The organism is Chromatiaceae bacterium (assembly GCA_024235395.1).
Lineage (GTDB): Bacteria > Pseudomonadota > Gammaproteobacteria > Chromatiales > Chromatiaceae > Thiosocius.
Map to the genome: position 1 here is coordinate 1 of JACKMK010000001.1, position 115343 is coordinate 115343.

General features: G+C 63.4%; 102 protein-coding genes (1 of these 102 running past the window's edge). 51 read left to right on the forward strand and 51 right to left on the reverse strand.

What is annotated here, in order from left to right; genetic code table 11:
- The 13 genes from H6955_00005 to H6955_00065 form a co-directional block, all read right to left on the reverse strand.
- A partial coding sequence (locus H6955_00005) for an AI-2E family transporter (protein MCP5311901.1) occupies nt 1-816 on the reverse strand: 816 nt, incomplete at its 3' end.
- 188 nt (nt 817-1004) lie between these two features.
- Entirely contained in the window at nt 1005-1271 is a 267-nt protein-coding gene (locus H6955_00010) for a hypothetical protein (GenBank protein ID MCP5311902.1), read from the reverse strand.
- 41 nt (nt 1272-1312) lie between these two features.
- A complete protein-coding gene (locus H6955_00015; GenBank protein MCP5311903.1) occupies nt 1313-1750 on the reverse strand; it encodes a hypothetical protein in 438 nt (145 codons plus the stop codon).
- A 10-nt stretch (nt 1751-1760) separates the two neighbouring features.
- Nucleotides 1761-2078, reverse strand: coding sequence for a DUF883 family protein (locus H6955_00020; protein MCP5311904.1), 318 nt, complete (start codon nt 2076-2078; stop codon nt 1761-1763).
- A 295-nt stretch (nt 2079-2373) separates the two neighbouring features.
- Entirely contained in the window at nt 2374-3786 is a 1413-nt protein-coding gene (locus H6955_00025) for a mechanosensitive ion channel (GenBank protein ID MCP5311905.1), read from the reverse strand.
- A gap of 101 nt (nt 3787-3887) precedes the next feature.
- A complete protein-coding gene (locus H6955_00030; protein ID MCP5311906.1) occupies nt 3888-4082 on the reverse strand; it encodes a CsbD family protein in 195 nt (64 codons plus the stop codon).
- 389 nt (nt 4083-4471) lie between these two features.
- Nucleotides 4472-4645, reverse strand: coding sequence for a YqaE/Pmp3 family membrane protein (locus H6955_00035; protein MCP5311907.1), 174 nt, complete (start codon nt 4643-4645; stop codon nt 4472-4474).
- An 85-nt stretch (nt 4646-4730) separates the two neighbouring features.
- The gene (locus tag H6955_00040) at nt 4731-5690 is read right to left on the reverse strand and encodes a YihY/virulence factor BrkB family protein (GenBank protein MCP5311908.1); all 960 of its coding nucleotides are present in this window, start codon (nt 5688-5690) and stop codon (nt 4731-4733) included.
- Nucleotides 5691-5809: 119 nt separating this feature from the next.
- Entirely contained in the window at nt 5810-6196 is a 387-nt protein-coding gene (locus H6955_00045) for a DUF1840 domain-containing protein (protein MCP5311909.1), read from the reverse strand.
- A 100-nt stretch (nt 6197-6296) separates the two neighbouring features.
- Nucleotides 6297-7583, reverse strand: a complete 1287-nt coding sequence (locus tag H6955_00050) for a cation:proton antiporter (protein MCP5311910.1) — start codon at nt 7581-7583, stop codon at nt 6297-6299.
- Nucleotides 7584-7599: 16 nt separating this feature from the next.
- Entirely contained in the window at nt 7600-8310 is a 711-nt protein-coding gene (locus H6955_00055; protein MCP5311911.1) for an endonuclease/exonuclease/phosphatase family protein, read from the reverse strand.
- A gap of 3 nt (nt 8311-8313) precedes the next feature.
- Nucleotides 8314-10458: a VTT domain-containing protein gene (locus H6955_00060; GenBank protein ID MCP5311912.1), complete on the reverse strand. Its 2145-nt coding sequence runs from the start codon at nt 10456-10458 to the stop codon at nt 8314-8316.
- A gap of 629 nt (nt 10459-11087) precedes the next feature.
- Complete coding sequence (locus tag H6955_00065; protein ID MCP5311913.1) at nt 11088-11249, reverse strand: cbb3-type cytochrome c oxidase subunit 3; 162 nt, start codon at nt 11247-11249, stop codon at nt 11088-11090.
- A 366-nt stretch (nt 11250-11615) separates the two neighbouring features.
- Between H6955_00065 and H6955_00070 the strand changes: the two genes are divergently transcribed.
- From H6955_00070 to H6955_00080, 3 genes are all read left to right on the forward strand, one after another.
- Entirely contained in the window at nt 11616-12062 is a 447-nt protein-coding gene (locus H6955_00070; GenBank protein ID MCP5311914.1) for a hemerythrin domain-containing protein, read from the forward strand.
- A gap of 283 nt (nt 12063-12345) precedes the next feature.
- Nucleotides 12346-13095, forward strand: a complete 750-nt coding sequence (locus H6955_00075) for a hypothetical protein (protein MCP5311915.1) — start codon at nt 12346-12348, stop codon at nt 13093-13095.
- A complete protein-coding gene (locus H6955_00080; GenBank protein MCP5311916.1) occupies nt 13088-14479 on the forward strand; it encodes a sigma-54-dependent Fis family transcriptional regulator in 1392 nt (463 codons plus the stop codon). The genes H6955_00075 and H6955_00080 overlap by 8 nt, the downstream gene beginning before the upstream one ends.
- A 193-nt stretch (nt 14480-14672) precedes the next feature.
- Here the strand turns inward: H6955_00080 and H6955_00085 are convergent, their stop codons facing one another.
- From H6955_00085 to H6955_00105, 5 genes are all read right to left on the reverse strand, one after another.
- Nucleotides 14673-14867 carry a PLDc N-terminal domain-containing protein gene (locus tag H6955_00085; GenBank protein ID MCP5311917.1) on the reverse strand — a complete coding sequence of 65 codons (195 nt, stop codon included), beginning with the start codon at nt 14865-14867 and terminating at the stop codon, nt 14673-14675.
- A 41-nt stretch (nt 14868-14908) separates the two neighbouring features.
- Complete coding sequence (locus tag H6955_00090) at nt 14909-15415, reverse strand: DUF1269 domain-containing protein (GenBank protein ID MCP5311918.1); 507 nt, start codon at nt 15413-15415, stop codon at nt 14909-14911.
- Nucleotides 15416-15663: 248 nt separating this feature from the next.
- Nucleotides 15664-15837: a hypothetical protein gene (locus H6955_00095; protein MCP5311919.1), complete on the reverse strand. Its 174-nt coding sequence runs from the start codon at nt 15835-15837 to the stop codon at nt 15664-15666.
- Nucleotides 15838-15882: 45 nt separating this feature from the next.
- The gene (locus H6955_00100) at nt 15883-16047 is read right to left on the reverse strand and encodes a DUF1328 domain-containing protein (protein ID MCP5311920.1); all 165 of its coding nucleotides are present in this window, start codon (nt 16045-16047) and stop codon (nt 15883-15885) included.
- 52 nt (nt 16048-16099) lie between these two features.
- The gene (locus H6955_00105; GenBank protein MCP5311921.1) at nt 16100-16327 is read right to left on the reverse strand and encodes a hypothetical protein; all 228 of its coding nucleotides are present in this window, start codon (nt 16325-16327) and stop codon (nt 16100-16102) included.
- A 456-nt stretch (nt 16328-16783) separates the two neighbouring features.
- Between H6955_00105 and H6955_00110 the strand changes: the two genes are divergently transcribed.
- Nucleotides 16784-16957 carry an entericidin A/B family lipoprotein gene (locus tag H6955_00110; protein ID MCP5311922.1) on the forward strand — a complete coding sequence of 58 codons (174 nt, stop codon included), beginning with the start codon at nt 16784-16786 and terminating at the stop codon, nt 16955-16957.
- 454 nt (nt 16958-17411) lie between these two features.
- The gene (locus H6955_00115; GenBank protein MCP5311923.1) at nt 17412-18029 is read left to right on the forward strand and encodes a DUF502 domain-containing protein; all 618 of its coding nucleotides are present in this window, start codon (nt 17412-17414) and stop codon (nt 18027-18029) included.
- 103 nt (nt 18030-18132) lie between these two features.
- On the opposite strand, the gene H6955_00120 is transcribed toward H6955_00115, so the two are convergent.
- Nucleotides 18133-18816: a VTT domain-containing protein gene (locus H6955_00120; protein ID MCP5311924.1), complete on the reverse strand. Its 684-nt coding sequence runs from the start codon at nt 18814-18816 to the stop codon at nt 18133-18135.
- Between the two features lie 434 nt (nt 18817-19250).
- Here H6955_00120 and H6955_00125 point away from each other — a divergent pair, with 434 nt between their 5' ends.
- The 5 genes from H6955_00125 (at nt 19251) to H6955_00145 (ending at nt 25187) form a co-directional block, all read left to right on the forward strand.
- A complete protein-coding gene (locus H6955_00125; protein MCP5311925.1) occupies nt 19251-19643 on the forward strand; it encodes a hypothetical protein in 393 nt (130 codons plus the stop codon).
- 435 nt (nt 19644-20078) lie between these two features.
- Entirely contained in the window at nt 20079-21254 is a 1176-nt protein-coding gene (locus tag H6955_00130; GenBank protein MCP5311926.1) for a DUF2183 domain-containing protein, read from the forward strand.
- Nucleotides 21255-21390: 136 nt separating this feature from the next.
- Nucleotides 21391-22194: a DUF1206 domain-containing protein gene (locus H6955_00135; GenBank protein ID MCP5311927.1), complete on the forward strand. Its 804-nt coding sequence runs from the start codon at nt 21391-21393 to the stop codon at nt 22192-22194.
- Between the two features lie 301 nt (nt 22195-22495).
- Nucleotides 22496-22858: a hypothetical protein gene (locus H6955_00140; GenBank protein ID MCP5311928.1), complete on the forward strand. Its 363-nt coding sequence runs from the start codon at nt 22496-22498 to the stop codon at nt 22856-22858.
- A gap of 235 nt (nt 22859-23093) precedes the next feature.
- Nucleotides 23094-25187 carry a PAS domain S-box protein gene (locus tag H6955_00145; protein MCP5311929.1) on the forward strand — a complete coding sequence of 698 codons (2094 nt, stop codon included), beginning with the start codon at nt 23094-23096 and terminating at the stop codon, nt 25185-25187.
- A gap of 110 nt (nt 25188-25297) precedes the next feature.
- Here the strand turns inward: H6955_00145 and H6955_00150 are convergent, their stop codons facing one another.
- Nucleotides 25298-25966 (reverse strand): PRC-barrel domain-containing protein, encoded by a 669-nt coding sequence (locus H6955_00150; GenBank protein ID MCP5311930.1) that lies wholly within the window; start codon nt 25964-25966, stop codon nt 25298-25300.
- Nucleotides 25967-26655: 689 nt separating this feature from the next.
- Here H6955_00150 and H6955_00155 point away from each other — a divergent pair.
- The gene (locus H6955_00155) at nt 26656-27174 is read left to right on the forward strand and encodes a retroviral-like aspartic protease family protein (protein ID MCP5311931.1); all 519 of its coding nucleotides are present in this window, start codon (nt 26656-26658) and stop codon (nt 27172-27174) included.
- Between the two features lie 72 nt (nt 27175-27246).
- Here H6955_00155 and H6955_00160 read toward each other — a convergent pair whose 3' ends face one another.
- From H6955_00160 to gudD, 5 genes are all read right to left on the reverse strand, one after another.
- A complete protein-coding gene (locus H6955_00160) occupies nt 27247-28356 on the reverse strand; it encodes a CapA family protein (GenBank protein ID MCP5311932.1) in 1110 nt (369 codons plus the stop codon).
- A 185-nt stretch (nt 28357-28541) separates the two neighbouring features.
- Nucleotides 28542-29831, reverse strand: coding sequence for a glycerate kinase (locus H6955_00165; GenBank protein MCP5311933.1), 1290 nt, complete (start codon nt 29829-29831; stop codon nt 28542-28544).
- A 14-nt stretch (nt 29832-29845) separates the two neighbouring features.
- Nucleotides 29846-30727 carry a 2-hydroxy-3-oxopropionate reductase gene (gene glxR, locus H6955_00170; GenBank protein ID MCP5311934.1) on the reverse strand — a complete coding sequence of 294 codons (882 nt, stop codon included), beginning with the start codon at nt 30725-30727 and terminating at the stop codon, nt 29846-29848.
- Between the two features lie 69 nt (nt 30728-30796).
- Nucleotides 30797-31585, reverse strand: coding sequence for a 2,4-dihydroxyhept-2-ene-1,7-dioic acid aldolase (locus tag H6955_00175; protein MCP5311935.1), 789 nt, complete (start codon nt 31583-31585; stop codon nt 30797-30799).
- Between the two features lie 30 nt (nt 31586-31615).
- The gene (gudD, locus tag H6955_00180; protein MCP5311936.1) at nt 31616-32917 is read right to left on the reverse strand and encodes a glucarate dehydratase; all 1302 of its coding nucleotides are present in this window, start codon (nt 32915-32917) and stop codon (nt 31616-31618) included.
- A gap of 457 nt (nt 32918-33374) precedes the next feature.
- Here gudD and H6955_00185 point away from each other — a divergent pair, with 457 nt between their 5' ends.
- The 19 genes from H6955_00185 to H6955_00275 all read left to right on the forward strand — a co-directional run bounded on the left by H6955_00185 (nt 33375) and on the right by H6955_00275 (nt 55276).
- The gene (locus H6955_00185; protein ID MCP5311937.1) at nt 33375-34349 is read left to right on the forward strand and encodes a LacI family DNA-binding transcriptional regulator; all 975 of its coding nucleotides are present in this window, start codon (nt 33375-33377) and stop codon (nt 34347-34349) included.
- A gap of 407 nt (nt 34350-34756) precedes the next feature.
- Entirely contained in the window at nt 34757-35803 is a 1047-nt protein-coding gene (locus tag H6955_00190) for an ABC transporter substrate-binding protein (protein ID MCP5311938.1), read from the forward strand.
- A 125-nt stretch (nt 35804-35928) separates the two neighbouring features.
- Entirely contained in the window at nt 35929-36366 is a 438-nt protein-coding gene (locus H6955_00195; protein ID MCP5311939.1) for a tripartite tricarboxylate transporter TctB family protein, read from the forward strand.
- Between the two features lie 39 nt (nt 36367-36405).
- Nucleotides 36406-37893 (forward strand): tripartite tricarboxylate transporter permease, encoded by a 1488-nt coding sequence (locus H6955_00200; protein ID MCP5311940.1) that lies wholly within the window; start codon nt 36406-36408, stop codon nt 37891-37893.
- Nucleotides 37894-37944: 51 nt separating this feature from the next.
- Nucleotides 37945-38322, forward strand: a complete 378-nt coding sequence (locus tag H6955_00205; GenBank protein MCP5311941.1) for a hypothetical protein — start codon at nt 37945-37947, stop codon at nt 38320-38322.
- Between the two features lie 41 nt (nt 38323-38363).
- Nucleotides 38364-39920, forward strand: a complete 1557-nt coding sequence (garD, locus tag H6955_00210; GenBank protein MCP5311942.1) for a galactarate dehydratase — start codon at nt 38364-38366, stop codon at nt 39918-39920.
- A gap of 46 nt (nt 39921-39966) precedes the next feature.
- Nucleotides 39967-40917, forward strand: a complete 951-nt coding sequence (locus tag H6955_00215; protein ID MCP5311943.1) for an AEC family transporter — start codon at nt 39967-39969, stop codon at nt 40915-40917.
- Nucleotides 40918-41028: 111 nt separating this feature from the next.
- Nucleotides 41029-42171: an aminotransferase class V-fold PLP-dependent enzyme gene (locus H6955_00220; protein MCP5311944.1), complete on the forward strand. Its 1143-nt coding sequence runs from the start codon at nt 41029-41031 to the stop codon at nt 42169-42171.
- Between the two features lie 149 nt (nt 42172-42320).
- Nucleotides 42321-43316, forward strand: coding sequence for a hypothetical protein (locus tag H6955_00225; GenBank protein MCP5311945.1), 996 nt, complete (start codon nt 42321-42323; stop codon nt 43314-43316).
- A gap of 4 nt (nt 43317-43320) precedes the next feature.
- The gene (locus H6955_00230; protein ID MCP5311946.1) at nt 43321-45792 is read left to right on the forward strand and encodes an acyl-CoA dehydrogenase; all 2472 of its coding nucleotides are present in this window, start codon (nt 43321-43323) and stop codon (nt 45790-45792) included.
- Between the two features lie 12 nt (nt 45793-45804).
- A complete protein-coding gene (locus H6955_00235; GenBank protein MCP5311947.1) occupies nt 45805-47145 on the forward strand; it encodes an acetyl-CoA C-acetyltransferase in 1341 nt (446 codons plus the stop codon).
- Complete coding sequence (locus H6955_00240; GenBank protein MCP5311948.1) at nt 47142-49166, forward strand: enoyl-CoA hydratase/isomerase family protein; 2025 nt, start codon at nt 47142-47144, stop codon at nt 49164-49166. The genes H6955_00235 and H6955_00240 overlap by 4 nt, the downstream gene beginning before the upstream one ends.
- A 23-nt stretch (nt 49167-49189) precedes the next feature.
- Complete coding sequence (locus H6955_00245) at nt 49190-50983, forward strand: long-chain fatty acid--CoA ligase (protein MCP5311949.1); 1794 nt, start codon at nt 49190-49192, stop codon at nt 50981-50983.
- Nucleotides 50928-51368 (forward strand): acyl-CoA thioesterase, encoded by a 441-nt coding sequence (locus H6955_00250; protein MCP5311950.1) that lies wholly within the window; start codon nt 50928-50930, stop codon nt 51366-51368. The genes H6955_00245 and H6955_00250 overlap by 56 nt, the downstream gene beginning before the upstream one ends.
- A 91-nt stretch (nt 51369-51459) precedes the next feature.
- Complete coding sequence (locus H6955_00255; protein MCP5311951.1) at nt 51460-51933, forward strand: copper chaperone PCu(A)C; 474 nt, start codon at nt 51460-51462, stop codon at nt 51931-51933.
- A gap of 61 nt (nt 51934-51994) precedes the next feature.
- Nucleotides 51995-53098: a TRAP transporter substrate-binding protein gene (locus H6955_00260; GenBank protein MCP5311952.1), complete on the forward strand. Its 1104-nt coding sequence runs from the start codon at nt 51995-51997 to the stop codon at nt 53096-53098.
- 61 nt (nt 53099-53159) lie between these two features.
- Complete coding sequence (locus H6955_00265) at nt 53160-53705, forward strand: TRAP transporter small permease subunit (GenBank protein ID MCP5311953.1); 546 nt, start codon at nt 53160-53162, stop codon at nt 53703-53705.
- An 18-nt stretch (nt 53706-53723) separates the two neighbouring features.
- A complete protein-coding gene (locus H6955_00270; GenBank protein MCP5311954.1) occupies nt 53724-55004 on the forward strand; it encodes a TRAP transporter large permease subunit in 1281 nt (426 codons plus the stop codon).
- Nucleotides 55005-55024: 20 nt separating this feature from the next.
- Complete coding sequence (locus H6955_00275; protein MCP5311955.1) at nt 55025-55276, forward strand: hypothetical protein; 252 nt, start codon at nt 55025-55027, stop codon at nt 55274-55276.
- On the opposite strand, the gene H6955_00280 is transcribed toward H6955_00275, so the two are convergent.
- Together H6955_00280 and H6955_00285 are read right to left on the reverse strand one after the other, a co-directional pair.
- The gene (locus tag H6955_00280; GenBank protein ID MCP5311956.1) at nt 55273-56052 is read right to left on the reverse strand and encodes an HAD-IIA family hydrolase; all 780 of its coding nucleotides are present in this window, start codon (nt 56050-56052) and stop codon (nt 55273-55275) included. The two genes, H6955_00275 and H6955_00280, sit on opposite strands and share 4 nt — an antisense overlap.
- A 242-nt stretch (nt 56053-56294) precedes the next feature.
- Complete coding sequence (locus tag H6955_00285) at nt 56295-57686, reverse strand: class II fumarate hydratase (protein ID MCP5311957.1); 1392 nt, start codon at nt 57684-57686, stop codon at nt 56295-56297.
- Between the two features lie 142 nt (nt 57687-57828).
- On the opposite strand from H6955_00285, the gene H6955_00290 reads away from it, so the two are divergent.
- Nucleotides 57829-58158 (forward strand): TusE/DsrC/DsvC family sulfur relay protein, encoded by a 330-nt coding sequence (locus H6955_00290; protein ID MCP5311958.1) that lies wholly within the window; start codon nt 57829-57831, stop codon nt 58156-58158.
- A 101-nt stretch (nt 58159-58259) separates the two neighbouring features.
- Here H6955_00290 and H6955_00295 read toward each other — a convergent pair whose 3' ends face one another.
- The 11 genes from H6955_00295 to H6955_00345 all read right to left on the reverse strand — a co-directional run bounded on the left by H6955_00295 (nt 58260) and on the right by H6955_00345 (nt 68730).
- Entirely contained in the window at nt 58260-58718 is a 459-nt protein-coding gene (locus tag H6955_00295; protein MCP5311959.1) for a DsrE family protein, read from the reverse strand.
- Nucleotides 58719-58824: 106 nt separating this feature from the next.
- Nucleotides 58825-59052, reverse strand: a complete 228-nt coding sequence (locus H6955_00300) for a ChaB family protein (protein ID MCP5311960.1) — start codon at nt 59050-59052, stop codon at nt 58825-58827.
- A gap of 277 nt (nt 59053-59329) precedes the next feature.
- Nucleotides 59330-60040: a PRC-barrel domain-containing protein gene (locus H6955_00305; GenBank protein MCP5311961.1), complete on the reverse strand. Its 711-nt coding sequence runs from the start codon at nt 60038-60040 to the stop codon at nt 59330-59332.
- A gap of 99 nt (nt 60041-60139) precedes the next feature.
- Nucleotides 60140-60751, reverse strand: coding sequence for a rhomboid family intramembrane serine protease (locus tag H6955_00310; protein ID MCP5311962.1), 612 nt, complete (start codon nt 60749-60751; stop codon nt 60140-60142).
- A gap of 58 nt (nt 60752-60809) precedes the next feature.
- Complete coding sequence (locus tag H6955_00315) at nt 60810-61112, reverse strand: DUF202 domain-containing protein (GenBank protein MCP5311963.1); 303 nt, start codon at nt 61110-61112, stop codon at nt 60810-60812.
- Between the two features lie 248 nt (nt 61113-61360).
- Entirely contained in the window at nt 61361-61723 is a 363-nt protein-coding gene (locus H6955_00320; protein MCP5311964.1) for a TusE/DsrC/DsvC family sulfur relay protein, read from the reverse strand.
- On the reverse strand, nt 61716-61940 hold the full coding sequence (locus H6955_00325; GenBank protein MCP5311965.1) for a hypothetical protein: 225 nt from the start codon (nt 61938-61940) through the stop codon (nt 61716-61718). Before H6955_00325 ends, H6955_00320 begins: the two co-directional genes overlap by 8 nt.
- Before the next feature lie 13 nt (nt 61941-61953).
- Nucleotides 61954-63090: a cytochrome d ubiquinol oxidase subunit II gene (cydB, locus tag H6955_00330; GenBank protein ID MCP5311966.1), complete on the reverse strand. Its 1137-nt coding sequence runs from the start codon at nt 63088-63090 to the stop codon at nt 61954-61956.
- Nucleotides 63091-63102: 12 nt separating this feature from the next.
- On the reverse strand, nt 63103-64641 hold the full coding sequence (locus tag H6955_00335; protein ID MCP5311967.1) for a cytochrome ubiquinol oxidase subunit I: 1539 nt from the start codon (nt 64639-64641) through the stop codon (nt 63103-63105).
- Nucleotides 64642-64924: 283 nt separating this feature from the next.
- The gene (locus H6955_00340; GenBank protein MCP5311968.1) at nt 64925-66199 is read right to left on the reverse strand and encodes a YfdX family protein; all 1275 of its coding nucleotides are present in this window, start codon (nt 66197-66199) and stop codon (nt 64925-64927) included.
- 281 nt (nt 66200-66480) lie between these two features.
- The gene (locus tag H6955_00345; protein ID MCP5311969.1) at nt 66481-68730 is read right to left on the reverse strand and encodes a trypsin-like serine protease; all 2250 of its coding nucleotides are present in this window, start codon (nt 68728-68730) and stop codon (nt 66481-66483) included.
- A 498-nt stretch (nt 68731-69228) separates the two neighbouring features.
- Between H6955_00345 and H6955_00350 the strand changes: the two genes are divergently transcribed.
- A complete protein-coding gene (locus H6955_00350) occupies nt 69229-69633 on the forward strand; it encodes a DUF3106 domain-containing protein (GenBank protein ID MCP5311970.1) in 405 nt (134 codons plus the stop codon).
- Nucleotides 69634-69777: 144 nt separating this feature from the next.
- On the opposite strand, the gene H6955_00355 is transcribed toward H6955_00350, so the two are convergent.
- Nucleotides 69778-71436 carry a methyl-accepting chemotaxis protein gene (locus tag H6955_00355; GenBank protein MCP5311971.1) on the reverse strand — a complete coding sequence of 553 codons (1659 nt, stop codon included), beginning with the start codon at nt 71434-71436 and terminating at the stop codon, nt 69778-69780.
- Between the two features lie 354 nt (nt 71437-71790).
- On the opposite strand from H6955_00355, the gene H6955_00360 reads away from it, so the two are divergent.
- On the forward strand, nt 71791-72645 hold the full coding sequence (locus H6955_00360) for a hypothetical protein (GenBank protein MCP5311972.1): 855 nt from the start codon (nt 71791-71793) through the stop codon (nt 72643-72645).
- 62 nt (nt 72646-72707) lie between these two features.
- Here the strand turns inward: H6955_00360 and H6955_00365 are convergent, their stop codons facing one another.
- On the reverse strand, nt 72708-73613 hold the full coding sequence (locus H6955_00365) for a DUF3365 domain-containing protein (protein ID MCP5311973.1): 906 nt from the start codon (nt 73611-73613) through the stop codon (nt 72708-72710).
- A gap of 494 nt (nt 73614-74107) precedes the next feature.
- On the opposite strand from H6955_00365, the gene H6955_00370 reads away from it, so the two are divergent.
- On the forward strand, nt 74108-75409 hold the full coding sequence (locus H6955_00370; protein ID MCP5311974.1) for an RNA-directed DNA polymerase: 1302 nt from the start codon (nt 74108-74110) through the stop codon (nt 75407-75409).
- 29 nt (nt 75410-75438) lie between these two features.
- Here H6955_00370 and H6955_00375 read toward each other — a convergent pair whose 3' ends face one another.
- From H6955_00375 to H6955_00390, 4 genes are all read right to left on the reverse strand, one after another.
- Nucleotides 75439-77613, reverse strand: a complete 2175-nt coding sequence (locus tag H6955_00375; protein MCP5311975.1) for a xanthine dehydrogenase family protein molybdopterin-binding subunit — start codon at nt 77611-77613, stop codon at nt 75439-75441.
- On the reverse strand, nt 77613-78080 hold the full coding sequence (locus tag H6955_00380) for a (2Fe-2S)-binding protein (GenBank protein MCP5311976.1): 468 nt from the start codon (nt 78078-78080) through the stop codon (nt 77613-77615). The genes H6955_00375 and H6955_00380 overlap by 1 nt, the downstream gene beginning before the upstream one ends.
- 242 nt (nt 78081-78322) lie before the next feature.
- Nucleotides 78323-79300: a TAXI family TRAP transporter solute-binding subunit gene (locus tag H6955_00385; GenBank protein ID MCP5311977.1), complete on the reverse strand. Its 978-nt coding sequence runs from the start codon at nt 79298-79300 to the stop codon at nt 78323-78325.
- Nucleotides 79301-79372: 72 nt separating this feature from the next.
- Nucleotides 79373-81274, reverse strand: a complete 1902-nt coding sequence (locus H6955_00390) for a sigma 54-interacting transcriptional regulator (protein MCP5311978.1) — start codon at nt 81272-81274, stop codon at nt 79373-79375.
- Between the two features lie 383 nt (nt 81275-81657).
- Between H6955_00390 and H6955_00395 the strand changes: the two genes are divergently transcribed.
- The 9 genes from H6955_00395 to H6955_00435 all read left to right on the forward strand — a co-directional run bounded on the left by H6955_00395 (nt 81658) and on the right by H6955_00435 (nt 99969).
- Entirely contained in the window at nt 81658-83166 is a 1509-nt protein-coding gene (locus H6955_00395) for an ABC transporter substrate-binding protein (GenBank protein ID MCP5311979.1), read from the forward strand.
- Between the two features lie 46 nt (nt 83167-83212).
- Nucleotides 83213-84043, forward strand: coding sequence for a nitrate ABC transporter permease (ntrB, locus tag H6955_00400; GenBank protein ID MCP5311980.1), 831 nt, complete (start codon nt 83213-83215; stop codon nt 84041-84043).
- Nucleotides 84044-84053: 10 nt separating this feature from the next.
- Nucleotides 84054-84965 (forward strand): ABC transporter ATP-binding protein, encoded by a 912-nt coding sequence (locus tag H6955_00405; GenBank protein MCP5311981.1) that lies wholly within the window; start codon nt 84054-84056, stop codon nt 84963-84965.
- Between the two features lie 31 nt (nt 84966-84996).
- Nucleotides 84997-86397 (forward strand): GTP-binding protein, encoded by a 1401-nt coding sequence (locus H6955_00410; GenBank protein ID MCP5311982.1) that lies wholly within the window; start codon nt 84997-84999, stop codon nt 86395-86397.
- Entirely contained in the window at nt 86385-87485 is a 1101-nt protein-coding gene (locus H6955_00415; protein ID MCP5311983.1) for a hypothetical protein, read from the forward strand. The genes H6955_00410 and H6955_00415 overlap by 13 nt, the downstream gene beginning before the upstream one ends.
- Before the next feature lie 25 nt (nt 87486-87510).
- Nucleotides 87511-87936 carry a cyanase gene (cynS, locus tag H6955_00420; GenBank protein ID MCP5311984.1) on the forward strand — a complete coding sequence of 142 codons (426 nt, stop codon included), beginning with the start codon at nt 87511-87513 and terminating at the stop codon, nt 87934-87936.
- Between the two features lie 38 nt (nt 87937-87974).
- Nucleotides 87975-88628: a HupE/UreJ family protein gene (locus H6955_00425; GenBank protein MCP5311985.1), complete on the forward strand. Its 654-nt coding sequence runs from the start codon at nt 87975-87977 to the stop codon at nt 88626-88628.
- A 665-nt stretch (nt 88629-89293) separates the two neighbouring features.
- Nucleotides 89294-89788 carry a hypothetical protein gene (locus H6955_00430; protein ID MCP5311986.1) on the forward strand — a complete coding sequence of 165 codons (495 nt, stop codon included), beginning with the start codon at nt 89294-89296 and terminating at the stop codon, nt 89786-89788.
- A gap of 134 nt (nt 89789-89922) precedes the next feature.
- Nucleotides 89923-99969: a putative Ig domain-containing protein gene (locus H6955_00435; protein ID MCP5311987.1), complete on the forward strand. Its 10047-nt coding sequence runs from the start codon at nt 89923-89925 to the stop codon at nt 99967-99969.
- 670 nt (nt 99970-100639) lie between these two features.
- On the opposite strand, the gene H6955_00440 is transcribed toward H6955_00435, so the two are convergent.
- From H6955_00440 to H6955_00455, 4 genes are all read right to left on the reverse strand, one after another.
- A complete protein-coding gene (locus tag H6955_00440; GenBank protein ID MCP5311988.1) occupies nt 100640-101494 on the reverse strand; it encodes a diguanylate cyclase in 855 nt (284 codons plus the stop codon).
- A gap of 392 nt (nt 101495-101886) precedes the next feature.
- Complete coding sequence (locus tag H6955_00445; GenBank protein MCP5311989.1) at nt 101887-102591, reverse strand: TrkA family potassium uptake protein; 705 nt, start codon at nt 102589-102591, stop codon at nt 101887-101889.
- A 1-nt stretch (nt 102592) separates the two neighbouring features.
- Nucleotides 102593-104203 carry an NAD-binding protein gene (locus H6955_00450; GenBank protein MCP5311990.1) on the reverse strand — a complete coding sequence of 537 codons (1611 nt, stop codon included), beginning with the start codon at nt 104201-104203 and terminating at the stop codon, nt 102593-102595.
- Between the two features lie 287 nt (nt 104204-104490).
- Nucleotides 104491-104916: a hypothetical protein gene (locus tag H6955_00455; GenBank protein ID MCP5311991.1), complete on the reverse strand. Its 426-nt coding sequence runs from the start codon at nt 104914-104916 to the stop codon at nt 104491-104493.
- Between the two features lie 173 nt (nt 104917-105089).
- Between H6955_00455 and msrA the strand changes: the two genes are divergently transcribed.
- Complete coding sequence (msrA, locus tag H6955_00460; GenBank protein MCP5311992.1) at nt 105090-106220, forward strand: peptide-methionine (S)-S-oxide reductase MsrA; 1131 nt, start codon at nt 105090-105092, stop codon at nt 106218-106220.
- Between the two features lie 18 nt (nt 106221-106238).
- Here msrA and H6955_00465 read toward each other — a convergent pair whose 3' ends face one another.
- Nucleotides 106239-106982 carry a hypothetical protein gene (locus tag H6955_00465; GenBank protein MCP5311993.1) on the reverse strand — a complete coding sequence of 248 codons (744 nt, stop codon included), beginning with the start codon at nt 106980-106982 and terminating at the stop codon, nt 106239-106241.
- A gap of 188 nt (nt 106983-107170) precedes the next feature.
- Here H6955_00465 and H6955_00470 point away from each other — a divergent pair, with 188 nt between their 5' ends.
- The 7 genes from H6955_00470 to H6955_00500 all read left to right on the forward strand — a co-directional run bounded on the left by H6955_00470 (nt 107171) and on the right by H6955_00500 (nt 114237).
- Complete coding sequence (locus tag H6955_00470) at nt 107171-107710, forward strand: DUF4124 domain-containing protein (GenBank protein ID MCP5311994.1); 540 nt, start codon at nt 107171-107173, stop codon at nt 107708-107710.
- A 189-nt stretch (nt 107711-107899) separates the two neighbouring features.
- Nucleotides 107900-108724 carry a hypothetical protein gene (locus H6955_00475; GenBank protein ID MCP5311995.1) on the forward strand — a complete coding sequence of 275 codons (825 nt, stop codon included), beginning with the start codon at nt 107900-107902 and terminating at the stop codon, nt 108722-108724.
- A 308-nt stretch (nt 108725-109032) separates the two neighbouring features.
- Nucleotides 109033-110220 carry a hypothetical protein gene (locus H6955_00480; protein MCP5311996.1) on the forward strand — a complete coding sequence of 396 codons (1188 nt, stop codon included), beginning with the start codon at nt 109033-109035 and terminating at the stop codon, nt 110218-110220.
- Nucleotides 110210-111343, forward strand: coding sequence for a HupE/UreJ family protein (locus tag H6955_00485; protein MCP5311997.1), 1134 nt, complete (start codon nt 110210-110212; stop codon nt 111341-111343). The genes H6955_00480 and H6955_00485 overlap by 11 nt, the downstream gene beginning before the upstream one ends.
- A gap of 34 nt (nt 111344-111377) precedes the next feature.
- Nucleotides 111378-112892, forward strand: coding sequence for a DUF4331 domain-containing protein (locus H6955_00490; protein ID MCP5311998.1), 1515 nt, complete (start codon nt 111378-111380; stop codon nt 112890-112892).
- 68 nt (nt 112893-112960) lie between these two features.
- Entirely contained in the window at nt 112961-113572 is a 612-nt protein-coding gene (locus tag H6955_00495; GenBank protein MCP5311999.1) for a sigma-70 family RNA polymerase sigma factor, read from the forward strand.
- Complete coding sequence (locus H6955_00500; GenBank protein ID MCP5312000.1) at nt 113569-114237, forward strand: cupin domain-containing protein; 669 nt, start codon at nt 113569-113571, stop codon at nt 114235-114237. The genes H6955_00495 and H6955_00500 overlap by 4 nt, the downstream gene beginning before the upstream one ends.
- An 18-nt stretch (nt 114238-114255) precedes the next feature.
- Here H6955_00500 and H6955_00505 read toward each other — a convergent pair whose 3' ends face one another.
- Nucleotides 114256-114636, reverse strand: a complete 381-nt coding sequence (locus H6955_00505; GenBank protein ID MCP5312001.1) for a hypothetical protein — start codon at nt 114634-114636, stop codon at nt 114256-114258.
- Nucleotides 114637-114710: 74 nt separating this feature from the next.
- A protein-coding gene (locus H6955_00510; protein ID MCP5312002.1) for a GMC family oxidoreductase N-terminal domain-containing protein crosses the window boundary here: on the reverse strand, nt 114711-115343 show its 3' end. The gene runs 990 nt beyond the window's last position; only the last 633 of its 1623 coding nucleotides appear in the window; its start codon lies off the right edge, out of view; the stop codon is at nt 114711-114713.

Genomic DNA, 115343 nt, shown 5'->3' on the forward strand with positions numbered 1-115343 from the left:
CGCCGGACCGAGATAAGGGATGTAGTTGAGTACACCTGCCACGACCCCCCAGAGCAGCGGATTCGGCATTCCCAGCAGGTGCATGACGACCGCGACAACGATGCCAAGCACGAGGTTGATCAGGCTGATCGTCGCCAGGTAGACCGTGATCGAATGCTCCACCTCCTTCACCAGTACGACCGCTTCACGCCTGTCCCGGAAGCGTGGCAGGGCACTGACGATATTGCGGAACAGCCGATCGCCCCAGCCGAGGACGAAGAACAGGACCACCAGGGTCGTGAACACGGCCATCAGTGTTGCGCTGGTTTCGACGAACAGCACCTCGTCAAGTGCGCTGGTCTTCAACACGACCTCGTTACCGGGCGTCTCGGACCCGTTGCGCAGGTCGTCCAGTGCATCGGTCGCTGCCTTCACGTCGGAGATTGGTTCGCGTATCTCGGCGATCCTGTACTGCAACTGCCTCAGAGACTGTGGCGCCTCTTTCAACCACTCCGCAGCCGGTTCTTTGAGGCTGTAGATACCCAGGGTCAGGCCGGCGCCGAGAACGCCGACCAACAGTAGGGCCGTAACCGGCGGCGGGACCCTGATCGAATGCAGGGCGCGCACTATCGGGCGGAATACGAAGCTCAGCAGAAACGCCGTAGCCAACGGCAGGAACACCTCCCGTGCCTCGGCCAGCGCGACCAGTGCCGCCAGTACGAACAGGCCGTTCAGCGCCAGCGAGGACCGCTCGCGGATCTTCGCCGTTATTGAGTTCGGCGTGGCAACGGCAGAGCCCTGGCCTGCTTCGATCGGATTGTCATTTTTCTCTAGCACCGCGACATCTCCGCCTTCATTGGTCGTTATGCAATTTGACAGCACAAGTCATGCCCAGGATTGCGCCCGCGTTTCACACACCGGGAACCGGTCCGCGGAACAACAGGCGTTCATCAAAAAAGCCCGGCATGGCCATGAGGGAGACCGCCAAGCCGGGCAAATGGGGATCGCTTCGGTGCGCGCCCGCGTCAGTGCAACCAGTCGCGCAGATATTGAATCGAACGTGAAAACAGCAGTGCCTTGGCCAACGCACGTCGGACCCGACCGCGCGCCTGCGCACGATCCCGGCGCACCTGTACTCTTTCCAGTACGAAGCCTCCGAGGAAGGCGCCGACGAGCGCGCCGGGAGAACTTGCCGTCGTTCGAAACGATGCGCGAAGTTGCATCCGGCTGGCCGCGAGCCGACGTCGCCCGAGTGCGACGCGCTCCAACGCCAGCGACCGCGCGCGATACATGCCAGCCGTCCGAACGGGTACCAGACCGTCGCTTTTCCGCCTCACGGACGTACACCCTCGCGGTCCACATCCTCGGCGGTGATCCTCCGCCCGGGTGGTCGGAACAGCACGGCACGCATCCCGGGGAAACCGAGGTTGCGGCTCAGATGGCGGATCATCAGATAGCAGACGCCTCCTGCCAGCGCACTGGCCGCAGCGACACTCAATGACGTCGCAAGCCAGACCTCATCGCCGTCGAATACCGCCAGCGCAATCGCCGACGCCAACGTGGTCCACAGCGCCGCGGCCATTATCGCGAGCACCAGGGCAGCGGCGAGCATCATCGCCAGGCTGTACGCGGCCAGCCTGGCTTCGCTCGCCGCCAGCTCGGACAGCGCATCGGCCATCAGGCGAACGTCCTCGCCCCACTGCCCCAGGGCATGTCTCAGGCTCGGCGGTTCGTCGCACGAACGCGCTTGCGCAGACGGCTGCTCGGCCACGTCGAACCCCTCAGCGGCGCATGATCGATGAGAACAACATGCCGACACCAAACGCCACGGCCAGTGAAGCCAGTGGGTGCTCCCGCAAATAGGAGCGTGCGGTCATGGTCGCTTCGTCGCTGAGGTCGCGGGCGCGATCGCGTGCTTCATACGAGCGACGACGTACGTCGCCCGCTGCGCCACGGATGCGTTCCTCGGCGCGTTCCGCCTGTTCGCCGATCCGGTCAACCGCATCGTGTGCAGCCGCCGTGGCCCGTTCGGAATAGCTGCCCGATTCCGTCCGGGCCGAATGTGCCGGTTCGTGCTGCTCGCTTTTACGATTGGACATGTCGTTACCTCGCTCAGGTTCGTTTATGGGAGAGTCCCTGTACAACACGGAGCAAACGCTGTGCCATGTGGTCGTCGGCCATTGACCCTGTGCCGTAACCAGCGGTCCTGCTGTGTTGCCCGCAGACCGCAGCCGTGCCACCACAGCCGCGCTCGCCGGTATTCGTTCGCGAGCGCCGCGGAACAGGCCGAAATCAACCGGTGGCGGTGGATATTGGCAGGTGCGTGACCGGGGCCTTGGCCTCCAGGGCACGGGAAAGACCGGCTACGCAAGGTGGACAGAGGCAGGCGGCCATTCAGATCTCGCTGGATGTTGCCGCATCCAACAGATTCTCCCTGCCCGCTTGCCGCTCTTGTTCGGCGACCTTCCGTTCGATCGTGAGATCGACGGACATATCGCCTGCCGTCGCAACTGAACCGACGGCGGCTGCGGAGCCCCCGTGTATCGTGGAACCCTGGGTGCCCGCTGAGCGCCTGTTGCCCGTCACCTCCGGTTCACCCTGTGGCTCGAACAGGCGTACCTTGTACACCGGCTCCGGCATCACGATCCCTGCCCCGTCGAACGCGTGCTTGACGACACGGATGGCCTCGCTACGCACCTTGAGGAAGCCGAAATGGCGTTGGTCGACCCAGCCGTAGCAACGCAACACCACGTTGGAATCGCCGAGCATCTGGACGACCACCAGCGGCCGTGGGTCTGCCAGGACACCGTGGGTACCGGACAGCGTAAGCAACGCCAGTCGCTGTGCCGCCTGCAGGTCCTGGTCGGTGTCGACACCGACGTCGAACTCAAAACGGCGCTCCGGGTGACGGGTGAAATTGGTGACCACCGCCTTGAACACCGTCGCATTCGGGATCCTTATGTGGTTGCCGTCGGGTGACAGCAATATGGTTGCACGAGACGTCAGCTTGACCACATTGCCCTCATGTCCGTCGATGTCGACGAAATCGTTCACCTCGAACGGGTTGCGCAGGCTCAGCAGGATGGATGCAATGTAGTTCTCGACCGTGTCGCGAACCGCAAACCCCACCGCGAGACCGATGATTCCGGCCGCACCGAGCACGGTCCCGAGCAATGCCGTCGCATCGAGCAGGGCCAGCGCGGCCGACAACCCCAACAGCGTGAACACGACCCGCAACAGCTGGCTGAACAGGTTGGCGATGAAAGGGTTGGGCGCGAGTCGATCTAGCCACCCGCTTTGGGCCGCCAGCCACCGACCGGTAAGCAGGAACAGGCTGAATACGGCCAATGCGAGCAGAAACAGCGGCAAGACAGCCCAGGCGTTGCGCGACAGGTCGACGAGCTTCTGCCCTGTCGTCCGCAGTCTCGGTTGCAGGTCGCGGTCGACGTTCAGGTGGTTCTCCACTGCGACCACACCCTCGACCCGGCGGGCGAATCCCAGTGCCCGATTCTCGACCATCGCGTTCGCGACTTTGCCTGTCAGACTGACGACGCCCGCGGTCACTTCAACCTCGACACCGGCCAGTGTTTCCAGCTCGGAAAAGATGGCCTGCAGCCGCTGCCGGATATCCTGATCGGATCGCTCCGATGAGGCGACCGTGATCACCTGGTCGGCTTTGACGGCAGTCGGCGACGGCGTGCCTGCCAGCAATTGTGTCAGTTCGTCAGCACACGCCTGGGTGACCGCGCCGATACCAAGGGTTGTCGACGCGATCGCCCATAACAGATATATCAGCCTCCGACTCATGCCCGGTGCCGATGCTTCCGCCAGTGGAGCCTGCGGCGTATCCGCATCATCTGCCGGATATACCGCACCGCCCGTTCACTCGCAGGAAGGCACGCTGTCAGCTAGTGCCACTTGAAGGACTCGATCTCGCGTTGTGCCTCTTCCTTGGTGATCCCGTAGGCCTCCTGCAGCTTGCCGACAAGCTTGTCTCGGTCACCTTCGATTTCCGTCAGGTCATCATCGGTGAGCTTGCCCCATTGGACCTTGGCCGACCCTTTCAGTTGATTCCAGTTTCCTTTTACCTGTTCCCAGTTCATGTCATCTGCTCCTTTGTAGAACGACGATGGATAGCGCTCACGTCCGGGCCTGTATGGAAGCGGGTGAAGCACGCTCCGCGACCTTCGACGATTCGCCAGGACAACGTTGCATCGATCGTGCCGATGGATCTGAGAGGATGCGCTCCGGCCGACAGACCGATCCCGACCGATCCATGGCGCGGTTGCCGGTACGAATGGGACAAGCCGATCCGTGGTCCGGTGACGGCAGATCGGGACGCGATGCGTCGAAACGGGTGCTTTGGACCTTTGAGTCTGCATATCGACCGCCGGGCGGTGAATACGGCCTTCGACGGCCCGATTCCAGATGGGACTCCGACCAGCACGCCGGATCGGATAGCGCGCATTCGCAGTTAACCCGGCTGGGTTCTTCAACGCTTGATGATCACGTAGAGCGCGTGAATGATCCCCGGTACATAGCCCAGCAGCGTCAACAGGATGTTCAGCCAGAAGTGTCCTGAGAAGCCGACTTCAGAGGCGACCCCGACGGGTGGTAAGAGTATCGCGAGAATGATTTTCAGCGGATCTGTCTTGGTGACGGCCATTGCGGTTCTCCCCGGTTGCGTGATGAACAATCGAAAACCGAAGACGCAATTCGCATACCAGGCGCACGGCGAGCGGCGCGATGTGTCAGCGGCTGTTGGGGCCGTCTTCCGGAAGATGGTCCGCGACATAGGCACCGCGTTGGCCGAGCGGCTGTTCGCCATGCCAGGTCGTGTCACGCGCGGTCTGGCGCTCGAGCTCGGCGTTCAGCTCCGCGCCGAGCATCACGACGAACGCGGTGATGAAGAACCACATCAGCAGGATGACGACGGCGCCCACCGATCCGTAGGTGACGTTGTAGTTGCCGAACTGTGTGACATACAGGGAGAAGCCGAGTGAGGCCGCGACCCAGCCGGCGACCGCGACCAGTGCGCCGGGCGAGACCCACCGCCATCGGGCGTTGCGTCGAGCGGGTCCGTATCGATAGATGGCCGCCAACATCAGCACCGCCACGGAGGCCACCAACGGCCAGCGCAGCAGTGCCATCAACAGCTCGGTCGCATCGCTGAGGCCGACGAACTCGAGCACCAGGGGGACGACCAGGATCACCGCCAGTCCGGCGACACCGAGCATGACCAGGAACAGGGTCAGCGCCATCGCGGTCAGGTTCAACCGGACGATGTTGCGGCGTTCGTGCTCGTCATAGGCCACGTTCAGCGCGACGATCAGCGAGCGCGATCCCTTGGTGGCGCTCCACACCGACAGCAGCGTCGCTCCCACGACACCGAGCCCCTGCCGACCCTCTGACCCCGCCGCCACCTCGGTCAACTGGTCCGCGATCAGGCGAAATGCGTCCTCGGGCAGCACACCCTGAAAATAGGAGAACTGTGACGAGGCCTGGGCGGCGTCGAAGAACAATCCATACAGCGCCAGCAGGGCGACGATGGCCGGAAACACGGCCAGCAACGCATAGAAGGCGACACCCGCGGAGATCAGGCCCAGGTTGTTCGCGCCCGTCCTGTGCCAGACGCGCCTGAGCACCTGCCACCACCCCTTGCGGGGAATCTGTGCCGGCCTTTCGGCCTCTCTGCCGATACCTTCCTGCATCGAAACCCGTGTCGGATTACAAAGGCCCTGCTTGTTGCTGCAAGCACTGCCATCGATGTCCGATCGCCCCCGCTCCGCCGTATCCCGCGATACGTATCAAGAACCGCGCCATTCACAGCTCAGATGTAGCTTCCGTCGTAGTAGTCCCACATTACTGCCTGTTCATCGCGTACCGCGGATTCGAGGAGCTGCAACAATGGATAGGCCCGGGTATGCAGGGCGACCCGGTCGCTGTCCTCGTCCGAATCTCCGGCGGCGTCTTCGGCCGGGGGTTCGTCGCCCTGGTCGTGGCCCAGCGTATCCAGAGACGATTTCAGCGACTGCAGGGCGGACGGCAGATCATCCGGAAGGATCGCACTGGGAACGGTCCCGCTGTGATGCATCATGCGGATCAGCGGCAATGCGTACCGGTCCATCATCGTGATGCTGGGTCCCGCCTTGCTCGAAAAACGAATCATCATGAGTTCCCTGCCCCCGTCCGGAGACGGCGTTGTTGCAATCGACATGGAGCCGCCCTGGTCGTCTTCAGGCTCCGTCGCTCCAGACTCGTCTTCTGCAGGACACATGCCAATGCAGCGGTTCGCCGTACGAACGGCCACCGCGGCATCAGGACTGCCTTCGGTACTGGCGCATCATCGGCTTCACACTGATTCCGTGCGCGAGAATCGACAGTGTGACGACGACCAGCGTGATGTGGATCAGTTCAACCGCCAACGCCTCGGAGAGGCCGTGCTCTATGGCGTACATCAGGTAGTAAAGGGAACCGATACCCCGCACGCCGAACCAGGCGGCCATACCGCGTATGCGCCACGTCGTACGGGTCCCCGCGAGCCCGATCAACACACTCGCGGGCCGAGCGACCAAGAACACGAACGCGGCCGTCGCGACCGCCCGCCAGCTCCACGAGTCGACGAACAGCATGCCGCCGATCGACAGTATCAGTACCAGCTCGGACAGTCGCTCGATGTGCTCCTTGAAGATCAATGACGCCTCGCTGACGGGCAGGCACCGCCCGGCGGCGTCCTCGACCGTGGCCTGGCCACCCTCCCCAGAGGGCTCATTGGCATCCGCGGCGCGGCGTGCGATGCGCAGCTCGGTCTGGCGCAGCGCCACGGCGGCAAAGAACACCGCGAGAAAGCCCCATGCGCTGAGCACCAGACTGATGCCGTAGACGATCCCTATCAGGCCGAGGCCGAGGAAATCATCGAGGAAACCGTGTCCGGGCCTTGTACGTCGAATCCACGCGGCCAGACGCCCGAGTGCGACCCCGCAAACCACGCCGATCACGAGTCCCGCGGCTGTCGCCCAGAACACGTCGATCAGCAACCAGCGTCCACCGAATTCACCCAGCTCGTGCAGGCCGAGCAGTCCGAGTCCCAGCATGACGAACGGAAAGGCGCTGCCATCGTTCATTCCGGCTTCGCATGTCAGGGTAAAGCGCAATCGGTCGCGGTCGCCGGGATGCCGCACCTGTACGTCAGTCGCGAGCACCGGGTCCGTGGGCGCCAGGATTGCACCCAGCAGAATCGCGCCACCGAGAGGCAGCCCCAGCAGGAAATGCCCGAACAGCGCCACCGCACCCACGCTGACCGCCATCGAGACGAAGGCCAACATGATCGGCGCACGCCAGCGGGCCAGCGACACCGGAACCGGCATCTTGACCCCGGCCGAAAACAACGACACCAGCACGGCGACCTCGGTAAGGATCTCGAGCAGGCGCGATTCCTGTAGCGGATTGAAGTGGAAAAGGGCCAAGACGGTCGGGCCGGCGAACAGCCCCACCACCAGGTAGACGATCGAAGAGGTCACCGGTATGCGCCGCAGAAGAGGGGCGCTCATCCCCATCACCAACAGCAGTCCGCCGACCAGGAGGAACCAACCCGCCGTGCCCATCATCTGACCCTTCCCTTCATGCCGTGCCGCGTGCCGTTCGATCCGGCGGATGCATCACCTCTGCGACGACCGGGAAGTGGTCGGAGGCGATGCGGGCAACCGGCGACATGATACGTGTGCAACGTCGCAGCGATGCCGGTCTGCGCACCAGGATGCGATCCAGTGACAACAGCGGTGTGAACCAGGTCGGAAAACTGGCCGGTTGGCAGCGGACGAAGCCGAGCCGGGTCAGGGGGGCAAACGCCCGCGCACCCAGCCAGATATTGAAATCCCCCAGGATCACCGTTGCGGCGTCCCCGTCCTGAACGATGCCGGCCGCCGTTTGCAGCTGTTGACGCCGCTCCCGCCAGGAAAGTCCCAGGTGCGTCGCCAGAACCCGCCAGCATTGGCCATCGACCACCAGTTGGGCATCCACGATACCGCGCGGCTCGCGATCGCGGTGTGTCAGATCGTGTACCCGCTGTTCGGCAACCGGTTGCCGGGTCAGGAGCACGTTGCCATACCGCCCCACGCCACGCTCGAACAGGGTGCCGTCCACCGCCCGCATCGCAGTGGTCCGTTCCAGCAGGGTGATGACGTCGCCGGCATGGTCCAGGGTCACCTCCTGCAACGCGATCACGTCGGCGTCCAGCCCGGCGACGACGGCCGCGATCCGTTCGGGGGCATATTCTCCGTCCCGCCCGACGCAGTCGTGCACGTTGTAGGTCGCGACCCGTAGCCTGCCCACCGATCAACGCGTCCTCAGCCAACGCTTGGCGACCCAGGCGGTGCCGGACAGTAAGATCGCCATGACCGCCGCGATCGCGACATTGCGCGGTGACGGCACCGCAACGGCCTGCCAGAGTGAACTCGAAAACAGCGTGATCGCACCGAGTCCCGGCGCCAGTCCGATCAGCGTGCCGAACACGAACTGACGCGTACCGAGTGACGAGGTACCGGCGACGAGATTGAAAACCGCGAAAGGTGCCACCGGGACCAGGCGCAGTATCGCCACCGCGATGGTGCCGCGACGCGCGAGCCGCTTGCTCAGGTGCTCGGTACGACGACCGTTCATGCGCCGAACCCTGGCGTGGCCCAGGAGGCGACCGCCTGCGAAACCTATCGTCGCGGCGAGCATGGCGCTCGTCATCACGTAGGCGAATGCCTGCCAACCATCGAACACCATGCCGCCGATCAGTGCAAGCAGCGTGACCGGCACCATCGCCAGACTCGCGACCACGAATCCACCGACCGCAACAGCCGCTCGCGCCTCCGGCGAGGCCAACGACTGCACATAGTCGCGGATCCGCTCGGGCGACAGCACCTCCGCCAACGGCGTCCAGCGCCACGCGGCCGCAAGCATCAGCAAGGCCGCCAGCAGCCCCAGGAAAACAGCCAGGCGACGACGCCCCGTGACCCGCCCGAAACGCGGCACGTACTGCTGGACAAAGTAATCCGGGCTGAAGGGTTCAGACGGATCCACCACACCGTCGTCGGGGACCAGTTCGTCCACCTCGGACTCCACCTCCCAGTCGAGTGGTCGCAGACTTCGGCCGTCGCTCCGCAAAGCCTCGATGGCGCCGATCAGGTGCTGCTTTTCGCGCATCGCCCGCTCGACTGCCGCGGTGTCACTGCCGAGGTGTTCGGCGAGCAGCCTGGTGCGCAGACCAGCGATGAAGCGACCCGTCGGGTCGTCCGGTCGGGTGGTTTCGATCGCCACGTCGCATTCCGTGTCCAGCCCCATCGAGCGGTTGCTGGTGTTGGAGGAACCGATACGCAGCAGCCGATCGTCCACGATCAGCAGCTTGGCATGCACACTGATGCAGGTGTCACCGAGACCCTGCTGGTAGGGGAAATAGATGCGCAGCCGGTCGTGACGGTCGGCCTCGGCCAGGCGCTGTAGCATCCGTCCGCGCAGGACGTCCATCGTGACCTGCTCCAGCCATCCCCCGGTCTTTTCGGGCAGCACCATCACGACCTCCGGGCCGTGCTTCTCGGCAAGACGTGCTGCAAGGGCATCCGCAAGGCTGTGGGCGGTAAAGTATTGGTTTTCGATGTAGATGGTGTGTTCAGCGGCGGCGATCGCCGTGAGATACAGCTGCTCGACCTCGTGCACGGCATCGCGACCGCGATAGGCCGGTTCGGTGCGCGCGATTGCGACATCGATCGCCTTCAGGTCCGCGGGCAGGTCGGCCGGCCAGGGAGACGCGGTAACACCGACCGGTGGCGACAATCGCCTGCCGCGCGCGCGTCGCCAGCGTTCGCGCGCCAGGTCGCCGAGGCAGGCGGCCGCCGCTCCCTCGAACACCGCCATCATGTCGTGGAACGGCGGATAGGGTTTGCCGTTCGGGTCAGTACGTCGCGGGTCGTCCGGCTTGTGCTCGCAGGTATCCCAGCGCCAGCGACTCAGGTCGATTCCACCGGCAAACGCCACCCGGTCGTCGATCACGACGACCTTCTGGTGATGCGAGGCGCCCTTCGGATGCACGCCATCGAGGCGGAAATGAAACCGCGGTGGCGCCTGCAGTCGCAGCCGCAAGGCCGGCAGCAATTCCCTCTCCGCGGCATAGATCATGTTGAAATCCCACGACAGGAGATAGACGTTCAGCTTTGGCTTGCGTCGCACCAACTCGACCAGGAAGGCACCCAGCTCGTCGGGCAGATCGCCCGCGTGTTCACCCCTGTGCAGCCGTTCGTGTCGGTCGAAGTCCCAGCCGAGCAGAAAGATCTGTCGTTCGGCGGCGAGGCAGGCTTTGGCAAAGGCGGCGAAGTAGTCTGCTGTATCGATCAGTACGGAGAAGCGGCTGGCGCGCACATGCTTCCAGCAGTTCTGGCCGTCCCGGAGGATGGCCTGTGGCGCTTCCCGGTGGCGGGTGTCAGGCGTGGATCTGGACATGGTCAACATCTTGAATCCCGAGGAATGGCATGGCCGTTGTTCGGACTGAGACGTCCGAGGCAAGCTTGGGGCCAGGATGCACCATTTCCGCCATCGCGGCCCTCACAGCGATCTCCCGGGCCTGCCTCGCCCGGCAGCGCGTCCCAGATGCACCTCGAATGGCGCATATGAGCCACGCCAACGGCGCCGAAGCGACGACTATGGCACGCGAATGCCCCACCGATGTGTCGCCGCAGCGCCCCAAACCGGCCTTCCACTCATGTGGGACTGCGCGGTCGCCGCGACGACTGTCGGCAGCCGGGTTTCGACTTACATCGAAGCGGTGTGCTTGGGTGGCCTCGCCGGTCGTGGATCCTCGACCGGCGGCGTCGGCCTGGCCGGACGTGCTGGAGGGTCCTCGATCGGTTTCGGCGGTACCCCGGGTGGGGTCTTGGTCGGCGTGATCGACGATTCGCGAAGCAGCCCGCCAGCCGTCGTCGCCCGGCCGGCCAACGCCGAGCGGGTCGGTCGCGTTCGCCGCCGCTTCTCAGGTTCGGCGTGAGTCATATCCCCTCCTTCAGACGGCGGTGCCAAGCGGGCCGCCCCGCCCGAGGCGCAGGGTCTGTACGCTTCATGAATGCAGTGACCGATCAATGCGACGAGTCACCGTGCCGACCGCCGTTCTCGAACGGGATGCGTTTCGCGCGGCGGTATTTCTCGCGCGCCGAGGGGCGAAACACGTACACGATCACACCCAGCAGAAACAATGGTGCCGCCAGGTATGCAATCCAGGCGTAGATGTCTTCCCACATGGTCGCCTCCTGACCGTGGCCGGTTTTTGTCCCGGCCCGCATCTGGTCTACAGGTCAAGGCACGAAGCAAGTCACATGCCGCCGTCCTCGATCCGTGCGCGGCGCTGGCCCCCGACGGTCGTATCGAGAGACCGCTTGTTCGGGCATCGCGTGATCGGCGGTGCATCTGCGCCTGCGCGGGCCGATTTGACGCCCGCCGCCGGGAGACTCCGGTGATCGCCGAGGAATGCACTGTCGGGCCGGTCAGGCCGCCGCGTCCGCTCACAGACAGTTCGCCGCATGGCACGGTTGCTGCTGTTACCGGGACAGGGGCAGGCGCGGACACCGGGCGCCGTATAGACCTACGAACCGAAGAGGATGCGAAACATGAACATTTTCGAGGCACTGCGGGCAGACCATGAGATCCAGCGCGGTCTGATACGCGATCTCGTCGCAACCAATGGCGAGAGCGCGACACGCGAGCGTCTGTTCGGCGCTTTGAAGACGGAACTCGCGGCACATGCGGCGGCCGAGGAACGCCACTTCTACGTGCCGTTGATGCAAAGCGATCTGACGATCGAAAAGGCGCGTCACAGTGTCGCCGAACACCACGAACTCGACGAACTGGTCGAGACACTGGAGCACACCGAGATGAGTTCGCCCGGATGGCTGGCGGCCGCCAAGCGACTCGAAGAGAAGCTGCAGCACCACCTCGAGGAAGAGGAACACGAGGTTTTCCAGCTGGCCGGCAAGGCGCTGGAGGACGACGCAAAAAGCACACTGGCGCGGGCCTACCTCGACGAGATGTCGGCGCAGAAAAACAAGGCGGCATGACACACCCCAAACCGGGGCCGGTGAATCGACTGTGGCAGGAGACAGTCCGAACGGCACCCGGGTGTGGTGCATGCCCGGCGTGCGCACTGAGCGACCACCGGCTACACTGCCGATTGGCCGATTTGGACCGCCCGGTGTCGCAAATCGGACGTATGGTCTCAGGGCGTGTCGGCAAAGCACAGCCGTGCGGGCCGCGATGGGATGGTACGCAGTTTGCTCGTCGATTCAGACGGCGATCGGTAGAGATGATTGGCAGCAGATCGTGAGACGTGACAGCAGGATAATGACCAGAACACGTGACCCGGACGAGCCGATGAGCGGCGCCGACGAAGCGCCCTCCTCCAAAGATCCGGCGACCGTCCTGTCCAACCAGGCACGACTGGCACGCGACGAACGCAGTGCGGCGCTGCGTGCGCTCGCCGGACGTCTCGCCCATCAACTGCGCAACCCCCTTGCGGCGGTACGTGCCGCCTGCAGCAGTCTTCGCGCGGAGATCGAGGACACCGATCAGCGCGAAACCCTTGATCTCACGCTCCAGGAGATCGACCGCATGCTGAATTTCGTCAGGACCACGGTGCAGACGATACCCATCCACAACGAAAAACCGCAGCCCGTCGACGTGGCCGCCGAGACGGCCGACGTGATCGATATCACCCGCCCCGGTCACGCGGATGGTGCCCGAATCCGTTTGGGTGCCGATCGCGGCGTTCGCTGCAGGCTGCCCCGCGAAGGACTGAGAGTGGCCGTCTACAGCATGCTGGATCACCTCGCCAGCGTCAGCGCCGTACAGGCGATCGAGGTCGGCGTATCCCATCAGGACGGTCACGCCCTGATCCAGTTCGACGTCAGTGCAGGACAGCCCGGCGACGCGGTGCTCGACACTGGCATGACGGTGCCGATGGGATGGACGCAGCCGGTGGGCCTGCTGGTCGCAGAACGTTTTGCCCGCGACCTCGGCGGCTGCCTGCTGCGCGCCGAGACGAGCAGTACCACCCAGACATTCACCCTGGACCTACCCTGCCCCGATGTCTGACAGCCTGTTGATCATCGAAGACGAGGCCCTGCTTGGCCGCGAAATGCAACGCCGCTTTGTCAAGCAGGGCTGGGACGTCGTGCTCTGCACAGGCATCGCCGACGCACGCACGCAGATCGTCGAGCGACGCATCAGTCCCCTCGCCGTGCTCGCCGACATGAATCTTCCCGACGGCAACAGTCTCGACCTGCTCGGCGAATTGCAGGGCCAGGGGAAGGCGCCCGGCGAATGGATCTTCCTGACCGCATTCGGGACCATCCCGGATTCCGTGCGGGCGCTGCAGCTGGGCGCACACGATTTCATCGAAAAGCCGGTCGACGATGCGCGCCTCGATCTCGCGGTTCAACGTGCCGCACGCAGTGCGCGCGCCCAGCGCCGACTCTCGTTGGCGGCCGCCAGTGAGGCGGCGAAGTTTCGCGTCGAGCAGTTCATCGGGCACAGCGAGCGCGCCCAGGAGACGCGCCACATGCTGACGCAGATCGCGAAGGCCGGCTTCAGCGCCGTGGTGCTGCGTGGCGGCACAGGTACCGGCAAGGGCCTGGCTGCACGTATCCTGCATTACAACGGCCCGCGTGCCGATGGTCCGATGATCGAGGTCAACTGTGCGGCACTACCCGACGAACTGCTGGAGTCGGAACTGTTCGGCCATGAGGCCGGCGCCTTTACCGGTGCCAAGAATCGGCGCGAGGGATTGTTCGAACAGGCAAACGGCGGCACCCTGTTTCTCGACGAGATTGGCGAGATGCCACTTGGTCTGCAAGCCAAGCTGTTGAAAGCCGTTGAAGACCGGACCATTCGGCGGGTCGGCGGCAACCGTGAGATCAGCGTCGACGTCACCATCATCACCGCGACCAACCGCGACCTGGAAAACGAAGTCGCGGAAAACCGTTTTCGCAGTGATCTGTTCCACCGCCTCAGCGTGTTCCAGATCGTGCTGCCCAGCCTGAGTCACCGCATCGAGGATATCGAAGATCTGGTCAAGGAGTTCGTCGCCGAGTTCAACGAACGCCGCAACGAGCGCATCACCGAGATTCCGGACGAGTTCTGGACTCTGTTGCGTCAATACAGCTGGCCAGGCAATGTGCGTGAACTGCGCAATGTGATCGAACGTTGTGTCTTGTTGTCGCGCGGCAATCAACTGGAAACACGTTGGCTGCAACTGACCGCCGGAGACAGGCCGGAGTCGGATTCCGACGGTGATTCCATCCGTTTCCCGCTGAACGGTTCCGTCACCCTCGACGAAATGGAGCGCCGCATGATCGAAGAGGCCCTCAGGCGCCAGCGGGGTAACGTTACCCGGGCCGCCACGCTCCTCGGTGTCAGCCGTCAGACGATGCGCTACCGCATCGACAAACACCATATCGATACGGAGTCGTTTCAGTAAGCGCCCGCGGCCGCCGAAGCCCTTGTTGATTCGCCTTGCAGGTGCCCAGCAGAGCTGCCGCCCGCCGAAGTCTCGATTCTATAAAGTTTCCGAACTGAACCGCAGTCTCGTTCGCCGGCACCGTTCGATCAGCCGGGCGAACGGCGGCTTGATGCCGCCATTCGCTTTGCGGAGTACGTTCAGAGCCGCCCATCTACGCCAGCTGTCGGTTGCCACGAGGCCCGAACAACCACCAGATGATCAGGCCGAGCAGCGGCAGCACCACGATCAACAATATCCATAACACCTTTCCACCCGTCGAGGCACCGCTGTCGACAATCTTCAAAATCGCCCAGATATCCAGCGCCAGGATAATCAGTCCGATCAAGCCACCCACTTCAATTCCCATCGTCGTCTCCTGTCAGTAAAGAAATTTCGATCAACCGATCGTCATGCGATGCCGCGAATGTTGCCCTCCTCGCCGCCATACACGACGTCGGGGTGACATTCCGAGACAATCGCCTTGATACGCGCGCGATCAGCGTTCGCGGTGTTGATGATCATCAGGACCTGACCGTCTTCGATGGCGCACTTGAATTCCTCGACCTCTCGGTTGGGCACCGAAATACCGATGAGGCTGGATGCCCAGGCCCCGAACGCACTACCGGCAAGGGTCATGCCCAACAGTGCAGCGCCGCCGACTGCGAATCCGCCCGGGACCAGGGTCGCTGTGAGACCGGCCAACAGCCCCGTTGCCCCACCGATGGCGGCGCCTTGCTGCATTGCCGGTTTGAGGTCGCTGGTCTGTTCGACGTCCGCATCGGGTAGCGCATCGGCCAGTGCGACATCCTTGCCCAATACGCCGATGTCCTCCTCGCCGGTTCCAGCACGCTTGAGATCCTTCACGATCCGTTCAGCGCACGAGGTGTCAGGAACCAGGAAGTACAGCTTGCTCATCATGTCCTCCGCCGCATTGATTTCACATCCGGGGTGGAGCAATCGCCATGCCAGCCCTCTGGGTTGCCGTGCGGCTCGACCGTCAGGTTGTGCGTCGACAAAGGGGCCTCCGGACGCCCGGCTCAAATCCGACAGTCCGTTGCAAAACGTCCGGACCGGTAAGGTGTTGGCGGACATGCGCAACGCAAAAAAAACCGACGGCATTGCCGTCGGTTCGTTCTGGCGCGATGGTCGACCGACCGGTTAGGTCAACGGGTGGCATCCTGGATCTTGTCACCGGCCTGCTCTAGCTTGTCGCCGGCCGATTCGACGGCGTTGTCGATCTTTTCCCCGGCCTGCTCGGCGGGGCCATCCTGCTCACATGCCGCCAGCACTGCAATCAGTGCGGCGGTCAGCGCCAGTCGCGTAGTCATTCGTTGCATCGCTATCTCCTCTTGGTCAAATCCGTACTGCCTGCGACGCCGCGGTCAGACCCTGCCGCGACGGCCGGTAAGCGCGAAAATCACGGCCACGACCAAGCCCACTACGAACAGTATCCAGGCGATGTTGGTCGCTGTCCCCGCGATACCCGTAAAACCAAACAGTGCCGCGATAATCGCGATGATGAAAAATGTCACAGCCCATCCAATCATGGTCGTTCTCCTCAATCTTCAGATCGTCAGTGGATTACGTCAGCCGGCGATGTCACGAAGCGTGATCGAAATCGCGCTTTTCCTCGGGATCGTGCTCCTTGGCGCGGGAGCGTGCGTCTTCACGTGCGGCCCGTCCTTCTTGCGGCGATTGATCTGCTGCATCACCGATCGCCTCGTCGACCTTTCCGGAATTCACGAACTCGCGGGTCTCGCGGTCGTAACGCTTGGCCGACTCGTAATCGCCCTCGCCCTGGACCTTGTCTTTGGTCTTGTCTGTCATTGTTCAGCTCCTTTTCGTCAGCTCGTTTACCGTCCCACTCAAGGGGACGCTTCCCGAATGCCTACTCGCAGGAGGCGTGCCAACCGCGCCCATGAGTACGGAGATAACTTCGCTAAACCGGGAGCAGTTCACGCTATTGCCGGTACAGCGGGTGGTCGTTAGGGACCTTGCGGTGTCGATCCGTGCACACCTGCCGACCCTCCTAGGGACAACACGGCGACGCAGCCGACGCTCGAACGGTGCATTTGCGCCAAAGAGGGTCGATATGGCGGCGTGAGTCCAACCGCGCGATCGCATCCGGCTGACGGACGCGACCCGTCTGCTGGATCCGACGAGCACAATCGAACCGCGGGACATCGCGTTCCGCGTGGCATGTTCGTTGCTCGACCATTGCTGTAAACCGATGACTCTTACGGTCGTTGGATACACACAAACAAGCCACACAGGACCGATGCAATGAATACCGAATCACTGAACCATGCCCGTCTGCGTGCGATCGCACTGCTCGTTCTCGTATCCGTCGGCAGTATTGGGCTGGGCGGGTGCAACACGGTCGCCGGGATTGGCGAGGACGTCGAAGCCGCAGGCGATGCGATCGAGGACAAGGCGGAAAAAGAGAAGGGATATTGAAGTTGGAGGGTGGCCGGACAAGACGACGCGGCTGCACGGGCGACCCCACGCCCGTGCGGTCGCAGGAAACGACAATGCCAGCGGGCTGTTGAGCACCGGCCCATCTGCAAAACAGGCCATGTGCGAAACCGGCCTTGACTGCGTGCCCCCACAACCGGCACCCAGCCCGCACCAGAGGGTTTGCGATCCCGGTCGACATCTGCGTCGACGTTCAAGGCGTCCCCACTGCACCACCCGCCTGCCGGACGCAACGTCCACGGCATGGACGGCACTTTGCGCAGCGAGGTCCAACTTCGCACAACCGTCGGTCGCGCCCTGACCGTCGTCCAGATGCAAAAAAGATTCTGCATGACCCTGTTTCCCGCGTGCGACACTTGGCGGGCATACCTGTCGGTCAGGCTTCGCGTGCATGCGACCGTCATCACCCGTCCCGTCCACTCAGAGGAAATTTGGTATGGCTCGCCTATGGCACTGGTTTCTGAAGGGGGTCGCACTGGTCGCACCGGTGGCCCTGACCATTGCGTTGCTGGTATGGCTCGGCACCTGGTCGGAGAAGACATTCGGACCGCCCATCAAGGCGATGCTCCCCGCCGATTGGTATTTTCGCGGTCTCGGCCTGATAAGTGGCATTGCCCTGACCCTGGCGGTGGGTCTCGCCGCGAATCTGTTCCTCGTGCGCTGGATGGTCGGGTTGGTCGAATCGATCCTGGAACGGATTCCGCTCGTAACGACGCTGTTCCAGGCGTTCAAGGATGTCGCGCGCCTGTTCTCGAAAGATGCCGGCGAGGACTTTGGGCAGGTGGTCGCCGTGGATCTCGGCGAGTTTCGCTTGGTTGGATTCGTGATGCAGGATGATGCCCACCTACCGGGTCGATTCGACGACACCGAATCCCGTGTCGCCGTCTACCTTGCGATGAGTTATCAACTCGGGGGATTCACCGTGCACGTGCCGCGTAGCCGGATAACGCCACTCGATGTACCGGCCGATCAGGCGATGCGCGCTGTACTGACCGGTGGCCCGCTCGAGCGCAGCGGTGACGAAGCGGTCGCAGTGGAGCGGTCCACCCGCTGAACAATGGCCGATGATCCATCCGTATTTCGATGGCCGGCATACGACCCGATACCCGGGTTGTTACGACATTCATCCTGGATCGACCAGCCGATCCGACGACGTGTCATTTGTTCGTGAACCGGCGACGCATCACAACGATCGCCGAGAGGATGACGAGCGCAAATACCAGCATGATGATCACGCTTTCGGTCGAAGGATCCTCGAAAGCGGCCTTTACGCTGTCTGAAAGCAGGGTCAAGGCTGCGATCCCCGGCCCCAGCGCAATCATGGAACCCAGCAGGAATGCGCGAAATCCGAGATGCGAGGCGCCTGCGACCAGGTTGAACACGGTGAATGGCGCCATAGGCACCACGCGGGCGATCGCCACCGTGGCGACACCGTAGTCCGACAACTGCCGGCTGATCCGGTTCACGCGATCACCCCCCACCTTCTCCAGTGCCCGCTTACCCAGGAGTCGCCCGAACGTGAACACCAGGGCGGCGCTGACCAAAGCCGCCAGAAATGTATATACGAAAGCCAATCCACCACCGAACGCTATGCCGGCAAATACCGCCAGCAGTGTCAGGGGTACCATCATCGTCAGCGCGATCATCATCACGCCGGTGGCCGCGGCCGCACGGGTGATCGGATGATCGAAACCGGCCATGAGGCGCTGAAAATTTTCCGGCGCGAGAAACTCGTTCAGCGCCGTCCACCGCCATGCCGCTGCCAAAGCCAGTAGCGACAAGATCAGCACGACCATCATCACCAGTCGACGACGACTACGTTTGTTTCCCGGATCCGTCATGAATCTTCTCTCCTCGATGGTGCCCTGCCGATATCGGGTCGTTTGGCCGAAATCCTCCACCATTGGCCCATCCCGACCGGATGTTTTTCAGAGTATCGGAGTCTACAGGCGGGCGCGGTGTCTCTGGGTAGCCGACGCAAGGCTTGTGCCACGCGCGCAGTCTACAGACCACCTCTGCTTGCACAGTGTTCGCGGCGTATCGGACCGGTCCATCCGGTGGTATCGGGTCTCTGGCGCAGTTGTTGCACCATCAGCCTGCAGTGTGCCGCCGATCTTCGATCGTTGCGACCGGGGTGTTCCTTTGTCTGCGCGATGAGCGCCGTGCCGGCAGCGAAAGCTTGGGCGCACGAACACGCATCTCGTTGGATATCCGCAGACACATGCGCATATTCCAGCCCATCCATTCCACAGTAGAAGTCCGATAGGAGGAACCCATGTCGAGTCAAAAGGTCCCGGGAGAAAATCAGCTGTTCGATGCGGTCAAGGACCTCAATCCGCAGGAGGTCGAGGCACGTGTCCGTCGCAATGCCGAGCGCATGGGCGTGGAGTTGTCGCACGAGCACCTGGAGGTGGTCCATGCGCTGATCGAACACTACCAGACGGACTGTCAAGGTCATGACTGCCGCGCGGCGTCACCGCACATGCGCCATCTCATCCGTCATTTCGAGCCGCGCGGTGGCAGCCGTTTCCTGTACCGTCTGTTCGATGCCATCCAACCCAGCGACGAAACCGGGAGAGAACTGGGCATCCTGACGATGATCCACGAACTTGCACAACTTCCGGAACTGACTCACAACGAAGATGAAGGCTTTGGCACCGTCTTCTGAGCACGATGATAACACCCGTCATGGCCCCGGCATCAGAGCACACGGCATGGATCGCCGATCTTTTATCAGGCCGCAGCGCGAGACCGCTGCGCCGGCCGGCGGATGCACGCCTCCACCGCGGCATGGCTGGCCGCCGCCGTTCCGGCCTTGCGGTACAGGATCCGCTGGCATTCGGCATCATCCGGCGACGCGCACACTGGTGGACGGGGAACCATTGCGGACACTCGCGACATCTGCGGATCGGCGCGCCGACCGCGGTCTGCCATGTGTAACTCATCGACCGATCGGCGGGCGGCATACCGATCGCAAAACGCATCAATACGGCGCGGTGTCGGGCTCGGGTTCGTGCTGTCCTGCAGCCTGCTGACCTCGACCGGCCTGCCAGCCGCAGACATCGCGAGTCTTCGGCACTCTGTCCACGAAGGTACATCAACGATGGCCGATGAATCCGCCCGACAACAGCCGCCTGATTGGCGGCGCAGGATCGCAACGCTGTTGCAGCGGTCGCGCGCAGGCATCGACCGGGTGGCAGAGGTGACGTGGCGCAGGGTTACGCGCCGAATGGGCTTCGGACAACCAGGACACATCGCTGCCTATCACGGTTATGGCAACCAGGACAGTGTATGGGTCACAGGGCGCCTGCTCGCGAACAGACCCTTTGGCGGACCACGGGACGACGACAACTGGTGGGACAACATCAGGGCCACCTATCGACGATGGGAGAGTGACGAGATCACCGGGGCGACGGTCGAACTGAGCTACGCCGAACACCGCGCCGACGTCGTTACAGACAACGAGGGCTACTATTCGGCGCGTTTTCCGCGCAGTGCTGTCCGCCCCGACACCTACAAGGTGATCGCTCGACACCGTGGCGAACGGCAGGTACTGAATGCGGAACACTGGCTTGCGTTGCCGGACACGGATGCCCGATTGATGGTCATCAGCGACATCGATGACACCGTCATTCACACCGGCATCACCGACCTGACCACAGCCGCCCAGCTGACCTTCCTGAACAATGCCAAGACCCGCAAGCCGCTCGCCGGGGTCGCCGGTCTCTACCAGGCACTGACACAGGCCGGCGGGACGCAAAACCCCGTGTTCTATGTCTCCAACTCGGCGTGGAACATGTACGACCTGTTGCGCGACTTCCTGGATCTCAACGACCTGCCGAAAGGTCCACTACTGCTGCGCGATCTCGATCTGGCAAAGATCATTGCGGGCGAAGAGAATACGCATAAGCGCGACCGTATCGAAGAGCTGATACAACGAATTCCGTTGCCGGCGATCCTGATTGGCGACAGCGGTCAACACGATGCGACATTGTATGCAGAGATCGCGACACGGCACCCGAACCGGATCTGGGCGATCTATATCCGGGACATCGACCCCGGAGTCGACAGTCGCTACGACCTCAAGGTCGATACCTTGATCAGCGAGTATGCGGACGTACCCATGGTGCGTGTGCAAGACAGCAACGATATCGCCGCCCACCTCGCGCAGCTGGGCCTGCTGCGCCGCGACGCGCTCGGCGCCGTCACAACAGAGACCGCCACCGACGCGGATCGCGACACCCTGCCCGGTCAGATGAAGGATCAGGCGGATCGCTGAGCCGATCCAGCGGCGTTGATTCACGGTCCGCATGGCCCGCCTCTTGCAGTCAGGTCTGCAAGGAGGCCGCGATATGCGCAGGGATCAACAGGTTTCAACCGGCAGAAGCGGGGAGCCGCAAGAACGGATCGCGTCGTTGAAGCGACAGTCGGTTTACCAATGGCTGTCCCGACTGGGTTACGCCGCACGCGGCACCGTCTATCTGGTGATCGGCTGGCTGGCACTTTCATTGGCATTGGGATGGGGGGGCAAATTTGCCGATTCCAAAGAGGCGATCCGGTACCTCGCGACCATGACCGCCGGTGACGTGATCCTGTCAACCTTGTTGATCGGCCTGGTTGCGTTCTCGGCCTGGCGCCTGTTTCAGACGGCATTCGATCCGGACAATCATGGCCTTGCGCCAAAGGGCATGGTCATCCGTGCCGGCCTGCTGATCAGTGGGCTGATCTATCTGTCGCTGGCACTGTTCGTCGCACGGTTCCAGTGGGACCTTCCACTGCCGCTGCACGCCGGCGACAAGAGTTATGCCGAATGGGCGGCGCTGCTACTCAACAAACCGGCGGGTCCCTGGTTGATCGCGGGTGTCAGCTGCATCGCGCTGGCGTCGGCCGTGGGACATTTTTTCAAAGCGGTACGCAAGACCTTTCTCCGATACATGGTGCTGGACGATCGTCAGGTGGGCTGGGTGACGCTGATCAGCCGTATCGGCCTGCTGGCACGCGGGTCCATTCTGTTGCTGATCAGCTGGTACTTTGCCCGGGTTTTCGTTTCCCTCAATCCACGACACGCACTCGACCAGGCGGGGGTCCTGAAGGTGTTGCACGATCAGCCGTATGGCGTGCAGCTGTTGTTCGTTGCCGCGGTCGGACTGATGGCGTTCGGGACCTACGGCCTGCTGGAAGCCGTCTTTCGGCGCATCGATGCCGACGCCTTGCCCTGAGCCGCGCGCCGGGTAGGCCCCGGCTCCGCAAAGCCGACGGCGCGAACGGTCGACGTCCGACTCGGCACGCGGTTGTTTTCTCGACGACAGGCGGGACACGGCCGACCCCGACGGACGACTTGATCCGATAGGGGTCATCTCGTCTTTCTGGCCGGCAATTCCGCGGCGGCGTTCGGATGAAAATGATTTTGACCCCCTGCTAGACTGTGGGAAGATCCGGCCAGCCCGGCGGAACCTTGGTGCCTGGCTATCGGACACCACGGCCTGGCATCCCTGTCCGGCCCATGCGAGGTAACGAGGTGTGAACACTGCGTTCAGGTCGGCGCTGGTTTTGGAAGACAATCCATTGATCGCAATGGACGAAGAAGCCATGCTGAAGAAGCTGGACTGCCCGGAGGTCCACGTCGCGAGTTCGGTGGCAGACGCGGAAAGCATCATCGGCCATCACGCAGTCGATTTCGCATTGCTGGATGTTGAACTGGATGGCGAGACCAGCGAATCGATCGCCAGTCAGCTGCTGTCGAAGAAGGTGCCGTTCGCTTTCGTCAGTGGATACGACGATGCCTGTGGACTGCACGGCAAATTTGCGGGTATCCCGTCGCTGCTCAAGCCACTCAGCGACAGCGCCCTGCAGGACACACTACGCGCCCTTGGATTGCTGTGACGCACACGGAGCACACCGGCGGGCACCCATCCTGCTGACAGTTCGGCGCACCCACAAAACGCCCCGGATCCATCGCAACGGCTTTCGTGGTCTCCCATCCCCTATCGACACACGTTGCCGGAATGCCGAAAATGCCTCTGCGACAGGCGAGAGGCCCGGTCTGGCCGGTTGGCCTCCAGCGGATTGTGAACAGCGAGGCCGAAGGTCTTGCGCGATTTGCGAGGGTCGCTGAAGCGTGAAACCTCCCCATCTGCCGATTCGTTCTGAAAACCCCGACGGCAACTTCGAGATCGACGCCGACGGCCGGATAAGAGACGTGGACGCCAATGCCTGCACGATGCTCGGCGTGGCAGCCGGGGCGCTGATCGGCCGGCCATTGCCGGAGCTCCTCGCGGAAAACCAGGAGGCGCCTGCCGGAGTCGACCTTGCGCGCATGACGGATGGCCGTCTGCTGCGCACGGCTTGGCGAATGCGACGCGGCGATGGCACGGAGTTCACCGCCGAGGTGATCGGCCTTGGCATCGATCGCAACAGGGTAAGGTTCATCGCCCGTGACACGACCGAACAGGAAGCCGCGGAGACCGCCAAGGCGCGACTCGCTGCGATCGTCGAATCCTCGAACGACGCGATAGTCAGCAAAACCCTCACCGGTATCGTCACGAGTTGGAACGGCGCCGCCGAACGGATGTTCGGTTACACCGCGGCGGAAATGATCGGACAGTCGATCCGCAAACTGATTCCAACGGAACGGCAGTCGGAAGAGGATGAACTCCTGGGTCTTATCGGGCGCGGCGAACGCGTTCAGGACTACGAAACGGTCCGTGTCCACAAGAATGGCACCCGCATCGTCGTCGCGTTGACGGTATCACCGATTCTTAGCGACGCCGGCATCATCGTGGGTGCATCGAAAATCGCACGCGACATCACCGGCCGGCGTGCGGCGGAGCGGAAGTTGCGGGAAAGCGACGAGCGGTTCCGCACCCTGGCCGACAACATCAGCCAGCTTGCCTGGATGGCCGACGCCACCGGCTGGATATTCTGGTACAACCAGCGATGGTACGACTACACGGGTACCACGCTCGAAGAGATGCAGGGCTGGGGGTGGAAGAAGGTCCACCATCCCGACCATGTCGACCGCGTCGTCGACCGCATCCAGCGCTCCTGGGATACCGGTGTTCACTGGGAAGACACCTTTCCGCTGCGCGGTGCCGATGGCGAGTTTCGTTGGTTCCTGTCGAGGGCCCTGCCGATCCGGGACGACGACGGCCGGATCGTGCGCTGGTTCGGCACCAATACCGATATCACCGAGCAGAAGCAGCGTGAAGAGCAGATCCGCCTGCTGATGCGTGAAGTCAACCATCGTTCCAAGAACATGCTCGCTGTCGTTCAGGCCATTGCGCGGCAGACCGTTGCGACCAGCCCGGAGAATTTCACCGAACGGTTTCAGGAACGCATCCAGGCACTGGCTGCGAGCCAGGACCTGTTCGTGCAGAGCGGTTGGCGCGGCGCCGATATCGCGGATCTCGTGAGATCCCAACTCGCCCATTTCAAGGATGCCATAGGCACCCGGATCGCATTGAGCGGACCGGAACTCGTGCTCACATCGGCGGCAGCTCAGGCGATCGGCATGGTATTGCATGAACTGGCCACCAATGCCGGAAAGTACGGTGCCCTGTCCGATGCGCAGGGTCTGGTAGAGATCAGCTGGGAACAGCGCCGGGACCAGGCAGGAGACCTGCGGTTCTGTCTCGAATGGGTGGAGTCCGGTGGACCGCCGGTGACCCCGCCGTCGCGACATGGGTTCGGTTCGATCGTGATCGAAAAAATGGTGGGTGCATCACTCGGCGCCGTGTCCGAGCTCGATTTCGCACACTCCGGAGTGACCTGGCGACTCGAGTGTCCGATCGGCCGCGTGATCGCCGACGAGGTTTCGCCGGCATTCATCAAGAAGACGGTGCCGCACCGTGCAACCTCGAGCCTGCGGCGCATCCTGGTCGTCGAAGACGACCCCATGGTGGCGCTCGACATGGTCGAACGGCTGCAGTCGGCGGATTACGAGGTGGTGGGTCCTGCCAGCACACTTGCGGAGGCCTTCGCACTGGCTTCCGACGAGGACTTTGACTGTGCCCTGCTGGACGTGAATCTCGGTTCGGAGACGTCCGAGGCTTTCGCGGAAAGACTGCGCGAACAGGCTATACCCTTCATCGCCTTGTCGGGCTATTCGCGGGAACAGCAACCGCCGATCTTTCAGTCCGTGCCGAGTCTCAGCAAGCCCGTCGCAACCGGCGATCTCATCGCTGTCATCGAGCAGCAATGCGGTAGACACTGAGCTGGCAATGTCCTTGAAGGTCACCCGGCGAAACAGCGGCAGCCGCGTATTTCCCGCAGCTGCCGCATGAATCGAGCGATGCAGGTCGGCATCGCTGCCGACGCGATCACCTAGTTGATGTCTTTCGCTTCGAAGGCACTGAACTCGGCGCGGTCGATGGTGCCGTCGCGGTTTGCATCGGTCGCGTCCCAGCGATCCTTCAGTCCGGGGTTCATACCGGCCTCGCCGGCGCTGATCACCCCATCCTTGTCGGCATCCAGGTCACTGAACTGGCTGCCACCTGAGATCGGCGCCTGCTCGTCTTGCACAGACACTTCCCCCAGTCGGTAGTCATCGTCCAGTTCGACGTAGCGTCCCTCCACGTACTTCGGCTGTGCTTCGAGCGATGCCTTGGTCATCGTGGACGGGATCATCAGATCGTTCTCCTGCGGCTGCAGTTCATCCAGCGCAATCGTCACTTCCTTGTCGCCGATACCGAGAAAACCGCCTACCGATACGACCGCATAGTACTTGCCACCGTCGTCCTGAACGACATCGGTCACTTTGCCGATATCGTTGTCATCCCCCATCTCGACGTCCTTGCCCTCGATCTCCTCGACCTGCTTGCCGAGGTACCATGACCCGGCGCGCGGAAGGTTTGCTTCCATGTCCGATTGGACCTTCATACCGGCATCATGCGTCCCGGTGGTCGCTGCTTTGTCCTCCCCTGCATAGGCACCGGTCGCGAATACCAGTGCAACGGCTGCTGCCGTAAGGGTCTTGTTGAATCGACTGTTCATGTTCCACCTCATTTGTAGGGTTCCTACATCGTTATTGCTCCGCCCGAAGGCATCTCCGAGCTCACCGGTTGGGGAGCAACCGACATGCCAAACGGATCGCGCATGCCGGCCGGTGCGTTGGAAAAAGTGATCGCGAGCGGTGCGCACGCCGAGGTGGTTCCCAGATAAGGCATGGCCAGACATCGACTTAACGGCGATGCAGCCCCTCAACGGACACGCATGAGCGGTGAAGCGCGCTGGCGGAATTCGAACTCAAACTGTGAATGGCTTCACAGGCGACTCCGGCCAGGGCCGGTTTGCTCGGCCGGATCGGCCTGCGCTTCGGCGTGCGCAACGGTTGATAAGCTCCATGACAGGCGCATTTAGACGCATGCCGCTAGGCAGCGGGCCCGCCCAGTGACACGGCTTCGACTCGCGTCCCACGCTCGCCCTGTGGCGGCCCGATCGTCGGCATCGAGCAGATGCTTGGCAACGCATATGCGGCATGTGTGCGGTGTCGCTTCGACAGATCCTTGTGCGCTGGCATCTGACCGCGACCCCCCAAGCGACCGGCCAGTGCACGTCCGGTTCGACGGGCACCCGCCCCTTCAGTTTGCCCTCCGACTCGCCGATACTCGCAACAGTAGCGGCGCTCTTGAACCTGTTTGGTCACCAAGCGTCACCGGCCGTCATCGAGCAGAGACCCACAGATGAAGCCCTTGGCCACGATCCTATTGACGTTACTGGCATCGTTTGCGGCCGCAGCCACCCCCGGGATCACGCCGATTGCGATGCGCGAAGCCTCCGCGGCCACCTACTACATACAGGCCGAGATTCCAGGTGTGGAACCATTCGAACTGATGGTCGACACGGGTTCAGGTCTGATGACGATCAACGAGCAGACCCTCGCCCACCTGCAGCGCCTCGACAGCGTGCGCTACGTGAAGCAGCTCGAGGGCATCCTCGCCGACGGCCGCCGCATGGTCGTGCCGGTCTATCGCATTGTGCAGATCAATATCGGCGGGGATTGTGCGCTGTACGACATCGATGCCGCAGTGTTTCCGGGACAGACGCGACAGATCCTCGGACTCAGTGCACTGCGCAAGGCCGCGCCCTTCACCTTTTCGATCGACCCTCCGCAGTTGATGCTCAGCGGATGCGAGGCACCTGCGCCGGCATTGCCGCGTGCTTCGATCCAGGCACGGCCGGACATCGTCGCGTCCGAGTAGCTCCCGAAGGTCATCCGCCTGCGGCATCACCCGGGCGGTTCGATGCGGTGAGGTGAGCCTTGCCTACCGACTTCAACGGCTCTCCGTCTCCACGACCAGGCGTGGCATAGGCCCGTCGACAGCGTGGATCCCGGTGGCCAGCGAAGCGCTCTCGCGCGCCAGCACGGCGTGCAACCACGCGGTCTCGTCGGCATCTGCCAGTTGCAGGCGCAGACGGCATCGGCGAACCGGTACCAGGTCGAAGCGCAGCAGGCGACCGCTGAGGCTGTCCAGCGTCGGGAAGTACAGCAGACCGAGGTCCGGACGGTAGGCCTCGTAACCGCGAATGCCTTCGTAGTCGTTCAACAGATCGCCGCAGCCGTAGATGATCGGTCGTCCGCGATACACCTCGATGCCTTTGACGTGATGCGCCGAGTGGCCATGCAGTACATCGACCGCGGCGGCGTCGATCAGCGCGTGTGCGAAACGCCGCTGTGCCTCATCGATCGCGTAGCCCCAGTTGCCGCCCCAATGGAGCGACAACACGACCAGGTCTCCGGCGCGCCGATACCCGGCCGCCCGCCGGGCGATCGACGCCACCGTCGCCGGCGACAGATCCGGCAGCAGGGCGATGCCCGGTCGCCCGTCGCCGGCGTTCCAGGCACGCGGCGCCCCACTGTCGGCGAGCGCAAACGCGAACACCAGCACCCGGCGTCCCCCGGCCAGCGGGATCACCGCCGGCGCCTGCGCCGTCGCGCGATCGGGCCCGGCGCCCGCCGTCGCGATCCCGGCCGCGCGCAGCGTGTCGAGCGTCGACCCCAGGCCCGGTACGTCCCAGTCGAGGACGTGATTGTTCGCCAGCACACAGCAGTCGAGTTGCGCGACACGCAGCAGGCCGATATTGCCCGGGTGCATCCGGTAATTGATGCCTTTTGGTAAATATCGATCGTAAGTTGTTATTGCGGTCTCGAGATTTACGATCCGCACTTCGGGTCGCATCGCAGCCAGTACAGCCAGCGCATCGCCCCAGACATACTCGAAGGTTACCGGGCTGGGAATGGGACCGTTGCGCCGCTCGGCGAGCGCGATGTAGTCGCGCGCATCGTGCAGATAGGGTTCGTGAATCTCAGGTGGATTGCTGAACGGCAGGATCTGGTCGATCGCCCGCCCGGACATCAGGTCACCGCCGAGAAACAGCCTCACCGCGGATGCCGTCGCTGGCGGCGGCTCGCCGACGACCGCGTGCGCGAATCCCAGGCCCGTCAGCCAGGCCAGAAAATCCCTTCGTCCGAGCTTCGTCATTCGCCTGCACCGTCATCGATACCGATCGAAGCACTATTTATTTTAAAACCGGCTGTTATAGCTTTTTGTTCAAGTTGAATATTGAATCAAAAACCCTGCCGCTGCCCGCCCGTATCCAGGACCAGGATGGCGCGGAAGTCGTTGACGTTGGTCAGGGTCGGCCCGGTGAGCACGGCATCACCCAGGGCCTCGAAAAAACCGTGGCCGTCGTTGTTGGCCAACGCCGTGGCCGGATTGATCCCCTGCGCCCATGCGCGGGCCAGCGTCGACGGGTCTGCCATGGCGCCGGCAATCTCCTCGACCCCGTCGACACCATCGGTGTCACCGGCCACTGCGTAGACACCCGCCTGCCCGCGCAGCGCAATCGCGAGCGACAACAGGAACTCGACATTGCGTCCGCCGCGTCCATCGCCACGCAGCGTCACCGTGGTCTCGCCGCCCGACATCAGCACGCACGGCGGCTCGAAGGGCATCCGGTGGCGAGCGACCTGCAGCGCGATGCCGGCCATCACCTTGCCGACATCACGGGCCTCGCCCTCGAGGCTGTCACCCAGGATGTGCGCGCGCACGCCCGCCTGTTCGGCGATGGCCGCGGCCGCCTCGAGCGCCAGCTGCGGGGTCGCGATCAAGTGGGTCTCGACCCCGGCGAGGCGTGGATCGTCGGGTTTCAGCGTCTCGCCCGCGCCGCTCTCGAGGATCTGGCGTGCGACACCCGGCAACGCGATGCGGTAGCGGTCGACGATCGCCAGCGCGTCGGCGCAACTCGACGGGTCGCCGACGGTCGGCCCTGACGCGATGTCGACCGGATCGTCACCCGGTACGTCCGAGATCAACAGATTGACGAGCTTCGCCGGATGGCAGGCCGCCGCCAGTCTGCCGCCCTTGATGGCGGACAGATGACGGCGCACGCAGTTCATCTCCGAGATCGAGGCGCCGCTGGCGAGCAACGCGCGGTTCACCGCCTGCTTGTCGGCCAGCGAAAGCCCCGGCAGCGGCAGCGGCAGCAACGCCGAGCCCCCACCAGAGATCAGGCACAACACCAGATCGTCGGCGCCGAGCCCCCCGACCCGATCGAGCATGCGCCGCGCGGCGTCCAGGCCCGCCTGGTCGGGGACCGGATGTGCGGCCTCGACGATCTCGACCTGGTCGCACGGGACCGCATAACCGTAGCGGGTGACGACCAGGCCCTCGAGCGGGCCATCCCAGTGGCGTTCCAGCGCCCGCGCCATCGCCGCGGAGGCCTTGCCGGCACCGATCACGACGACCCTTCCGGCCGGTCGCGGTGGTAGGTGATCGGCGATGCAGATATCCGCCTGCGCAGAGGCGATCGCGGCATCGAACATGCGCCGCAACAGCGTCTCCGGTGCCGTGTCCATCATGCCGCGGTCCGTCAGCCGATCTCGAAGTTCGCCAGTTGTTCGAGCGCACGCACCATGGCCGAGTGATCCCATCCGGCACCGCCATGCGCCGAGCAGGCGTTGAACAGCTCCTGTGCGGTCGCGGTGTTCGGCAATGCCACGCCGAGCTCGCGTGCATTGCTCAGCGCGAGGTTGAGGTCCTTCTGGTGCAGCTCGATGCGGAAACCGGGGTCGAAGGTGCGCTTGATCATGCGCTCACCGTGCACCTCGAGAATCTTCGAGGACGCGAACCCGCCCATCAATGCCTCGCGCACCCTGGCGGGATCGGCGCCGGCCTTGGCGGCGAACAACAAGGCCTCGCTGACCGCCTCGATGTTGAGCGCGACGATGATCTGGTTCGCGACCTTGGCCGTCTGGCCATCGCCGTTGCCGCCGACCAGGGTGATGTTCTTGCCCATCAGCTCGAACAGCGGTCGGACCCTGTCGAAGGTGGCCTGGGCACCACCGACCATGATCGACAGCGCCGCGTTCTTCGCCCCGACCTGCCCACCCGAGACCGGTGCATCCAGGTACTCGCAGCCGAGCTCGTTGATGCGGCCGGCGAACGCCTTGGTCGCCATCGGTGAGATCGAACTCATATCGACCACGACCTTGCCGGGGGACAGGCCGGCGGCGACACCGTCGTCGCCGAACAATGCCGCTTCGACGTGCGGCGTGTCAGGCACCATCAGAAAAATGATGTCGGCATTCTCCGCGACCGCCTTGGCGCTGCCCACCGCGTGGCCGCCGGCCTCGGTCAGTTCCGACGCGACACCGGAGCGACTGTGCAGATAGACGGCATGACCGGCAGCAATCAGATGGCCGGCCATCGGGACACCCATGATGCCCAGCCCGATGAAACCCAGTTTGCTCACTCTTCTCTCCCGTTTTGTATATTGCTGTTGCGCTCGCGCGACGCAGAAGGGCCCGGCGTCGAGGACGACTCAGTAGCTGCTGCCGGCCTTGCCGTGCGCGCCTTGGCGCATCGCGCCGAGCACCTGTTGCGCTCCTGCCGCCATCAGCCGAGCATCCGAAGCAACTGTCACGAATTGAAAGCCTTTCTGGATCCGCTGTAGCGCATATTCGGGCGTGCCGTTGTGAATGCCCGCGACCACACCACGCTCTCGGCATTTGGCCAGAATATAATCGATCGCTTCGGCAACCGGAGGATCAACGGCATCGAACGTGGGGGTACAGCCCAATGCCAAGGATAGATCGGATGGCCCGATATAGATCGCCTCGATGCCGTCAACGCGCAAAATCTCTTCGAGATTGTCCAGTCCTTCGCGTGTCTCGATCATCGCAAATGCCACGATGGTATCGTTGGCATGGCTTGGATAATCCTGTCCGGCGTACAAGAACGCCCGTATCGGTCCGAAACTGCGTGTGCCCCGGGGCGGATAGTGGGTTGCAGCAACCAATCGCTCGGCATCCTGCACGGAGTTGATCATCGGACAGATGACGCCGTAGGCACCCGCATCGAGCACCTTCATCAAGATACCCGGATCCAGCCAGGGCACACGCACCAGCGGTACGGTTTCGGTGGTCGATATCGCCGTAAGCATATTCACCGCAGCCTGGTAGTCGACCACGCCATGCTGCAGATCGATGGTCAGTGAATCCCAGCCTTGATGGGCCATGGTTTCCGCCGAAAACGCGCTCGGGATCGCCAGCCAGCCATTGACTGCGGCACCACCCTGAGCCCAGATCGTACGCAGCCGATTTGCTCGAATCATGTTCCTGCGTTCTCCTGAAGAAACGACTCAACGCACCATGCAGGGACGCTTGTTGTCAAAAGTCCAGCCCGGTACCAGGTACTGCATCGCCACCGCGTCGTCACGCGCCCCCAGTCCGTGCCGCTTGTACAACGCATGTGCCTGTTCGATGCGCTGCATGTCGATGTCGATGCCCAGGCCCGGGCGATCCGGCACCTTGATCGCGCCACGCCGAATCTGTAGCGGTTCGCGCGTCAGGCGTTGTCCATCCTGCCATATCCAGTGTGTATCGATCGCGGTGATGATGCCCGGGGCGGACGCGGCAACCTGGGTGAACATCGCAAGCGAGATGTCGAAATGGTTGTTGGAATGGGACCCCCATGTGAGGCCCCAGGCATCGCACAGCTGGGCCACCCGCACGGATCCCTGCATGGTCCAGAAATGCGGATCGGCGAGCGGTATATCGACCGCCTGCAACATGATCGTGTGGCCAAGCTCGCGCCAGTCGGTGGCGATCATGTTGGTCGCGGTGGGCAGGCCGGTCGCGCGGCGAAACTCGGCCAGCACCTCGCGCCCCGAAAAACCCTGCTCCGCGCCGCATGGATCCTCGGCATAGGCCAGGACCTCGTGCTGACCACGGCACAGCCGAACCGCTTCCTCCAGCGACCAGGCGCCGTTGGGATCGAGTGTGATGCGCGCCTGCGGGAAGCGTCGGGCCAACGCCGCCACGGCCTCGATCTCGCGCTCGCCAGGCAACACCCCACCCTTCAGCTTGAAATCGTCAAACCCGTAGTGATCATGTGCTGCCTCGGCCAGGCGCACGATACTGTCCGCGTCCATCGCCGTTTCATGGCGCAGGCGGAACCACTCCACACCGGCCGAGGGCTCGTCGCGATAGGCCAGGTCGGTCTTCTCACGATTGCCGATGTAGAACAGGTAGCCGAGCATCTTGACGCTGTCGCGCTGCTGGCCATCGCCGAGCAGCGCCGCGACCGGTACGCCGAGCGCCTGCCCGAGCAGGTCGAGCAGCGCTGCCTCGACCGCCGTGACCGCGTGGATCGCGACCCGCAGGTCGAACGTCTGCAGGCCACGCCCGCCCGCGTCACGCTCGGCGAAGCGTGTGCGGATCGCGTTGAGCACGCTATTGTAGGCGCCCACGGACTGACCGAGGATCAGTGGCTTCGCATCGACGAGTGTTTCCCGGATTTTCTCGCCACCCGGCACCTCACCGACACCGGTATGTCCGGCGTTGTCTTTGAGTATGACCAGGTTGCGGGTGAAATAAGGGCCGTGCGCGCCGCTCAGGTTCAACAGCATGCTGTCGTGACCGGCGACCGGAACGACCAGCATTTCGGTCACCACCGGGGCCGTCGCGATCACTGCAGCATCGGCATCAGGATGTGTTGCGGATTCCAAGGATCTGTCCTCCCTCTTGGTGAGCCGGTGTCCCCCGTGGTGGCCATGGAATGGACGCTCGACATGCCGAAAATGTTAGCGCTGTCATTCGAATTGTCAAGCCAGGCGAAAAAGGTCGCTGGTTCGCCGCTGCCGTCTGCGATCCGCGGGGTATGCTCTGTTGCTTAAGGACGATTGCCGTGTTGGACGACCATCTGCCAGCCCTGGCTACCCACCCTCAAAGGCCTCGACAAGGTTGCCTTAGCCGCATTAACTGTTAGCCTTAGCATTCAGTCGTACATCGTTCGGGGCGGGCACGGATTTGTCACAGGCAGACACTAAGCAAGGCCGGAAACCGGCGACCAGGAAGGCCTCCCGGTCGTCGCCACGTGCCGGTGGCGATAGCGTCACACTGGAAGATGTGGCGCGACTGGCCGGCGTATCCACGATCACGGTATCGCGGGCGCTGAACCATCCGGACAAGGTGGCGGCGAACACGCTGGGCAAGGTCAACCGTGCGATCAACCAGACCGGCTATGTCCCCAACCTGCTGGCCGGCGGCCTGGCTTCCCGGCGCACGCGCTTGATCACCGCGATCGTCCCTTCGCTCGCCAACCTCGTGTACGCGGAGACCATCCAGTACTTCAGCGCACCGCTGAACGCGGCCGGCTACCAGGTCCTGTTGGGCGAATCAGGCTACCCAGAGCAGAGTGAACAGAAACTGGTCTCGACGGTCCTCAGCCGCCGCCCCGACGGCATCCTGCTGACCGGCGTCAATCACACCCCGGATTGCCGCCGGTTGTTGTTGGCCGCGAATATCCCGCTGGTTGAAACCTGGGACCTGACACCCACGCCGCTCGACGTGGTGGTCGGTTTCTCGCACGAGCGCCTCGGCAGTGCGGTCGCGGACTTCATCGCCGCCAGAGGTTATCGGCGGGTCGGCACCGTGTCGGCCGACGATCGCCGCGCGGGTATCCGCGAGAACGCCTTGTTTGCGCGTCTCGCCGAACACGGCATCAAGGATACCCATCCGGGCCAGGTCCCGGTCCCGAGCGACCTGCGGCGTGGCCGCACCGGACTGGCCCGACTGCTCGACGCCGGCTTCGGCAACGGCATCGTCTGTTGCAGCTCCGACACGCTGGCGCACGGCGTACTGATCGAGGCGCAGGCGCGTGGTATCCGCGTACCCCAGGATCTGGCCATCATCGGTTTCGGCGACCAGAGCTTTGCCGCCGACACCTTCCCCGCGCTGTCGACGGTACGCATCGACCGGCCCCGCATGGGCCGCCTGGCGGCGGATGCCTTGTTGGCCCGCATCGACGACACCCCGCTCGAACACCACGTCATCGACGTCGGCTTCGAGATCGTGGAACGGGGCACCACCTGACGCGCCCGCACAGGTTGTCAGCGCTGAGTGTTCTCGCTATCAGTCGACGTCCATGCCTGCCAAGCCAAGGGTTCGCTTTCGGCAAGGCTCCACGGCACTGTTCGAGGACCGGCGCCGAAAGGTGGCGCCACTGCTCTCGTTACGAAAAAATTTTTATCGTACTGTTTTTTAATATGTTTAAGCTGTCCAGATCGACGTCGCGCTCCCTCTGAGTGACCCCGCCCGGGAGACCGCTCGGATTTCACAAGTCTCCGTTGACAGCACCTGAATAGCCTGCTAGCTTTGGAATGACAGCGCTATCATTTTAGCGACTCAGAACAGACAAAGCGCGGCTGTCGGGACACCGCACCCGAGCGCCTGCCCGACAGATTCGACAGACCCGACCGCTCTCCGAGGAGGAACCACCGATGAATAAGACGATGTTGGGCATCGCCCTTGCGACCTGTGGACTGGTTACGATACTGAGCACCGGCAGTGCCCTCGCCGACACCAAGTTCCCGAACAATCTGCGGGTCGTGATCGGCTCGAAGTCGACCGGCGGCGATACCTACCAGGCATCGGCGATCGTCGCCGAGGCCCTGGCGGAAAAACTGGGGATCAACGTGAAGGTTGATGCTGTCGGCGCAACCGCGGCGTTCAACACGCTCAAGCGGGTCTCCAATGGCAGCACCGTGATGATCTTCCACGACCAGGCCTACCTCGGTTATCTGTACGCACAGAAAGGCTACGAGAACCCGTTCACGGAGTACCGCATCGGACCGACGATTGCGATCAACCCGGGCAATGCCTACCTGGTCGCCAAGAGTTCGCCGTACAAGAACGTCGATGACGTGATGCAGGCGTGCGCCGCCGGCAACACCATACGTGTGGCGATCCAACCTGGCGGCGTTTCCGAGATCGGCTACAGCGCGATGAAGAACGCGATCCGCATCCAGTACCCGGGTAAGGAAGATTGTCTGGTCGCGGTCAATCGCGGCTCGCAGTCAGACAAGAACCAGGCGATGTTTGACGGTCTGGCCGATGTCATCAACGGCTCAGTGCAGGCCAACGAGCAGTACACGCGCCTGCGCGCGGAAGACCAGAAGGCGATGCGCTTCGTATGGCTGACCGCCCGGCAGAAGACCATCGAACAGGCCAATCCCGAGGGCATGGGCGAGACCAGCCGCGACGAACTGCTCAAATACGTCGACCCGAACGTCAACGTGACCCAGGACGGCGAAAAGAATTTCGCCTTTGACAAGGAGTTCTTCTTCCTCTTCAACAAGGACATGGATCCGGAGCTGGTCGCCGAACTGGACAAGGCGCTGACCGAGATCTTTGCCGCGGGCAAGATCCAGGAGACACAAAAGAAGTCGTTCTTCATTCCCGACTTTCTGCCTTCGAGCGAGGCCGAGGCCTACCTGAAGGACAAGATGGCGCAATATGAAGTGATCATCAAAGCCCTGCATCCGTAAACAAACGACCTTTTGGCGCCCCTGCCGGCAATGGGGCGCCAGGTTGTCGAGCGTTGCCGCCGTGACGCGGGACCTTCGACGCGGAAACAGCGTCTTGCACCCTGAACCGGTGCTGGAGAGTGGCGATGGAAACCCCCGATATGCTGCAGGTGTCAATCGTTTTCGAGCAGTCACACCTGTTTTTTCCACGCATAATCCATTGGCTGCTGCTGATCATGCTGGTACTGATCGTGGTATTCCAGGGGATCCCCTATCTGCGTGCCGTGCGCGCCGGCCGGAAAAACCTGCCATTCGTTTCCGGCCCGTTCGACGCCCCGCGCTTCTTTGGCACGATCGTGCTGACCATCGGCTACTTCCTGGTGATGGATTACGTCGGCGCGTTCTTTCCGAACACCGGCCTCGGTTTCCTCTTGATGTCGATCCCTTACATGTTTGCGCTTTCGTGGCTTTACCTCCACCAGCGTGACAAAGGGCACCTGTTGCGTATCGCCGTCAATGCGGTGATCGCACCAGCCGTTTCCTGGTACGTGCTCGCCAAACTGTTCAACATTACCCTGCCCTGAGGAGCGACGAACGTGGAATTCCTTTCGGCACTCGACCCGATGTTCTTTCTGCTGATAATGCTCGGCACCTTGATTGGCATCTTATTCGGGGCCATCCCGGGCATGACCGCCACGATGGCGGTTGCCGTTTGCCTGCCTTTGACCTATGCACTGGACCTGAACCATGGCCTGGCGCTGTTGCTCGGGCTGTATGTGGGTGGCATATCCGGCGGCCTGGTTCCCGCGATACTCATCAATATCCCCGGCACACCATCGTCGATAACCACGACGTTCGACGGCTATCCGATGACGCTGAAAGGCGAAGGTGAGCGTGCATTAAAAATCGGCATCGTATCTTCGCTGTTCGGCGGCCTGGTCAGCGCCGCGGTACTGTTTTACTTCGCACCGGTTCTCGCCGACTTCGCGATCAAGTTTTCGTACGTCGAAAAGTTCCTGATCATCTTTCTCGCGCTGACCGTGATCGCGTCGCTGTCACACAACATGATGATGGGCCTGTTCAGCGGCGTGCTTGGTGTCTGGCTCGCGCTCATCGGCACTTACGATGTCTCTGTCGGTGGCAATGGCGACACCCGCCTGATGTTCGACTTCATGGAGCCTTACCTGGCCGAGGGCTTTTCGCTGCTGCCTGTTCTGATCGGACTGTTTGGCGTCACGACGATTCTCGAAGAGGCGGAAAAGGGCATTCACGAAAACACCAAGGATATGAAACTGACGCTGCAGAAAGGCTCCAAGTTTTCGTTCAGCGTGTTCCGCCACCAGAAGATCAACCTGGTCCGCTCAAGCATCATTGGCACTTTCATCGGTCTGCTACCGGGCGTAGGCGGCAGTGCGGCATCAGTCCTCTCCTACACCCAACAGAAGAACTTCTCGCGACATCCGGAGAGAATGGGCACCGGCGAACCGGAAGGCGTTGTCGCCTCCGAGGCAGCCAACAATGGACTGACCGGGGGTGCTTTGATTCCATTGTTGTCGCTCGGCATCCCCGGCGACAGCACCACGGCCGTACTCATCGGTGCGTTCACCCTTCAGGGTGTGCAGGTAGGGCCGTTGTTCATCGGCGAGAATCCGGCGACATGGGACACGATGATGGTCGCACTCGTGTTCGCCAACCTCGTAATGTTTGCGCTGATGTTTTTCGCAATCAAATACATCGCGCGTGTCGTCATGGTGCCAAAGTACATCCTGTACCCAATCATCATGATGATGTGCGTCGTCGGTGCCTATGCCATCAATTACGGTGTGATGTTCGACGTATGGACGCTGTTGCTGTTCGGTATCGGCGGCTACTTGGCGACCAAGGTCGGGATCGAAGTGGCCCCGCTCGTGATTGGATTCATCCTCGGCGGTCAGGCGGAAGTCTACTTTGTGAAGTCCCTCGAATCCTTCGGCACACTGTCGATCTTCTTCACCAAGAGCCCGATTGCCGTCGTGCTTTGGGTACTGATCTTCATCTCGATCGGCTTTTCCGTATACCAGGCGATCAAAGCGGCGCGTGTGCGACGCTCGCGCAATGGTGATCCATCGTGACCGCACCATGACCCTTATCCTGGCAGGCTCGTCGCGTCGCGGGGGAACCGGATGAAAGGCGCCAAGATCCGTATCCAATGGCCGACTGGCTGTATCACGGCCAGCCTGCGAGATACGCCAACTGTACGAACGCTGCTGCCTGCTCTGCCGATGCACTGTCAGGCCAACACCTGGGGCGACGAAGTGTATTTCAGCGTGCCCTTCTCCGCCCAGGCCGAGCCCGATGCCGCGGTCGTCGTCGATAGGGGTTCCGTATGCTTCTGGCTCGAAGGCGACGCGCTCGCGCTACTGTTCGGCCCGACGCCGGTCTCGACTGGCGACGAGTGCCGCTTGATCAGTGCGGCGAACATCGTAGGCCGAATCGATGGTGACCCTGAGGTACTCCGTACCGTCGTCGCAGGCGACCCGATAATCGTCGAACGCGCCTGAGGTCACATGCCTTACCGCCAAACCCCCATGGAGACTGCTCGATGACTTCAGTGACCGCACTCTCGATCAAGGTCGATGAGCGTGACAACGTCGCGATCATCGTGAACGGCGACGGTGCGCGCGCCGGAAGCCGGTTGACCGATGGGACGGAACTGCTGCACGACGTACCGCAGGGTCACAAGGTTGCTCTGCAATACATCGCACGCGGACAGGCGATCGTGCGCTACGGAGAGACCATCGGATTTGCACTGGATGACATCGCCCGTGGCAGTTGGATCGATGAGAACATGCTGCGCCTCCCAGAAGCACCGGCACTCGCATCACTCCCGCTCTCGACGCGTCGCACCGTGCGCTCGGATCCACTGGAGGGCTATACCTTCGAAGGGTATCGAAATCCGGACGGCAGTGTCGGCACGAAGAACGTACTGGCCATCTCCACCAGCGTGCAGTGCGTTGCCGGAGTCGCCGAGCATGTCGTCAGCCGCATCAAGTGTGAACTGTTGCCCCACTATTCGAATGTCGACGACGTCGTCGCATTGACCCACAGTTACGGATGTGGCGTCGCCATCAATGCACCGGCGGCCGTCGTGCCGATTCGTACCCTGCAGAACCTCGTGCGCAATCCCAACTTCGGCGGCGAAGTCATGGTGGTCGGCCTCGGCTGCGAGAAATTGCAGCCGCAGCGACTGGTTCCACCGCCCATCCCGCCGGGTCAGACCGGCGACGCGACCGCGGCCGCCGCAGTGCTATCCCTCCAGGACGCGGCCTTCGTCGGGTTTGGCGCTATGGTCGACGGCATCATGCAGGCGGCCGCGCGCCACCTTGCGAAGCTCGACCAGCGACGGCGCGAAACCTGCCCGGCAGCCGACTTGGTGGTGGGTGTGCAGTGTGGTGGCAGTGATGCGTTCTCGGGTTTGACGGCCAACCCGGCGGTGGGGTTTGCAGCAGACCTTGTCGTGCGTGCGGGCGGCAGTGTGATGTTCTCGGAGGTCACCGAGGTGCGCGACGCAATTCATCTGCTCGCTCCGCGAACAATCGACGAGGAGACCAGCCGGGCCCTGTTACGCGAAATGGCGTGGTACGACGCCTACCTGAGCCGCGGCGAAGCCGACCGCAGCGCCAACACCACCCCCGGCAACAAACGTGGTGGACTGGCGAACATCGTCGAGAAGGCGATGGGCTCGATCGTCAAATCGGGCACAAGCCCAATCGTCGACGTGATCGGACCGGGAGAACGGTTGCGGCGCAAGGGCCTCACGTTCGCGGCCACGCCAGCGAGTGACTTCATCTGCGGCACTCTGCAGCTTGCAGCCGGCATGAACCTGCATGTATTCACGACCGGCCGCGGCACCCCGTATGGCCTGGCGGAAGTGCCGGTCATTAAGGTCGCGACCAACCGTCGCCTCAGTCGCCAGTGGCCCGACCTGATTGATCTGGACGCCGGACGCATCGCCACCGGTGAGGCCAGCATCGCCGACGTCGGTTGGGAGTTGTTTCATCTGATGCTCGACGTGGCAAGTGGCCGTCAGACGGTCGCAGCCGACCGCCTCGGTCTGCACAACGACCTGGTATTGTTCAATCCGGCACCGGTAACCTGAACTTCCACATGCCCAGGGCTGCTGCCGGGCGGTGTCGACACTCGCGATGACGGGAATTCTGGACAATCTGCAGTTCGCACTCTCGGTCACCGGCCCGATCATGTTGGTTCTGGTGATGGGTGTGTTGCTTGCCCGCTGGCACATCATCAACGACGCGTTCATCGACGCCGGCTCCAAACTGGTGTTCAACGTAACCCTACCGGCGTTGCTGTTCATCATCATCAGCCAAACCCGATTCGAACAAACGGCCAACGTTGCCCTGATTGTCATCGGTGTGCTCGGCACCCTGTTGTGCTTCGTCGCGGTGGAGTTGATCGCGCCTTTGTTTGTCAATCCACCGCGCGATCGCGGTGTCGTCGTCCAGGGCAGCTTCCGCGGCAACATTGCCGTTGTCGGCCTGGCCTACGCGGTGAATGCCTATGGCGATATCGCACTGGCCGCGTCGTCGCTCTATCTCGGGGTAATCACCGCACTGTACAACGTGCTCGCGGTCATCACATTGAACAGGTCGCTGAATCGCCACCTGTCACCCTTGGCGACACTCAGAAGCATTGCACGCAATCCGCTGATCATCGGTATCGTTGCCGGACTGCCTTTCGCCTATTTCGAGATCTCGCTGCCAGGACTCGTCCTGCAGACCGGGGAATACTTCGCCCAACTCGCACTGCCGCTGGCCTTGTTGTGCGCCGGCGGCTCACTGAGCGTCAGCGCACTGCATCTGGAGTCCCGGAATGCTGTGATTGGCACACTCGGCAAGATTGTGCTGTCCCCGCTACTCCTCACATTGAGCGCCTATCTGGCTGGTTTTAGCGGCATGGAACTCGGCATCGTATTCCTGATGTCGTCGGCTCCGACCGCGGCATCCAGCTACCCGATGACCCGCGCGATGGGCGGCAATGCGTCACTGGCCGCGAATATCATCGTGCTCAGCACGATCGGCTCGGTGATCGTCACCACGCTCGGTATCAGTGCGCTGCGCGCGACCGGGCTGATCTAATGGGCTGAGCGCTACGCAATTTTCCGCTCGGCCCGATGGCGCCAAGGGATTTGCCTCTGCTACGGCGCTCGGTTAGCGTTCCCGGCATCGCCAAAGGAACAACATCGCACCATGCTCTACCTGCCCTCCGAGTTTCCCCAGGACCCCGACCTCTGCTATCTGAACCACGCCGCGATCGGGCCCTGGCCGCGACGTACCGCGCAGGCGGTCGCGAACTTCGCGCAACAGAACATGGTGCGCGGAGGGAGCAACTACCCGGACTGGCTGCGGGTCGAAAAGGCGCTGCGCGAACGCCTCGCGCGCTTCGTCAAGGCGCCGAACGCCGACGATATCGCGCTGATCAAGAACACCTCCGAGGGTCTGTCGATCGTCAGCCAGGGACTCGACTGGCGCGACGGCGACGAGGTGGTCGGTCTCGGTGGCGATTTCTGTTCGAACGAGATGGTCTGGGAAGTGCTCGCCGACCGTGGTGTGCGCTACCGGCCGATCGACGCGCTGGGCACCGCCGATCCGGAAGGGGCACTGCTCGACGCGATAACACCCAAAACACGCCTGCTCGCGGTCAGCACGGTGCACTTCGCAACCGGATACCGGTTCGACATGCAGCGCCTTGCCGACGGCTGCCGGCGAAACGGTGTGCTGCTCTCGGTGGACGGCATCCAGAGCCTCGGCGCGATCGATTTCGACCTGTCAAAGGTGCCGGCCGACTTCCTCACCGCGGGCGGTCACAAATGGCTGCTCGCGCCCGAGGGCCAGGGTTTCCTGTATTGCCGCGCCGAGCTGCGCGACGGGCTCAGGTTGCACCAGTTCGGCTGGGCGATGCGCGAGGGGCTGTACGATTTCGAATGTGGCAGCTGGCAGCCGGCGGCATCGGCGCGCCGGTTCGAGGCCGGCACGCCGAACATGCTCGGCGTGCATGCGCTAGACGCCAGTATCAGCCTGTTCGAGGAGCTTGGCATGGCGTTCGTCGAACAGCGCCTCGCAGCGAACGTCGCGTTTCTGGAGGCCCATCTGCGTGAGATCGAAGGCGTCGAGATCGTGACCCCGGCGGAGCCGACGAAACGCGCCGGGATCCTGACCTTCCGGCATGCCGGGATCGACGGTGCCAAGCTGCATTCGGCACTGATGCAGGCGCAGGTGATCTGCGCCGCGCGCAGCGGCGGCGTACGCCTGTCACCCCACTTCTACACACCCGAGGCGACCCTGGAGAAGGCCATGGAGAGAATACGACAGGTCATCCAAACTTTTAGTTAAAAACGATAAGCGATTTATTTTTCTACTAAATAACATATACAATACGATCGTACTAATTAGTACAAACATATTATTTTATTTTCTGCAACAAAGCGTCCGATTTCGCGGTCTATACTCGATGAAGACAGAGAGCATGGCCGAGAATAACGATGCGCGACCTGCTGAGATGGCTGTATGACCAGGCCATCGATTGGCTGACTCGGGATGGTCCGCCATCTCCGACCCCACTGTGCGACTTCAACCGACTGGGTTTCGAACTGCGCACAGGCGACGTATTGCTCGTCGAGGGGCGCAGCCGGGTCTCCGAGGTCATCAAGATCATCACGCAGAGTTCCTGGAGCCACTCGGCGCTCTACATAGGACGGCTGTACGACATCAAGGATCCCGACCTGCGCGCGGTGATCGAGTATCACTACGACGGGGACCCGCAGGATCAGCTGATCATCGAGGCGCTGATCGGGCGCGGCACCATCGTGTCGCCGCTGACCACCTACCGCCTCGACCACCTGCGCATATGCCGCCCGTCCGGACTGTCGCCGAGCGACGCTGAGGCGGTGATCGGCTATGCGGTGAAGCATCTCGGATGGGAGTACGACGTGCGCCAGATCGTCGACCTGGCGCGGTTCTTCTTCCCGTGGAGCTTCCTGCCGCGACGTTGGCGTTCGAGTCTGTTCCAGCACAATGCGGGCAATCCCACGCGCACCGTGTGTTCAACGCTGCTCGCCGAGGCGTTCGGTGCGGTCGATTTCCCGATTCTGCCGTTCATCTCGCGCGAAGAAGACGGCAGCGTACGCTTCTTCAAGCGCAACCCGCGCCTGTTCGCACCGCGCGACTTCGACTATTCGCCGTACTTCTCGATCATCAAGTACCCCTTCCTCGGGGTGAACGACGTCGGCCTCTACCACCGCCTGCCTTGGAGCGACGACGATATCTACAACGACGAACGCCACGCCTTCAATCCGGCGCCCAGCAAGGTGTTGCGTGATCCTCCGGCCGCAGAACCGGAGGTCGAACCCGAGTCCGGGGACGACCAGATCGCTGCGCTCGAGGTTGCCGAAACCATTGCCGACGTGCTGCCGGAGCCGGCTTCGGCGCCGGCGTCACGCTGGCATCACGCCTTTCCGTTCCTGGGACGCAGGGGGTAACGCTATGTGGCTCATTGGACTCTTGGCGACGATCGCGGTGGTCTGGTCCCTCGCCTACTGGGGTGCCGGCACCGGCATCTGGATCGCCGCGCTGGCGGTCGGGCTGACCCTGGTCACGCTCGGTACGCCACTGAGCTGGTACGTGGCCACGCCGGTCTGGTTGGTCTGCGCGTCCCTGGTGCTGCTGCTCGGCGTGCCGCGTATCCGCCGGCGCTACATCACCGCCCCGCTGTTCCGCCAGTTCCGCAAGGTGATGCCGCCGATGTCGACGACCGAGCAGGAGGCGCTGGAGGCCGGCAGCGTCTGGTGGGACGCCGAACTGTTCACCGGACGTCCCGACTGGTCGCGTCTGTTGAACCTGCCGCGGCCACACCTGAACGCCACCGAGCAGGCGTTTCTCGACAATCAGACCGAGCAGCTGTGCGGCATGCTGGACGACTGGCGGATCACCCACGAGGACCGCGACCTCTCCCCGGAAACCTGGCAGTTCATCAAGGAACAGGGATTCTTCGGGCTGATCATCCCGGAGGAATTCGGCGGACGCGGTTTCTCCGCGCTGGCGCATTCCGCGGTCGTGATGAAGATCGCCAGCCGTAGCATCACCGCGGCGGTCACCGTGATGGTCCCCAACTCGCTCGGCCCGGGCAAGCTGCTGCTGCACTACGGGACCCGTGAACAGAAGGCGCACTACCTGCCACGCCTCGCGCGTGGTGAGGAGATCCCCTGTTTCGCACTGACCGGACCGGATGCCGGCAGCGACGCCGGTGCCATCCCCGACCGCGGCGTGGTCTGCCATGGCGAATGGCAGGGTCGCCAGGTGCTCGGCGTACGCCTGAGCTGGGACAAGCGCTACATCACACTGGGCCCGGTATGCACCCTGCTCGGCGTCGCGTTCAAACTGTACGACCCCGACCGTCTGCTGGGCGAGCGCGAGGATCTCGGCGTGACCCTGGCGCTGGTGCCGCGCGACACCCCCGGCGTCACGATCGGTGAACGTCACGTGACCCTCGACACGCCATTCCAGAACGGCCCCAACCAGGGCCACGACGTGTTCGTACCGATGTCCCAGCTGGTCGGCGGAACCGAGTACATCGGCCAGGGCTGGCGCATGCTGGTCGAATGTCTGGCCGAGGGACGGGGTATCTCGCTACCGGCGCTGAGCGTAGGGGCCGGCAAGACCGCGAGCCGCTTCACCGGCGCCTACGCCGCGATCCGCCGCCAGTTCAACCAGCCGATCGGTCGCTTCGAGGGCATCCAGGAACCGCTCGCGCGGATCGCCGCCCTCACCTACCAGATGGATGCCGCGCGCACCCTGACCCTTGGCGCCCTCGACATCGGCGAGAAACCGTCTGTGATCTCGGCGATCGTCAAATACCACCTGACCGAGAAGTACCGCAGCTGCATCAACGACGCGATGGACATCCAGGGCGGCAGCGGCATCTGCCTCGGCCCGTCGAACCTGATCGGGCGCGCCTACCAGGCAATTCCGATCGCGATCACCGTCGAAGGCGCGAACATCCTGACGCGTAACATGATCATCTTCGGCCAGGGGGCGGTACGCTGCCACCCATGGGTACTGAAGGAGTTCCAGGCAGCGCAGAACCCGGACACAGGGCGCGGCCTGGCCGAGTTCGACCATGCCATCTTCGGTCATGTCGGTTTCGTGCTGGGCAACATCGCACGCAGCCTGTTCCTCGGGCTGACCCGTGGACGCTTTTCGGCATCGCCGGTCGACGGCCCGACGCGCCGGTATTTTCAGCAACTGCACTGGATGAGCGCTGCGTTCGCACTGAGCGCGGACGCGGCGATGATGACGCTCGGTGGCGCCTTGAAACGCAAGGAGCGCCTTTCGGCGCGGCTCGGTGACGTGTTGAGCGAACTCTATCTTACGTCGGCGGTGCTCAAGCGCTTCGAAGACAACGGGCGTCCCGAGGCCGACCTGCCACTGGTGCGCTGGGCGTGCGAGAACTCGTTGTACCGGATGCAGGAAAGCCTGCGCCTGCTGTTCCGCAACCTGCCATTTCGTCCGCTTGCCTGGTTGCTGCGCATCGTGGTGTTTCCCAGCGGCGCACCCTATACCGCGACCAGTGATCGCGTCGACCGTGCCGCGGCGCAGATCCTGTTACAGCCGGGCGCCGCGCGCGATCGCCTGACCGACGGCATCTTCACGACCGAAGACGAACGCTTCCGCCAGGGGCAGATCGAACGCGCCTTCGTACAGGCGGCCCGCGTGGAGCCGATCGAAAAGACCCTGCGCGACGCCTACCGGGCCGGCCTGTTGCACGCGGCGACACCGGCGGAGCGGATCACCGAGGCCGTCGCCGCGGGCGTGATCAGCGCCGAGCAGGCCAACGCCCTCGCGCAGATGACCGAACTGCGACGCCGGGTGATCGCGGTCGACAGCTTCGCGCACTACGGCAAACAGCATGCGCTGCGTGAAACCCGCGCGAGGAAACCGGCGATCTATGCCGTCTAGGTGGAGGACGTGATGAGCGAACAGCAACCATTGAACCACGACGTCGGCCGTCTGCGCGGTCGCCCGGTGTATGTCGTCGACGGTACGCGCACGCCCTTCCTGAAGGCGCGCGGCGGGCCGGGTCCGTTTCACGCGAGCGATCTGGCCCTGAGTGCCGGACGTGCGCTGTTGATGCGCCACGGCGTCGCCGCCGAAGCGCTCGACCAGGTCGTGCTCGGCTGTGTCTCGTCGGGTCCCGACGAGGCCAACATCGCCCGCGTCGTTGCACTGCGGCTCGGATGCGGTGAGCGCGTGCCGGCATGGACGGTACAGCGTAATTGTGCATCGGGGATGCAGGCGCTGGAGAGCGCCGCGCTGGAGATCGCCAGCGGTCGCAGCGAGTTGATCCTGGCCGGCGGTACCGAGGCGATGAGCCACCACCCGGTGATGCTGAACGACCTGATGGTGCGCTGGCTCGGTGCCTGGAGCCAGGCCCGCACCCTCGGGGCCCGCGGTCGCGCACTGATGCAGTTGCGACTGCAACACTTCAAGCCGGTGATCGCGCTGCTGCGTGGTCTGACCGACCCGGTGGTCGGGCTGTCGATGGGGCAGACGGCCGAGGAACTGGCCGAGCGCTTTGCGATCAGCCGGGCGGCGATGGATGCCTACGCGGTACGCAGCCACCAACGTCTCGCCCAGGCCTACGCGGACGGGCACATGGACGAGATCGAGCCCTTGTACGACAGCCGGGGGCGGGTGTTCGAGACCGACGACGGGCTGCGACCCGACTCGTCGGTGGAGGCGCTCGCCAAGCTGCGCCCGGTGTTCGACCGCCCGATCGGCCGGGTCACCGCCGGCAACAGCGCACAGGTGACCGATGGCGCCGCGACACTGCTGCTGGCCTCCGACGAGGCGGTGGCGCGGCACGGCCTGCCGGTACTGGGACGGATCGTCGACGGCGAATGGGCCGGCCTCGATCCGGCACAGATGGGACTGGGCCCGGTGCATGCGATGGCACCGCTGATGCAGCGCCATGGCCTCGACTCCGATGCGATCGGGGTCTGGGAGATCAACGAGGCATTCGCGGCCCAGGTGCTTGCCTGTCTCACGGCCTGGCAGTCCGACGACTACTGTCACGGCGTTCTGGGTCTTGCACACGGCTTTCAACCGATCGACGAGGCACGCCTCAATGTCGACGGCGGCGGTATCAGTCTCGGTCACCCGGTCGGTGCCAGCGGTGCCCGGATCACCTTGCACGCACTGAAGGTGATGCAGCGCCAGAACCGTCGGACCGGGATCGCGAGCCTCTGTATCGGCGGCGGTCAGGGCGGTGCCCTGCTTCTCGAACGCAACGCAGGAGGGAACCCGGCATGAACCGGCATTTCCGAATCGACCAAGACGCGCACGGCATCGCCTGGCTGATGTTCGACAACGCCGACGGCGGTACCAACGTGCTGACCGAAGAGGTGCTCGAGGGGCTCGACCAGTGCCTGGTGCAGGTCGCGCAGATGCATCCCAAGGGCCTGGTGATCGCTTCCGCCAAGACATCCGGCTTCATTGCCGGCGCCGACGTCAAGGCATTCGCCAGGGTGCCCGGTGTCGCGTCCGCCGAGCAGCATATCCGCCGGGTACACGAGATCCTGCACCGCCTGGAATCGATGGCGTTTCCGACCGTCGCGGCGATCCACGGTTTCTGCCTCGGCGGCGGCCTGGAACTCGCACTCGCCTGTGACTACCGGGTGTGCTGCGACGATGCGGGCACCCGACTGGGTTTTCCCGAGGTCAGGCTCGGCATCTTTCCGGGGTACGGCGGTACGGTGCGCAGCACACGGCTGCTGGGTGATATCGCGGCGCTGGGCCTGATGCTCGGTGGGCACACTGTGAGCGGGCGGGCGGCACGACGCATGGGCCTGGTCGACCTCGCAGTGCCGCGCCGCGAACTGCGTGCCGCGGCCACCGACCAGGTGCTGCGCAGCCGTCGACCGCGTCGCGCCGGCTGGATCAAGCGCCTGCCGGCATTCGCGCCGTTGCGGCCGCTGGTCGCCCAGCTGCTCGCCCGCCAGGTCGCCAAGCGGGTACGCCGGGATCATTACCCCGCACCCTTTGAACTGCTGGCGCACTGGCGGCACAGTGCCGGCGATCCGGCGGCGATGTACGCCAGTGAGGCGCGTAATGTCGCGCGCCTGATCAACGCCAGCAGCGCGCAGAACCTGATCCGCGTATTCATGCTGCAGGACCGCCTCAAGGCGGAGGGCAACAAGGCGGATTTCACGCCACGTCATGTGCACGTCGTCGGCGGCGGCGTCATGGGCGGCGACATCGCCGCCTGGTGTGCACTGCGCGGCCTGCGCGTCACCCTGCAGGACCGGGCACCCGAGTTTCTGACGCGCGCCGTGCAGCGCGCGCATGCCCTGTTCAAACACAAGCTCAAAGACCCCTATGCCGTGCAGGCGGCCATCGATCGCCTGATGCCCGACCACCACGGCAGCGGCGTCCGCAGCGCCGACGTCGTGATCGAGGCGATATTCGAGGATATCGATGCCAAACGCGCTCTGTACGCGCAACTCGAACCACAGATGAAACCCGACGCCGTACTGGCGACCAACACCTCGAGCATCCCGCTGGCGGTACTCGGCGAAAGACTGCAGCAACCGCAACGCCTGGTGGGCCTGCACTTCTTCAACCCGGTCGCGAAGATGCCCTTGCTCGAGATCGTCCACGATACGCATACCGACGCAGCGATGCTGGCACGCGCGGCGGCGTTTGCGCGGCATATCGACAAGCTGCCGCTGAAGGTGCGCAGCAGTCCGGGGTTCCTCGTCAATCGCGTGCTGATGCCCTATCTTCTTGAGGCAGTGGAGCTGCTCGACGAGGGTGTGCCGGCCGCGGTGATCGATCGCGCCGCGGTGGCATTCGGCATGCCGATGGGACCGATCGAGCTGGCCGACACCGTGGGCCTCGACATCTGTCTGTCAGTGGCGCAGAAGATGGCGCAGGCGTTGCACAATCCGGTGCCGGACAGGCTGCGCGATCTGGTGGAGGCCCAGCACCTCGGTCGCAAGTCGGGTCGCGGCTTCTACGTCTGGAAGAACGACAAGCCTGTGAAGCCCGAGACCGGCGGTACCCCGACATTGAGCGACAGCGATGTCAGCGACCGCCTGGTGCTGCGCCTGGTCAACGAATCGGTCGCCTGCCTGCGTGAAGGCGTGGTCGCGGACGAGGACCTGCTCGATGCCGGGGTGATCTTCGGCACCGGCTTCGCGCCGTTTCGTGGCGGGCCGATGCACTATGTGCATGCACGTGGCAGTGGCGTGGTACAACAGCGGCTGGACGAGTTCGAGGGGCGCTTTGGCGAACACTTTCACGCCGATGCCGGCTGGGGGGCGATTGCCTGACCTTAGGAACAAGGAGAACAACAATGCTGCACGAACAGCGGACCATCACCCAGGAGCAGGCACCGACACTCGCCGAACTTTTCAACGAACGTTGTACCCGCTCCCCCGCGGGTCTCGCCTACGTGCAGCATATCGATGGCGAATGGTGCCCGTTCACCTGGGAACAGATCCGTGCCGAGGTGGCGCGCTGGCAGGCGGCGATGCTCGCCGACGGCCTGCAGCCCGGCGACCGGATCGCGATCATGTGCGGCAACCGGCGCGAATGGGTGGTCTGCGACCAGGCGGCGCAGGGTCTCGGGCTGGTGACCGTGCCGGTGTATACCAATGACCGGAACGAAAACATCGACTGGATACTGCGCGACTCCGGTGCCCGCATGCTGATGATCGAGACCTGCGACCAGTGGGACGCACTGTCGGACATGCACCAGCGCCTGGGCCAGTTGCATCGGGTGCTGTGTCTCGAACCCGGGCGCACAGGGCCCGCGAACCTGTCGTCGCTCGACGACTGGCTGGACACCGCGCCGGCGGACTACCGATGCCGACCCGGGTCGAGCGACAGCCTGGCGACCATCGTGTATACGTCCGGTACCACCGGGCGCCCCAAGGGGGTCATGCTCAGCCATCGCAATATCCTGTTCAACATCCAGGCCGCACTGCAGCTGTTCGATCTCTTCGAACACGACCTGATGCTGTCGTTTCTGCCGTTGTCACATGCGTTCGAGCGCACCGTCGGTTACTACCTGCCGATGAGCACCGGCACCGCGGTCGCGTACAACCGCTCGATTCCGACGCTTGCCGAGGATCTGGTCGCGGTGCAGCCGACCCTGATGATTTCGGTGCCGCGCATCTTCGAACGGGTGTATGCGCGCATCATGGACAAGCTCACCGGCGAGTCCGCACTCAAACGTCGCCTTTTCCACGCCGCCGTCGACCTGGGCTGGGCGCACTTCGAGCACCGCCAGGGTCGTGCTCCCTGGCAACCGGCGTTCCTCGTCAAACCGCTGCTCGACGCACTGGTCGCGCGCAAGGTGCGTGCCCGACTCGGGGGACGCATGCGCTTCACCGTGTGCGGTGGCGCCGCGCTGGCACCGGATGTCGCCAGGCTGTTCATCGGCCTCGGCATCCCGGTCGCGCAGGGATACGGGTTGACCGAGACGGCACCGGTGATCGCCGCCAATCCACTGGACAACAATCAACCGGCGTCGGTCGGCGTCCCGCTACCGGGTATCGAGGTACGCATCGGCACCGACGATGAGCTGCTGACCCGTAGTCCGAGCGTGATGCTCGGGTACTGGAACGATCCCGAGGCGACCGGAAAGGTGATCGACGCCGATGGCTGGCTGCACACCGGCGACAAGGTCCGTCTGTCGGCGACCGGGCATGTCTACATCACCGGTCGCCTCAAGGACATCATCGTGCTGTCGAACGGCGAGAAGGTCCCACCGGGCGACATGGAGAATGCGATCGTGCTGGACGAACTGGTCGACCAGGTGATGGTGATCGGCGAAGGCCGCCCCTACCTGAGCGCGCTGGTCGTGCCGAATCCGGAGGCGTTCGAGCGGGTCGCGCGCAATCTGCGCCTCGACCCGGCCAACGAAGAGACCTGTTGCGACGAAAACGTCGTCTCGATCTTCATGCAGCACGTCCAGCAACGTACGGCGGCGTTTCCCGGGTATGCCCAGGTACGCCAACTCGCCGTCGTCAACGAACCCTGGACCCCTGACAACGGACTCGCGACGCCGACCCTGAAATTGCGCCGAAATGAAATCATCAAACGGTATCAGACCATTGCCGACCATCTATACGCCGGACACTGAACACGCGCCACCGCGCGAGCTGACCTACCGCGTTGTCGCGATGCCGGCCGATACCAATGCCTACGGGGACATCTTCGGCGGCTGGCTGATGTCGCAGGTGGACATCGCCGGCAGCATCCTGGCGATCCGCGTGGCCGAGGGTCGCGTGGCAACGGTCGCCGTCAAGGAGTTCCGGTTCCTCGCCCCGGTCGCGGTCGGCGATTTGATAAGCTGTTATGCCGAGGTGCGACGCCATGGTCGTACCTCGATCACGATCCACGTGGTCGCCGAGGCCGCCCGCCAGCTCGAGGCGAACCGGGTCACACTGGTCGCCGATGCGACGCTGGTGTATGTTGCGCTGGATGATGAAGGCCGCCCGCGGCATCTCCCGCAGATGGACGAATGACCCCGACCTCGCGTACCGATATCGGTCGAAATCACTGAGAAGACGGGTATCACCGGGCGTTCGCAGTTTGATCACCCACAAGGAGCCTGTCATGTACAACCCCATCACCACCCGTGTCGGCGTCACGGCGACACTGCTGGCGCTGCTGCTGCCGGCCGCGGCCGCGCTGGCCGACGGCGTCGCCGACCAGGTCACGGTCATCGACCCCTATGTACGCGCGGTCCCGCCGGTCGTCGGCACCACCGCCGCCTTCATGCAGCTGCGCAGCGATGCCGCCACCGAACACTTCGTGGTCGAGGCCTCCACCCCCGCGGCCGGCGCGGTCGAACTGCACATGCACACGATGGACGGAGAGGTCATGCGCATGCGGCGTGTGTCGCATTTCCATCTGCCACCAGGGGGCAAGGCTGTGCTGCAACCGGGCGGCGAGCACATCATGCTGTTCGACCTGGTCAAGCCGCTCACGCCGGGAGAGCAGGTACCGATCACCCTGACCTTCGACGACGGTTCGACCAAGCAGGTCACGGCCGAGGTACGCCGCATCGAGCACACCATGCAGCACTGATTCCGGACCGGGAGGGGCGCGGCCGTGCCCCCCCGGCAGCCGATCGTTCCAGGAGACAGCCGTGTTGAAGACCCGAGTGGGCCTCGTGCTCGCATCCGCATTGATCCTGCTCGCACTGACGGCGTGCGAAAAGGCCGAACAGGCATCCGTCGCGCAGGTGCCCACCGAGCAGCCGCGGTTCACCCTGCGACTGGCCGAGACCTGGGGACCGAACTACCCGATCCTCGGCGACACCACGCGCAATCTCGCGGCGCTGGTCGACAAGATGTCGGGCGGCCGCCTGCAGATCGAGATCGACTCGTCGAACAAGCACAAGGCGCCGTTCGGTATCCTCGAACTGGTCAAGGCCGGCCAGTACGACATGGGGCACTCCGCGTCCTATTACTTCAAGGGACTGGATCCAAACACCCTGTATTTCACCAACATGCCGTTCAGCATGACCGCGCCCGAACAGCTGGCCTGGTTCTACCACGGCGGCGGCCTCGAGCTGATGCAGAAGGTCTATGCCCGGCACGGGGTATTGGCTTTCCCCGGCGGCAACACGGGTGCGCAGATGGGCGGCTGGTTCCGCAAGGAGATCCGTTCGGTCGAGGATCTGCAGGGACTGAAGATGCGCATCCCCGGTTTTGCCGGCGAGGTGCTGGCGAAGCTCGGCGCCAAGCCCACCAACATCCAGCCGGGAGAGCTGTACACCGCGCTCGAACGCAACACCATCGATGCGCTGGAATGGGTCGGCCCGGCGCTCGACCTGCGCATGGGCTTCGAGAAGATCGCGCCGTATTACTACACCGGCTGGCACGAACCCAGCGCCGAGCTGGTGTTCCTGATCAACCAGAAGGCCTGGGACCGGCTTCCGGGCGATCTGCAGGAGATACTGCGCGTGGCGATCCGTTCCGCGGCGTTCGAGATGTATGCACAGAGCTATCACGAGAACGCCGTCAGCTGGGCCACGATTCAACAGGAACACCCCGAGGTTCAGGTCAAGACCTTCCCCCGCGAGGTACTGGCCGCGATGCGTGCGGCAAACGACGGGTTGCTCGCCGAATTCGCCGCCGCAGATCCCCTGGCCAAGGAGATCATCGATTCCCAGGCGGCGTATCTGAGAAAGGCCCGAGCCTGGACCGCGATCTCGGACCAGGCGTATCTGAACAGCGTCGCCGACTAGTGGGCCCTGCGGGGCGCAGCGGCGGCTACGATGACGCAGTTTCCGGCCAGGTGATTCGCCTATGAACGCAAACGCTTTGCTGCGCGCCGAACGGTTTTTCGACCGTTTCTCCGCCTGGATCGGTCGGCTCTCGGCGCTGCTGCTCCTGCTGCTGCTGGTGAACGTGTTCTATGACGTGTTGATGCGTTACCTGTTCAGGGACGTGTCGATCGGCATGCAGGAACTGGAGTGGCACCTGTATTCGGCAGTCTTTCTGCTCGGGGTCGCCTACGCCTTGAGCGTCGACGGGCACGTGCGCGTGGATCTGCTCTACGAGCGATGGGACCCGCGCCGACGCGCGTTGATCGACATCGTCGGTACCGTCCTGCTGTTGTGGCCGTTCTGTCTGCTGGTTGCGGTCTACGGCATCGGCTTTGCGCACGAAGCGTTCACGATCGGCGAAATCAGCGGTGATCCGGGAGGGCTGCCGTTCCGGTGGGTGGTCAAGGCCCTGATTCCGACGGCATTCATCTGTGTACTGATCAGCAGTGTCGGCTTCATGCTGCGCGCGCTGAACCAGCTACTCGGGTACCAGACCGCCCAACTGCCACCGACGGCGCGACCCTAGGCAATAAGGAGGCGCAACGTGGTCGGCGTCATCATGTTCCTTGTCGCGCTGCTGTTGCTGCTGGCCGGCTTCCCGGTCGCTTTCACCTTCGGCGGCGTCGCACTGCTGTTCGGCGTGTTCGCGCAGGGGTGGGAGCTGTTCGCTTTGATGCCCTTTCGCATCTACAGCATCATGCAGAACGGCGTGCTGATGGCGGTGCCGTTGTTCATCTTCATGGGCATCGTGTTGCAGAAGACCCAACTCGCCGAGCAGCTGCTCGAGTCGATGGGGCGGCTGTTCGGTCGCATGCGCGGGGGCCTTGCGGTCTCCACCGTGCTGGTTGGCGCCCTGCTCGCTGCGTCCACCGGTGTGGTCGGCGCCAGCGTCGTCGCGATGGGGGTGATCTCGCTCCCGGTCATGTTGCGCTACGGCTACAGTCGACCGCTGGCATGCGGCACCATCTGTGGTGCCGGCACGCTCGGACAGATCATCCCGCCGTCGATCATCCTGATCATCCTCGGCGACGTGTTGGGCCAACCGGTCGGCGATCTGTTTCATGCAGCGATCATCCCGGGTGTCGCGCTGGTCGCGCTGTATGTGCTGTACATCGTCGGATTCTCTATCGCGCGACCCGCGCAGGCACCGCCAATCCCGTTCGACGACGACATGTCGCGCCGTTATCTGGAGGCATTGCGCGCAATAGTGCCGCCGCTTGCGCTGATCATCGTCGTGCTCGGCTCGATCTTCGCCGGTGTCGCGACCCCGACCGAGTCGTCCGCACTCGGCGGGGTCGGCGCCCTACTGCTCGCGGTGCTGTACAGGCGCTGCTCGTGGCGGTTGATTCAGCAGAGCGCGATGGAGACGGTCAAGGTCACCGCGATGGTGTTCGCCATTCTGTTGGGTGCGACCGCATTCTCGATGGTGTTTTCCTACACCGGCGGCGACCAGGTCGTCGAACGCCTGCTGTTGCAGCTGCCCGGCGAACAATGGGGCTTCCTGATCTTCTCGATGCTGATCATCCTGGTGCTCGGGTTCTTCATCGATTTCGTCGAGATATCGTTCATCGTCGTGCCGATACTCGCGCCGATTGCCGAGACACTGGGTATCAACATGTTGTGGTTCGCGATCCTGATCGCAATGAATCTGCAGACCTCGTTTCTGACGCCGCCGTTCGGGTTCAGCCTTTTCTACCTGAAAGGCGTCGCCCCGGCGGGCGTCACCACCCTCGACATCTATCGCGGGGTGGTGCCGTTCATCGCGATGCAGATCGCGATCCTGATCGTTATTCTGGTGTTTCCGGGTTTGTTCGGTCTGCAATGACCGTAAATGGAGCGTCTGCGATGATCGAATCCAAGGAGCAACTGCTGGACGGCTTTCGTGAAAAGGCACGGGCATTCGTCGAATCGCCCGGCCTGATGAGTGGAATCGACCTCGACGACGCCGCGGTCACGCTCAAACGTTACGCATTGAGCGAACTCCACGACCAGGAACTGGCCAGTCTCCTGGGACGCCTGCCAAAACTGCTTCGTAGCCTGGATGTGACGGCAGTCGTCGGGTTATTGGAACAGATCGAGACCCACCTCGCCGACTAGGCAGACCACTGTTCGTACCACCGCGGCAGGTCCGCGATCGAGTCGAGGACCGCGTCCGGCGAGATACCGAGCGACAGATCCGCCTCACGGAACTTGCCTGTACGCACCAGCACGCCATGCAGACCTGCCCTCTGCGCACCTTCGATGTCACCGCGGATGTCGTCTCCGATCATCACGACCCGGTCGTAGTCGGCACCGAGCAGATCGACGGCCGCTTCATAGAATCCCTTCGCCGGCTTTCCGAGCACCAGGGGTTCGACCCCGGCGGCATGCGACAATGCGACGACGAACGGCGCGACATCCAGGCGCAGACCGTCGGCGGCCTGCCAGTAACGGGTCATCCCCAACGCGATCAAACGCGGTTGCGGGTCGCGCATCAACAAGCGGAACGCCTGGTTCATTCGGGCGAAATCCCAGGCCTCACCGAGATCGCCGACGATGATCGCACCGATCGCCTCTTCGTCGCCCGCTTCGCGCAAGGTGTCGAACTCATCATGGGTCTGTGGGGGAACGAACAGCGCCACCGACTGGCCCGCAAGGTGTCGGCGACACCAGGCCACCGCGGCGACCGGTGGGGTGACGATATGTGCTACGTCGGTTGCGATGCCGAATCCCGCCAACTTGTCGACCAGTGCAGCGCGTGGGCGCGAGGTCGTGTTGGTCAGGAACAGGTGCGGAATCCTGGCGGCATCCGCCCATTGTGCGACGCCCGCTCCACCGGAGATCGGTTGATCGCCCCGGTAGAACACGCCATCCAGATCAAACAGTATCGCCATCGCACGTCGTCCATTCAGCGATTTCCGAACCGTGGAAACGGCCTGGCCGCAAACCGCCGGCTTCGGCAGGCACCGAAGGTTGCGACGCGTGTGAAAATCATGACACAGGGGCCGACACGGTCAAACCATGACCATTGCGGGCATACCCGCCGGGACCCCTGCGTACGCAAATGCGTAGTCGGCGTTGCCGTGGTCGGGTGTCCTGCCCCAGGGGCGCTGAACGACGATGCGACAAGCTGCCGCTATCGGCGATCCACTGGCGTCTCTCCCACCAGACCGGCCGGATCGAGCAAGCGGCGCAGTTCGGACGCTTCGAGACCGGTGAGTTCCAATGCGACATCGATGACTGCGCGCCCTTCGGCGTAGGCCCGCTTCGCGATCTCGGCGCCCTTGTCATAGCCGATCACCGCGTTGAGTGCGGTTACCAGGATCGGATTGCGCGCGAGTGCATCGGCGAGACGCCCTCGGTCGACCGCGAATCCGTCGATCGCCCTGTCCGCGAGCGATCGGGCTGCATTGGACATCAGTTCGATGCCTTGCAACAGTTCGTACGCTATCAACGGCAGCATGACGTTGAGTTGGAAACTGCCCGACTGTCCGGCGACCGTCAGCGTCGTATGATTGCCCATCACCTGGGCACAGGCCATCGCGACTGCCTCAGGAATCACCGGGTTCACCTTGCCGGGCATGATACTGCTGCCGGGCTGCAGCGCCGGCAGGCGGATCTCGCCGAGACCTGCCAGGGGGCCGCTGTTCATCCAACGCAGATCGTTGGCGATCTTCGTCAGCGCCACCGCCAGGACATTCAGCTGCCCGCTCAGTTCGACGGCGCTGTCCTGACAGCTCAGGTCGCGAAAATGATCGTCACTGCAGACCAGCGCCAGACCGGTCTCGGCCGCCAGCCGCTCGGCGACGCGCGGACCGAATTCCGGATGCGCATTGATGCCGGTACCGACCGCAGTCCCTCCGATCGCCAGGCGCTGCAGGCGGGCCAGGCAACCGGTGATGCGCTCGGCCGAATCGCGCACCTGGCTGGCCCACGCCCCCAGCTCCTGATCAAGCCGCAGCGGCATGGCATCCATGAGATGCGTACGCCCGGTCTTCACGACGTCGCGGTACTCACTCGCGCGCCGTTCGATCGTCTTCTGCAGATGGCCCAGGGCCGGTAACAGACGTTCATGCAGGGCGAGCGACGCACTCAGGTGAATGGCAGCGGGAATGACGTCGTTGCTGCTTTGCGCCATGTTCACATGGTCGTTCGGATGCACGAGGCGCCCGGCACGCGCGCTCGCCAGTCGTGCCACGACTTCGTTGACATTCATATTGCTGCTGGTACCCGACCCGGTCTGGAACACGTCCACCGGGAACTGGTCGTCGTGACGGCCCTCGATGACCTCCCGGGCGGCTCCGATGATCGCCTGGGCGACTGCGCTGTCGAGCAGACCCAGCCGATGGTTCACCTCCGCCGCGGCCTGCTTGATCATCGCCACCGCATGGATGAAACGCGTCGGCAGCCTGAGTCCGCTGATCGCAAAGTTGTCGATCGCACGCTGGGTCTGGGCGCCATACAGGGCGTCGGCCGGTACCGCAACCTCGCCCATGCTGTCGTGTTCGATGCGATGCTCTGTCGGCATGGTTCCTCCTACCGGGCAGCTGGTGTCGCTGAGATTACTCCGCGTCGCCCGCTGCGTCTCTCCGGTAATACATACCCGGGTCCGGCAATGCCACGGAACACCCTTTGCATGGTTGAAGGCGTCAACCGGTAAGGAGAACGCCATGTCGATCGATCACAAAGATCTGAACGAAAACGGGTATCTGAACCCGCGCCGCGCCTGGAACGAAGCGCTCGCAGCGCAGCTCGCGCAGCTGCTGGGGATAGGCCCACTTTCCGACCGTCACCTGGCGGTGCTGGAGGTACTACGCCGCCACCACGACCAATCCCGAGCGATACCACCGGCGACCCACGTCTGTCATGAGGCCGGCCTCGAAGCATCCTGTATCGACGAGCTGTTCGGCGGACCGGCCAACGCGTGGAAGACCGCCGGCCTTCCGGATCCGGGCGAAGAGGCGCGGATCTACCTGGAAAACCAGACCCACGACCGCTGAGAAGACGCAGTTTCGGTGTATTCGCGCCCGCGGTCCCACACGCAACAGCCCACGCGGGCCACCGGTCCTGCTACCGTCGCCTTGACGTCCGCGGCCCGCTTTTACCGCATATAGGCATATCCCTCTTGCTGCTGCAGTCGCACAATCTCCGCGTCGGCCATCGGCACCACCCTGACGAAGCCATGGATATCAGCAGGTTCGAGGCCATGTCCCCGTGCCGCGATCCGGCACATACGAAACTCGATCGGCCCGGCAAGCGTCAGACTCTGCGCGCGCTGCATCAGTTCGCGGTAGCGCGTTGTGTTTGCGATTGCGAAAAAGGGAATCTCGTCGCCGTGCAGAACGATCACGATCGACGCCGAAAACGGATCGGCTTGGTAGACATTGTTCAGGTAACTCACGCGATCGAGCACCCGATCGAAGGTCTCCTGATCATGCACCGCGACGTCGTACACGACGCGCTGTGGAGCGTAGTCTATGGGTTCGACGTTCGACTGGCCCCAGGGTGCCGTCGGTGGCCCGGTCGCCTCTGCAGTCGCATGCAGCATACACAGCATCATTCCAGTCACCAGCGATGCCCAGCGACCGGGGCGCACACCGAGGGCCGCTGCGACCCGTCCAACACCGGGTGGCGCACATGGCGTCGCGGACACTCGCCTGCCGGGACTAGGATTTCTTCTTCCAGTGTCCATCGCGTTTCTCATATTTTTGCTTGACGGCCGACCAGGCCACCTTGTGCGCTACCTCTTCGCGCGATACATCCCCGCGCCGATCCTGCGGGTCGGCATACTCATCCCACGCCGCGTTGAAGGCCTCGCGGTAGATCGTCTGTGCGTGTTGAGGCAGGTTCGCACGCACAGACTCCGGAAGACCCGCATTGTCGCGACAAGGCATGTCGTCGACCCACCTACGCCGGACTCATCCGTCACCTCGACCGCCACCGGCATTGACTTCGGATGCATCGAATCATGTTCGATGCGTGCCCCTACGACGCTGCAAACCGGGTGCCAGGATCCCCGATGACGGTGCAAGGCAGGGAAAACCGCGGGCGCCGGGTCCAGGTGCCCCGCCGTTACGCCGGCGCAGCGGTGCAATTGCGCCGCAACCCGGCGTAAATCCACCATCTTATGGATACAGCAGGCGCTCGCGCCGGTGAAGGGCCGCCGCCCGATCAATCCTGCTCGTAGTGCATGCCGTAGTGTCGATACAGCGCGAGTTGATAGTCGCGACTGATCAACTCTCCGGCATCGTAGTCGGGCGCCGTCTCAATCGCGTCACGCGTCAGTACCGTGGTCAGCTCGGCCCGCTGCCAGTCGATCTGCTCGATCCAGGCAATCGCGAGCAGGACATGTCTCCCGAAGAGCCAGGGGTCGGTAGAGACCTCGATATACCGCACCGGCCAGCCACTGTCCTCGAGCACGATGTCGGCCACCTGCCCCACCTCGCCGTCCTTTGCGCGAATCTGGTAACCGGTCACTTGCTCACTGCTGCGCAGGTGCGCCGGCGATGCCGCCGATGCGGCATATTCCGGTTGGCCATGCATTCCGCTCTCGCTCCGCAACGTCTGTCGTCCGAAATGTCTGCGGACCGACTGCTCACGACCGGGAGACAGGGGGTTGCGCAGATCGACCTGTGGCGCTCGGCGGACCTGCTCACCGGCCACTGTCAGATCGATGCGGTGCCGGGCATCATCCACGGCCGAGATGATAGACGACGGCACCAAGATCTCTTCGCGCGACAGCCAACCACCGGTTTGCACGACGAAGTAATGCGCCTGCCACGCGTGCTCGTCGAAATACACCTCGCGCAACCTGCCGATGTCGCCATCCTCGGCATGCACTGCGTATTGTTTGAGGTCCGCCAGTTTGCGCGCTTGTCTCATGACCCGTCCGTCGTCCGACTCGGTGATGTGCCATTCATCCTGCGGTATCTGATAGTGAAGCACAGGCGACGCCACTCATCCCTTGAGCAGCACCGGCGGCTAACGCAGCCAGCGCACGCTCCGTAGCATCAGGTAACCCGTCAACATGCCGCCGAGATGGGCGAAATGTGCGATCCCGTCGGCGGTGCCGGTGACGCCGGCGATCAACTCCACGGCACCGTAGGCCACGACAAACCATCGGGCCTTGATCGGAACCGGCGGAAACAGCAATAACAGTCGCCAGTCGGGATACAGCTTGCCGATCGCCAACAGCAGCCCAAAGATACCGCCAGAGGCCCCGACCACCGGATAGGCAGCCCCCCCGTGCGCCAGCGCGTATTCAGCGACCATCAGGTGCACGACTGCGGCACCAATCACGCAGGCAAAGTAATAACCGGCGAACGCAGCCGAACCCCAGCGCCGTTCCAGGGGTACACCGAACAGCCAGAGGGCATACATGTTCAGCACAAGATGCAGCACGCTGCCGTGCAGAAACGCATAGGTAAGGATCTGCCAGGGCTGGAAGCTGAAACCAGTCACGCCGGCCGTGTTCGTCAATCGCAGCGGCCACATCGCCAGCGACTCGACAAACAGGTTGCCGGCGACGAGTTCGAGCACGAAGACGACGCCACACAATGCCATGATGGCACCCACGACGGGGGTGTCTTTCATCCGCGGACTCCTTCGATCCGAGGCAATCGGCGCTAATAGCACGCCTGAGATGTACGGTTCAGCTTCGAATGGTCGCGTTGATCGATGCACGAATCCGGAAATAGCGCCAGATACCGATCGCCGCGGTAGCGAAACCTACGGGAATCAGGACGCTGCCGAGCAGTTCCATCAGCCATAGGCCCTCAAACAATTTGATGATCGTAATGCCCGAAACTATCAACATCAGCGCCGTACGCACCCACGCCAGCAAGGTGCGCTCATTGGCCAACCGCGTACGGTCGATCGCCAACATATCACGCAGTATCAGCTGCTCCGCCGGATACGAATACAGGGGAGGCTGTCGAGTACCACGGAGTTTCATCGATGGCCTCCACCGGGAATGTACCGCGATGCGGCCCGCGCCCAACCCGTCTCGGACAGCCGTGTGCCGGGCGCGCGGTCGATCACCACTCCCCTGCAAGACGGATGTCCACTGCGACATCCGATCCTTGAATCCCTTACGCCATACATATATTGGCCACTCGTCTTAAACCTCCGTTTCTGCACGCGTTGGCCGGGGCCCTCGCGCGTGCGCACCGGGCCCCGGCAAGGCAGCGCAACGTCGACGCATCAGTAGCAGGTACCGGAGGCCGGATCGATGCTGTGCGCCGGCTCCGGCACACCGGCGATCAGGCATCCCTGATGGACCGGCCCGCCCGGGAACAGGGAATACAACCAGCGTGTCCCGCCTCGATCGTGAAACGCCCTGTCAAGGCTGGATGACAGATCACGCGCCTCCCCCGGCACGCCTTGGGCCAGATGTACCCGACGAAGATGCGCCACGACCGACCAGTGATCGTCGGTCATCGCGATGCCCTGCCGCGTCGACTCCGCCACGGCGCTCCGACGGCTCCATCCGGAGAGTTCGCGCAGGCGCGCGACCCGGTCCGGATCATGATCCACGCTGCGTATCGCCTTCAAGATATCAGTCATTCGCTTGATCCTCCATTGGCGTCGACGGTGCATCACCACGACGCCGCTGCTGTTGTACCTCGAACAGAGCCCCACCGGAGGCCGACACCAGCACCATCATCACGGTGCCGACCAGCCAGGCGAAATACCAGGGACCATGGTCTCCAAGCATTACCGCCAGCACGATCACCAGGACCGTAATCAGTAACATCAGTGTGAACAGCAATCCGGTCTTCATGGCTCCATTCCCATCAATCGCGTACGCGTCGTTCCACGACGGGGTGCTCGCCACTTACCTTGCCGCGCATAACCTGGAACGACCAGCCGACGTACCAGATCACCAGCGGCAGCAGGATCGCCATCGCGGCGAGCATCCACGACAAGGTGTAGGGTCCCGCTGCGGCATTCCAGACCGTGAGGCTCTGGTCCGGCCGGATACTCGACGGCATCAGGAAGGGAAACAACGCAAACCCCGCAGTCCCGATCACGCCGGTCCAGGCCGCGGCCCCCAGCCACCACGCAAGCAGCGCACGGCCGGCGCGCAACACCACGGCCCCGATCGACAGGCTGATGCCCACGGCCGTGGGCAGCAGCCAACCCCATGGATGCTGACGGAAGTTTCCCATCCATGCCCCCGCTTCGAGCTGAACCGATTGCTGCAGCGGTGTCTGCGCCGAACCGATGGGTGCGGTATGCACCAGGCGATACCCGTCCATCCCTGAGACCCAGTGGCCACCGACTGCGAATGACGCCACCGCCAGAAGCGCGGCAAACCACGCGAGCATCCGGGCACGCCGGTGCAAGCGACCTCCGGTGCTGATCATCAATCGGGTCGCTCCCATGTAGACCGCCAGAGACAGAGCGAGCACCCCGCAGAACAGCGCGAACGGGTTGAACAGGTCTAAGAACGACCCGGTGTAACGCGACGCCAATTGCCAGTCGAACCGGAACGGCAGACCCTGGAACAGGTTGCCGACCGCGGCCCCGAACACAAGCATCGGGATCACCCCGCTGATCACCAATGCCCAATCCCAGAGGTTGCGCCAACCCGAGGCGGCCAGCTTGGAGCGGTACTCGAAGCCCAGTGGTCGCAGGATCATGGTCCACAACAGCACCATCATGACGACATACAGACCGGAAAATGCCGTCGCATAGACCAGCGGCCAGGCCGCAAACATGATCCCCCCGGTCAGCACGAACCAGACCTGGTTGCTGTCCCAATGCGGTGCGATCACCTCCAGTGCCTGCCCCCGCTCACGGTCGGTACGCCCCACCAGTCGAAGCACGGCGCCGATGCCAAGGTCGGTGCCCATCATTGTGGCAATCCCAACCAGGAGGACGCCGACCAGCAACCACCAGACGATTTTCAATACCGCGTAGATCTCCATTCCTGCCACTCCCTAGCCCCCGTGCCCCAACGAATCGTCCGGTCCACGTCGCACAGTGCGTACCATCAGATACACTTCGACGATCGCGAACAGGGTGTACAACAGGATGAAGCCGGTCAGCGAAAAGGTCAGGTAGGACACGCTGTGTGCGGATGCCGACAGCCAGGTCGGCAATATCTCGTAGACCGCCCAGGGCTGGCGGCCGACCTCGGCGACGATCCAGCCTGCCTCGCCGGCCAGCAGCGGGACCGGGATCATCCAGACCCCCCAGCGTAGAAAGCGTTTTCGCCTTTGCAGATCTTTGCGCATGCTGTGAATCGCCGCGAGCAGAAAATACACGAGCATCAACAGTCCCAGGCCGACCATCAGACGGAACGACCAGAAGACCAGTGGTACGTTTGGCACGACGTCGCGCGCCGCACGTTCGATGTCTGCGCGGGACGCCTGCCCGACATCGTTGTCCGGCGCATAACGCTTCACCAGAAAGCCGTAACCGAGATCGTGTTGATGGGCCCTGAATTGTTCCAACGCCTGCGCATCCTGCGGATTTCCACCGAGCGCCTGCAGCGCCTCGACTGCAGGAATGCCGTTGCGAATACGCTGTTCAGCCTGTTGCTGCAGTTCTTTCAAGCCGGCAATCGGGGTATCCAGGGTGTGGGTGACCAGCGGCGTCAGCAAGTAGGGGATCTGCAGCTCCCAGTCATTATTCCTGGTCGTTGTATCCGGCCATGCGGCGACGTTGAACGCCGCCGGTGGTCGCTCGGTCTCCCACATCGCCTCCATCGCCGCCAGCTTGGTCGGCTGTGCGTGACCACCGACGAATCCCAGCGCATCGCCCAGGGTGATGACGCCCGCCGTCGCGAGCACACCGAACAGTGCCGACATCCGGAAAGAACGCAGCGCGAACTCGTGGTGTCGTCCACGTAGCAGGTACCAACTACTTATCGCACAGACGAAAACCGCAGCGGTGACGTAACCGGAGAGGCTCGTGTGGACGAACTTCGCCTGCGCATTGGGGCTGAAAAACAGCTCGCCGAGGCTTTGCAGTTCGAGTCGCATGGTCTGCGGATTGAATGCGGCACCGTGTGGTGCCTGCATGAAACTGTTCGCCACCAGGATCCACAAGGCCGATAGATTCGCGCCCAGAGCGACCAACCAGGTCACCGCGAGGTGCTGCCCTTTCGACAGCCTGTCCCATCCGAACACCATGAGCCCGATGAAGGTGGACTCCATGAAAAACGCCATCAGGCCCTCGAGTGCCAGTGCCGCACCGAAGATGTCGCCGACGAAACTCGAAAAGAACGACCAATTGGTACCGAACTCGAACTCGAGTGTCAGGCCGGTCGCAATCCCAAGGGCGAAGTTGATCAGCAGGATCTTGCCCCAGAACCGGGTCATGGTCCGATAGATACGGTGCCCCGTCGTGTAGTACACGGTCTCCATCGCCGCGAGGAGAAAGGACAGCCCCAGCGTCAGCGGGACGAACAGGAAGTGAAACATCGCAGTGACAGCGAACTGCAGCCGCGACAGGTCCACGACACCGTCAGTCATACTGTCCCTACCTCAAAGCTCGGTCCCGACATGTACATGCCGCTGCAACATCTGCGCCATGGCGCACCACACCTTTCTCCGGAGGCCGTTGACGCGACGAATCGATGTTTGCCCGGTTTGCGTTTGTCCAATTGCACCAGCATGTCGGACCCGCTGGTGGTTGATTTGCACCCGGCATACAGACTGTCGCACTCGCCGGTGCCGCACGGGCGTATGCCGCGGCACGGCGCCCACCCATCATGAGGTGGACACCGTCACTAGCAGGCGTGCAGGCTGTATCGCCTCAGAGCTGGCGGATCAAGGTGCTCAGCTGCGCCTCGGCGCGATGAAACTCAGGCAGGGCGCTCGCTGGCGACTGCGCCTTGTCAACCTGCTTGTCGAGACCCTTGATCAGGGACGCGAGCTGCTGCAGTTCGTCCTTCCTGTCCGGCGCGACCTGCTGAATGGCCGTATCCAGGTAGCTGCCGGCCTCCGCCAGATCCACCTTGGCCGCCGCCGGATCGTGCGCCTGCACGCTGTCGATGCGCGCGTAGGCGAGGTACAGCTTCGCCTCGATCAACTCCTTCTTGCCCGCGCCTTCGGCGCGCAACCGTTGCCAACCCGTACTGATGTACTCGGCCGACCGCTCGGACAAGGCGGTAAGACGCTGCCAGGCATTTTCGATACGCGATGAGATGGAGGTGTCGTTGGTATCGATGGCGGTGTGCAGATCCCGCACTTCGCCAACCAGGTCCGAGACCGCCTTGCGGCTGACCTCGTCGTCACTCCTGGCCGCCCGCTCCAGGAGCTTGACGGCCGCATCCAGATCGGCCTTGGCCTGATCGCGCTCGCCGAGTTTCGATTCCTGCCAGGCCCTGTAGATCGCCGCCTTTGCCTGGGTGAGCGGCGACTCGAACGACAGCGAGACAAACACCACGTTGTCTTCCGCCTGGGCCAGCACCTGATCAGCCGTTTTGCTGTCGTTCTTCGTGAGCGCCTGCTTGGCCTGGTCGACGAGTTCACGCGTGCTGCCCAAGGGCAGGTCGGCCTCGACATACATCAGCGCGTCGTCCACCTCCTGCAACTGGCGCGAAGCCTGCTCCTTGTCGCCTTTCTTGAGCGCCTGTTTGGCGTTGTCCAGATGCGCCTTGGCCACGGACGTCGGCACATAGTCGACCAACTCGTCGAGCGAGGTGTAGATCGGTATCAGGTCCGGCAGGACCTCGCGGGTATCCTCGTACTCCAGGTGCTTGCGTGCGACCCAGATCCGGTCCTTCACCTTGGTCGTTGGCAGCGCCGCCTGAATGATGTCGAGCAGTTGCTCGGATTTGGCCAGCTGCGCCGATGCTGCGGCCACATCGGCGTGCTCGCCCTGCAGTGCGCCGCGCGCCTCGGCGATATGCCGCAGTACCTTGACCGCCGCCGACGAGATCGCGTGTTCGTCCTGGATGGTGATCTGGCGTCCGGGCAATACGCTGATTTCCTCCTGGATCGCGCGATCGGCGTAGCTCGGGCCGCTGACCAGCAATGCGCCGGCGAGCGCCGCGACAATGGGCTTGATGGTGAATCGATGAAACATGTCCGTTACCTCCTGGAATGGTCTTGCTCGAACCCCAGAACGGGGCCTCAGCCAAGTCATGGCATTTCCCGTGCCATGCACCAGGATGTCGAAGATTCAGTGACTTGGTGCGTCCGGTGGGCGGTCGCGCGTCACCAATGGTGAACCTGCACCAGGGGGCGTCGGGGATTCTCAACCAGGGAACGGCGGCTGTCCGGCCTCGTGTTTTCCCATTTTCTGTTTCGCGCTGCCGCGCTGATGTCGCAACGTGGGGGTCTAACGCCCCGAAGAGGACCCGCTGATCAGTCGATCACCGTGAAACCGACCACCATCTCGCCGGCCTGGTCGTCGTTGAAATCGCTACCCATCGCGGTGTAGGAACCCGCCGGCAACGTGATCAGCAGGGCCGCTTCCAACTCGTTGAGCGGCCGATTCGCGGTCAGGGTCGCAATCTCGTCGGCATTGGCGTTGCTCTGCCAATCGTCGTTTTCCTGCAGCTTCAATGGCGGTTCACCGGGTCGCAACAGGAACAGTTCGAGCGTCGTGTCGTCGAGTGCCGTCTGCAGACCGGTGGTCGGACCCCGCGCGGTGATCAGGACCTTTACGCTGCCACCGACCACGATACCGCCGTGCATCGGAATTCCGGGTCGGACCAGACCACGGGTCGACAGATTGCGCGCAACGCCCGTCGTCGCCGCGTCTTCGACCAGGGTAAACCCGAGCACCGTCTCGCCCGAGTCGTCGTCACCGGCATCGGACGCGGTCGCGGTATAGGAACCATTGGACAACTCGACCAGGAAGGCGGCCTCGAGTGCGTTCAACGGTCGACTGGCCGTCAGTGTCGCGATCTCGTCCGCGTTGGCGGCATCCTGCCAGTTGTCGTTTTCCTGCAGCTTGACCGGTGGCTGTCCTGCGTTCAGCCGGTACAACGCCATGGTGGTATCGGCCAGAGCCGAGTCCAATCCGGTGGTCGGGCCGCGCGCGGCGATCAGCACCTTGACAGTGTCTTCGACCACAATGCCACCGTGCATGGGTACCAGTGGCTCAACCTGCCCGCGTGTCGAAAGATTGCGCGCGCGGTTGTCGTCAGCCGGCGGCGGTACCGGATTGCTCAGCCATGCCGCGTAGTTTCCTGCACTGTAGGCATCGCCGAAGCTCGCATAGTTGGTCCGCTCGTTCGGATTTGCGCAGGTCACGCTGCTGCTGCTCAGGGTGCCGAACAACAGGTTGGCACTGGAGTAGATACCCGAGCCACTGCTGCCCGCTTCGATCACCCCGTCCGTCCAATTGACCTCGAAGAAATTCCCCTGCTGGTCGGGGCTGCAGAAGACCGACTCCGTGAACAGTTCGCAGGACACCGGGATATCGGCGTTTGCAAAGGACACCTTCTGCCAGTCCGCCTCGGGATGGTGTATCGCGAACAACGGCTGGCCGACCTGTGGCTCCGCAGTGGTCCACCCTGCCAGGGTCACACCACCCGGCGGAGGTTGATTGAGTCGCAACAGGCTGGTGTCGTAGGTACCGCTCAGGGTGTTGAGCAGCGTCGCCCCCCCGCTTTGCGGGGTATACGCCAGGTCCTCGAAGATCGAATTGCACGCCTCTGAGCGGAAATACCAGTGAAACTCGATCGTCGAGGCGACCACCTGATTCGGGATGCAATGGTTCGCCGTGACAAAGTGGAAATCGCTGCCGGGATTGCTATCGTTGAGCAGCACGCCACTGCACGCAAACGACTCGCCACCATCGACGTACGATATCAGCGCGGTCGCGCTACCGAACTGTACCCGCTCGGCAGAGTCGCAACGGATATCGTTCTGGCAGCTGCCCGCATCGCCCACGTCGTACGGGACCAATCGTCCGTCGGCTGCGGCGGCGTCTTTGAAAAACTGTGAAACCGTTATCAAATCGACATCGACCGATGTCCGGTTCGCACCGGCCGGCAGCTCGAGTTCGAGCAGCAGGCGCTCACCCCTGACGCGCGGCGACCAGTAGAGCACCGCCTCGGGATCGTCCGGCGCAGCTGCCCGGTTGCGTCCGATCAGCTTCAGGATCTCGCGGCCGTCGATCGCAACCGGAGGACGTGCGCCGCTGGTATCGGTACCAAAACGCAGCACGACGGCTTCCGGCAGGCGACGTACCTGCACGCCGAGGCGCAGCGCACCGGCACCCGGCGCCTCGATGGCCACGACCAGTACCTGGCGGCCGTCCGCGAGTGTCTGCCAGTTCGGATGGTCGGCACCGAGCCGGCGCTCCGCAACGTCCGGCAAGGCGCGCGCAAAGCCACGTTGATGAGGTTTTGCGGCACGCCGTCTAGCGGTCAACTCGGTGGCGTCGAGCGCCTCCAGCCGCAACGTCGGTGGATCCTGGACATCGCCTACAAACCAGGCACGATCGGCCTTTGCAGCCTTTGGGACGAGCGGCGCGTACACCGTAGGCGCCATCTCAGCGGCGTTCACGGCCACCGCAGCTGCGCACACCAACGGTATGGCGCATCGCGCAAGACGCAGCAGCATATGGCGGGCCATCAGGTTCCACGCATAGGGGGGTCGCACGGCAGTTCGGTCCTTCTGATTCAACGACTCCACACGGCGCGCACACCGCGCCCATGCAACGGCCGGATGCGGAAGTCTGGAAGACGAACACCTGAGGTGTCAACGACCCGCCGATGGCTGCTCGGGCGCCGGGTAGCGCCGTGGTCAGTTGCTGTTTCGCAGCGGATCGTCAGTGGCAGTGCGGCTATGCGAAGGTCCTGCGGAGATTCCGCCCGGCAGGATGCCGACGTCGGGTGGTCGCCAGGCGCTGCAGTCGCCCGGATCGACCCATTGATGCACGACGACGAGGATCCGGCGTGCATGGTCGCTGACGACCGGACTGTTCGTGATGACCACCGTTGTGGCCGGTATGCCGCAGCCACCTTCAGCAGACTGGGCGCCGGACGCTCGCGTCCGACTGACCGATCCGCTCGAAGCCCCCGACGAGACCGATGCCGTGAGACGGACACCTTCCGGCACGACGCCGCGCCCAGACGGAAACGAGATAGAGAATCCACAATGGAAGGTCCACGCTACGCACTGGCGCTCAGTCTCGTGGGCAGACTGAATCGTCATCTGGCATACGCCGCCGGCTCGGCGTGGACGGACCTCGATGCACGGGCGCAAGAGATCCTCGCACCGTTGCAGGACACCTGGGAGCAGCTACCCGAGCAACGCGCATGCATCCAGGCGCGGCAGGAGGAATGGAATGTGATGAGCGACGAGGAGCGTGCAACGATAAGGTGCCGGCGTGCGTGGTTCCGCTCGCTGCCGGAGGAGCGTCGCGCACGTCTGAACGCGCGCTGGCGATCGATGACCTCGGCACAACGTGAGGCAGCGCGTGCACGCATCGAGGAGTACCGTCGGGCCTCGCCGGTCGAGCGTGCAAAGATCCGACGTGAGATCCGCGGGTCCAGGGAGTGAAACCGGGCCGGCGATGACCCGCAACAAACGACGGAATCGTGGACGTCCGCACGCCGTTCGGCGTGCAGATCAACCCTATGGCGTCGTCGAACGGGCCGAGACTGGCAGCGCTGCCGATGACTCCCAGCGCTTACGCCGCTCGCATCACACCTTATACTGCGCCGCCATGGACTGCAGTGCCGAAGCCAGGCGTGCCTGCTCGGTACTCGCCTCGGCGGTCTGCGCCGCGCCACGCGCCGATTGCTCGGAGAGATCGTTGATCGTCATCACGTTGCGGTTGATCTCCTCGGCGACCGAGCCCTGTTCTTCGGCCGCCGAAGCAATCTGCATGTTCATCTCCTTGATGCGTGCAACCGCCTGATTGATCGCATTGAGCGTCTGATCCGAATGTTCGACGCGCTCCAGGGTGCCCTGGGCCATGCTTTGCCCCTGTTCCATCGCCTTGACCGCTTCCTTCGCACCTTTCTGCAGGCGCTCGATCATGCCCTGGATCTCCTGTGTCGATCCCTGCGTCCGCCCCGCCAGCGTGCGTACCTCGTCTGCGACCACTGCGAAACCACGGCCCTGCTCTCCCGCGCGTGCCGCTTCGATCGCGGCGTTCAGCGCCAGCAGGTTGGTCTGCTCTGCGATGCTCTGGATCACCTCCAGTACCGATCCGATGCTGCTGCTCTCGCTGTCCAGCTGGCGGATGGTGGCCGCCGCCTTCTCGACCTCACCGGCGAGACTGCGCGTCGCACTCAATGCCTGACCGGCGATACTGATGCCCTCATTGGCCTGTACGTTCGCCTCCTGCGCCGCCTGGTCTGCGGATGCCGCATTGCGCGCGACCTCCTGTACCGTTGCGGCCATCTCGTTCATCGCAGTCGCGACCTGCTCCGTCTCGGACCGCTGTACCCGGATGTGCCCGTTGGTCTCGGCGGTGACCATCGAGGTCTCTTCGGTCGCCGCGGCGAGTTGCGTCGCCGAATCGATCAGTTCACGTATCACGTGCTGGAATTTTTCGCCGACGCGATCGAACGACGCCGCGATGCTGCCGAGTTCGTCGCCGGCGCTGTGATCACAGCGGGCCGTCAGATCCCCCGCGGCCATGCGGTCGGCGGCGCTGTTGAGCTTGCCGACCACGCTGACGATGCCGCGGATGGTGACAATCGCGAGGATACTCAGGAACGCAATGCCAAGCACCAGCACGCCGATCGACACGGTCTGTATGGTCGCGCCCCGCTCGATCTCCGCGTCATAGGTAATCCTGGCGACCTCGATCTGACGTTCCCAGAGTTTGTCGACTGCTTCATGCGCGGCGTCGAACGAAGGCTTGGTTTCCTTCGCCAGGTGAATCGCCGCGTTCAGATAGTCGCCCTCGCGAATGAACGCGACCGCGGGCGTGAGCCCCACCTTGACGAATTCGGCGCGTTTCTGCGCGAACTCGTCGGCCAGCGCCTTGTCCACCCCGGACAGGTCGTGCTCGGCAAGATAGCGATCCCAGATGGTCGAGATCTCCTGGATATTCCGCTCGACATTGGCGACATGCACTTCGACATCGTGCTTGTGATAGGGCTCGGTCTTCGAACCGGGCTCGTGTTGCAGCGCGTACAACAGCTGACTGCGATTCTCGCGCATCAGTTCGCTGATGCGGCTGATCTCCACGGTGGGAACGAGACGGTCCTGAAACACGGTGTTCAGCGAGTCCTCGGCGTTGTGCATGCCGTTCAGTCCCAGCAGGCCCACGCAAATCATCGCCAATGCGGCGAATCCGACCAGCACGATCAGTCTTGCGCGAATTGTCAGCTTCTGTATCAGGTTCATGAGCCCTCTCCACGGTATCGTTATAAGCAGTTCGATTTTTCGCGGTGACGGGGCAGAAGGGTTTTCAGCGTGCCGAATTCGGCTGCACGCATTCCAACTTCGCCGCATGAGAATCCGTTTCTCGGCAGGACACTCGCGGTGCTGTGTTAGCGGCCAGCACCCGCGAAACTTAACGAATATGACTATCTGGTCCAAGCGGCCTTTTTGCCGGGCGACCGGTAGTTTCGCAGCACGATCCGGCGCACGCGATCGAGCGCGGACGCGCCCGATTCCCATGTAAATACTGCCTATACTTGTCATAGGTTGGTGAGCCTGGCAGCAGCGCTCACATGGAACGACTGCGGAGCTTCGGCGATGAGTGACCGACTGGACTATCCGGCATTCTACGAACTGGTGACCGAGTTGGTGTCCAGTTCGGCCACCAGCACCCTCTTCGGGCGCACCGATACCAATCACTCTGTGATCATCGGCCTGGACGGCGGCACGATCGTCTGCGTCCGATGTGGCCCGAAACGCGGCCTGGCCGCGATCCATGCCTTGCGTTCGATGCAGTGGGGAACCTTCAGGGTCGACGATGCGTTGGTGGAGCTCAGTTCGCCGACTTTGCCGCCGACTGCGGAACTGGTCGCGGCGCTGCACCCCGGCGCTACCGTTTTCGAAGACACGCCCGGCGACGACAGCGCGGATCCCGCACAACAAAGCGATAACCACAGCGCGGAGGCGAAGCTGCTGTGTGACCTGCTCTCGCGCTACGTCGGCCCGGTCGCCCCGGTACTGTGTTCAGAGGAGATCAAGGCCGTCGGCGGGCTCGACCATCTGGGCAAACTCGATCTGGTTCTGGGCAAGCTGGCCCGCGAGATCGATGACGCCGGCGAGGCCAGTGAGTTTGTCTTGCTGGCTCAGCGTGAGCTCGCACACCGCTTCGCCCCCCCGCCGTCGACCGGGCCCGCGGACACCGTCACACCACCGTCGAAGGCGTTGCTCGATCCGACCCAGGCGGCCAAGGATCTCTGCGGACTGGTCAGCGATTATCTCGGTCCTGTCGCCGAGATCCTCTGCCAGGAGAAGATTGCCGAAGTCGGTGGACTGAACGGCCGACACGAGTTGGACTCGGTCATCCGGCACCTGGCTCGCGAGATCGACGAACAGCGCGAAGCCGAGCAATTCCTCAGCCGCGCGCGTGCGCATTTCGCTGCCGCCATGACCTGACCTCGTGCCTCGGCCGACACGCAGCGGGCCGCCAGCCGCTGCGACTCAGCCGCTGTGGGCCTTCACTCGCCGCCCTTGCGCATCCTTTTCATCAGTTGCGCGAAACTCCTTCGCAGCAGTTCCACTGATCGCGCCAGGTCGCCGATCTCATCGTTGCGCTCGATGTTCATAGACCGGTCGAGTTCACCCTTGGCAACAGCATGTGCGGTCTCGGTGATCTTCAGCAGTGGAGATATCAGGTAGTGTCGCACCAGCAGATTGATCGTCATGAATACGATTGCAAACATCAATGTCAACAATCCCGTCGCAACCAGGCTGCGCTTCAACGCCAAGGCGTCGACGTTGGCGATCGGTACGCCGACGAGTTCGACACCGACCACGTCACCGATCCGGTAGTTGTAACCAGCGCCTCGGCCATAGTCTGCGGTGATCTGGATCGGTACCTGATCGGGGTCACCGTGGCAACGCAGACACCCCTTCGCACTGACGATCGGCGCGCTGCGCACCAGCATCTGTTGTCCGCCCAGCAACCCCTCGACCCGCAGTTCATCGAGTTGCTTGTCCGCGCGGAAACGTGACAACAGCTCGGATTCCAGCGCCTCGGGACGGTTGTCGGGATTCAAGGGGTTGTCCGACACGTTGCGTATGGAATAGCTTCCCTGCATGCCCTTGAAGTTCTCGGCGACGCGCGATACCGCGACGATGCCGGAGAAGCCGGCGGTGTGGAACAACCGTTGTTTCATGAAGTAGGGTCGCAGATCCTTCGCCACGTAACCTTTGATCGACTTGACCATATCGACCAGGAGCCCGAGTTGGGTGCTGGACTGCGCATACACCTCGTGCCGTGTGTAGTAGTAGATCGTCGGAGCGCTGATCAGGATGCTCAGCAGATAGATTCCAAGGATCGAAAGATTGAATCGCCGCGTGATGCTGCCCCGCGCGGCTGCGGGTGTGGTTTGTGTCGTCATGGCTGGCCCTGCCTTTTCCCTTTAGACATCAGGCGCCCGCATCTATGCCCGGACTCACTGTCATGGCGCCTCATTATTGTTAGCGCCCCGCTGAGCCCTTTTCTTTAGTACCTAAAAGGACCAGGTATCCGGGAACAAACGGACACGCGGTCAATACAGGGCCGATCGATTGGCCATGCCGAGGCTCAGGCCGCTTGTATCGAAGGCGCGTGGCTTGACTTGCGCAGCTGTGCTTTTCAACATGCCAACGCGCGGCCGGCACTTCGAGCGGTTCCATGGCCTGGCGATGCCGGGGTTCTGGAACGCTCCGGGGTTACCCCGGGGATGCCTGGTTCAGTCTGACAATGCATTGCCGGTACACCACTGCGCTGCACGCAGATGCTGTACCGGCGGGACGAGAGTGGTCGAAGGCCGGTCGCGCGCCCGACACCATGCAACGCGGGCATCCGGTCGTCTCGCGTGTGGGGTTTGACGTGACTGCTCATCAGATCAAAATGCGGCGACTGATGCTCTCCATCCAGTTCGGCAGATGGGATCGGGAGTCGCTCGGCGACCGCTTGCGCAGGGCGCTGGATGGCGGGCCACCCGACCCCGACCGGCTTGCCGCGAGGCTGCTGTTCCACTTCCCCCCGGGGCATCCACCGTCTCGATCGCAGCTGGCCGGACTGCTGGCCGCCGACCGCGAGTTGGCAGCTGCCTCGCAGTCAGGTGGCAAGGGGTTCGAGGCACGGATCGTACTCGACACCTCGGTGATGCAGGCGCCGACCGGGCACTTCTCGACCCTGCCGCTGCCGACCTTGGATCATGCGAGAGACCTGGGCCTTTGGTTGGGTCTGAATCAGCGCGAGCTGGCATGGTTCGCCGACTGCGAATCGCGACAGACGTCTGTACGCAATCCCAAGCTACATCATTACCGCTACCGCTGGCTCGCCCGACGTAGTGCGCCGCCACGTCTGCTGGAGATACCCAAGGCACGACTGAAGCTCATGCAGCGACAGGTCCTGCACCACCTGCTCGACTGCGTTCCGCCGCACCCCGCCGCTCATGGTTTTCGCCGTCATCGCTCCTGCCTCAGCTTCGCGACGCCACATCTGCAAAAGCCTGCGGTGCTGCACATGGATCTGGAAGATTTCTTTCCGTCTATCCCGGCGCCGCGCGTCGGCGCACTGTTTCGCCGCCTCGGTTATCCCCCGGGGGTCGCGCGTGTCCTGCAGGGACTGTGCACCCACGCGGTCGCACCTGCCCTGGTCGGCGCCGAGTTTGATGCGTTGCCCTGGGAGACGCGACGGCGGCTACAGGCACCGCACCTGGCGCAAGGTGCCCCCAGCTCGCCGGCGATCGCGAACCTGTGCGCCTGGCGGCTCGACTGCCGTCTGCAGGGTCTTGCCGACCGGTTCGAGCTCGATTACACCCGTTATGCGGACGACCTGGCGTTTTCGGGACCCGCGAGCCTGCTGCGCCGCGGCCCTTTCGTTCAGGCGCTGATCGGGGCAATCGCCGCCGAGGAGGGGTTCCGCATCAACCATCGCAAGACGCGTCTGAACACACAGGCGCAATCACAACGGCTCGCCGGGGTCGTGGTCAACCAACGACCCAACCTGCAGCGGCGTGACTACGACCGCCTGAAAGCCACGCTGCACAACTGTGCCCGCTTCGGGCCCGAGGGACAGAACCACGAAGGCAGGCAGGATTTCAGGGCGCATCTCGCCGGACGGATCGCCCATGTGGCCTGGTTGAATCCGGACCGGGGAGCCCGCCTGAAGGCCTTGTGGGCACGGATCTCCTGGCCCGACTGAACAAGCGGCGGCGCGTCGCCGCCGGTGCCTCAGGCCGCGCGCAGGTCAGAAGGCTGTAGCGGCACCCTGCGGATGCGCCGACCCGTTGCCGCGAAAATCGCGTTGAGCACCGCCGGCGCCGCGACCGCAATGGTCGGTTCACCGACGCCACCCCAGAAACCGCCGGACGGCATCACGATCGATTCCACCTGCGGCATTTCGGCGATCTGCATCGAGCGATAGGTGTCGAAGTTCGACTGCTGCACGCGGCCGTCGCGTATCGACACACCGCCATACAGCAGCGCGCTCAGGCCGAACATGAATGAACCCTCGATCTGCGCCTCGATCTGTTGCGGGTTGACCGCGTGACCCGGATCGGTCGCGGCGACAATGCGATGGATCTTCAAGCGGCCGTCGTCCACCGACACCTCGGCGCAGGCCGCAACATGGCTGCCGAATGCCTTGCACACCGCGAGGCCGCGATGCACACCTGCCGGCACGGGCTCGCCCCAGCCGATACGCTCGGCAACCGCATTCAATACCGCGAGACTGTGGGGATGCTGCCCCATGAGCTTGCGCCGGAATGCCAGCGGATCGACGCCCGCGGCATGCGCCAGCTCTTCGATGAAGCACTCCAGGTAGATCGCATTCTGGTTGATGTTGACGCCCCGCCAGAAGCCGGGTGGCACAGGTGGGTTGCGCATCGCATGGTCGACCAGCAGGTTGGGGACCGTGTAGCTGATCGCGTGATCACCGTCCGGCAACAGGCCCTGGAAGGTGATCATGTCCGCGCCGCCTTTCAGCGCGTTGGGCCTTACCCCGGCCAGGATGGACTGTCCCGAGATGCGCACCCGCAGCCCGATAAGGTCGCCGTTCGCATCCAGCGCGCCACGCAGGCGCGCCTGGGTGATCGGATGATAGGCACCATGCCGCATGTCCTCCTCGCGCGTCCACAGCAGCTTGACCGGGGTGCCCGGCAACTGCTTGGCGATCTTGACCGCCTGGCTGACGTAGTCGCTGAAGCCGCGCCTTCCGAAGCCACCGCCGAGATGCAGCTTGTAGACCTCGCATTGGGTTGCCGGCAATCCCGCCGCCACGGCGGTCGCATCGAGCGCGGCCTCGCCATTCTGCGTCGGACACCAAACCTCGCAACGCTCTGCGGTCCAACGGGCGGTCGCGGTCATCGGCTCCATCGTGGCATGGTGCTGGAACGGATAGCTGTAGACGGCCTCCACGGTCTGCGCGGCGCCGGCGAATGCGGCATCGACATCACCCGCCTGGTTGCCGATGAACGCCTCGGCGGCGTCCAGGCCTTCGACGAGCATGCGCGCGATCGATTCATCATCGACCGTCGCATTGGGTCCCTCGACCCAGGTGATCGGCAACGCGTCGAGCGCGGTCTTCGCCTGCCACCAGGTATCGGCCACGACCGCGACCGCATCGTCGTCGACGCGGACGACGGCGCGTACGCCGGGCATCTTGCGCACGGCCGCTTCGTCGAATCCGCCGAGCCGGCCGCCGAACACCGGGCACGCCTTGATCGTCGCGTTGAGCATCCCCGGCAGCTGCAGATCCGCAGCGAACACCTGACGGCCGGTGAGCTTGTCGGCGGTATCGAGACGCTTGAGCGGCTTGCCGGCGATCGTCCAGTCCTTCGGGTCCTTGAGTTCGACACTGACCGGTGGCACCAGCTTGGCCGCCGCGGCGGCGACCGCGCCATAACGGGTCGTGCGACCGGTCGGGGCATGGGTAATGATCCCGGCGACCACGCTGCACTCCTCGACCGGCACGTCCCAGGCCTCGGCGGCCGCCTCGATGAGCAAGGTACGAGCCAGCGCGCCACCCTCGCGAACATACTGGTGACTGCCCCGAATCCCGCGGCTGCCGCCGGTCGCAAAGCTGCCCCAGACGCGGTTGCGCGCCAGGCTCTGGCCCGGCGTCGGGTACTCGGTACTCACCTTGGACCAGTCGCACTCGAGTTCTTCGGCGACCAGTTGGGCGAGGCCGGTCAATGTACCCTGGCCCATCTCCGAACGGGCAATGCGGATGATCACCCGGTCATCCGGCTCGATCACGACCCAGGCATTCACCTCGCGGGTTGCTCCCTCGGCGCGCGCATCGGCGTCGACCAACGGCAGGAACAGCCCGATCGACAGGCCGGCGCCGGCGCTCGCCGTGCCGATCAGGAAATCGCGGCGCGAAATTTTCACCGGCCCCGTCTTCATCACGCCCTCCCACGCCGATTCAATTCGGCGGCCAGGTGGATGCCACGGCGAACCCGGTTGAAGGTCCCGCATCGACAGATGTTGGTGATACGGGCATCGATATCCGCATCGCTCGGCTGCGGATTGTCGGCCAGCAGGGCGGCCGCGGCCATGATCATCCCGGGTTGGCAATAGCCGCACTGCGGCACGTCGAGTTCCGCCCAGGCCCGTTGAACCGGGTGGCTGGCGTCTGCCGACAGGCCCTCGATGGTCACGACCTGCTGCGACGGCTGCACCGCGCCGACCGGGACCACGCAGGCGCGTGCCACCTCACCGTCGATGTGCACCGTGCAGGCACCACAGACCCCTATCCCGCAGCTGTACTTGGTGCCGGTCAGGCCCAGTTGCTCGCGCAGCACCCACAACAGCGGTGTCGAGGCGTCCGCGTCGACCTCGACGGGCTGCCCGTTGATATTCAGTTTGGCCATGGCCACAACTCCATCTTCGATTACCGGTGACGCCGCCCTGTCGGACGGCGTGAACGCGGGGCTGGAGGCACCGGAGCGGCATCCAGGCTCCGATCCCGATTCTGTTCAGCAGTATAGACAGCGCGGATCGATGGATCCGGCGCGGTCGGCGCCCTGTGACGAGGTGGACGGGCAACGTGGCGGCGGTGTCACCTGCACCGGGCGCAGGTCATGCGCCATGACCGCGCATTGTGCCGACGGTGTCATTGCAGCAGCCCTGCCGATCGGTAGTACCTGGCCGCTCCAGGATGCAGCCGTCCAGGGTCCACCTGCTGTACCGTGTTCTCGGCAGAGGTATAACGACCCTGCGCGAACCGCTGTGCCAGTGTCCCCTGATGCCGGTGGATGGCCTCCGCCAATCGGTACGCCAGGTCGTCCGGCAGATCGGCGCGGGTCAGGATCAATGACCAGAGGCCGACCGACTCGATCGATTGCGTCTGGCCGCGATAGGTCCCCGCCGGCACGCTCATCCTGCGCAGGTGCGGATGCCGTTTCAGGATTGCCTCGATCTGTGCGCCGGTCGGGGCGATGAAGCGCGCGCCGGTAGCGCTGTCGGCGAGCCTGACGAAACCGGGCCAGGCAATCCCGGCGCCCCACAGCGCATCGGCCCGGCCGCTCAACACCAGCCGCGGGCCCTCAGCGGCCTTGTCCAGGATCAGCTCGACGAAATCCCCGTCGGACGTCAGGCCGAGCCCATCCAGCACGTCGCGGGCGAGGATCCGCAGACCGGACGCCCGGGTACCGAAGGCGATCGGCCGGCCCCTGAGATCGTCGATCGAGCGGTGCGGCGAATCCCCGGACACGGCGAACAGCCCGGGGTTGGGGTACATCACGCTAAGGATACGCAGGCCATGCGCCTGTTGCGCCGGGTCCTCCAGCACCTGGCGCGCCGCATTGCCTTCTACCAGCGCCAGATCAACGCGTCCCTGGTCCAGCAGCTGCAGATTCTCCCGGCTGCCACGGCTCGCGACCGGCTCGATCCGCCACCCCTCGCCCGCGGCGTTCAGGACCTCGGCGAACTGTGCGCCATACAGCTGAAATCCCCCACCCGGCGTCGCGGTCGCCAGACTGACGTCGACCACCGAATCGCCTCCCGGCTTCGCGTCTGCATGAGCCAGGGGCAAAACCGCCAGCGCGATCAGCTGCAGCCGGGCAATCCAGGCTTTCCATCCGATGTGCATGGGTACGCTCCTCGCCGGCACCATCGGATACAGCATAGCGTCGACCACCACGATCGTCAGGCACTGGACGGTTCAGCCTTTCAGTTCCGGGCGGTCTATACCCCAGCGTTTGATGCGCGAAGCCAGCGTCGTGGGTTTCACCCCCAGGATCTCGGCCGCCCCTCCCGGCCCGAACACCTTCCCCCCGCTCCGCTGCAGTGCCTGTCGAATCGCCGCGCGGTCACGTTCGCGCCGCTGGTGCTCGGTCAACAGGCCGTCGGTCGGCACCGGCGTGACCGTCGCCGGTCGCTGGGGGACGTGCTGGACCTGCGGCAACTCGAGGCGCAGCTGGCTGCCGCGCGAGATGATCACCGCACGTTCCAACACGTTCTCCAGTTCGCGCACATTGCCAGGCCAGTCGTATGCCTGCAGCCGCTGCACATCGGCGGTCGTCAGACGCAGCGGGTCGCGACCGAACCGCCGGCAGGCGTTATGCAGGAAATGCGATGCGAGCAGCGGAATGTCTTCCGGGCGTTCGCGCAGCGGCACCGAGGTGATCGGAAAGACGTTGAGCCGGAAATACAGATCCTCCCGGAAACGTCCTGCGGCGACCTCCTTGCCGAGTTCGCGGTTGGTCGCCGCAATGATCCGCACATCGACGCTCAGGGTCTGATCGCTGCCGACCCGTTCGAACTGACCTTCCTGCAGCACACGCAACAGCTTGCTCTGAAGCTCGAGCGGGATCTCGCCGATCTCGTCGAGGAACAAGGTACCGCCGTCTGCCAGTTCGAAGCGACCGGCGCGATCGCGCAATGCGCCGGTGAAGGCGCCGCGCACGTGACCGAAGAACTCGCTCTCGAAGAGCTCACGTGGCACCGCCGCGCAATTCACCCGGATCAGGGGTCGCGCGCTGCGCGCGCTGCTTTGATGGATCGCGCGCGCGATCAGTTCCTTGCCGGTACCGGACTCCCCGACGATCAACACCGCTGCATCGGTTGGGGCCACCATCTCGATCTTGTGGATCGTGCGGCGCAACGCCTCGCTACGGCCGACGATCTCCTGGTAATTGTGATCACCGCGGATCTCCTCCTGCAGGTAGGCGTTTTCCATCTCCAGGCGCTGTTTCAGCCGTTCGAGCTCGTCGAGCGCCTGGTGTAGTCGGCGCTCGGTCTCCTTGCGTTCACTGACGTCGCGAAACACCACGACCGCACCGACCAGTTCACCGCCCTGGCGGATCGGAGTACTGGTGTATTCGACCGGGATCGGGCTACCGTCTTTGCACCAGAACACTTCGTTCTGTACCTGGTGAACGGCACCGTCCTTGAACGCCGCGTAGATCGGGCAGTCGCCCACCGGGTAATGGCTGCCATCGGCATGCGTGTGGTGCAGCACACGGTGCATGTTCTCGCCGACCAGTTCGGCCGCCGAGTAACCCAGCATGCGCTGCGCAGCCGGGTTCACGAAGGTCGTCGTGCCCTCGGTGTTGACGCCATAGATCCCCTCGCCGGCCGCCTGCAGGATCAACTGGTTTTCTTGCTCGATCTCCTCGAACAGGCGCTGCACACGGCGCCATTCGGACAGACCGCGACGCACGAACTCGTTCGCCTCGCTCGCCGCCTGCTGATGGTCCTGATGCTCGATGTCGCGCAACGCCAGCAACAGGGCCGCACCGTTGCGTGTCTGCACGCGCGTGGCACGGCAGGTCACCTCGCGCACCCGGCCATCGAGGGTGTGACATTGGAGGGCATCACTCCAGCCGCTGCCCTTCTCGAGTACCGCCTCGGTGAACACGATCAGTTCGGCGGTCTGCTCACCAAACAACCGGCTCGGCACCAATCCGTGCAGGTCGTCACTGCCACAACCCAGAAGCGTCCGACATTCGGCGTTGGCGGCGAGCAGCCGATCGGCGAACGGATCGATCAACGCCTGGGCCTCCGGCGAATGTTCGAACAGATCCGCCGCCGGCAACATGGCTGCGTCCACGCCGTCGCGCATCAGGCACTTCTACGCAATTGCGTAGGCAACGCTACGCAGACGCGCGAATCACGCAAATGCGTAGCGCTATGGATTGCGTTGGGACGCGTGGCAATCCTCATCTTTTCAGCCATTTAGCGTGAACTCTCCCGGTTGGCACGGTGCCTGCCTAGGTACTGATGGCCGTGGACGGCCCTGACCGCATCGTGATGTCGCCTGTCGGCGGAACGCACCGTATCGGTGCGCACACCGCCCCATCATGCGCATCCATGCGCCGAAATCGGTCCATCGGTGCGCCGCATTCGCGCGAATGCGGCGTCCAGCCGAATACGAGCAGGGGTTGTGCCAATCGTCGGCAGCCGTGCCACAGCGAGTTTCTTGCAACGTTGGTTTAGGGGAGAGCGATGTCTTTCAAAAGTCTGGGAAACCCCTTCGATGGGGAATCCGATCTCACGCATGGCCCCGGTTGTTCCTGTCCGATCTGCGTTTTCGCGCGCGAACAGGTGCAGGCGGAGTACGAGTGTTCAGAGACGGAACTCACCGAACGATTGGAACGAGCGGTGTTCGAGGAGGTGGACCAGCCGCAGAGGGATATGCCGCTGCAGGCCGCGACGCGGGTCGGTGACCGCGTGCCCGAAGACCGCACGCTGGACTCACCCGAAGACGTCATGGACCGGGTGATCGAAAGCGCGGTGGTGCGTTCTGTGTTCGGCCATCACGAGCCCAGCCGACGCCAGTTCATGCGCATGATCGGCGGCGGCACCATGGCCGCGATCTTTGGCGCGATGTTCCCGATGGAAGCGGCCAAGGCCGCAATCAAGGAGACGCTCGGCAAGCCGGAGAAGGCGAAGCTCAAGATCGGCTTCGTACCGATCACCTGCGCGACGCCGATCATCATGTCGCACCCGATGGGTTTCTACTCCAAGTACGGACTGGATGTCGACGTGATCAAGACCGCGGGCTGGGCCGTTGCGCGCGACAAGTCCCTTGCGGGTGAATACGACGCGTCCCACATGCTGACGCCGATGCCATTGGCGATGTCGATGGGTGCCGGGTCGACCGCGATGCCGTTCCGCATGCCGCTGGTCGAGAACATCAACGGCCAGGCGATCGTGTTGCACGTCAAGCACAAGGACAAACGTGATCCCAAGCAGTGGAAGGGCTTCAAGTTCGGTGTGCCGTTCGACTATTCGATGCACAACTTTCTGCTGCGCTACTATGTCGCGGAACATGGCCTGGACCCGGATCAGGACATCCAGATCCGCGTCGTGCCACCGCCCGAGATGGTCGCCAATCTACGCGCCGGCAACCTCGACGGATACCTTTCCCCCGACCCGTTCAATCAACGCGCGGTGTGGGAGAAGGTCGGCTTTCTGCACACGCTGACCAAGGACATCTGGGAGGGGCATCCCTGCTGCGCCTTCGCGTGCTCGGAAAAGTTCACGGTCGAGCTGCCCAACACCTACGGTGCGTTGATGAAGGCGATCGTCGACGCGACGGCCTATTCGCAGAAGCCCGAGAACCGACTTGAGATCGCGAAGGCGATCGCGCCGAAGAACTATCTCAACCAGCCCGAGCCGGTGATTGCCCAGGTGTTGACCGGCAAATACGCGGACGGCCTCGGCAACGTCAAGAACGATCCCAAGCGAATCGACTTCGATCCGTTCCCGTGGCATTCGATGGGCGTCTGGATCCTTACGCAGATGAAGCGCTGGGGTTACATCAAGGGCGATATCGACTACAAGAAGATCGCCGAAGAAGTCTACCTCGCCGCCGATGCCACGCGCATCATGCACGACCTCGGATACGACGCGCCGGATCATACCTATGAGAAGTACACGATCATGGGCAAGGAGTTCGATCCGGACAACGCCGAGGCGTACGTCAACAGCTTCGCCATCAAACGCGTTTGAGTCCAATGGACCGGGGAGGCACGCCCTCCCCGTATGAGGTTTTTCGATGCTGCAATCACTCAACCTGCGCGCCGCCCTGGTTTCGATCGGCATCCTGGTACTCGTTCTCGGCGTATGGGAGATCCTGAATCGTCCGCCGGAATCCAGCCAGGCACTGACCGAATACGAGATCCTGATGGGCGGTGCCGACCAGGAGGCGCGCGTCCCGCCGCCATCCGATGTCGCCAGACTGGCGTTCGAGGAACTGTCCAACCCGTTCTACGACGCGGGCCCCAACGACAAGGGCATCGGAATCCAGCTCGCCTATTCGATCTACCGCGTGCTCGCGGGCTATCTGATCGCCGCGCTGATTGCCATCCCGATCGGCTTCCTGATCGGCATGTCGCCGCTGATGTACAAGGCGCTCAATCCGTTCATCCAGGTGCTTCGGCCAATCTCGCCACTGGCGTGGATGCCGCTGGCATTGTTCATCATCAAGGATTCCGAGGCGTCGTCGATCTTCGTGATCTTCATCTGCTCGATCTGGCCGATGCTGATCAATACGGCGTTCGGCGTCGCCGGTGTACGCAAGGACTGGGTGAATGTCGCGCGCACCCATGAACTGTCACCGCTGCGTACCGCGTTGACAGTGATCCTGCCTGCCGCCGCTCCAACCATCCTAACCGGCATGCGCATCTCGATCGGTATCGCCTGGCTGGTGATTGTCGCCGCCGAGATGCTGGTCGGTGGTACAGGGATCGGCTACTACGTGTGGAACGAATGGAACAACCTCGACCTCGCCAGCGTGATCTTCTCGATCCTGATGATCGGTCTGGTCGGCATGGTGCTCGACCTCGTGTTGTCCGCCGCCACCCGCCTCGTGCAGTACGAAGAGTGAGACGGTCACCATGAACAGACATTTCCTCGAGATCGAGAACCTGAGTCGTCGCTTTCCCGGCAAAGAAGGAGAACTCACCGTCTTCGAGCACGCGAACTTCAGCATCGACAAGGGCGAGTTCGTCTGCATCATCGGCCATTCGGGCTGCGGCAAGTCGACCATCATGAACGTGCTCGCCGGATTGGACGCACCAACCGAAGGCAACGTGTTCATGGACGGCCAGGAAGTGGCAGGTCCCAGCCTCGATCGTGGCGTGGTGTTTCAGAACTACTCGCTGCTGCCGTGGTTGAGCGCCCTGCACAATGTGACCTTTGCGGTGCGTTCGCGTTGGCCTGGCTGGAGCAAGGAACAGGTACGCGCACACAGCTACAAGTACCTGGAGATGGTCGGCCTGGGCGGCGGTGCGGAACTGCGCAAACCGGCGCAGCTGTCGGGAGGCATGCGTCAGCGCGTATCGATCGCACGGGCATTCGCGATCCAGCCCAAACTGCTGTTGCTCGACGAACCCTTCGGCGCCCTCGATGCCTTGACGCGCGGCACCATTCAGGATGAGTTGCTTAAGATCTGTGATGCGACCCACCAGACGGTTTTCATGATCACCCATGACGTCGACGAGGCGATCCTGCTGGCGGACCGCATCCTGTTGATGACCAACGGCCCCTATGCGCGGGTCGCCGAGTCCGTCAAGGTCGACCTGGCAAAGCCGCGGCTGCGCGGCCAGATCATTCACGATCCCGGCTACTACCCGATCCGCAACCACCTCGTCGACTTCCTGGTACGGCGTTCCGAGGAACTCTCCGGTGCAACCCAGCTGGATCGGCAAAATGACGACCCGGCGGCACCGCCGGTCGAGGTGAACCCGGCGCTCGATGCCGCGGCCTCGATGTCCGGACCCGCTCGCAACAGTGTGCGTGCAGGATGATTCCCCAACACGATGACCGAGAGACCAATCGATGACAGCCTGTCCGACAGAATCGTCCGCACTGCATCCGCCCACCGCCGAGCCTGCCGGCGACGGCCGCGTACCCGTCACTGTGCTGACCGGGTTTCTGGGTGCCGGCAAGACCACGCTGCTGAACCGTATCCTGACGGAGCGGCACGGCAAGCGCATCGCGGTGATCGAGAACGAATATGGTGAGATCGGCATAGACCACGAGCTGGTCGTGCAGTCCGATGAAGAGATCTTCGAAATGAACAACGGCTGCATCTGCTGCACCGTGCGCGGCGATCTCATTCGTATCCTCGGTCGATTGATGCGGCGTAGACAGCGCTTCGATCACATCATCATCGAGACCACCGGCATGGCGGACCCCGGACCGGTTGCGCAGACCTTCTTCATGGACGACGAAATGAAGGCCAAGCTGCGGCTCGACGCGATCGTCACGCTGGTCGATGCACGACACGTGCTGCAGCATCTAGACAGCGACGAATGCCATGCGCAGCTCGCCTTCGCCGACGTGATCGTGCTGAACAAGATCGACCTGGTCGACGCCGAAGCGCATGCAGTACTCGAACAACGGATTCGCCAAGTCAACCGCCTCGCCCAGATCCATCCCGCGGCTTACGGAGCCGTCGCGCTCGATCGTCTGCTCGACATCCGCGCCTTCGACCTCGCGTCCCGCACTGCCGAGCAGCCCGAGTTTCTGCAGGAAGAGCTGCCGTTCGAATGGGCCGGCGTGTACGACCTGGTTGTAGGACGCTATCAGCTGGATCTGCAACCCGGCCCCGATCCGACCATCGATCTGGTGCTCGACGGGCCCGGCCTGGAGCATCCGGGCGCGTTTGATGCCAGCAAGCGCGCCGCGATGCTCTCGTACTCCGCGGATCCGTGTCCGCTGGTCGAAGCAGCGTCGCTCGTACCCGACCGGCGACTCTACCGGCTTGCAATAGACCCGCTCACGGGCGCACACCCATCGATCGAGATCCGCGCGAGCGGGCGCTACGTGTTGTTCAGCCAACACCTTCCCGAGGAATTCGCGCTGTCATTGCGCGACGCTGCCGCAGTGTCGCTGACGCCCACCGCGACGTACCGCTACGCCAGCCCGCACAGCCACGACACCAGCGTCGGCTCGGTGGGTCTCCGTGTGCAGGGCGACCTCGACCCGGCACGGTTCGAGACCTGGATGGTCGACCTGTTGCGGCGCCGCGGGGCCGACATATTCCGTACCAAGGGGGTGCTGAGCATCGCCGGCGACGACCACCGGTTCGTTTTCCAGGGTGTGCACATGCTGTTCGACGGACAGGCTGGCCGGGCATGGGAACAGGACAGCCTTCGCGAAAGCCAGCTCGTCTTCATCGGCCGTGACCTGGATCGAGCGGCACTCAGCGACGGACTGAACGCATGTCTGGCCTAGCTGCTGTCCAGGACCCCGCCCCGTTCGGCGTCCACGGCACGCTGGCGGTCGAGGACGCGGTCACCACACTGGCGTGGCGACCCGACGGCAGTGCGTTGTACGTCGGCAATGCAGCGGGCGGCCTGCGCTGCCTCGACGCCCACGGCGCCACCCGGTTCGCATGGCAGGCGCACCAGGGCGGCGTCACCCGGATCGCCTTGCAACCGGGCGACCCCGAGGTGCTGGCGACCGCCGGTGAAGATGGCCGTGTCGTGCTCTGGAACGCAAACAGCGGGGAGCAGACCGCCGTGCTGGCCAGCGAGAATGGTTGGGTCGAGCACCTCGCCTGGACGTCCAACGGCGAGGTCCTGGCGGCCGCAGCGCGCAGGACCATCTCGCTGTGGCGTGGCACCGAGTCTCTCGGGGTCTGGTACGACGCGCGCCGGCAGGTGCTGGCGATGTCTTGGGCGCCTGATGGTCGACGGCTCGCGACCGCCGCGAACAAGGGCCTGTATCTCTGGCACCTGGACTACGCCGGTGAGGACGGTGCGCAACCGATGCAGCTGTTGAGTTTTCCCGGCGCACCGATCGCACTCGCCTGGCAACGTGACAGCCGCGCGCTGGCGGTCGGCACACAGGACGGCTATCTGCAGGTGTGGCAGCCCGCCAGGCCCGACCGGGGCGGATCACAGGGCAAGGCCCGCCAACTGACGATGCGCGGGTACCCCGGCACGGTGGATTGTCTCGCCTGGCACCCGCGCCGCGCGTTGATCGCGACCGCCGGGGGCCACGACGTGGTCCTTTGGGAGATGCCCGCCGCCGGACAGAACGCACGCGGGCGCCCGCTGCGCCATCACCGTGAAACCGTGACCGCATTGAACTGGTCCGGCGACGGCGAGTACCTGGCCTCGGCCGATCGCGGGGGCCGCCTGTGCATCTGGAACCTGGACGGCGACGCGGTTTTCAGCCTGCGGGCCGGCAACGAGGTCACTGCGTTGACCTGGCGATCCGATGGCAGCGCGCTGGCCGTCGGCGACATCGACGGCGGAATCTCGCTGCTCCACAGAGATCCCTCGACCAACCCAACGACTACTGCACCCATCGATTAGGAGGCGCACCTTGAACAAAGACGACATGACGCTGGCCATCCTGGCCGCCCGCAAGAAGCTCGGCATGAGTTGGGAAGATCTGGCCGCCAAGGCAGGGCTCGCCCCGGTCTTCGTGACATCGGCGTGCCTCGGCATGAACAGCCTCAAACCGGAATACGCCGACAAGGTGGCGGCGGCGCTTGGCCTGGATGCCGAACTGAGCGAGGCGTTGCGGCAGTTTCCGCACAAGAAGTGGGACCAGATCGTCCCGACCGATCCTGTGATCTACCGCCTGTACGAGATCGTCGGTGTGTATGGCGAGACGATCAAGGAGATCATCCACGAGAAATTCGGCGACGGGATCATGTCGGCGATCGACTTCTCGATGCACATCGACAAGGAACAGAACCCGGCCGGCGACCGCGTCGTGGTGACCATGAACGGCAAGTTCCTGCCCTACAAATCCTGGTGAGCACTTCGCCCATCCACGCAACTTCGAGGTACACAGTCATGACCCATGCACACGCACTGTTCGCTGAACGTCGCGCCCGCCTGAGCGGCGGCGCCGCGGTCGCCCTGACCCTGGCAACCCCGCTCGCACACGCTCATCACGCCATGGGCGGTGCGATGCCAACCACCTTCGGCGAGGGCCTGATATCCGGGATCGCTCACCCGGTGATCGGCCTCGATCATCTGGCTTTTCTGGTCGTCGCGGCACTGCTCAGCGCGACGCTGAGTGGACGCGCCCGCTATCTCGCACCGTTGGCATTCGTCGTCGCGACGATCGCCGGCACCCTGTATCACCTCGGCGCCCATGAACTGCCGCTGGCCGAGACGGTGATCGCACTGTCGGCGCTGCTGGGCGGCGTCGCGGTAATGCTGAGAGGCAGCCTGCCCGCATTGATGACAGGCGTGGCGTTCGCCGTGATCGGCATCTTCCACGGCTATGCCTACGGCGAATCGATCATCGGTGCAGAGCAGACGCCGCTACTGTCCTACCTGGTCGGTTTCGGCCTGGTCCAGTACGCGATCATCGTCGGCGGCGCGCTGCTGTCGAGTCGAATCACCGCACAATCGCGCCAGTGGCAGCAGCGCGTGGCACGGTTCGGTGGCGGCTTTGCCGCGGCGATCGGTGTGCTGTTCCTCGGCCTCCAGCTCGCCTGACCCGTACCCTTCGGCCCGCCGCGCCGGTGTTCGGTGCGGTATGGGCCGTGGCGGCGTCAGCGATAGTCCCCGTCCGCCTAGAGACAGATCGATAAGGTCCTCACTCCCCAGCCCGGCTGCGAACATGAACGAGCTGATACCGGCAACCGGGCACGAACCCGACAGCGTTGGCAACCTTGCGAGTGCGCTTTCCGAGTTGGAACTGTCGCAAGCGGCATCTGATATTCCTCGTCCAGGGAATCGAGAAGAAGATGTCAGAATAATTTACAAATTTTTTTATCCGCGACGGTGCAATGCCGAAAAGCTCTAAATAACATAGTGTATTAGCAACATTGGCCTTGATATTGCTTGGCGCCACTCAACGCTTTGTCGAATGCAATGCACAACGCTATTCGATTTGGTGAACGTGTCGTGCCGGTAACTTCTCGCACCGCGCACGAACTTCGCGGAAAGCGGAAGAGTAAGTAGTGAACAAGAACAAGAAACCCGAGACGAGGCGATCTGTTTATCCCGCCTGTACCTGTCGCCAGGTTGCGCAGCGATCCGCTTGCGCCTTTGTTCCGGTCCGCTGCTTCGATCTATTGATGATTGCATAGAGTAGCGGTTTGATGACATCCCATCGTTTGAGCTGGTTGGCTCTCCCCATACTGGCTGTCGCGTGCAGTTTGGCATCGGCAAGCCCTATAGATCTCTCCCAGTTCGATACCGTCGACAGCACGGTCGTTGTGTTCGGACCCGACAATGCATCTGCCACGGTCACTGAAGACGACATCGACTTCTTGGCGCCGGTCGGCCTTTGGGATTTAGATCTGGCGATACCGGCGGATGCCGACCTCCTGCGCTTCAGCTATGAACTGGTCGTGCCCGCTGATAATGAAGACTACTTCGATTTCTACTTCGGCGATCTTGCCGGCCCTCATCTGTCCTTCGGTGGCTACGAAGGCGTGTACAGCGGCACGGTCGAAGAGAGCCTGACGGCGTACCGCGGTGGCACCTTGGCGCTCGCGTTCGCGCTCAGTTTCGGTTTCGACGATTTTGGATTCGATTCAATCCTCACGATCAGCGATGTCGAGATATCGCAGCGCGAACAGGTGCCCCTACCGGCTAGCATCGTATTGCTCAGCGCAGGACTGATTGGTTGGCGCACTGCGCGCCGATGAACCAGCGCATGTGCATCGCAATGCGCTACCAGGGATTATTTCTACGAGCTCACGCCTGAACCGGCCAGATCGGGCACGGCGTGCGCGCCGTCGTCTCAGCCGAGGCATCGCTAGCCAGACAAGGGAGTGGATCGATGGTCGAACTCAAGTCCATGTTGCGAGTCATCAACCGATCTGTGGGACGCGCAATTGTTCGGTTCGTCGCGGCGATGGCATTCGCAGTATCCACCTGCGATGCAGCCTGGATCGATGTCAGTGACAGCGTCTCGGTGCAGCGCAGCCGTCCACTCTACAACTTCGCCACCAAGACGAGTTATTTCGATGCCTGGCTGGTCAACGGACCACAGGAACGGTCGGGTGAGCTCCAGCTCGTCATCGATTCGGTGACTCCCTCAGACGTCGAGGTTTCGAACGCAGACGGAGTAACCGAAGACGGGTTCCCTTTTTTTGCCTACGATGGCTTGCTTGCAGATCAGACCAGTGGCAAACGACGCATCGAATTGTCCAATCCGCGCCGCCAGCGGTTCGCGTATACGACACAGGTCAGGTCGCTCGACGCAAACCAGGCACCGGTCGCCGATGCCGGACCGGATCAGACCGCCTACGTCGGTGACCTGGTGCAGTTGGACGGCGGCGCCTCTAGCGATGCCGAAGGCGATCTACTCGACTATTTCTGGAATTTTCTGACTCGTCCAGCGGGCAGCCTGGCCACACTGTCCGATCCGAACGCGGTCGGACCGAGCTTTGTGCTCGATGTCCCTGGGGATTACGCGATCCAGCTCGTCGTCAGCGACGGGCTCTCGGACAGCGCGCCGGATGTGGTCGCTGTCTCGACACTGAACAGCTCACCGGTCGCCCGTGCCGGCAGCGACCAGAGTGTTTTCGTCGGCGACCTCGTCACGCTCGACGGGAGTGCGTCCAGCGATGCCGACGGCGATACGCTGACCTATCAGTGGTCTTTCGAGAGCGTGCCGCCCGGCAGCGGTGCATTCCTTACCGACGCGACCGGCACGCGCCCAACGTTCGAAGTCGATCTGGCCGGCGATTACGAATTGCAACTGGTCGTCAACGACGGTTTCGAGGACAGCAGTCCGGATACCGTGAGGGTGTCGACGCAGAACAGCGCGCCGATCGCACGCGCGGGCGACGATCAGAGCGCATTCCTCGGCGACACGATTATGCTCGACGGTAGTCTGTCCAGCGACGTCGACGGAGATCTGCTGACTTATAGGTGGTCGCTGATCAGCATACCGCTGGGTAGCGTCGCAACATTGTCGAATTCCGCGGCGGTCGCGCCGACGTTCGAGATCGACCAGCCCGGTGCGTACGTGGCTCAGTTGATCGTCAACGACGGTGTGCTGGACAGCACACCGGACACGGTGACGGTTTCGACCGAGAACAGTCCGCCGGTCGCAGAGGCAGGGCCTGACCAATCGGCGTTCGTCGGCGACAACGTCATGCTCGACGGTAGTGCGTCCTTCGATGCCGACGGCGATGCGCTGTTCTTCACCTGGTCTCTGGTCGGTAAACCGGCAGGCAGCGCCGCGGCCCTTTCGGATCCGAGCCGGATCGATCCGGGCTTTACAATCGATCTGCCCGGCGACTATGTGGTGCAGCTGGTCGTCAACGACGGTACCGCGGACAGCACGCCGGACAGTGTCACGATCAGCACGCTGAACTCGCGGCCGGTGGCCGATGCCGGCCCCGACCAGGAAGGCGGCGTTGGCGAAGCGATGGCACTCGACGGTACCGGCTCGTTCGATGCCGACGGTGACCTGCTCGATTTCGCCTGGTCCCTGCTGTCGCGGCCGGTAACCAGCGGCGCGCTGATCGAGAATGCGGACCTCGCCGTCGCATCACTGACGCCAGATGTCGACGGCGACTATGTCGTACAGCTGATCGTTCACGACGGCGAACTGGAAAGCACGCCGGATACCGCGATGCTCTCGATCAGCCCGGTCGTCGTCAACGATCCGCCCGTGATCACATCTGCGCCGATCACGATTGCACAGGTCGGGGCACTGTACGGCTACGCGGTACAGGCGAGCGATCCGAACGGCGACACCTTGGCGTTCTCGCTCGACGAGGCACCCATCGGCATGGACATGGATGCGGTCGACGGTTCGATCAGCTGGACGCCAACTGCCGATCAGACCGGTGACTTCCCGGTGATCGTGCGCGTCACGGATACCGGTGGTCTCTTCGCAACCCAGAGCTACTCGATATCGGTGCCGGGCTTTGGCGCGCATGCGCCGGATCTGTTGCCTCCGGGCGACCGCAGCATCCCGGTAGCACAGGCGTTCTTTGCTCAGCTGTTCGCGGTCGATCTCGATCCCGGCGATACCAGGACCTTCAGCCTGATCAGTGGGCCGGCCGGTTTGACGGTCAGTGAAACAGGCGTGTTGCAATGGACGCCTGATGTCTCAGCGCTGGGATCGCACCCCGTAGAGGTGTCGGTCAGGGACGGCGCCGACCAGTCGGATTCGGAGACTTTTTCGATCGACGTCTATGAACCCGTGCTTCCGAGCGCGGTGAATACACCGCCTGTCCTGCTCGTGCCGGGTGAACAGCCCTTGCTCGTCGGCACCGCGTTGAGCTTGACGGTGGCGGGGTCCGACGCCGATGGCGACAGCATCGAGTTCGCGTTTGCCAACGCGCCCGCAGGAATGACCATCGATCCGTTGACCGGTGCAATCGCATGGACACCGGACGTCACCGCTGTCGGTCGACATGACGTTGTCATCAAGCTCACCGACGTCCGCGGCGCGGCCGACTTCGGCAGCTTCGTGGTCGAGGTGTCGGCAGTCAACGGTGCACCGGTCGCTGCCGACGATGCCTACACGGTCAGGCTCGGTGACACGCTGACCGTGCCGGCGCCGGGGGTGCTGCGCAACGATTCGGATCCCGACGATGATCCGCTGACCGCGGCGCTCCACAATCCGCCGCAGAAGGGCACGCTGAACCTGGCGGCCGATGGCGGCTTCGAATACACACCGGATGTCCCGGTGATCGAGATCGGGCTGGCGCAGCAGTGCGTCTACTACGATCGTGGCGGATTTGCCGAAGGTACCGCGGTGGGCGATATCGACGGCGACGGCGATGTCGAGATGGTCAGCGTGCTGCGTCCTGCCACCGGGCCGGAGGTTGCCATCGTCGATGGCGCGACCTGCGCGGCCGAGGTCGTGCTGCTGGGCGGTGGCGAGGACATCGGTGAGGGTGACCCGGAAGCGACAGTGACGCTCGTCAACCTGGACGACGATGCCGATTTGGAGATCGTCGTGCCGTACAGTCGCTGGAACCCCAATGCGGGTGCGGATTTCAGCAGCAACGAAGCGGCCTACTTGATGGCCGTCAATCGCGATGGCACACCGGTGTGGAATACGCCCACCCGTCTCTCGGATCCCGTCAGCTACGTGCGAGACAGCAGTGTCGCACCCCGGACGGTCGGTCCGGTACCGGTCGATCTCGATGGGGACGGCGACGTCGAGCTGCTGCAGGCCTGGATCGCTGACAGCACGATCATCAACACGGTACGCGCAGCGGTAGTCGCCTATGAAGGGCGTACAGGTGCGGTGCGTTGGGAATATGTCGGTCCGCCACAGCGGACGTTCGGTACCGGTGTGCCGGCGCGCAGCCCGATCGTGGCCGACCTCGACCTGGATGGCAAGATCGAGATCATCTGGAACCACAGTGTGCTGAATGCCGATGGCACGCTGAAGTTCCTGTTGCCGGTCGACGAGTTCACCACCGGTGTCGCCAATATGCTGGTCGCCGCGGTCGCGAACTTCGACGACGACCCCTATGCGGAGATCGTTGCGTATGATCCCTTTAACCACTATGTGTTCGAACACGACGGGACACTGAAGTGGAAGATCGAGCGTGACATGGGTTCGGTTTCCGGTTCGGTGCGCGCCTATTCCCTGATCACCGTGGCCCAGCTCGACGACGACAGCCCACCGGAATACGTCGTGATGCGCCGCGGCACGGGAACGGTGGCTTGGGCCCTGTATGCCTACGATACCGACGGCAGCGAGTTGTGGAACCAGTTCGACCTGGGCCTGTCGATCGAAAACCAGGAACTGAGCGCGGTGGCACCGGCCGCGTTCGACTTCGATCGCGATGGCATCGATGAAATCGTCTTGCAGCACCCGGGTGGTGAAGGTGGTAGCCTGCCAGAGCCCGGGCTCTACATCCTGTCGGGTGAGGACGGCTCGATCATCGCCCAGGACCCCACGGGCCTGCTGCCGGGGCGACCCGCAGAGCCGGTCACGATCGCCGATATCGACGGTGACGGTGCGGCCGAGATCATCGGCTCGCATGTCTACCCGTCCGGTGGCGGCGGTGAATTGCGCGTGTTCGAGGGCCTGCCCGGTAACCCGTTCCCGGCGGCCCGGCCGATCCGCAACCATTCCAATTACCAGCCGACGCATGTCAACGCCGACGGATCCATCCCAACCTACATCCGGCCGCACTGGCTGATCCCGGGCCTGAACAAGTTCTTCGCCACGCCGATCATCCCGGGCGAGGATGGGGTCGAGGCCGACACGTTCAGCTATGTCGCCAATGACGGCGAGTTGGATTCCAACGAGGCGACCGTCACGATCGAGCTGACGACCTTCGGTGCGCCGGAGATCGTCTCGCAACCGATCCTCGGTGCGTCGCCCGGTTTCGCCTATGAGTACGGTGCGCTGGCGATCGATCCCGATGTCGGCGACGAGTTGACCTGGGCGCTGGTCGACGGGCCTGACGGCATGACCATGGATCGGTTCGGCATCGTGCGCTGGACACCGGCGGCGGCCGATCTCGGCACCAACCGCGTCCAGATCGTCGTGACCGACAGCAACGGCAACAACGATAGCCAGATCTTCAACGTCAATGTCGAAGGCGCCGCCGAGGTGCCGTCGGTGATCGGCCAGGATCAAGCGACCGCCGAGAGCACGATCGCCGGCGTCGGCCTGGTGACCGGCGCGGTGCGAGAGCGTTTCGATCCGGCTGTTGCCGTCGGCTTGGTTGCGGCACAGGATCCGGTGGCCGGCACGGTGGCACCGGCCGGTGCGTCAGTCAGTATCACCCTGTCGCTCGGGCCTTCACCGGCCGACATCGACGATGACGGCGATGGCTTCAGCGAAAACCAGGGCGATTGTGCCGATGACGACCCGAGCCGTTTCCCGGGTGCTGTGGACTCACCTGGAGACGACATCGACCAGAACTGTGACGGTGCCGATGCGACACTGCCGATCGTCGACCTGGTCATCGAACCTGCGATATCCGAAGTGTTGACGGGGCAGACGGTTCGCCACGCGGCGACCGGCATCTTCGACAACGGCACCAGCCAGAGCATTACCGATCTCGCGGCCTGGACCAACGGACCAGTGTTCTCGTCCGGTGTCGCCGGCAGCTTCGAGGTCAGTGCAAGCCGCGATGGCGTCACCGCGACCGCGACGGTCAACGTACGTGACCGTGTACCGGGCGACGATACGCCACCGCTCGCAGAGATCACCGGCCCTGAGGGCAACGCGACCATCACCGCGCCGACCGACATCGTCGGCACGGCCAGCGACGCGAACCTGCTGAAGTACGAACTGGCCTATGCAGTCGCCGGGAGCGACGACTTCACGACCTTCGCGAGCAGTACCACGCCGGTCACCGATGGCGTGCTGGGCCAGTTCGACCCGAGCCTGCTGATCAACGACCTCTACACGATCCGCCTGACCGCGTATGACCGTGGTGGAAACATCACGATCGACGAGACGACCGTGCAGGTGGATGGCGATCTAAAGGTGGGCAACTTCACGCTGCGCTTCGCCGACCTGACGATCCCGATGTCCGGTATTCCGATCACCGTGACGCGCACCTACGACAGCCGCGAGCAGCGAAGTGGCGACTTTGGCTACGGCTGGTCGCTGGACGTCAACACGCTGCGACTGAGCACCAGTCGCGTGCTGGGTACCGGGTGGGAAGTCCTGAAATCCGGTCTTGCGTACAGACTCGTGCCTACCGATGCTCATACCGTCAGCGTGACGATGCCCGACGGTCACGTAGAACAGTTCGACATGGTTGTCGCGCCGTCGAACTCGGCGATCGTCCCGTTCCCGCCATTGACGCAGTCGGTGCGTTACCAGCCCCGGCCCGGCACCTTGGGCCAGTTGGCGAGCCTCGACGAAAACTTCGTCAGTATTCTCGACCCGCAGCCCGGCGTCATCGACCTGCGACGTGACAGCGATGGTCGTGTCTACGAACCGCAACGATTCCGCTATACAGCCGCGGACGGCACCCGGATCGACATCCACAAGACCTCAGGGGTCGAGCGCATTGTCGACCCGAATGGCAACACGCTGACATTCAGCGAAAATGGCATCACACACTCGGCTGGCAAGTCGGTCGTGTTCGATCGTGATGTTCAGGGGCGGATCACCCGGATCACCGACCCGGTCGGTAACGTACGGTCCTACGATTACGATGCGAACGGCGACCTGCGCAGTCATACCGACGGCGAAGGCAACGCGACCCAATTCACATATGATTGGCGGCATGGCCTGATCGAAATTGTCGATCCGCTCGGCCGGCCGCTCGCGCGCAACGAATATGACGATGACGGGCGACTGGTTCGCAGCACCACCGCGGACGGTCGGGTGATCGATTTCGCACACGACATCGGCGCGCGCCAGGAGGTGCTCACGGAAGCCGATGGCAGCGTCACCGTGATGGAGTACGACGAGCGCGGCAATATCCTCCGCACGACCGACCCGCTGGGACGTGTGACCACGAATACCTATGACGCCGACGACAATCTGCTCGGTACGACTGACCCGTTGGGCAATACCATCACGCAGACGTTCGACGCGCGTCGTAACCGACTCACGGTGACCAATGCGCTCGGACATACGACCACGCTGGCGTACAACGATCAGGACCACGTCACCTCGATCACCGATCCGCTCGGTCGCACGACGCGCTTTGCCTATGATGCCCGCGGTAACCGCATCTCCGTGACGGATGCGCTGGGGAACGTCACGGCTCATGCCTACGATGCGCGGGGAAGCCGGATCGCGACAACCGACGCGTTGGGTAACACGATACAGCTGGAGTACAGCGCGGCAGGTAACCTGGAGGTTCGAACCGATGCGCTCGGGAACAGCGAGACACTGAGTTATGACGCAAACAGCAGGTTGATCGGCGACACCAATCGGCTCGGACATAGATCCGTACTCCGGTTGGATGCTCGTGGTCTTTCTGTCGGTGGCGATGACCCGGCTGGTCGGTCCATGACGTTCGTTTGGAATGCGGCCGGTAAACTCGAAACCGTGATTGATCCGGCGGGTGCTGCTACGCAGCAAGCGCTCAATGCGGCCGGCAAGGAGATCGCGTTCACCGATGCATCGGGTCAGCGCACCGAGCGGACCTATGATCTGAGAGGGCGCTTGGCGTCGATCGTCGATCCACTGGGACGGACAACGTCGTTCGGTTACGACGCCGCGGGGCAGCGCACCAACGCAACGTCTCCGGACGGCGGTGTCAATCAGACGCGCTACGATGCCGTGGGGCGTATCGCCGAACTCGAAGACGCGTTGGGCCGCATCATGCGATACGAATACGATGCGGCGGGACGCAACACCAAAGTCATCGATCCGTTGGGCAACGAGACCCGCTACGCGTACGACGCGGTCGGCAACCAGATCAGCATGACCGACGCGCGCGGCAACGTATTCGAGTACGCCTATGACGTGCTCGGGCGCAAGGTTCGCACCACCTTCCCGGACGGCAGTTTCATCGAGACCGGCTACGACGCCGTTGGTCGCGTCATCAGTGAAACGGATGCCTTGGGCCGGACCACGACCTATGCTTACGATGCCAACAGCAATCTGGTGCAGGTCACAGATCCTGCCGGCGCGCAGACCCGCTTCGTCTACGATGCCGAAGACAAGCTCGTCAGTCAGACCGATGCGCGCGGACACGTCACAACCTTCGCATATGATGTCAACGGTCGCCAGATCGCCAAGACCTATCCGGACGGCACGACCGAGACGCAGAGCTACGATCTGGCCGGCAATGTCGCCTCGCAGACCGACCCGAATGGAGATACCACGGTCCTCGCGTACGACGCAAACGGTCGGCTGACCCGCAAGGTCTTTGCCGACGGCAGCGAGGAGACCTATACCCACAGCGCGACCGGGCGCACCCTCGTGGCGGGTAACGCGAACGGCGATGTCACATTCGAGTACGACCTCAACGACCGGCTGACCGGGTTGGAGAACCCGGACGGAAGTGCCATCGCGTATACCTACGATCTTGCCGGCAACCGGACCAGCGATACGATTCGAAGCGCGCTGGGTGCACCGGCGCGGACTACGCACTACACCTACGACGATCTCAACCGGATCGAGACGGTCACCGATCCGGACGGGCAGATCATCACCTATGGCTACGACGCGAATGGCAATCTAGCGAGTATCGACTATCCGAACGGGGTGACCTCAACGTTCGCCTACGACAGCAACAACCGCCTCGAAGTGCTCACCCACTCCAATGCCACGAGCACCCTGGCGCGTTACGCCTATGACGTCAACGCAGTCGGCGACCGGACACGTGTCACCGAGATGAATGGCAGCTGGGTGGACTATGCGTACGACGATATGCGTCGACTCGTCAGGGAAAGCCACTTCGACAGCAGTGGAGTCAAGCAGTTCGAGCTGCTGTACGAATACGATTTGGTCGGCAACCGCACCGCGCTGATCGACATTCGGGGCGACAGGACGGTGTTGAGTTATGACGCCGCCGACAAGCTGCTTGCCGCGGGCGGTGACACATTCGACTACGACGCGAACGGCAACCTGCGCTCGAGAAACGGCGCAGGCGGTCTGACCGCCTATCAGTACGACCGCGAGAACCAGCTGGTCGGCGCATCGACGCCGCTTGCGGATATCGCCTACGCCTATGACGCGAACGGCGAACGTGTCCGGCGTGACGACGGCGTGGCGGCGACGCGTTATCTGGTCGACCCGGTCAGCACGACCGGCTATTCGCAGGTCCTTGCCGACTACGAAGCCGGTGGGATTGCCGCGCAATACGTGTTCGGTAGCGGGCTCCTGAGTCGCCACGATGCAGCGCAGAGCCAGTTCTTCCACAGCGACGCGAGTCGTAACGTGCGCCTGCTGACGGATGACGCAGGACAGACGTCAGACAGTTACCGCTACAGCGCGTTCGGCGAGGTCATCGAGCGCACCGGCGGCACGGCCAATCCACACACCTTCGCCGGTGAGCGCTACGATTCGGCGACCTCGCTGACCTACCTGCGTGCGCGCTACTACGACCCGTCCACCGGGCGCTTCGTCAGCCGCGATCCGTTCGGTGGCATGTTGCGTGACCCGGTGTCGCTGCACCGCTACCTGTACAGCCACGCCAATCCGGTCGCGTTTTCCGACCCGAGCGGGTTGGTGACCTTGGCGGAGGTGAAGGTCAGTACCTTCATCGGGGCAACAGTCGGCGGCATATCGTCTTACATTTCGGCTCGCTTGGCGGGTAAGAAAGGATTGGCGCTGATCTCAGAAACGATTATCGGCGCAGCCTTCGGAGCGATCGGTGGCGCCTATGGCACGGCTCTGTCGAAGGCGTTTGCCGAATCCAAGATGATCATGACGCTGCTGCGCAACCCTGCCGTTGCGAAGTTCGCGGGGCGTCTGGTCTATGCCATCCCGGTCACTTTTCTTAATTTCCTCGAAGACCTCAGCAAAGGCCTTAGCAGTGGGGAGGCGCAAGAAAAGGGCTGGGATTATGCCTGGAGCCTGGCCGAGGTCACGGCTGCAAACCTTTTCGTCAATGCCTTGCTCGGCCCAGGACTTTCGACAGCAGGAGTCGGCGACGATGTGGTCGCAGCGGCGGGGCCCACTGGTCGGTTCGCCATCGAAGGAGCGCAAGGGACGCTGGAGATCTTTGGCGACGCGGCACAAAGGTCGCGCGCCATCCGGACGGCGGCGCTTGTTGAAGGGACGAAGCTGGGGATCGGAGACGGTACCGGATTGCGCATTCTGCGCCACGTAGGCGGAGAAGCATGGAAGGCGCTGGAAGACGCACCCAAGAAATATCTAGAAGAAGCGATCGGAGCGCTCTTGACGTTCTCCTGGGAGATGACAAAGCTGTTCGTCTCAGTGGCACCTGACCGTGCGTACGGCAACATCAAGTGATCGATGGCTGATCAGGCAGGCTCCAACCCGGAAGGAAACTATAGCAATCGCGCTTGAGGTGCCATTTGCTGGCGAAGTCGCGCCGGGAAACGGGTCTGGGTGTGCCGCGTAGACGTCTTTTCGGGCCGGTGAGGCCGTACCCGCACCCTTGAACTCATCGGGCGGATGCACCAGCAGGGTTGGGCTATACGTCTCGGCCACTCGATCCTTTCGCAGCTTGGCGACGCCAAGCGCTACGTGATCGTAGCGTAGATCGAGCCACGAATTCACGGTGATGCGTCTTCAATAGTCCGCAACGCGACGGAGGTGCAAGTTGGATGCGCCTGCAGCCGGTGTCTCCTGATCGGCCGAAGCTGCGGGTGGAGGTTCAATCTAGCGTCGACCGCAATGGGCCGTTCGCCGGACATAGGCCAGCATCTCCAATCGAACCACAGCTTTCTGATTCCCCATCTGGCAGATGTCGACCCGTTGCGGACGTCGGTTGCAAACGCAACGCGGTATTTCAGCGGGCCTCTATGCACTTGACTCACGTGTACTGCAAGACGAGGCAGATACCGATCTCAAGCAAACCTTGGGGAAGTAAGACGCCGCATACTGGATGCGACCCCACCTTGCGGGCGCCACGGAGCTCCGCTTTGGCCGCCCGCTTGGCACGTCGATGCCCGAAGAATTACTTGCCGTTCATTCGCTCTGTGGCAACACCTATCAGTTCAGCGACGTTTCGATGTTGTGACGGATTGAACGACACCACCTCGACACTGAATTGAATGTCATAGCTGCGGGCGGAGCGTATCTCGCGGTCCTTCAGCAGTTGTTCCATCCTTCCCACCGCAGACGCCGTGCCCTCTTCGGATGCACCCGTCACCAACACCGCGAACCCGTCCCCGTCGATGCGACCCAATACGTCGCAGATGCGGAATGTCTTTGTGAGGGCGAGCGCAAACTCCTTGAGGGTCAGGTCACCTTCGGACGCCCCCAAGTCATCGTTAATCTGCTGGAGACCACCCAGGGTCAGGTAGATCAGCGCAGCGGATTCGTCCAGACGACGACACATCTCCAACGCATACGAGGAGTACAGTTCGAATCCACGCCGGTTGGAGATCTGCGTCAGTTCGTCCACGGTGATCAGCTGCAGAGCGGCGAGTTCATCCTCCACGACGTTCGCCAGGTCGCGCAACGCCGCCTCTTCGTCCTCCCGCAGATCACGAGCAACCTGGTCCATGATGCACAAGGCGCCCAACTTGTCACCCGTGGAAGACTCGAACGGGTACCCGGCAAAAAAACGGATGCCGGTCTCACCGGTCACGAGCGGGCTTTCCCGGAAGCGTTCGTCTTCGAGCGCATCGGGAATCACGAACACACCGGAGCCCATTACCGCATGGGCACAAAAGGACATGTCGGGTGTTGTTTCGAGCTCCTCCAATCCTTGGAGTGACTTGATCGACTGGTGACCCTGATCGACCAGGGTGATCAATGCGATCGGAACGTCGAACAGCCCTTTCGCGATGCGTGTTATGCGGTCCAATCGTTCTTCCGGTAACGAATCCAGCATGCCAATTCCTCGCGGCGACGTGAGATGGAGATGTTCGTCAACAGGTTTCCCTGGAATCGAAATGACTGTCTCGTCAATGGCTCTCGAGGTCAAGCGGGCCAAAAGAGGCCGGGAGCGCCCGCCGGACGGCGTCGGGGCAACCGATCACGAGACGGGCTGCACAGGGTAATCTATCGGTATTTTCCCGGCTTCCCTTAGTCAAACGGTGGGCTCGGTTCTCGCAGGCCATTCCGGGCCTTTCGTCGACAAGGACACCACCGCACCGACCTGCTACGAGGAACGACCGGGAAAGACAGGAAATTTGCCGTCTTCGCAACAGGTTAACCGAGTAAGACCCCATACGCCGTGACCAAAAGGCGACCGGATCAGCGCCCTTGTTCCGCCAAGTCGCGTTGCAGCCTGGCGATGGCATCCCCCGGCCCTATGACCACCAGGATATCTTCGGGTTGTAAACGCATGTCCTCGGCGGTCTGGCTGTAGACGAAATGCTCTTCCATCTGACGGTCCACAACACCCAGCAGGATCAGCTCGTAGTTGCGTTCCAGTTCCAGCTCGGAGAGCGCCCGATCGACCAGTGCCGAACCGCCGGGTACCGTGACCTCGGCAATGTTCAGGTTCGCCTGGCCGAACAGCGTTCGGTCGAGAATCGCGGTGACCACTGGTCGCGTGATGATGTCCCAAACGCGCAGGCCGCTGATCTCCAGCGTCTCGATCACCTTGTCCGCCCCGGCGGCGCGCAGAGCGGGTACCGCCCCTCTCCCGTGAGCGATGCTGAAGATGCGTACGCTGGGTGCCAGGGCACGGGCCGACAGGGTCAGAAACACATTGTCGGCATCGTTTGGAAACAGGCAGAAAACCGTGTCGATGGACTCACCCAGGCCCAGCTTCGCGAGTTCGTCGTCGTCCCGGAAATCCAGCGCCGCTGTCTCGAAACCGGCCTTGCGCGCTTTCGACAGGTTGACCGGGTCATTGTCGACGATGGTCACCAGGTAATCGCCGGTGTTCAGGTAATACGCGACCTCCACCGCGGAACGATAGTAGCCAAACAGCGCAATGCCGCGTTGCGCCACCTCAGGCCATCCCCGAGCGAAACTGACCGGCACCGAGTTCCCGGCGGAAATGTACCAGGCTGTACTCGTATCCGAACACGACCAGGGTATCGCCGGCTTCGATACGAAAATCGAGGCTCGGCTTGAAGATGAAGCAGAAGTCGTCCTCCAGGGGGAAGAGATGGTCCACGTCCGCCGGACGCCAGTCGCGGACCGTGATCACGCCGAACAGGAGCAGCTTGCGTCGGACGAAATCCACTTCGGCGAGGGTGTGCCCACATACCGGGGCACTCCCTTCCACGCGCACCGCCTCCAGAGCGACCTCCCGCTCACCCCGCAGAATTCCATAGATCGCTTCGAAGGCGGTCGGTCGCCCGACGTACTCCGCGGCAATCAGGCCGACGACCTCCGAGGTCGACACGGTATGGTTGGCCCCAGCCAGGACCAGCTTGCGCGCGACATCCTTGGTACCCGCCCGCGCAATGATGCGTAGTCCGTCATTCAACTGGCGGGCACTGACCGTCAGGAACACGTTTTTCACGTCGTCATTGGTCACGCACACCAGGGTATGCGCGCGATCGACCTTCGCTATGCCTTCCAGCAACCCGTTGTCGGCTGCGTCGCCCTGTACCGCCAGGTAACCGCGCTTGCTCGCCAGACGCACCTTGCTTTCGTCGATATCGACGACGACGAAACGTTGCCTGACCGCCCACAGTTTCGCCGCGACGACCTGTCCGACCTCGCCAAATCCATAGATCACGGTGTACGAAGACCCGCGTTCGAGCTCGGAGAAAACCCGGTGCTCACGCAGGTCCCCCAGTTTCTCCTGGAAGGCTGCGACCACTATCGAAGTCGTGAAAGCGAGCACACCGATCCCTGATACGATCAACGCCAGGGCCACAACACGTCCTTCGGTGGTATGCGGTGTGATGTCGCCGTAACCGACCGTGGACAGCGTCACCATCGACCAATACACGGCGTCGAAAAAGGTATCGATGGAGCCACCCTGGACAGCACCTTCGAACACGTAGATGGCGCTCGCCGCCGCCAGAACGACGAACACCATGAAAAAGGCGAGTACGTAGAACTCGAACCGCCGCTCGGCGAGCACATCGGTCATGCCATGCACGCTACGGGCGTAGCGGAACAGTTTGAACAGGCGGAACAGCAGGAAGACACGAAGCAGGCGCACCGGCCGATAGCTCGGCAGGATCGCCAACAAATCGATGATGGCGAGTGGGCTGGAGACGTACGCCCATTTCCGGCGCGCGACGTCCACCAGGACCGGCCACAAGCGGAACGGCACGTGCAGGAATTCGGCCTGTCGGTACTGGTCGAGTACCACCGCATGCACGTCGCTGGAGATCCACAGCCGCGCCAGGTACTCGAGGATGAACAGGGTTACCGCGAAATACTCGAACCACAGCATCCACGCTGCGACCTTGTTCTCGACCGAATAGACCAACAGCGCGACGCTCGCCAGTACGACCAGGATCATGGCGAGATCGAAGTAGCGCTTGGCCCGCGACGTGGGATCCTCCAGCAACTCGCGAACGGCGCCCTTCGCCCGCAGATAGTCGGGGCTCGACTCCAGCATCAGGCAGAAACGGACCAGCAGTGTCTTCGGCGTCATATTCCGGAGGATTCACCTGTCACTCGCGAGCGATCCTGCTGCCGTCGGTCAGCGTGCAAGCGAGCGGGCACGTGATTCAATAAGGCTCGGCGAAGCGCCGGGATCAACGGGAATTATCCCATATATCCTCGCCGGGCACCCGGAGGTGGGGTGCGGCCGCAGGGATCGACAAGACCACTTCTCTTAATCGATCTGCTCAATCGCCCCATCATCAGGTCGACAGCGGCCCGCATCGAACCGCGCTCACCGAGCCCCGGCATTCGACGACGTGAAGACCGGGTCTCCGGTCATTGCTCCCCGTCGCGCATGCGCTCGCAAAAGGTGCGGGTGTCGGGGTTTTCCACCGCATCGACGATCGCGTTGACGATACTGCCGAACTCCTCGGGCGACAGCACCGTCATCACCCGTGTGAGCAACGTCGGATCGACATGCGCATAGACGGTCTGGCCGCTCTCCAGGTTCAGCACCACCCCGGCCGCCTGGTAATTATCCGCCCCCTCTTCCTGCGCGTTGTCGAACAACTCCCGGTCCATATCCATCAAGGTCTCGTAGCGGGCCTCGATCTCCTCCGAGAGCACGTCGTCGATGTCCTCCGGCAGTCGAACCTCGAAGCCCTCCTCCACCTCACCGGCTTCCGGCTTCTGACCACGCTGGCGCAGAAACTCCACGAATGCCTCGAACGGTGCCTGGTGAAAAAAGATGTACTCCAGCATGCTTTGTCATCCCGCGTGGTCAAGTGTTCCGATCGTTGGCCTAGCTTCGTTGAAGAAATACCGTCCCCGCAAGCCTTCACCGGCGACGGCGAAAGAAATTTGGCGCCGTCGGGAAGAATTTCTGCGTTCGCGCGGTCTGACAGTGAACGGCCGATCGCTCTACGGGGGGCGCGATGAACAAAACTCTCTTGGTCAGTGTACTGCTTGCAGCCGCGGTACTGGTGGTGGTGCTTTGGCCATTCGGCCGGTCGAGCCAGCGTGCGCCGGCCGGACCGGCGGTGGGCGCGCTGGCTGCCGACGGCCATACCCGGCTCGCGACCTTCGCCGGTGGCTGTTTCTGGTGTGTGGAGGCCGATCTCGAAAAAGTGCCCGGGGTGATCGAGGCGGTCTCCGGCTACACGGGTGGCAACCTGGAGAACCCGCGCTACGAACAGGTCGCCGGCGGCGGTACGGGTCACCGCGAAAGCGTCCAGGTCCGGTACGATCCGGACGTGATCAGCTACGAAGGGCTGTTGCAGGCGTTCTGGCGGATTGTCGACCCAACCGACGGCAGTGGCCAGTTCGTCGATCGTGGCAATCAGTACTCGCCTGCGATCTTCTACCACGACGACGAGCAACGCGTCGCCGCTGAACGCTCGCGTGCCGAACTTGCGGCCAGTGGTCGGTATTCGCGCCAGATCGACACACCGATCGAACCGGCGGCCAGATTCTACCCGGCGGAGGAATACCACCAGGACTACTACGCGAAAAACCCGTTGCGCTATCGTTTCTATCGTTTCAACTCCGGGCGCGACCGCTATCTGAGCCGCACCTGGGGCGAGGATCTGGCACTGGACTACGCACGATACTCGGCAAAGCTGCCAGCCGGTTTCAACAAGCCCGACCCGACCGACCTGCGCGAGCGCCTGACGCCGCTGCAGTTCCAGGTGACCCAGCAAGAAGGCACCGAGCCGCCTTTCGACAACAGCTATTGGGACAACAAGCGTGACGGCATCTACGTCGACGTGGTCAGTGGCGAACCACTTTTTTCGTCGACCGACAAGTACGATTCCGGCACCGGTTGGCCCAGTTTCACGAAGCCGCTCGACCCACAGTTGATCGTAGAACACAAGGATTACAGGCTGCTGTTGCCGCGCATCGAGGTCCGCAGCCGCTTCGCCGATTCTCACCTCGGGCATGTGTTCGATGACGGTCCCGCGCCGACCGGGCTGCGCTACTGCATCAACTCGGCGGCCTTGCGTTTCGTCCCGAAAGCGGATCTCGCCGCACAAGGCTATGCACAGTACGCGAAGCTGTTCGAGTGACGCAGTGGTAGTGGGGGTTCAAAACGTCATGATGTCACGATGTACCACCAGCGCCGGTTTGTAACCGAAGATCGCGCTGAGGTGGTGCAGAAACGCATGGTTCGCCTGTTCGAACCACAGCCGGTCGAGTGATTGTTCGACGGCGCGATAGCGTGCATGCAGGTCTGGTTCATCGTGTAGCGCCGCTTCGGCCTGGGCCAGTCCCAGCCACATGCGGCTCGCACCCATGATGAAGTAGGGCCATTCACGTTGCACCGCCACCGGCCAGCGTTCGTCGCTGGTGCCTTCCGGCAGAGTGCCACGCACATCCGGTACCGGCTCTACACGGAATGACAGCAACATGTCGCGGTTACGCAGTGCCTGCAGCAGCGGGTGAGCGGCCACCTCGGCCGAGATTGCATCCACCGTCGCGGGGTCGGTGTACAACACCAGACTGAAGCGATGTCCAACCGGGTCGTCCGGCCAGCGACGGTGAAACCGCCACAACGGGATCGTCGACGCATGTTGCGCGACGATCGGCGCGAGTATCCGGTCGGCGACCAGGATGTCGAGGTAGCTGTCCACCTCACCGTCCGCTGCCGTGTTGAAACGGAAACGCAGGTAGTTCCAGCGCGGCTGGACCACGACGGGCGTCGCCAGGCGCTCCAAAGCGACCGGATCGCCCTTTGGGCTCGGCACTGTCGTACAACCGCCCAGAATCACCGCGAGCAATGTCAAAACCAACAGCACCGATCCGCTTTGACCCGGCTGGATCGCGGTCATGTGGCTGGTGCGTGACGCCCGGGGCGACACGCGCCGGGCGATTTGTCCGATAATCGTGTTGTGTGACATCTTATCCATGAGCGGCGACGGCGACCGCCGCCCGGCTCGAACGGGCCTTTGCACGACAATACCGTGGCAGGTTATGCCGGATCGCAGTAGCGGAGCAATGCCGCCAGAGGGAGATGACGATGATGGACAAAGGATCTCGCCTGCCGATTTTGCTGCTCGCCCTCGGTCTCATCGGGGCGACCTGGGCCGACGACGGCCTGCTGTATCGCTGGACCGATGCACAGGGGCAGGTGCACTTCGGCGACCAACCGCCGACCAGCGACCACTCCTCCGCCCAGCGGTTCGCGGCGCCGCGCTACCAGCCCCCGGAACAATCGCCCAAGGACGACCCTTACTCCATCCTGAATCAGGCCAAACGCCTCGAGGAGGCGCGCCAACGACTGGAGCAGGAGCGCCAGGCCGAGCGCGAACGACAACGTGAATACCGGCTGCGTGAACGTGAACTGGCTGAACGCCAGGCGCCGACCGCCGAACCACCGGCCTCGGCGGTGATCGCCTACCCGCGCCCCGCCTATCCCTATCGGCCACGCTTCCGGCCGCATCAAGTACCGCAACCACCAGGTAGCCTCTGGGAACCCGATCACCCGGCCTATCGCGTACCGGCGCCTTACCCGGCACCGCCGGTCTACGGTCGCGAGGGCATGGGACCCCGCCGCTAGCCCCGGCTCGCCGCTGAACATCCCCGCCGCGTAGGAATGCGGTGCATCTTGCCGCGCCGTTTCGGAAGCACGTTCTGCGCACCTCGTCTTGGATTCCTGAATTGCCGTTCGGCACTGAAGCCATGCGCCGCATTGCCGATAGAGGCGCGTCACATTTTTCACAATCTGCGAATCTAAAGGAGTCCTTGCATGAATGTCCGTTTCCGATTGCTCTCGGTGTTCAACGTCGTCGGTGTCCTGTTCATGGTCTACGCGGGTGTCGTCGCGTATCTGAGTATCGCGCAGTCGCATGCCGTAGACCGACTGATCGGGGGCAACAGTGCCGCGATCGGGAAGCTTCACGAACTGGTCGTTCAACTGGAGAAGACACGCCGCTTCGAGAAAGAGTATTTCATCTATGTCGGGCATACCTCGAAGAAGGCGAAGTACGTCTCCGAATGGTCCGAGTCCATGGAGCGGGTTTTTGCAATCCTCTCGACGCTGAAAGAAGATCCGCAACAGCTGTTCGACGCCGACAAGCAGACGGAATTCACCAGTTGGCTGGGGGCGATCAGGTTTTACGATGCCGAGTTCCGCAAGATCGTCGACAGCTACCAGCACCTGCGGCTGGTCGGCAGTGCTGCGGAAGACGCGACCTCGCGTTACACGGTCGATGCCAACGCAGCCATCGCCGATGGAAAGAACCGCTTGCGCACGGTATTCGACGGTGCTGAGCGGACGCTCGGTGACCTGCGGACAGAGCTTGCCGAGGCACGGGCCGATGTGCAGACCCGCACCGACCGTATGGTCTACCTGGTGTTCGGCGTGAGCCTGTTGCTGTTGGCGATCCTGATCGTCGGTGTGCGCGGACTGCATTCGTCCTTCATGGCACATTTCTATGCGATTCTTGCCAAGGTCAGCCTGTTGCGCGACGGCGACAAGAGCATGTACTTCGACAAGACGGGTGTCGCTGAACTCGATCGGCTTTCTCACGACCTCGAGCAGATAAAAACCCGGTTGATACGCTGCGGCTGACCGCCCAGCATCCGCAACACTGGCAGGGACCCGGTGCGTCACCGGGTCCCTGCACAGGGTATCGTCCACCGGTATCCGCCGCTGAGCCCGCGCCGTCCTGACCGGTGCTTCCCCGACACCCTTCCCCAAGCCCATCTGCGCCCCGATCACCCTTCACGCAACCGGACCCGAAAGCCGTACGGTCGACTGACGCGATCGATCAAGCCATACAGTGCGAGACGTCCGGAGTGATCCAAACCCGGCGCTGCCCCGTATAAGCGGGCGTGTACGAAAAAACCTGGCGGTTAAAACCGGGACGGCTTGCCACCATGCACTCCTCATTCCTCGCTGCTGTCGGCACCGGCGGACTTGCTCTGGCCATCCAATCCAGCGCACCGGCCGCCCAACCGGAGACATACCTGCCGGCGGGGCCCGAGGTCGTGCTCGAACACCTGCCCGATGGAGCGTTTCCGCTCCGGTCATATACGGGCAATGAGCGGCCGAGCATCGAGCAGGTGCGTAGCGATGCACTCGCCTACATCGAGGTCGCACGGCGCAGCGGTGATCTGCGCTACCTGGGATACGCCGACGGCGCCTTGCGTGCCTGGGAATCGGTGCGGCCGCCACCCGCGCCGTTGTTGCTCCCTCGCGCCATGCTTCAGCAGGCACGTCACGAGTTCGACCAGGCCCTTGCGACCCTGGATCTTTTGCACGAGCGCCAGCCCGACAACGCCCAGGCGTGGCTGACACGTGCAGTGGTCCATCAGGTGCGGGGTGAACCGGATGCCGCGCTCCGCAGCTGCATCAAGCTGCACCCAGGTGGCGGTCGCCTGATCACGGCCGCCTGTATCGCCGGCAGCGCGCGAATCACCGGTGACGCCGCGACCGCCTACCGGCTGCTGCGCGCCGCAATACGCGACGCGACGGACCACGACAGGGAGCACATCCCCTGGGCATTGCGGGTGCTCGCCGAACTGGCCGAGATCAATGGTGATCCGACCTTTGCGCGCGCCTGTCTGATACAGGCCCTGGACGCAAATCCCGGCGATATCCGCACGCGGCTCGCATTGGCCGATCTTCTGTTACGTCAACACGACGCCGCGACGGTACTCGAGATCGTGCCCGCGGACTCCCGGTCGCCGGTACTGACTCTGCGACGCGCGCTGGCCGCGAGTCTCCTCGGACACCCGGATCTGGCGCGCCACCAGACCGTGCTCGAGGACTACTTCGCCGCCGCGCGGCGACGCGGCGAGACACTGCATGACCGCGAGTCTGCGCTCGCCGATCTGCGGATCTTCGGACGTCCTGAACGCGCTCTCGCCGTGGCCCGCCGAAACTGGCGTACACAGCGCGAGTTCGCCGATACCGAGTTGCTGCTCGGCGCGGCATTGGCGTGCGGCGACCTGGCCACGGTGCAGCATGTCAGAGACTGGCTGAGGGGGCACCGCAACCTGGACGCCCGACTGGCAGCGATCTTGCGGGCATCCGCACCCGAAGGCAGCGGCGATGCGTCTTAGTACCGTGCAGCGCTGGACCTGTTGGTGGTTGTTGTTCCCGGTGGTGGCACTCGCGCATACCGCGAGCGATAGCTACCTGACGCTCGACCTGGCGGGAAATCCTCCACAACTGCGCTGGGATATCGCGCTGCCTGACCTGCAGCAGGCGCTCGGCCTGGACCGCGATGCCGACCGCCGCATCACCTGGGGGGAGCTGCGCGCGGCGCACCCGGAGATTGCCGGCTATGCGATGCAGCGGCTCAGACTGCGTGCCGCTGGGCGGGACTGTGCCATCGCGGCGCTGCCGCAACGGGTCGCTGACCACAACGATGGCACCTACGCGGTCCTGCCGCTGGACGTGGATTGCGATGGCACCACCCCCACCACGCTTTCCTACAAGCTGCTGTTCGATATCGATCCGACCCACCGCGGTGTACTGCGAGTGATCACCAACACCGGCGAGCAGGTCCACCTCCTGTCTCCGGAGCAGCCCACGGCCATGCTCTCTCGAGAGACCTCGGGCGGCAGACTGCTGCTGGTTCGAGAGCACCTCGAGAACGGGATTGGACACATCCTCGGGGGAGCCGATCACCTGTTGTTCCTGCTTACCCTGATCCTGCCGGTCGTCTTGGAGCATCGCGAAGGACGTTGGCAGGCGGCGACCTCGGCCAGGCAGGTCGCCGGCAAGCTGCTGGGTGTGGTAACCGCATTTACGCTGGCCCATTCCCTGACCCTGTCGCTCGCAGTGCTCGGCATGGTCGAGACTGCCGCGCGCTGGGTCGAGCCCGCTATCGCGTTGACGATATGCCTGGCGGCACTCAACAACGTGCGACCCTTCCTGCCGGGGTCGGCCGCGTCGATCGCGTTTGTCCTCGGGCTGGTGCACGGTTTTGGATTCGCAGCGGCGTTGAGCGGTTTGGGCACGACGCGGGAAACGACCCTGCTGGTGCTCGGCGCGTTCAACGTCGGCGTCGAACTCGGCCAGCTGCTGGTGGTTGGACTGGTTGTCCCGATCGCCTACGTGTACCGGCATTCGAGCGTCTTCCGGGTCGTCGGGGTGCAGTTCGGTTCTGTCGCGATCGCTGCCGTCGCGATCTTCTGGTTCGTCGAACGCAGTCTCACGCTGGGGCTGCTGGTCCGATGAACCCGATCCACTTCCAACCAGAAAGGAGCATGCCATGTCAGCCATGAAAACGATCTTTTCCGCCGCCCTGGCCACCGGCCTGGGCATCACCGCCAGCGGGCTGGCGCTGGGTGCGAGCCACAGCGACGCACCGCTGATCAAACAGGACCCACAGGCCAATCTCACCGACGTCTACGCCTTTGTCGGTACGCGCTACGACGATCCCGACGAACAGGTATTGAACGTGATCGCCAACGTGCGGCCTTTCTCGGAACCCGGTGACGGCGTGATCTACGACCGCTTCGCGGACGATGCACTGTACAGCATCCACATCACCAACCCGGTCAGTGGCGAGACCCAGATGCGTTACGACTTTCGTTTCTCTTCGGTCACCGACGGTTACAAGAATCGCGACACGATACTTTCCTACGGCCTTGGAACCGAGGTCGGACCCATCCAACAGGTCGGTGACGCGCGCCAGAACTATACCCAGCGCTATGCCGTCACACGCACGACCGGCAAGCGTTCCCGCCTGATCGCCCGTGGCCTGCTGACACCGCCACCGAACGTCGGCGGCAACACGACACCGGCATACAACGACCCGGACGGCGCTGCCGTCTCAGGCGCGCCGGACCTAGACGGGCTGGACGACTACACGCGTCAGACCATCTACGACGCCACGACCGGCGAGTCCGTGTTTGCCGGTCCCCGTGAAGACGGGTTCTTTGCAGACACGCCGGCCATCTTCGACCTTCTGGACCTGCGCATTCTCGACAACAACGGCACCCTCGCCGACGGCCTTGGCCAGGACGGCGATGGCGTCGACGGGTTCAAGGGATTCAACGTGCTGACCTACGCGATACAGATTCCGCTGCGCGACCTGCAGCCCATGCCCTACACGGCTGCCTTCGCCGACCTGGGTGACAGCCCATTGCCTGCCGTTTCCCAGGCCACCGGCGTCGGGGTGTACGCCTCGGTGAGCCGCAAACGCATCCGCGTACTGCGCACCGACCGGGAGGCGTTCGACGCCGGTCCCTGGGTACAGGTCAATCGCCTGGGAAATCCGCTGTTCAACGAGGTGCTGGTCGCGCTGAAGGACAAGGACCGCTACAACCGCAGCGAACCGACGAAAGACGCCCTGCTGTTCGGCCGGTATGCGAGTAACCCCGAGATCGCCTCCCTGATCAATACCGTGTTCGGCACCGCCTTTGCCGACACCGGGCGCAACGACCTGGCGCTGGTCTATCTGCCTGACGTGATCCGGGTCGATACCACGACCGGGCCGGTCACGCTGGCTGGGCAGGCAGGGTTCAGTCGACTCGGGTTTGTCGGCGGCGACGTCGCCACGGCCGCGGATGGCCACGTGATGTCGAGCGGCTGGCCGAACGGTCGACGGCTGGGTGACGACGTCGTGGATATTGCGTTGACCGCGGTTGCCAGCGGCCCAGGCTATTCCCCGGTTACGCTCGTGGGTGACAACAGCGACACGAACGACCAGCTTTACCATCAGGTGTTTCCGTATGCGGCAACGCCGCATGCAGGCCCGAGCAACCTCAAGGACTCGCTGTAGTCGCTGCCGGGGAGGCAAATGGTGAAGCGGGCCAGCACTCAATCCGATCGGCGACATCAGGGAAGGCGGTGAATACCTCGACACACCCCAATGAATCCGAGAAACGCCCGCCGGTCGGAGCGAGTCGCGGGCCGGACGACAATCTGCAGGCCACGCTGGCCGGTTGGCTGGTGCGGGTCGCCGCAGACCGCGACCGCGATGCCTTCGACTGTCTGTTCAACCATTTTTGTCCGCGCCTGTACAATTTCATGCGACGTGCCGGGCTCGGCGAGGCGGAGGCGGAAGACCTGGTCCAGGAAACGATGGTCAGGATCTGGACAAAAGCGCACCAATACCGTTCGACGGTCGGGTCCGTGAGCACCTGGGTATATACCATCGCGCGCAACCTGCGTGTCGACAACGCGCGCAGCAAGGTCGGCGGCATCTCCTGGTGCTCCTGCGAAGAGGTGATGGAAGCGCCACTACCGACCGATGGCGAGACGCAGGTCGATGCACTGATGCTCCTCGACCGCGTCGGCCAACTTTCACCCGAGCAACTCACCGTGATCGAACTCGCCTACCTGGACGGACTTTCGCAGTCCGAGATCAGTTCCCGCCTGAAGGTACCGCTGGGTACCGTGAAATCGCGGATCCGCCTCGCCTTCCAGACACTGCGCCATGCGCTAGGTGTTGCGTCATGAACATCACTCACCATATCAGCGTCGAAACCTTGCTGGCCTATTCCGCCGGCACCCTGCAAGCCCCCCTGGCGCTGGTCGTAAGCGTGCACCTGAGAATGTGCGACCAGTGCAGAACGCGCCACGCGGACGCACTGGGTATCGGTGGAGCGATGCTCGAGGGCCTGGGTGGCCCACGGATGCCGTCGGCGGGCCTGGAGCGTTGCCGCGTCGGGATCAGGGAGCGTCTCGATCAGGCTGAGTCGTCAACAGCGGCCGCAGCCACGGATCACGGCGGCGGTACGCGCGACCCCCTGCTCCGCCAGCTGCCGACACTGCCCGATCGCCTGCGCTGGCGGCCACTGACACGCGGTATACAGCAGGTCGCCGTGGCCATGCCGGGCCATCGCGGCAATGGTTGGGTGCGCCTGTTCCGCTTTCAACCGGGGGTGCGCGTGCCACATCACGGTCATCATGCCGAAGAGTTTTCTCTGGTCCTGCAGGGTTCCTATGTGGATGCGATCGGCCGCTACTCGGTTGGCGACCTGGCGGAACTGGATGGCAGGATCCGTCACGAGCCCGCCGTCGACAGCGTGGTCCCCTGCATCGCACTGATCGGGTCGACGGCCGGCGTGGACTTCGACCGCCCGCTGCTACGGACTGTTTCGCGGATTATCGGCATCGGTTAGCAGCGGCTCGAACCCCGTTCAGCGACCCGGCGCCCTGGGGAAGCGATTCAGTTGATATTGCTGCTGCAGACGAAAGTTGCGCTGCAGGCCGATCGCCTCCGGGCCCGACCGCCACCACGGCTGGTAGCGTGCACGTTCATGCTGCAACAGCAGTGCACGGCGCTGCTGTTCCTGGAGGCGGCGCTGCGCCGACAACTGGTCACGATCGGCCTGCCGCCGTGCGATCTCCTCCGTCAACGTCTCGGCGGCATCCGGGTCGCGCTGGATACGCTCCAGGACCTGCTCATTGGCACGATTGAGTTGCATGAGTTCGGCGGTGCCGCTCTGCTGGACCTCACCCCCGACTGCCGGCATGGCGCCGGCCAGGATGAGTGTCTTCAACAACGTGCGTAGAGTCATGGTCCCGCGATCCGAGCTGACTTGATCAACCTTTGAGACAACCCTCACCCGCAATGGTTGCAGCCGGGCCGCGCTCAGACGCCGGTCCGGGCGTCCTCGCGCAGCATCGCCGCCGCCTTCTCGGCGATCATGATGGTCGGCGCATTCGTGTTGCCGGAGGTCAGGGTCGGCATGATCGATGCGTCGATCACGCGCAGGCCATCCACCCCGTGCACCCGCAGGCGGTCGTCGACCACCGACATCGCATCCTGGCCCATCTTGCAGGTACCGACCGGATGGAAGATGGTGGTCCCGAGGTCACCGGCGGCATCGATGAGTGCACCATCGCTGTCCACCGCGGCACCCGGCTTCCATTCGATCGGCGAATACCGGCGAAGCGCCTCGGCGGCCATGATCCGGCGCGTGAAGCGCATCGCGTCGATCGCCACCCGACGGTCCTCGTCGGTGGACATGTAGTTCACGAAGATCTCCGGATGTATCCGCTGTTCAGGGGACGCGATGCGCACGTGTCCGCGGCTGCTGGGTCGCAGGTTGCACACCGACGGGGTGATGGCGGGAAACCGGTGCAGGGGCTCGCCGAAGCGGTCGAGGCTCAGCGGCTGTACGTGCCACTCGATGTTCGGTGTCGCATAGGCCCCGCTGCTGTAGGCGAAGGCACCGAGCTGGCTGGGAGCCATGGTCAGGGGACCACTGCGAAACAGCAGGTA

What these genes read in the sequence shown, in the direction of transcription:
- H6955_00250 (MCP5311950.1), top strand. Translation starts at nt 50,928, where the DNA reads ATGAAATCATCAAACGGTATCAGACCATTGCCGACCATCTATACGCCG.
- H6955_00380 (MCP5311976.1), bottom strand. Translation starts at nt 78,080, where the DNA reads ATGGCCAAACTGAATATCAACGGGCAGCCCGTCGAGGTCGACGCGGAC.
- H6955_00040 (MCP5311908.1), bottom strand. Translation starts at nt 5,690, where the DNA reads ATGCAGGAAGGTATCGGCAGAGAGGCCGAAAGGCCGGCACAGATTCCC.
- H6955_00485 (MCP5311997.1), top strand. Translation starts at nt 110,210, where the DNA reads ATGCGTCTTAGTACCGTGCAGCGCTGGACCTGTTGGTGGTTGTTGTTC.
- H6955_00215 (MCP5311943.1), top strand. Translation starts at nt 39,967, where the DNA reads ATGACGGGAATTCTGGACAATCTGCAGTTCGCACTCTCGGTCACCGGC.
- H6955_00450 (MCP5311990.1), bottom strand. Translation starts at nt 104,203, where the DNA reads ATGACGCCGAAGACACTGCTGGTCCGTTTCTGCCTGATGCTGGAGTCG.
- H6955_00240 (MCP5311948.1), top strand. Translation starts at nt 47,142, where the DNA reads ATGAACCGGCATTTCCGAATCGACCAAGACGCGCACGGCATCGCCTGG.
- H6955_00455 (MCP5311991.1), bottom strand. Translation starts at nt 104,916, where the DNA reads ATGCTGGAGTACATCTTTTTTCACCAGGCACCGTTCGAGGCATTCGTG.
- H6955_00335 (MCP5311967.1), bottom strand. Translation starts at nt 64,641, where the DNA reads ATGACTGACGGTGTCGTGGACCTGTCGCGGCTGCAGTTCGCTGTCACT.
- H6955_00195 (MCP5311939.1), top strand. Translation starts at nt 35,929, where the DNA reads ATGGAAACCCCCGATATGCTGCAGGTGTCAATCGTTTTCGAGCAGTCA.
- H6955_00035 (MCP5311907.1), bottom strand. Translation starts at nt 4,645, where the DNA reads ATGGCCGTCACCAAGACAGATCCGCTGAAAATCATTCTCGCGATACTC.
- H6955_00220 (MCP5311944.1), top strand. Translation starts at nt 41,029, where the DNA reads ATGCTCTACCTGCCCTCCGAGTTTCCCCAGGACCCCGACCTCTGCTAT.
- H6955_00070 (MCP5311914.1), top strand. Translation starts at nt 11,616, where the DNA reads ATGAACATTTTCGAGGCACTGCGGGCAGACCATGAGATCCAGCGCGGT.
- cydB (MCP5311966.1), bottom strand. Translation starts at nt 63,090, where the DNA reads ATGGAGATCTACGCGGTATTGAAAATCGTCTGGTGGTTGCTGGTCGGC.
- H6955_00245 (MCP5311949.1), top strand. Translation starts at nt 49,190, where the DNA reads ATGCTGCACGAACAGCGGACCATCACCCAGGAGCAGGCACCGACACTC.
- H6955_00050 (MCP5311910.1), bottom strand. Translation starts at nt 7,583, where the DNA reads ATGGGCACGGCGGGTTGGTTCCTCCTGGTCGGCGGACTGCTGTTGGTG.
- H6955_00360 (MCP5311972.1), top strand. Translation starts at nt 71,791, where the DNA reads ATGAGTGACCGACTGGACTATCCGGCATTCTACGAACTGGTGACCGAG.
- H6955_00060 (MCP5311912.1), bottom strand. Translation starts at nt 10,458, where the DNA reads ATGTCCAGATCCACGCCTGACACCCGCCACCGGGAAGCGCCACAGGCC.
- H6955_00355 (MCP5311971.1), bottom strand. Translation starts at nt 71,436, where the DNA reads ATGAACCTGATACAGAAGCTGACAATTCGCGCAAGACTGATCGTGCTG.
- H6955_00280 (MCP5311956.1), bottom strand. Translation starts at nt 56,052, where the DNA reads ATGGCGATACTGTTTGATCTGGATGGCGTGTTCTACCGGGGCGATCAA.
- H6955_00490 (MCP5311998.1), top strand. Translation starts at nt 111,378, where the DNA reads ATGTCAGCCATGAAAACGATCTTTTCCGCCGCCCTGGCCACCGGCCTG.
- H6955_00075 (MCP5311915.1), top strand. Translation starts at nt 12,346, where the DNA reads ATGACCAGAACACGTGACCCGGACGAGCCGATGAGCGGCGCCGACGAA.
- ntrB (MCP5311980.1), top strand. Translation starts at nt 83,213, where the DNA reads ATGCTGCAATCACTCAACCTGCGCGCCGCCCTGGTTTCGATCGGCATC.
- msrA (MCP5311992.1), top strand. Translation starts at nt 105,090, where the DNA reads ATGAACAAAACTCTCTTGGTCAGTGTACTGCTTGCAGCCGCGGTACTG.
- H6955_00110 (MCP5311922.1), top strand. Translation starts at nt 16,784, where the DNA reads ATGAATACCGAATCACTGAACCATGCCCGTCTGCGTGCGATCGCACTG.
- H6955_00310 (MCP5311962.1), bottom strand. Translation starts at nt 60,751, where the DNA reads ATGAAAGACACCCCCGTCGTGGGTGCCATCATGGCATTGTGTGGCGTC.
- H6955_00405 (MCP5311981.1), top strand. Translation starts at nt 84,054, where the DNA reads ATGAACAGACATTTCCTCGAGATCGAGAACCTGAGTCGTCGCTTTCCC.
- H6955_00150 (MCP5311930.1), bottom strand. Translation starts at nt 25,966, where the DNA reads ATGAACAGTCGATTCAACAAGACCCTTACGGCAGCAGCCGTTGCACTG.
- H6955_00395 (MCP5311979.1), top strand. Translation starts at nt 81,658, where the DNA reads ATGTCTTTCAAAAGTCTGGGAAACCCCTTCGATGGGGAATCCGATCTC.
- H6955_00065 (MCP5311913.1), bottom strand. Translation starts at nt 11,249, where the DNA reads ATGTGGGAAGACATCTACGCCTGGATTGCATACCTGGCGGCACCATTG.
- H6955_00275 (MCP5311955.1), top strand. Translation starts at nt 55,025, where the DNA reads ATGATCGAATCCAAGGAGCAACTGCTGGACGGCTTTCGTGAAAAGGCA.
- H6955_00350 (MCP5311970.1), top strand. Translation starts at nt 69,229, where the DNA reads ATGGAAGGTCCACGCTACGCACTGGCGCTCAGTCTCGTGGGCAGACTG.
- H6955_00300 (MCP5311960.1), bottom strand. Translation starts at nt 59,052, where the DNA reads ATGCCTTGTCGCGACAATGCGGGTCTTCCGGAGTCTGTGCGTGCGAAC.
- H6955_00095 (MCP5311919.1), bottom strand. Translation starts at nt 15,837, where the DNA reads ATGCAACGAATGACTACGCGACTGGCGCTGACCGCCGCACTGATTGCA.
- H6955_00410 (MCP5311982.1), top strand. Translation starts at nt 84,997, where the DNA reads ATGACAGCCTGTCCGACAGAATCGTCCGCACTGCATCCGCCCACCGCC.
- H6955_00025 (MCP5311905.1), bottom strand. Translation starts at nt 3,786, where the DNA reads ATGAGTCGGAGGCTGATATATCTGTTATGGGCGATCGCGTCGACAACC.
- H6955_00425 (MCP5311985.1), top strand. Translation starts at nt 87,975, where the DNA reads ATGACCCATGCACACGCACTGTTCGCTGAACGTCGCGCCCGCCTGAGC.
- H6955_00465 (MCP5311993.1), bottom strand. Translation starts at nt 106,982, where the DNA reads ATGACCGCGATCCAGCCGGGTCAAAGCGGATCGGTGCTGTTGGTTTTG.
- H6955_00165 (MCP5311933.1), bottom strand. Translation starts at nt 29,831, where the DNA reads ATGGACACGGCACCGGAGACGCTGTTGCGGCGCATGTTCGATGCCGCG.
- H6955_00435 (MCP5311987.1), top strand. Translation starts at nt 89,923, where the DNA reads ATGGTCGAACTCAAGTCCATGTTGCGAGTCATCAACCGATCTGTGGGA.
- H6955_00155 (MCP5311931.1), top strand. Translation starts at nt 26,656, where the DNA reads ATGAAGCCCTTGGCCACGATCCTATTGACGTTACTGGCATCGTTTGCG.
- H6955_00315 (MCP5311963.1), bottom strand. Translation starts at nt 61,112, where the DNA reads ATGAAACTCCGTGGTACTCGACAGCCTCCCCTGTATTCGTATCCGGCG.
- H6955_00010 (MCP5311902.1), bottom strand. Translation starts at nt 1,271, where the DNA reads ATGTATCGCGCGCGGTCGCTGGCGTTGGAGCGCGTCGCACTCGGGCGA.
- H6955_00340 (MCP5311968.1), bottom strand. Translation starts at nt 66,199, where the DNA reads ATGTTTCATCGATTCACCATCAAGCCCATTGTCGCGGCGCTCGCCGGC.
- H6955_00390 (MCP5311978.1), bottom strand. Translation starts at nt 81,274, where the DNA reads ATGCGCGACGGCGTGGACGCAGCCATGTTGCCGGCGGCGGATCTGTTC.
- H6955_00470 (MCP5311994.1), top strand. Translation starts at nt 107,171, where the DNA reads ATGATGGACAAAGGATCTCGCCTGCCGATTTTGCTGCTCGCCCTCGGT.
- H6955_00325 (MCP5311965.1), bottom strand. Translation starts at nt 61,940, where the DNA reads ATGAAGACCGGATTGCTGTTCACACTGATGTTACTGATTACGGTCCTG.
- H6955_00475 (MCP5311995.1), top strand. Translation starts at nt 107,900, where the DNA reads ATGAATGTCCGTTTCCGATTGCTCTCGGTGTTCAACGTCGTCGGTGTC.
- H6955_00320 (MCP5311964.1), bottom strand. Translation starts at nt 61,723, where the DNA reads ATGACTGATATCTTGAAGGCGATACGCAGCGTGGATCATGATCCGGAC.
- H6955_00255 (MCP5311951.1), top strand. Translation starts at nt 51,460, where the DNA reads ATGTACAACCCCATCACCACCCGTGTCGGCGTCACGGCGACACTGCTG.
- H6955_00375 (MCP5311975.1), bottom strand. Translation starts at nt 77,613, where the DNA reads ATGAAGACGGGGCCGGTGAAAATTTCGCGCCGCGATTTCCTGATCGGC.
- H6955_00125 (MCP5311925.1), top strand. Translation starts at nt 19,251, where the DNA reads ATGTCGAGTCAAAAGGTCCCGGGAGAAAATCAGCTGTTCGATGCGGTC.
- H6955_00190 (MCP5311938.1), top strand. Translation starts at nt 34,757, where the DNA reads ATGAATAAGACGATGTTGGGCATCGCCCTTGCGACCTGTGGACTGGTT.
- H6955_00100 (MCP5311920.1), bottom strand. Translation starts at nt 16,047, where the DNA reads ATGATTGGATGGGCTGTGACATTTTTCATCATCGCGATTATCGCGGCA.
- H6955_00085 (MCP5311917.1), bottom strand. Translation starts at nt 14,867, where the DNA reads ATGGGAATTGAAGTGGGTGGCTTGATCGGACTGATTATCCTGGCGCTG.
- H6955_00045 (MCP5311909.1), bottom strand. Translation starts at nt 6,196, where the DNA reads ATGTCGATTGCAACAACGCCGTCTCCGGACGGGGGCAGGGAACTCATG.
- H6955_00500 (MCP5312000.1), top strand. Translation starts at nt 113,569, where the DNA reads ATGAACATCACTCACCATATCAGCGTCGAAACCTTGCTGGCCTATTCC.
- H6955_00305 (MCP5311961.1), bottom strand. Translation starts at nt 60,040, where the DNA reads ATGAGACAAGCGCGCAAACTGGCGGACCTCAAACAATACGCAGTGCAT.
- H6955_00030 (MCP5311906.1), bottom strand. Translation starts at nt 4,082, where the DNA reads ATGAACTGGGAACAGGTAAAAGGAAACTGGAATCAACTGAAAGGGTCG.
- H6955_00265 (MCP5311953.1), top strand. Translation starts at nt 53,160, where the DNA reads ATGAACGCAAACGCTTTGCTGCGCGCCGAACGGTTTTTCGACCGTTTC.
- garD (MCP5311942.1), top strand. Translation starts at nt 38,364, where the DNA reads ATGACTTCAGTGACCGCACTCTCGATCAAGGTCGATGAGCGTGACAAC.
- H6955_00235 (MCP5311947.1), top strand. Translation starts at nt 45,805, where the DNA reads ATGAGCGAACAGCAACCATTGAACCACGACGTCGGCCGTCTGCGCGGT.
- H6955_00080 (MCP5311916.1), top strand. Translation starts at nt 13,088, where the DNA reads ATGTCTGACAGCCTGTTGATCATCGAAGACGAGGCCCTGCTTGGCCGC.
- H6955_00225 (MCP5311945.1), top strand. Translation starts at nt 42,321, where the DNA reads ATGCGCGACCTGCTGAGATGGCTGTATGACCAGGCCATCGATTGGCTG.
- gudD (MCP5311936.1), bottom strand. Translation starts at nt 32,917, where the DNA reads ATGCTGGTCGTTCCGGTCGCCGGTCACGACAGCATGCTGTTGAACCTG.
- H6955_00115 (MCP5311923.1), top strand. Translation starts at nt 17,412, where the DNA reads ATGGCTCGCCTATGGCACTGGTTTCTGAAGGGGGTCGCACTGGTCGCA.
- H6955_00020 (MCP5311904.1), bottom strand. Translation starts at nt 2,078, where the DNA reads ATGTCCAATCGTAAAAGCGAGCAGCACGAACCGGCACATTCGGCCCGG.
- H6955_00295 (MCP5311959.1), bottom strand. Translation starts at nt 58,718, where the DNA reads ATGATGCTGTGTATGCTGCATGCGACTGCAGAGGCGACCGGGCCACCG.
- H6955_00205 (MCP5311941.1), top strand. Translation starts at nt 37,945, where the DNA reads ATGAAAGGCGCCAAGATCCGTATCCAATGGCCGACTGGCTGTATCACG.
- cynS (MCP5311984.1), top strand. Translation starts at nt 87,511, where the DNA reads ATGACGCTGGCCATCCTGGCCGCCCGCAAGAAGCTCGGCATGAGTTGG.
- H6955_00130 (MCP5311926.1), top strand. Translation starts at nt 20,079, where the DNA reads ATGGCCGATGAATCCGCCCGACAACAGCCGCCTGATTGGCGGCGCAGG.
- H6955_00105 (MCP5311921.1), bottom strand. Translation starts at nt 16,327, where the DNA reads ATGACAGACAAGACCAAAGACAAGGTCCAGGGCGAGGGCGATTACGAG.
- H6955_00415 (MCP5311983.1), top strand. Translation starts at nt 86,385, where the DNA reads ATGTCTGGCCTAGCTGCTGTCCAGGACCCCGCCCCGTTCGGCGTCCAC.
- H6955_00365 (MCP5311973.1), bottom strand. Translation starts at nt 73,613, where the DNA reads ATGACGACACAAACCACACCCGCAGCCGCGCGGGGCAGCATCACGCGG.
- H6955_00120 (MCP5311924.1), bottom strand. Translation starts at nt 18,816, where the DNA reads ATGACGGATCCGGGAAACAAACGTAGTCGTCGTCGACTGGTGATGATG.
- H6955_00230 (MCP5311946.1), top strand. Translation starts at nt 43,321, where the DNA reads ATGTGGCTCATTGGACTCTTGGCGACGATCGCGGTGGTCTGGTCCCTC.
- H6955_00090 (MCP5311918.1), bottom strand. Translation starts at nt 15,415, where the DNA reads ATGAGCAAGCTGTACTTCCTGGTTCCTGACACCTCGTGCGCTGAACGG.
- H6955_00290 (MCP5311958.1), top strand. Translation starts at nt 57,829, where the DNA reads ATGTCGATCGATCACAAAGATCTGAACGAAAACGGGTATCTGAACCCG.
- H6955_00505 (MCP5312001.1), bottom strand. Translation starts at nt 114,636, where the DNA reads ATGACTCTACGCACGTTGTTGAAGACACTCATCCTGGCCGGCGCCATG.
- H6955_00385 (MCP5311977.1), bottom strand. Translation starts at nt 79,300, where the DNA reads ATGCACATCGGATGGAAAGCCTGGATTGCCCGGCTGCAGCTGATCGCG.
- H6955_00285 (MCP5311957.1), bottom strand. Translation starts at nt 57,686, where the DNA reads ATGCCGACAGAGCATCGCATCGAACACGACAGCATGGGCGAGGTTGCG.
- H6955_00370 (MCP5311974.1), top strand. Translation starts at nt 74,108, where the DNA reads ATGCGGCGACTGATGCTCTCCATCCAGTTCGGCAGATGGGATCGGGAG.
- H6955_00480 (MCP5311996.1), top strand. Translation starts at nt 109,033, where the DNA reads ATGCACTCCTCATTCCTCGCTGCTGTCGGCACCGGCGGACTTGCTCTG.
- H6955_00200 (MCP5311940.1), top strand. Translation starts at nt 36,406, where the DNA reads ATGTTCTTTCTGCTGATAATGCTCGGCACCTTGATTGGCATCTTATTC.